This is a genomic window from Frigoribacterium sp. CFBP 13729, from assembly GCF_014841875.1.
Taxonomy (GTDB): domain Bacteria; phylum Actinomycetota; class Actinomycetes; order Actinomycetales; family Microbacteriaceae; genus Frigoribacterium.
In genome coordinates, this window is sequence record NZ_JACYUR010000002.1 from 342,678 (window position 1) to 458,020 (window position 115,343).

The window sequence follows — 115,343 nt, forward strand, 5'->3', positions numbered from 1 at the left end:
GAGAAGGCGGGCGACGACCCGAAGAAGAAGCGCAAGATCGTCCGCAAGAAGGCGCCGGAGGGCTTCGTCTCGTGGGGCGAGCCCAGCTTCCACAAGCTGATCGCCGCCGAGCCGGAGGCGCTGGTCTCGCACATGCAGATCACCCACGCCATGCTGCTCAACGTCATCGGCCGCGGGGGCGACGTCTTCGCGAACGTGCGCTCGCTCGTCTTCGACAACCACGAGCCCCGGTCGGCGCAGTACGCGATGGCGCGTCAGGCGATCTCGATCTACCGCACGCTCCGCACCGCGGAGGTCGTCGTGCAGGAGGCGAGCCACGACGGAGGCGCGCCCACCATCCGCCTGACGGTCGACCTCCAGGCCAACTTCGCCCTGAACCAGCCGCTCTCGCCCTTCGCCCTGGCGACCTTCGACGTGCTCGACCAGGAGTCGCCGAGCTACGCCCTCGACGTCGTCTCCGTCGTGGAGGCGACCCTCGACGACCCGCGCCCGATCCTCTCCCAGCAGCAGTTCAGGGCGCGCGGCGAGGCCGTGGCCGAGATGAAGCGCGAGGGCGTCGAGTACGACCAGCGCATGGAGCTGCTCGAGAGCGTCACCTGGCCGAAGCCCCTGGACGAGCTCCTGACCGCGCTGTTCGAGACGTACGCGGCGTCCCAGCCGTGGATCGGCGACTTCGCGCTGAGCCCCAAGTCGGTCGTGCGCGACCTGTACGAGCGCGCGATGACGTTCGGCGACTACGTGGCCTTCTACGGTCTCGCCCGCTCGGAGGGCCTCGTGCTCCGGTACCTCTCCGACGCGTTCCGGGCCCTGCGCCAGACCGTTCCCGACGAGGCCAAGACCGACGAGCTCGCCGACCTGATCGAGTGGCTCGGCGAGCTGGTGCGCCAGGTCGACTCGTCGCTGCTCGACGAGTGGGAGGAGATGCTCAACCCGCGCGAGGTCGAGGCCCACGACGAGATCGTTCCGCCGGTGCTCCGCCGCTTCACGGCGAATGACCGCGCGTTCCGCATCGCCGTCCGCAACGAGATGTTCCGCCGGGTGCAGCTGATGGCACGCGACGACGCCGAGGGGCTGGGTCAGCTCGACGCCTCCTCGGGGTGGGACACCGACCGCTGGGGCCAGGCCCTCGACCGCTACTTCGACGAGTACGACACGATCGGCACCGACACCGACGCCCGCGGGCCGCACATGCTCCAGATTGAGCAGCTGCCGACGGTCTGGCGCGTCCGTCAGGTCCTCGCCGACCCCGACGGCGACCACGACTTCGGCATCTTGGCCGTCGTCGACCTCGCGTCGAGCGACGAGCGCGGAGAGGCGGTGGTCACCGTGACGGCCGTCGGCCCGGCCTCCGAGCGCGCCGGGGGCACCGGGGGCAGGCTCGTCGAGGAGTAACGTTGTCGGCGGCCCGGCCGACCACGGCTGCCCGTCACCCCCGGAGCGACCCTCCGGTGCACCGCCCCCGGCGACCCGTCGCCGGGCTCCCCGAGGAGGACCCATGTCTCGCCTGTCCGGCAAAGTCGCGATCGTCACGGGAGCCGCCTCGGGCATCGGCGAGGCCATCGTCCGCCGCTTCGCCGACGAGGGCGCGCAGGTCGTCGCGACCGACATCCTCGACGGGTCGGCCGTCGCGGCCGAGGCCGGCGCGGAGTTCATCCAGCACGACGTCGCCAACGGCGGCGACTGGAAGCGCGTGATGGACAGGGTGGCCGACCACTACGGGCACCTCGACGTGCTCGTCAACAACGCGGGCATCGTCTCGGGGCAGTCGATCGACGTGACGCAGCTCGAGAGCTGGAACCGCGTCTTCGCCGTCAACGTCACGGGCGTCATGCTCGGCACGCGGTTCGCGATCGAGCAGATGCGCGCCAATCCCGAGCGGTCCGGCGGCTCCATCATCAACCTGGCGCCGGCGACGTCGTTCCTCGGCTTCGGCGACGACGCGGCCTACACCGCCAGCAAGCACGCCCTGGTCGGCCTCACCCGCTCGAGTGCGGCGCACGCCGCCCAGGAGGGCTGGGACATCCGCATCAACTCGCTGCACCCCGGGCCGACCGACACGGCGTTGTTCCGACGTCAGGTCGAGGCCCAGCCCGCCCTGCTCGACGCGTTCCGCACGATGAGCCCCCGCGGGCGGCTGGCCATGCCGGAGGAGGTGGCCGGGCTCGCCCTGCACCTCGCCTCCGACGACTCCGCGTTCTCGACCGGCGCGCAGTTCGTCGTCGACGGCGGGCTGTCGAGCACGCACCCCTCGATGTAGCGCGCCGCGGCGCGCGGCACGGCGCCTAGAAGAGGGTGGCGGGCGGCTCGGGCGGGGCCGCGACCGGCGACGTCGTCGCGACGGGGGCGCCGGGCCAGCCGGGGCCTGAGGGCACCTCGGTGCGGTTCTGGAACGCGGTGGCGGCACCCCGTGCGCGGACGTCGGCCGCCTCGTTCATCTCGTGCCCGACGTGGCCGCGGACCCACTCGAAGGTGACCTTCCGCCCTGCGAGGGCGTCGTCGAGCTCCTTGAGGATCTCGACGTTCAGCACCGGCTTGCCGTCGGCCTTGCGCCAGCCCTTGCGCTTCCAGCCGGGCATCCACTCGGTGCAGGCCTTGATCGTGTACTGGCTGTCGCACAGGACGTGCACCGGTTCGCCGGCACCGGCCGTGGCCCGCAGCAGCTCGAGCACGGCGGTGAGCTCGCCCTGGTTGTTCGTCGCGCGGGGCCAGCCGCCCGCGGCCCAGCGGTCGTCGTCGACGTACCAGGCCCAGCCGGCAGGGCCGGGGTTGCCGAGGGCGGATCCGTCAGCGGCGGCGACGATCGTCATGGGTGCTCCTTGCTCGTGATGTGCGCCCACCACGGTACGCGAGCGGCGGCCGCCCCTCGACCCGCGCCTCCTCGGTGCGCCGCGGCTGTGCCGCGCAGCGAGCTGTCGAGGGTCAGCCGACCTGGTCGGGGTGCGAGCCGGAGCGCTCGCCGCTGTCGAGCGCGGCGATCTCGGCGAGGTCGTCCTCGTCGAGCTCGAAGCCGAACACGTCGAGGTTCGACGCCAGCCGCAGCGCGTTCACGGTCTTCGGGATGACGACGAGCCCCTGCTGCAGGTGCCACCGGATCACGGCCTGGGCGGGCTCGACCCCGTGCTTCGCCGCGATCCGGCCGATCGCGGCGTCGTCGAGCACGCGGCCGCGGGCGAGCGGCGACCAGGCCTCGACGGCGATGCCCCGGGCGGCGCAGAACTCGCGCAGCTCGTGCTGCTGCAGCCACGGGTGGGCCTCGACCTGGTCGATGACCGGCACGACGCTCGTCTCGCCGAGCAGACGCTCGAGGTGGTGCACCTGGAAGTTGCTGACGCCGATCGACCGGGCCCGCCCCTCCTCGGCGATCCGCTCGAGCGCACGCCAGGTGTCGACGTACTTGTCCTGCGTGGGGGCCGGCCAGTGGATCAGGTAGAGCTCGACGTGGTCGGTGCCGAGGCGGTCGAGGCTCGCGTCGAAGGCGCGCAGCGTCTCGTCGAAGCCCTGCTCGGTGTTCCACACCTTGGTCGTGACGAAGACCTCGTCCCGCGGCACGTCGGAGGCGCGCAGCGCCTGGCCCACGCCGACCTCGTTGCCGTAGAACGACGCCGTGTCGACGTGGCGGTACCCGAGCTCGAGGGCGGTGGCGACGACGGTGCGCGCCTCGTCGTCGGCGACCTTGTAGACGCCGAGGCCGAGCTGGGGGATGCGGGCTCCGTCGGACAGGACGACGGACGGGACGGTGATGTCGGACATGTCCCGATCCTCCCATCCGCGATGACGGGAGGGGCGAGGAGGCGCGGGCCGAGCGAGGAGGAGGAGGCGCCGGTCAGCTGGCCTGGACGGGGACCGGCTCCGTGTCGGGCAGCGGGCTCGCGTCGCGGCCGCGGAGGTCGGGCAGCGCACGGTGGAACACGAGGCCGACGACCACGCCCACGAACGCGAAGGCCGCGGCCACCACGAGGCCGCCCTGCCCGCCGATGCGGTCGATCCAGAAGCCGGCGATCGCCGAGCCGAGGGCCGAGCCGATCAGCTGGCCGGTGCCCGCCCAGCCGTAGGCCTCGGCGGTGTCGCTGAACTTGACGCTCGACGAGACGATCGCGAACATCACGGCGAGGGCGGGCGCGATGCCGACCCCGGCGACGAGCAGGGCGCCGCTGATCGGCAGGAGCCCCGTGGCGAAGATCGCGAGCACCATCCCGACGAACACGATCGCGAGGCGGCGGCCGAGCGCCCACGGGCCGACGGGCACGTGCCCGAGCGCGAGGCCGCCGACGAGCGACCCTGCCGCGAAGACCGCGAGGGCGATGCCGGAGTCGGCGCTGCCCTCGCCGAAGAGCGCCACGACGCCGGCCTCGACCGCAGCGCACGCGCCGATCAGGAGGAAGCCCGCGACGGTGGCGAGCAGCACGGTGGGCCGGGCGAGCACCTTGCCGAACGAGCGCTTGCTGCGCGGGATGCGCACGCGGCCGACCTCGGGCGAGGCGATGAACCAGATGCCGCCGCCGACGAGGAACAGCGCGGCCAGCCAGATCGCCTCGCGGGTGCCCACCTGCGTCCCGACGAAGGTGGTGATGACCGGGCCGGCGACCCAGATGATCTCCTGGGCCGAGGCGTCGAGCGAGAAGAGGGGAGTCAGCTGCGACGAGTTGACCATCTTCGGGTAGATCGTGCGGACGGCGGGCTGCACGGGCGGCACGCTGAGGCCGGTGACGAAGCCGAGGGCCATGAAGGCGGGCACCGAGAAGTCGTACGCGGTGAACGCGAGCATCGTGACGAGGCAGACGCTGAGCGTCAGCAGCAGCACGGGGCGCATGCCCCAGCGGCCCATCCAGCGGCTGGTGAGCGGGCCGGAGATCGCCTGGCCGATGCTCGTCGCGGCGAGCACGAGCCCGGCCGCCGCGTACGAGTGGTGCACGTGCTCGACGTGCAGCAGGAACGCGAGCGAGAGCATCCCGAAGGGGAACCGCGCGGTCAGCTGGGCCGCGATGATGCGCCCCACGCCGGGGGTCTTCAGGAGGGACGAATAGGTGCTCACGAGAGGTCGAGTCTACGGAGGCGCGGGCGCGTCCGGCAGCCCCGTCCCGACACGCCGCGACACGCCGTGGCCCCGAACTGGGGACGACGCCGTCGCGATGTCGGAGGTGGGGAGGAACATGTGCACAACCGCCAGATCCTGGGGGCAACTCCGCCAGATCTGTGCAGAACTTGGGGGAACTCCTGTGGAGAACTCGCCCGACAGAACTACACGCCTGTAACACCGCATCTAGTTGTGGGCCCGAGTCCGGGCCACAAGATGTAGTATCGAGGAGTTGCCGCAGGTACTACGCCCGCTGCCCCAGACCCGCATCAGAACCACCGCGTCCGACCCCCGCGTCGGCCCGAGAACACAGGGGAAACCATGGCCATCACCGTCTACACCAAGCCGTCCTGCGTCCAGTGCACGGCCACCTACCGCGCCCTCGACAACAAGGGCATCGAGTACGAAGTCCTCGACGTCACCGCCGACGACGCCGCGCTCGAGACCGTCAAGGCGCTCGGCTACCTGCAGGCGCCCGTCGTCATCGCCGACGACGACCACTGGAGCGGCTTCCGCCCCGACAAGATCGCCGGCCTGGCCGCTCGCGTCTCCTGACCCGCGCCTCCTCGTGACGGGTGCAGGCCGCCGCCCGTTCCCGTCGCCGGAGGCACAGCACCACGAGCAGAGGAGGCGGTCGTCACCGTGACCCATCTCATCTACTTCTCCAGCGTCTCGGGCAACACGCACCGGTTCGTCGAGAAGCTCGGGGTGCCGGCCGAGCGCATCCCGCTCTTCCCCTCCGAGCCCCCGCTCCACGCCCGTGACCCCTACGTTCTCGTCCTGCCGACCTACGGCGGCGGCGAGGGCCGAGGCGCCGTCCCGAAACAGGTCATCCGGTTCCTCAACGACGAGGGCAACCGAAGCCTCATCCGAGGCGTGGTCGCGGCGGGCAACACCAACTTCGGAGAGGGGTACTGCCTGGCCGGCGACATCGTCGCCGCCAAGTGCGCCGTGCCCCTGCTCTACCGGTTCGAGGTCTTCGGCACCCCGGACGACGTCTCAGCAGTACAGAACGGATTGGAAGAATTTTGGACGCAGCAGTCGACGATCTCGAAGTGATCGCAGCACCCGGGCAGGGCATGAGCATGGACTACCACTCGCTCAATGCGATGCTGAACCTGTACGGCCCGTCGGGCGAGATCCAGTTCGACAAAGACAGGGAGGCGGCGAAGCAGTACTTCCTGCAGCACGTCAACCAGAACACGGTCTTCTTCCACAACCTGCGTGAGCGTCTCGACTACCTCGTCGAGAACGAGTACTACGAGCTCGCCACCATCGAGCAGTACGACTTCGCCTTCATCGAGCGCCTGAACGACCTGGCCTACTCGAAGAAGTTCCGGTTCCAGACCTTCCTCGGCGCGTTCAAGTACTACACCTCGTACACGCTCAAGACGTTCGACGGCAAGCGCTACCTCGAGCGCTTCGAGGACAGAGTCGTGATGACCGCCCTCGGCCTGGCCCAGGGCGACGAGCAGCTCGCGATCGACCTCGTCGAGGAGATCATCGGCGGCCGCTTCCAGCCGGCCACCCCCACGTTCCTCAACACCGCGAAGGCACAGCGAGGCGAGCTCGTCAGCTGCTTCCTGCTGCGCATCGAGGACAACATGGAGTCGATCTCGCGCGGCATCAACTCGTCGCTGCAGCTGTCGAAGCGCGGCGGCGGCGTGGCCCTGTCGCTGTCGAACATCCGCGAGGCCGGTGCCCCGATCAAGCAGATCGAGAACCAGTCGTCGGGCATCATCCCCGTCATGAAGCTCCTCGAGGACAGCTTCAGCTACGCGAACCAGCTGGGTGCCCGCCAGGGCGCCGGTGCCGTGTACCTCAGCGCGCACCACCCCGACATCATGCGGTTCCTCGACACCAAGCGTGAGAACGCCGACGAGAAGATCCGCATCAAGACGCTGTCGCTCGGCGTCGTCGTGCCCGACATCACGTTCGAGCTCGCCAAGAACAACGAGGACATGTACCTCTTCTCGCCGTACGACGTCGAGAAGGTCTACGGCGTCCCCTTCGGCGACGTCGCGATCAGCGAGAAGTACCGCGAGATGGTGGCCGACGGCCGCATCAAGAAGACCAAGATCAAGGCGCGCGACTTCTTCCAGACGATCGCCGAGATCCAGTTCGAGTCGGGCTACCCCTACATCGTCTTCGAGGACACGGTCAACGCCGCGAACCCGATCAAGGGCCGCATCAACATGTCGAACCTGTGCTCGGAGATCCTGCAGGTCAACACCCCGACCACGTTCAACGAAGACCTGTCGTACAACGAGATCGGCAAGGACATCTCGTGCAACCTGGGCTCGATGAACATCGCGCTCTCGATGGACGCCCCCGACCTCGGCAAGACCGTCGAGACCGCGATCCGCGGCCTCAGCGCGGTCAGCGACATGAGCCACATCCAGTCGGTGCGCTCGATCGAGGTCGGCAACGACCAGTCGCACGCCATCGGCCTCGGCCAGATGAACCTGCACGGCTACCTGGCCCGTGAGCGCGTGCACTACGGCAGCGAAGAAGCGATCGACTTCACGAACATCTACTTCTACACGGTGCTGTTCCACGCCCTGCGCGCCTCGAACACGATCGCGATCGAGCGCGGCGTCACCTTCGGCGGCTTCGAGGACTCGAAGTACGCCTCGGGCGAGTTCTTCGACAAGTACACCGAGCAGGAGTGGGTGCCCAGCACCGAGCGCGCGGCCGGCCTCTTCGCCGCGTCGGGTGTCACGATCCCCACGCAAGAGGATTGGCGTCAGCTCAAGGCCAGCGTCATGCAGCACGGCCTGTACAACCAGAACCTGCAGGCGGTGCCCCCGACCGGCTCGATCTCGTACATCAACCACTCGACGTCGTCGATCCACCCGATCGCGTCGAAGATCGAGATCCGCAAGGAAGGCAAGCTCGGCCGCGTCTACTACCCGGCGCCGTTCATGACGAACGACAACCTGGAGTACTACACCGACGCGTACGAGATCGGCCCCGAGAAGATCATCGACACCTACGCCGCGGCGACGCAGCACGTCGACCAGGGCCTCTCGCTGACCCTGTTCTTCAAGGACACCGCGACGACCCGCGACATCAACAAGGCCCAGATCTACGCATGGCGCGCGGGCATCAAGACGATCTACTACATCCGTCTGCGCCAGCTCGCCCTCGAGGGCACCGAGGTCGACGGCTGCGTCAGCTGCATGCTCTAGGCCTCGCGGCCACCCGGCGGGGGCCGGTCTCGACGACCGGCCCCCGCCTCCTTGACTGAGATCCACGGCATCATCCCGACGGAAGAGACGACATGACCATCACCGACAAGATCAACAGCGTCGCCGGCGACCCGGTGCACGCCACCGGCAAGTCGATCCCGCTGATCAAGTCGGTCAGCGCGATCAACTGGAACCGCATCCAGGACGACAAGGACGTCGAGGTCTGGAACCGCCTCGTCAACAACTTCTGGCTGCCCGAGAAGATCCCGCTGTCGAACGACGTGCAGTCGTGGAACACCCTCACGCCCGAGGAACAGCAGCTCACCATGCGCGTGTTCACGGGCCTGACGCTGCTCGACACGATCCAGGGCACCGTCGGCGCGATCAGCCTGATCCCCGACGCGATCACGCCGCACGAGGAGGCCGTCTACACGAACATCGCCTTCATGGAGTCGGTGCACGCCAAGAGCTACTCGTCGATCTTCTCGACCCTCGCGTCGACGCCCGAGATCGACGACGCCTTCCGCTGGTCGGTCGAGAACCCGAACCTGCAGAAGAAGGCCCAGATCGTCCTCGACTACTACACGGGCGACGACCCCCTGAAGCGCAAGGTCGCCTCGACCCTGCTCGAGTCGTTCCTGTTCTACAGCGGCTTCTACCTGCCGATGTACTGGTCGTCGCGCGCCAAGCTCACCAACACGGCCGACCTGATCCGCCTCATCATCCGCGACGAGGCCGTGCACGGGTACTACATCGGCTACAAGTTCCAGAAGGGCCTCGAGGGCGCCTCGGACGAGCGCAAGCAGGAGATCAAGGACTACACGTTCAACCTGCTCTTCGAGCTCTACGAGAACGAGATCCAGTACACGCAGGACCTCTACGACACCGTCGGCCTGACCGAGGACGTCAAGAAGTTCCTGCACTACAACGCCAACAAGGCGCTGATGAACCTCGGCTACGAGCCGATGTTCCCCAAGGAGACGACCGACGTGAACCCGGCGATCCTGTCGGCCCTCTCGCCGAACGCCGACGAGAACCACGACTTCTTCTCGGGGTCGGGCTCGTCGTACGTCATCGGCAAGGCCGTCAACACCGAGGACGAGGACTGGGACTTCTAGCCCGTCCGGCTCCGCTGCACCACTCAGGAACCCGCGTCCTGATCCTCCACGGATCAGGACGCGGGTTCCTTCGTCGTGCACGGGTCAGGAACGCGAGACGAGCTGTTCCTGAGATGTGCGCGCTCGACGGTCGAGCAGGTCGGGCCGAGCGGAGGAGGCGCGGGTCGGCTGGTCGGGGGAGGTGCGGCGCCGGCGCGCACGCGACCATGGAGCAGACCCTGCCACGAGGCTCGAGCTGATCGACGGAGCACCGATGACGACGAACCCCTCCTCCCGGCCGCCCGCGCACGGATGGACGGCGCCCGGCGGCGAGCGGGTCGACGACGTGGATGCCGACGCCTGCGACCTCGACGAGTCGACGACCGCCGAGTGGCAGCCGGTCGCGGCGCACGTGGCTGGTGACCGGTACCGGTCTGCCGACTCGGCCGACGCCTCCACCGGCTCGATCGTCGTGGGGCTGCGGGTCTCGTGGTGGCCGGTCGCGGCGTTCGTGCTGATCTCGTTCGGCCTCGCCTGGCTCGTCTGCCTGCCGCTCTGGCTCGGCGACGGCCTCGCCAGCCCGCTGCTCGGCGTCTGCGCCATCGCGATGATGGCGACGCCCGCGATCGGAGCCCTGCTCGTCAGCCGGTTCGTCGACCGTCCGGTCTCGATCCCGCGGGCTCTCGGGCTCTGGCCGCTGCGTCCGGTGGGACGGCTGCTCGGGTACCTGGGCCTCGGCCTGGCCGTGCCCGTCGCGCTCGTGCTCGTGGCCCTGCCGATCGGCGCCGCGCTCGGCTCCTACCCGGCCGACGTCACCGGGTTCTCGGCGTTCCGAGAGCTGACCGAGCAGCAGGTGGCCCAGGCGACCGCGGGCCTCGGCGATCCGGGACCGCTGCCGCCGATCGGCCTGCTCGTCGCCCTGCAGCTCGTGTCGATCCCCATCGGCGCGTTCGTCAACACCGTTCCCGCGCTGGGCGAGGAGCTCGGCTGGCGGGGCTTCCTCCTGCCGCGCCTCCTGCCCCTCGGCACCGCGCCGGCCGTGCTGATCAGCGGGGCCGTCTGGGGGCTCTGGCACACGCCGCTGATCCTGCTCGGCTACAACTACGGCGGCGAGACGCCGGGCTGGCTCGGCGTGCTGATGATGACCGGGACGTGCGTGGTGGTCGGGGCCGTCTTCGCCTGGCTGCGGCTGCGGTCGGCCAGCGTCTGGCCTGCTGCCCTGGCGCACGGCGCCTTCAACGCCGCCGCCGGGTCGTACCTGCTCTTCGCCGCGGCGGGCGAGCGGATCGACCTCGTACAGGGCACGATCCTCGGCTGGTCGGGCTGGATCGTCCCCGTGCTGCTCGTCGCGGTGCTCGCCGCCACGGGCCAGTTCCGTCGCCCGGGCGCAGCCCGCCGACGCTGAAGCGGGCATCGAGTTGCCCCGAACTGCTGCCTGGCGGGGCGGGAAGCAGCAGTTCGGGGCAACTCGGATCGGGACCGGGGGGCGACCGCGAGCGGGACTACTGCTCGGTGTGCCCGAGGTCGGGGTCGGCCACGAACGACACGACCGGGGCCGCCGCGGCGCCCGTCTCGAACACGACGAGGTCGTTGTCGCCTGCCCGCAGCTGTTCACCCGGGACGTAGAGGGTGTGCTGCGGTCCGCGCGTCCAGTACCGCCCGAGCGCGAAGCCGTTGACGAACGCGACGCCCTTGCCCCACGACCTCGTGTCGAGGAACAGGTCGGCGGGCTCGTCGAGCGTCACCGTCGCGTGGGCGAACACCGGGCCGTCGAGCGTCGTCACGACGGAGTCCGACACCGATGCCGAGGAGGCGCCGGCCGCGCCGCCCGCCTCGGTCGCGTCGCCGGACAGCTTCGCGTCGCCCGACAGGGTCGCGTCGCCGGACAGGGCCGCGACGACCGCCCCCAGGTCGAGCGGCGTGCTGCGCCAGCCCGTCAGCTCGGCGCCGTCGAGCAGCGCCGACCCGACGAGGCCCTTCGCCTCGCCGATGCGGACGCCGTAGTTGACGCGTCCCTGGTCCTCGACCAGCACCTCCAGCACGCGGCCCGGCGGCACCGTGATCGCGCGCTCGTGCTGGTCGCGCTGGAGGACGCCCACCCGGCGACCGTCGACGCAGACGACGGCGCGGTCGCGCACGCCCGCGAACGAGAGCACCCGGGGCTCGTCGCCGGCCGGCAGGTCGACGCGGTGCAGGGCGAAGCCGCGGTAGCTGCCGAGCGAGTCCATCGTGGGCACGTCCTCGGTCCCGATCCAGCCCGAGGCGCCGACGCCGACACCGAGGTCTCCGCCGGCGCCGTCCGCACCGAGGTCGCCGACGACGTCGCCGAGGCGCACGCTGCGGTCGAACGTCGTCGACAGCACGGGCGACGGCGATCGCCGCGCCGGCACCTCGTCAGGCACGGGCAGGTGCCGGGCGATCACCTCGCGGAACGCGAAGAACTTGTCGGTCGGCCAGCCGGCCTCGTCGAGGGGAGCGTCGTAGTCGTACGACGTCACGTGCGACTGGTACGTGCCCTTGTGGTTGGCGCCGTTCGTGAAGCCGAAGTTCGTGCCGCCGTGGAACATGTAGACGTTGACCGACGCACCCGCCGCCAGCAGCGCGTCCAGCTCGCGTGCCGCCTCCTCGACCGGGGTCGTGTGGTGGTGCTCGCCCCAGTGGTCGAACCAGCCGTCCCAGAACTCGGAGCACATCAGGGGCCCCGTCGGCTGGTGCCGGCGCAGGGTGGCGAGCCGCTCCTCCGTGCGTGACCCGAAGCTCCCGGTCTTGTGCAGCTCGGGCAGGCTGCCCGCCGAGAGCATCTCGTCGGTGGGCTGGTCGACCGTCGTCAGGGGCACGACCACGCCGGAGGCGCGGGTCAGGTCGACGAGGTGCCTCAGGTACCCGGAGTCGTCGCCGTACGCGCCGTACTCGTTCTCGATCTGGACGAGCACGACGGGCCCGCCGTGGTCGATCTGCCGGGGCACGACGATCTCGTAGACGCGCTCGAGGAACTCGTCGACGGCGGCGAGGTAGAGCGGCTCGTCGCGGCGGACGCCGACGGCAGGGTCGTCGAAGAGCCAGCCCGGCAGGCCGCCGCCGTCCCACTCGGCGCAGATGTAGGGGCCGGGGCGCACGATCGCGTGCATGCCCTCGGCGGCGACGAGGTCGAGGAACCGGCCGAGGTCGAGGCCCGCGCTCGTGTCGAAGTCGCCGCGGCGCGGGGAGTGCGCGTTCCAGGCGACGTACGTCTCGATGGTGTTGAGGCCCATCAGCCTGGCCTTGTGGATGCGGTCGGCCCACTGGTCCGGGTGCACCCGGAAGTAGTGCAGGGCGCCGGCGACGACCCGGTGCGGGGCGCCGTCGAGCTCGAAGTGGTCGGGGCCGATCACGAAGCGCGTGCTCGTGGGGGCGGTGCTGCTGCTGATGGTGTTCCTCCGGTGGGGCGAGGGGACGTGGCGACGGGGAGGCGCGACGTGCGTCGCGCCTCCCCGCTGCGGTGGTCAGGCGGTGCTGCGGTGCTGCTGGTGGTGCTGGTCGTGCGTGTGCTGCGAAGCCCTACTCGGTCTCGACGGTGAAGCCCTGCTGCTCACCGTACGTGGCGGTGGCCTTCGCCCACTCCTCGAGCACCGGGTCGAGCGAGGTGCCGTTGGTGTAGGCCGACGACGCGCTGTCGCTGAAGATGCTGTTCGCGTAGACCTGGAAGGGCAGGTACTGCCAGTCGGGCAACACGTCCTGTGCGGCCTGGCCGAGCACCTCGTTGATCTTCTGGCCGCCGAAGTACTCGGGGGCCTCGGCGAGGAACTCGGGGTCGGTGAGGTCGGCCGTGGTGGACGGGAAGCCGCCGGCGTCGAACGAGATCTGGCGCCCCTCCTCCTCGGCGGTGGCGAACTTGGCGAACTCGGCGGCGACGAGCTTGTTCTGCGACTGCTCCATCACGGCGATCGACGAGCCGCCGTTCTCGGCGGTCGCGGTGTCGCCCTCCTCGTACTGGGGCATCGGGGCGACGCGCCACTGGCCGGAGCCGTCGGCGGCCTGGGCCTCGAGGTTGCCGGGCATCCAGGCGCCGGTGAGCATCGTGGCGATCGAGCCGTCGCCGAGGGCACGGAACCACTCGTCGGTCCAGCCCGGGGTCTGGGCGAGCGAGCCGTTCTCGACGAGGGTGTTCCAGGTCGAGGTCCAGCGCTTGGCGCCCTCGTCCTGCAGATCGATCGAGACGGTGTCGCCGTCGACCGAGTAGGGGTGCCCGCCGGCCTGCCAGATCATGCTGGTCGTGAAGCCCGCGTCGCCGGTGTCGCCGGCGATGAACTGGTTCGGGTCGGCGGAGTGCATCGTCTCGGCCGCGGCGAGGTACTCGTCCCACGTCGTCGGCACGGCGATGCCGTACTTGTCGAAGACGTCCTGGCGGTAGAACATCGCCATGGGGCCGGAGTCCTGAGGCAGGGCGTAGACGGCGTCGCCGTCGGTGACGGAGTTCCACGTCGAGGCGGTGAAGTCCTCCTCGAGGTCGCCGTAGCCGTAGCCGCTCAGGTCGGCGAGCGAGTCGCCGAGCGAGAACTGGGGGATGGCGAAGTACTCGACCTGGGCGACGTCGGGGGCGCCCTTGCCGGCCTTGATCGCGTTCTGCAGCTTCGTGTACTGGTCGGCGCCGGTGCCGACGTTCTGCACGTCGACGGTGATGTCGGGGTGCGCCTTCTCGAAGGCCTCTGCGATGGGCTCGACGGCGGGGGCCCAGGCCCACACCGTGATCGAGGACTTCTCCTTCAGGGCCGCGGCGAGCTCGTCGCTGGTCGCGGTGTCGGCGCTGGCGCCGCCTCCGGAGCCGGAGGAGCAGGCGGCCAGCGAGCCGGCCAGGGCGATGCCGAGACCGAGAGCGACGACGCGCTTCGCGGTGCGGGGGAGGTTACGGGACATGGGTGGTGCCTTTCACTTCATCGTGGAGGTGGGACGGGGGAGTGACTGTGGAACGGGAGGGGCTGTGGTGCGGGAGGGACGAGGAGGGGCGGGTCGGCGGTGCCGACGCGCGTCAGGCCTTGACGCCGCCGGCCGAGAGGCCGGACTGCCAATAGCGCTGGAGGAAGAGGAACGCCACGACGATCGGGATGATCGCGAGGAAGGAGCCCGTGATGACGAGGTTGTAGATCGGGTCGCCGCCGACGGTCGTCGACTGCGCGTTCCACTGGTTCAGGCCGACCGTCAGGGGGTACCAGCGCGAGTCGCTCAGCATGATCAGCGGCAGGAAGTAGTTGTTCCAGGTCGCGACGATCGAGAAGAGCAGCACGGTGATGAGGCCGGGGCTGAGGAGGCGGAGGCTGATGGTGAAGAACGTGCGGACCTCGCTCGAGCCGTCCATGCGCGCGGCCTCGAGGATCTCGGTCGGCACGGAGTCGACGGCGTAGGTCCAGATCAGGTAGAGGCCGAAGGGGCTGATCAGCGAGGGCAGGATGATCGCCCACGGGGTGTTGGTCAGGCCCATCTGGCTGAACATCAGGAACGTCGGGACGGCGAGGGCGGTGCCCGGGATGGCGACCGCGCCCAGCACGACCGCGAACACGGCCTTCTTGCCCGGGAAGTCGAACTTGGCCAGGCCGTAGCCGGCCAGCGTGGCCAGCAGGGTCGCGCCTCCCGCGCCCACGACCACGTAGAGCAGGGTGTTGCCGAGCCAGCGCACGAACTCGCCGTCGCCGTAGGTGAAGACGCCCTTGATGTTGTCGACCAGGGCGAAGTCGCCGCTGAACCAGAGGCCGAACGAGCTGAACAGGGCCTCCTGCGTCTTGGTCGAGTTGACGAGCAGCCAGAAGAGCGGCAGCACCGAGTAGACGAGCAGCAGGGCCATCACGACGGTGAGCAGCACGCTGCGCTTGTCGCGAGGGGCGCCGGCGCGACGCTTGCGCGCGGACGCCCCACGGCTCGGGGTGACGGTGGGCGTGCCGGCGTCGGGCGCGGCGATCGGGGTCCCGGTGAGGGTCGACATCAGTGGTCCTTCCGGGTGCCGACGAGCTGGACCACGTAGGCGACGACCATCGTCAGGACGCCCATGATGATCGCGATGGCGGCGGAGTAGTTGAACTGCTGGCCCGCGAACGACAGGTTGTAGGCGTACATGTTCGGGGTGAAGAAGGTGCTGATCGCGTTGGGCGCCAGCGTCTGCAGGATGTTGGGCTCGTTGAAGAGCTGGAAGCTGCCGATGATCGAGAAGATGATGCCGATGACGATCGCGCCGCGGATGGCGGGCAGCTTGATGTTGCGAACGATGCGGAACGGGCCGGCGCCGTCGAGCTCGGCGGCCTCGTACAGGTCGGGCGAGATCACGCGCAGGGCGGCGTAGAACAACAGCATGTTGTAGCCGACGAACTCCCACGTGACGATGTTGCCGATCGACGCGAGCACCCAGCTCTGCGAGAGCAGGTCGGGGAGGTCCCAGCCGGTGGCGTCCTCGAGGTTGCCGACGAGGCCGAAGCGGTTGCCGTAGATGAAGCCCCACATCAGGGCCGCGACGACCGCGGGCACGGCGTAGGGCAGGAAGATCGAGATGCGGAAGAACGCCGTGAAGTGCAGCCGGGCCGAGTCGAGGGCGAGGGCGGCGGCCAGGGCGACGACCAGCATGATCGGCACCTGCACGACGAGGAACAGCGCGACGCGGCCGAGCGCGTCCCAGAAGTTCGGGTCGGTGAGCGCGCGGACGTAGTTGTCGGCGCCGACGAACGAGTTGCCGCCGATCATCTGCTCCTGGAACAGGCTCAGGTAGATCGCGTAGACCACGGGGGCCACGAGCACGAGTGCGAAGACGACGAGGAACGGGAGCACGAAGCCCCAGCCGGTCCAGCGTCGCTTGTCGCGACGGATCTGCGAGCTGCTTCGGGGCGCCGGTGAGGACGCCTCCGAGCGGGTCGCGGGTGTCGACGTCGTCGTCATGTCCATCCACTTCATCGGGGTGAGGAGCCGTGAACACGCTGCCCGGGAGGGAGGGTGTTTACGTAAACATCTGGGATGCTCGCAACCATGACACCTCCGCCGTCCGAAATCAAGTCGGCATCTCGACGCGCCCCGCGCACCCGTACGGTGTCGATGGCCGACGTCGCCGCACGCGCCGGCGTCTCGTCGCAGACCGTCTCGCGCGTCTCGAATGGCGCGCAGAACGTCGAGGACGGCACCCGCCAGAAGGTGCTCGACGCGATGGCCGCGCTCGACTACCGGCCGAACAGCGCGGCCAGGGCGCTGAAGACGGGTCGTTTCCGCAGCGTCGGCGTGATCATGTTCACGCTGTCGACCCTGGGGAACATGCGCACCCTCGACGCGATCGTGACCGCCGCCTCCGGCGCCGGGTACACGATCACGCTGATGCCCGTCGCCCAGCCCACCGAGGGCGAGGTGGCCGGAGCCTTCAGCCGCCTGCAGGAGGAGGCGGTCGACGGCGTCGTCATCATCATCGAGGCGCACATGCTCGACCGGGCCGACGTGATCATCCCGAGCGGGCTGCCCGTCGTCATCATCGACTCCGACGCGGGCGACCCCTTCGTCGTGGTCGACACCGACCAGGAGCAGGGCACCCGCCTCGCGACCCAGCACCTGATCGACCTCGGGCACACGCGCATCGTCCACGTCGCCGGCCCCGACACGTCGTACTCGGCGACCCGGCGCTCGGCGTCGTGGCACGCGACGATGCGCGATGCGGGCCTCGAGCCGGAGGCGCCGCTCAAGGGGGACTGGACGACCGCCTCCGGCCACCGCCTGGGGCACGCGATCGCGAGCCGCGACGACGTGACGGCGGTCGTCGCCGCGAACGACCAGATGGCCCTCGGCGTCATGCACGCCCTGCACGAGCGGGGACGGTCGATCCCGGGCGAGATCAGCGTGGTCGGCTTCGACGACACGGACGAGTCGGGCTCGTTCTGGCCGCCGCTGACGACCGTGCACCAGGACTTCGGCGAGATCGGCGCCCGCTCGATGCGCGTCCTCCTCGAGCTGCTCGAGGGGCGGCAGCCGTCGGGCGACCGCATCGTGCCGACGCGGCTCGTGGTGCGCGAGAGCGCCGGGCCCGCGCCCGCCGTCGGCTGAGGTCGGTGCAGGTCAGCCCTGCTGCAGGGCCTCGCGGATCGCGGCCACCCCGACGCGCACCTCGTCGAAGGCGGTGCTGAGCGGGGAGAGGCCGATGCGCAGGGCGTCGGGGCCGCGGAAGTCCGGCACCACCCCCTCCTGCCAGAGCGTCGCGACGACCTCGCGGAACCGCGGGTGCCGCACCGTCACGTGGCTGCCCCGGCGCTCGTGCTCGCGCGGCGTCGCCGTCGTGACGCCGAGGGGCGCGAGCCAGGCGTCGACGAGGTCGAACGCGTAGTCGGTGAGCGCGAGCGACTTCTCGCGGATCGCCGGGAGGCCGGCCTCCTCGATCGCGTCGAGCATGTCCTGCATCGCGAGCATGCCGACGACGGGCGGGGTGCCGCTGATGAACTTGCGGATGCCCGCGTCGGGCACGTAGCCCTCGGCCATGGCGAACACGTCGGCGGCGCCCATCCAGCCCTGCACGGGCTGCTCGAGCTCGGGCAGCAGGTCGGCGCGGGCGTAGAGGAACGCCGGCGCGCCCGGCCCGCCGTTCAGGTACTTGTACGTGCAGCCGACGGCGATGTCGACTCCCCACGCGTCGAGCTCGGTCGGCACGACGCCCACGGAGTGGCAGAGGTCCGCGACGAGCAGCGCCCCGGCCTCGTGCACGATCTCGGTGATCGCGGGCAGGTCGGCGAGGAACCCCGACCGGTACGACACGTGGTTGACGAGGACGACGGCGGTGTCGGGCCCGACCACCTCGCGGACCTGCTCGGGCGTCACCCCCCGGGTCTCGTCGACCGCGAGCCAGCGGACGGTCGCGCCGCGCTCGCGAGCGATGCCCTCGACGACGAAGCGGTCGGTCGGGAACTGGTCGTCGTCGATGACGATCTCGTGCCGACCGGGACGAGCCGCCAAGGAGGCGCGGATCGCCTTGTAGAGCAGCACCGTCGTCGAGTCGGCCACGACGGTCTGCCCCGGGGCCGCTCCGAGGGCGGCGGCGCCGATCCGGTCGCCGAGCTCGGTGGGGAGCTGCATCCAGCGCTCGTCCCACGAGCGGATCAGGCGCGTGCCCCAGTCGCCGCGCACGAACGCGTCGAGCCGGGCCGGCGTCGCCGCCATCGGCCGGCCGAGGGAGTTGCCGTCGAGGTACGAGACGACGTCGCCCGCGGGCAGGAACAGGGCCGTGTGGTGCGCGAGCGGGTCGGCCGCGTCGCGGTGCGCACTGGCCAGCGGGTCGTCGAGCTCGGCAGGGTCGACGGGCGGGGCGGCCGGCACGAACGAGGTGGTCGAGGTCGTCGAGGCAGGGGACGCCGGGGCGGCGGCGGCGGTCGAGTCGGAGGCGGTGGTCACGGGAGCAGCTCCTGCAGGGTCGAGGCGGTGAGGACGGAGGCGCGGGCCAGCCACGCGGGATCGTCGCGTTCGTCAGCAGGCGGCGGCTGCGGCACCCACGACGCGCGCGGTGTCCAGTGTGCGCCGTCCTGTCCGGCGTCGAGCGAGTCGTCGCTGCCGAGGGCGGCGAGCAGCGCCTCGCGGCCGAGGCCGACGCGCTGCAGCGCCCGCAGCTCGCGCTCGTTCACCCCGGCGGGCAGGTCGCCGTTGCCGAGGTCGGTGCCGTAGAGGACGTGGCCGCCCCGCTCGCGGAACCCGCGCAGGTTCGCGATCGCCACCTCCTGCGCCTCGTCGCCGCGGTGGATGTCGAGCGTGCTGATCCACGTGCCGTCGGCCGCGCGGTCGAGCAGGTCGTCGGGCAGCAGCTCGCTGAACGGGGCGTGCGCGAACCGGAGCAGTCCGGCGTCGAGCGCGCGGCGCACCTGCCCCGAGCCCTGCACGTGCGCCACGGTCAGCAGCCCGACCCGGTCGGCCGCGACCGCGATCGCCCGCAGCACGTCGTCGTCGAGGACGGGCCCGACGTCGCTGTTGAGGGTCAGCTTGACGACGGAGGCGCCGAGGTCGCGCATCCGCACGACGGCCCGCTCGGCGTCGGCGGCGTCGGCGACGACGACGGACGCGTCGTCGGGCGCCCAGCCCGCGCGCGACGGGTAGCCGCCGGGAGGGCAGAGCAGGCCGCCCGCGACCTGCACCTCGGGCCAGCCGACGTCGACCCGGCCCCGCTCGGGCCAGAGGGCGGCGACGTCGGGGCTCCAGCCCAGGTCGAGCACGCGGCCGATGCCGCCCCGCACGAGCTGCTCGGGCTCGACCAGGCCGAGGTGCACGTGCGAGTCGGTGAAGGGCGAGAACAGCGTGCCGGGCAGGTGGGGCAGGTCGGCGTCGTCGCCGTGGCCGGGGTCGACCGCCCCGACGAGGTGGATCGCGGTCGGCGACACGCGCACGACGCTCGGGCCGTGCCACCTGCCCGACCAGACCCGGTCGACGGTGACGAGTCGCGCCTCCTTCTGCATGCCCCCACCGTACGGCCGGTGGGTCAGCCCGGCAGCACCGCCCGGCTCGCCCGGGTCACGTACGGCAGGCGGATCAGGTCCGCGCGACGGGTGTCGGGGTGCGTGTCGAGCAGCTGGCCGACGTCGCGGAGCACCTGGGCGCGGTCGTCCTCCGAGAGGGTGATGACGTAGCTCCGCGACGCGATCATGGCGAGCAGCTCGTCGCGGCCGAGCTCGTGCACCCACGGGAAGTCGCGGCGCTCGATCGGGGCGAAGGGCTCGCCGACCGTGGGCGCGTCGGACGACATGTCCCGCTCGGCAGGGGAGTGCATCACCGTCGAGAGCTCGGCGAGCCAGGGCACGGTCTCGTCGCGGATGTTCCAGAGCAGGGCGAGCGTGCCGCCGGGGCGCAGCACTCGCGCGACCTCGGGCACGGCGGCCCGCGGGTCGACCCAGTGCCAGGCCTGTGCCACGAAGACGGCGTCGACCGACGCGTCGTCGAGCGGCATCGACTCGGCCGACCCGGCGAGCGACCGGGCCTCGGGCACGGCCAGCTCGAGCGTCGCCCGCATGCCGTCGCTCGGCTCGACCGCGGTGACCTGCTCGACGCTGGGCAACAGCACGCGGGTCAGCTTGCCGGTGCCCGCGCCCAGGTCGACGACGTGCCGCGCGCCGAGCGGCAGCAGCCACTCGACCGCCTCGGCGGGGTAGGAGGGGCGGCCCCGTTCGTAGACGTCGGCCGCCTGGCCGAACGAGGAGGCGAAGGGGGTGAGGGGGTTGGCCGGGTCGAAGCCGTGCGCGTGCGTGGTCGGGTTCACGCGACCACTGTCGCATGACTCACGGCGTCACACGGCTCCGTTACGCGCCGTCTCCGGAGCACCATGGCTGCATGACGCAGACACCTCCGCAGCCGCTCCGTGTCGTCGCCGTGTCGGGCACGCTGAGCTCGCCCTCGAAGACGGACGCGCTCGTCGACGCCGTCCTCGACGAGCTCGCCCTCGTGCTGCCGATCGAGCGGCACGTGATCCGCGTGAGCGAGCTCGGGCCGCTCTTCGCCGGCGCGCTGACCCGGGACCAGCTCGACGAACGGGTCGAGCGCGAGCTCCGTGCCGTCGAGGGCGCCGACCTGCTGATCGCGGCCTCGCCGGTCTACCGCGCCTCCTTCACGGGGCTCTTCAAGCACTTCTTCGACTTCGTCGAGCAGTACGCGCTGGTCGACGTGCCGGTGCTGCTCGCGGCGACGGGCGGCAGCGAGCGGCACGCGCTGATCCTCGAGCACTCGCTGCGGCCGCTCTTCGGCTTCTTCCAGGCGCTGACGCTGCCCCTCGGCGTCTACGCTCACGCCAGCGACTTCACCGATCGCCGCGTGACGGCGCCGCTGCTGCAGGAGCGCATCCGGGCCGCCATCGCCCGGGGCCTGCCCCTGATCCGGTCGAGCGTCGACGAGAAGCGGCGGATCGAGCGTGCGGTCAGCGGCGTGGGCGACGAGCTCGACGCGCTCCCGACGCCGACCGCGCAGGACGCGGCGCCGGTCCGGCTCTACAGCTGACGGCCCGCTCTGGGGGAGGTGGCCCCCGCCGTCGTGTGATTAAGGTGGAGCGTGCCTGACCAGACCCCGACTCCCGAGACCACGCCCCGCGACGTCGCCGTCGCCCGCGCCGAGATCCGCGACGACGAGGCCAAGCGCGTCATCGGCATGCTCACGGCCGGCGAGCTGCCGAGCCGGGCCGCCCAGTGGGTCGCCGACGGGGTCGACGACGACGCGGCACGCGAGCTCGCCGCCGCGACCGGGCGCACCGAGGAGGAGCGGGTCGGCCTCCTGGAGCGACTCGCCGCCGCCCAGGGCCTCGCCTTCCCGACCGCGCGCGAGGCCCGCGCGCACCACGGCCAGAGCGTGATCGCGTCGATGACCGCGTCGTCCGCGGCGGGCGACTCGCTGTCGTTCTCGAACTCGTTCAGCGACACGATCGAGGAGTCGGTGCGCGACTCGATCTCGCGGCTGTTCCCGCGGCGCAGGAAGTAGGTTCGCCGGTCGCCCGGACGACCTCCCCCGATCGTCGTTCCGGACCATGCTCGTTCGTGCGCTCTGAGAAAGCCACTATTGACATTTCTCATTGTAATTCTTAGTGTCATGATCGTTCGAGCGACATCGCTCGACGGATCGTGCAAAGGAGCACATGGATGAAGAAGACCATGACGACTGCCGCGTCCGCGGCTGCCGCGCTGACGCTCGCCGGAGCACTGCTCGTGCCGACGAGCGCATCTGCAGCGGAGCCGACTCCTGCTGGCGTCGAGCATGCCGTCAGCGGGAGCGCGCTCGTCCCGGCTGATCGGCTGGGACTGCTCACGACCGAGATCAAGGAAGGCGGCCAGTGGACGTACGGGGTCGACAACGGTCTGTACTCCAACTACTGGCACAAGCACCGCTCGCACGGGTCGAGTGTCATCAACGGCAACGGCCAGAAGAACTCGAGCAGCGACGTCCGAGGCGGACTCTGGTCCCACTCGAGGATCAACAAGACGATCGCCGGCAACACGGCCTACTGGCGCATCCGATGACGTCGTCGTCGATCGAGGGGGCTCGTGGCTCTGGGCCGCCGGTCGATCGGGCTCCCGCATGGTGGTGAAGATCGGCGTCTCAGCGGCAGTCGTCATCGTCGCCGTCCTGTCTTTCCTCTTCGTGCGCACGAGCGACGAGGTCGTGCCGGTCGGCACCAGGACGACCCTGACCATCTGGGACGTCGGCGACGTCGATCGTGACGATGTCCTGGGTGTCCTGGAGCAGTCGACGTCCGAGCACGGCGTCGAGATCGTCAAGATGCTGGAGAGCACAGCGTCCGCCTCGGGAACGACCACCAGGGAGCTCTTCGCCCTCGACGCCGCCGTCGTCGGGCGGGAGGGGAGTCGCCTCAGCCCCCATCCCGACTTCGGACGGCGCATCCGGACTCGCTGGGTCGACATCGCAGAGCTCTCGAGCACGAACGTCCAGGGCACCTACGTGAGCCGTGCCGACGAGGTGGCCCTTCGCCCGGTCGCCGACGATCTGGCAGCACGGGGCATGGACGTCTCGACCAAGTCGATCGGGGCGACCAGCCTGGTGATCTGGGCCCTCTACGCCGTGCCCTTCGTACCCCTGGCCGCTGGGGCGGTCGCGTGCCTCGGGGCAGCGGTCGTCCACCGTTCTTCGACGCGTCGACGCGCCGCGGCCCTCGTCCTCACCCAGGGGATGAGCGGGGCGGCGGACGCGGTCCGGGTGCTCAGGGACGACGTCCGCCTCGTCGTCGTCGGCACGGCCATCGTGCTGCTCGCCTCGGTGCCCGTGCTCGCGGCGTACAACGGCATGGCACAGTGGCCGCGCTTCGCCGGCACCGTCGTGATCGCCGAAGCTGGCCTGTGCGTCGGCCTCGCCTCGATCGGCGCTCTGGTGGCCGCGGCGACGCGGATGCGAGACGTGGAGGGTGCGCTCCTCGGTCGGCGTCCCTCGCGACGGTCGGCTGTGGCGTCGGTCTCGGGCCACGCGCTGGCGTCGGGACTCGTGGTCGTCGTTCTCGGCGCCGGATCGGTCGCGGCGGTCGGTGCGGCAGCCGGCAGTCTCGACCGGGAGTCGTGGTCTCACGCCCTGGAGTGGCACCGGCTCGCGTTCTTCTCGACCAACGACGAGCTGAGCCGCTCCGAGCAGTCCTTCGCGGCCGTCGCGAGGCACGAGGCAGCAGCCGGCGAGCTGCTCGTAGCCGTCAGCCCGAGCTACGTCCACGCGGGCCACGGGCCCTACGAGGGCAACTCGCTCACGGTCTCTGCGGACTTCCTCGACGACCAGACCGTGCTCGACCAGGCAGGGCGTCCCATCCGGCCCCCGCAGCTGGATCCCGGCGCTCTGACGCTGCTCGTGCCCCGTTCCGTCTCGGAGGACGGGGGGCCGTGGCGGGCCCAGTGGGCAGACTGGCTCGAGTGGGAGCTGTCGGACCACGGTGGCTCGCCCCGTCCTGACGTCGACCCGCCCGTGAACGTGCTGGTCATCGCCGACGGTCAATCGGTCTTCACCTACGGGACGGCTTGGGGCGAGGAGTCCAGCCACCAGCGGGACGCAGTCGTGGCGGTGCTCCCGACGGCCGTCGACGTCGTGTCCGACGCTTGGCTCGCGAGCAACATGACGTCAGGCGGCGTCCTGTTCTCCGACCCCGCGTCGGTGCAGCGCCAGCTCGACGCCGCTGGACTCGACGAGCAGATCGGGTCCATCGACCGCGCGGCCGACGTCGCAGCGGTCCGCATCGCCGAGCAGTCGCGCGAGCTCCGTGACGTCCTGGCCGTCGCCGCACTGGCCCTCGTCGTCGTCGTGCTCTCCGCCGTGATGACGGGCGCCGCACTCGCCGAGCGCGGGCGTCGCCGGGACGTGGTCCTGCTGACCGCCGGCGCAGGACCGTTCCGAACGGTCCTCCTGCCCGCAGTGCTGACGGGCTCCGTCGTGGCGGCGGTCGTCGCTGCCGTGCAGGCGCTCGGCCTCGTCGAGGGCGCGGGCGCCGTCGTCGCGGGCGCGGGCGCGGCCGTGGTGGTCATCGACGTCGTCGTCATCTCGGCCGTCCTCGCTGTCCATCGCTCACGGATCCGCGCCGACACCCTCAACCGACCCTGACCGCGCCGAGCCATCGGCCCCGAGAGGAACCTCATGCCTCCTGATCTCGACACCTCGGGCACCCGTCCCGCTGACAAGGCCGTCCACGCCGGACCGACCCCGCTGGTGAGGGCGCGAGGCCTCACCCGCCGACGTGGTCCCCGGACGCTCTGGGACGACCTGACCTTCGACGTGGCCCCCGGCGCCTCGGTCGCGGTCACGGGACCGAGCGGGTCCGGCAAGACGAGCCTGCTCTCCTGCCTCGGCCTGCTCGAGAGGGTCGAAGCCGGCACTCTCGAGCTCGCGGGCGCCGACGTCACGCGCATCTCGCGCGCGACTCGACGGTCGCTGTTCCGCGGCACCGTCGGCCATCTGTTCCAGAACTACGCCCTCGTCGAGGACTGGACGGTGGCCGCCAACGTCGACGTCGCGTTCATCGGAGAGCGGACGACCCGCGGTGCCCGCGTCGAGCGTCGTGAGGCTGCTCTGGAGCGGGTCGGGCTGGGCGGCTACGACCGCCGTCGTGCCCACTCGCTCAGCGGCGGAGAGCAACAGCGGGTCGCCCTGGCTCGCCTGATCGTCCGCGCCCCCCGAGTCGTGATCGCCGACGAGCCCTCCGCAGCGCTCGACTCCGACAACGTCGACGTGGTGCTCGGGGTGCTCGACGACCTCCGCGTGGCAGGGTCCGCCCTCGTCGTCGCCACCCACGACGACCGCGTGGTCGCGTGGTGCAGCGACACCCTCGACCTCCGGCCCGTGAGCGGCTGAGCCGACGACGACCGGGGCCCGCGCGCGACCAGCGCCCGCCCGCGGACAGCGCCTGCGTGCGACGAAGGCCCGGGCGCACCTCGCGCCCGGGCCCTCGCGCAGTTCGGCTCAGGCCTTCGCGACCTCGAGCTCGACGACCGCCCAAGACAGGGCAGGCAGCGTCAGGCGGGCGCTGCCGCCGTCGACCGTGACGCCGTCGAGCGGCACGAGGCCGACGGCGTCCTGCGCCTGCTCGGTGTTGGCGGTGAAGCGGTCGCCGCCCTCCGGGACCGCCAGCACCTCGGCACGGACGACCCGGCCGTCCGCGAAGCCGCGGAGGACGAGCTCGACGTCCGCCGCCTCCTCCAGTCCGCGGTTGGCGAGGAAGAACGCGATGCGCCCCGTCTCCTCGTCCCACGTCGAGCTGACGTCGACGAGGTCGGCGTCGCCGTACTTCGGGGTGTCGATCTTGTCGCTGGTGACCTGCGTGCGGAGGATCTCGCCCTGGGCCAGCGCCGCCATGCGGGCGAACGGCCAGAAGATCGTCTGGCGCCAGGCGGGCCCGCCCTGCTCGCTGCGGATCGGTGCGATCACGTTGACGAGCTGGGCCTGGTTGGCGATCTTGACCCGGTCGCCGTGGCGCAGCAGCGAGTTGAGGAACGTGCCGACGACGACCGCGTCGGTGACGTTGTACTGGTCCTCGATGAGGCGCGGGTGCTCGACCCAGCCCTTCGAGACGTTGTGCGGCTGGTCGTCCGTGTCGAGGCCGGTCTGGTACCAGACGTTCCACTCGTCGAACGAGATGTGCACCTGCTTGTCGTGCTTGCCCGCGGCCTTCACGCCGTCGATGGTCGAGACGACCTCCTCGATGAAGGCGTCCATGTCGACGGCCGTCGCGAGGAAGCTCGTCGCGTCGCCGTCGTGCTCCTGGTAGTAGGCGTGCATCGAGACGTAGTCGACCTCGTCGTAGGCGTGGGTGAGCACCTCGTGCTCCCAGGTGCCGAAGGTCGGCATGCCGCGGCCCGAGCTGCCGACCGCGACGAGCTCGATGCTCGGGTCGACGAACTTCATCGCCTTGGCGGCCTCCTGGGCCAGGCGGCCGTACTCGGTGGCCGTCTTGTGGCCGATCTGCCAGGGGCCGTCGAGCTCGTTGCCGAGGCACCAGAGCTTGATGTCGAACGGGTCGGCCGCGCCGTTGGCGATGCGGCGGTCGCTGAGGGCGGTGCCGCCGGGGTGGTTGGCGTACTCGACGAGCTCGCGGGCCGCGTCGACGCCCCGGGTGCCGAGGTTGACGGCCTCCATCACCTCGACCTCGGCCAGCTTCGACCACTCGACGAACTCGTGCAGGCCGAACGCGTTCGACTCGACGGTGTGCCACGCGCCGTCGAGACGGCGGGGGCGCTGGTCGACGGGCCCGACGCCGTCCTCCCAGTTGTAGCCGGAGACGAAGTTGCCGCCGGGGTAGCGGACGACGGTCGCGCCGAGCTCCTTGGTGAGGGCGAGCACGTCGCGACGGAAGCCCTTCTCGTCGGCGGTCTCGTGGCCGGGCTCGTAGATGCCGGTGTACACGCACCGGCCCATGTGCTCGACGAACGAGCCGAACAGGCGGCGCGGCACGGTGCCGATCGTGAACTCGCGGTCGACGGTGATGCGGGCGGTGGTCATGGTTCTCCTTGGTAGAGGGGGAGCGGCGTGCTGGCGGGTGGTCGGTCGGTCAGGAGGTGCGGATCGAGGAGGCGCGGCGCGCGCACCGAGGAGGCGCCGGCCGGGCAGAGGGGGCGCTGGTCGCTACTGCCCCCCGAAGCCGGTGGTCGAGATGCCCTTGATGATCTGCCGCTGGAAGAACAGGAACACCAGGATGAGAGGGAGTGCCGCCAGGATCGCCGCGGCCATGTTCTGCGCGTACTGGATGCCGTACGCGCTCTTGATGGTCTGCAGCCCGACGGGCAGCGTGAGCAGCGACGCGTCGTTGGTGACGATGAAGGGCCAGAGGAAGTTGTTCCAGGCTCCGATGAACACGAAGATCGACACCGCTCCGAGGATGGGGCGCGACAGGGGCAGCAGGATCGTGAAGAAGACCCGGATGCGTCCGGCGCCGTCGACGCGGGCCGCGTCCTCGAGCTCGATCGGCACCTGGTCGAAGAACTTCTTGAGCACGAAGACCATGGCGGGCGCGATGGCCTGCGGAAGGATGATGCCCCAGTACGTGTCGACCATGTCGAAGGCGAGCATCTGGTAGAACAACGGCACGATCAGCACCTGCGGCGGGACGATGATCGACGCGATCGTGGCCACGTAGAGCCACTTCTTGCCGCGGAAGTCGAGCCGCGAGAACGCGTAGGCCACGAGGGCCGACGTCGCCACGACGATCAGCGTGATGGCGATCGACGTGAGCAGGCTGTTGAAGAGCCAGGTGGGGATGTTGCCCTGCTCGAGGATCGCCCGGTAGGCCTGCAGCGTGAAGCCGCCCGCCGGCAGCCAGGTCTGCGGCGTCGCCGCCGCGTCGGCCTCGCTCTTGAACGACGTGGCCAGCGACCAGAGGAACGGCAGCAGCCAGAGCACGGCCAGCACGACGAGGACGACGATGCTGAGGACGCCCATGACGCCGAAGCGCTGCTTGCCGGGTGCGTGGCCGTGGCTGCCGCCTCCTCGGCTCGGGCCTCGGCCTCGGTCGGCTGTGGGGGCTCGCAGGTCGCCGCCGGGCGCTGCGGCGGGGGCGACGGCAGGTGCGGTCATCGCTGGGCTCCCTTGCGGTTGCGGGCCGTGATCGAGAACTGGGCGATCGAGATGACCACGATCACGGCGAAGAAGATGTACGAGATGGCGCTGGAGTAGCCGAACCGGTAGCCGGTGAAGCCCGACTCGAAGATGTACTGGACGGTGGAGCGCGTGGTGCCCGCCGGCCCGCCGTTGGTCATCTGGTAGATCTGGTCGAAGACCTTGAGCGACGCGAGCACCTGCAGGATGACGATCAGGCCGGTGGTCGGGCCGAGCTGCGGGATCGTGATCGACCAGAGCGAGCGCCAGCGGCCGGCGCCGTCGAGCGAGGCCGCCTCGTACTGCTGGTCGGGGATGTTCTGCAGGGCCGCGAGGTAGAGCAGGAAGTTGAAGCCGACCGTCCACCAGACCGTCGTGGCGACGACGGCGATCATGGCCGTGTCCGGGTCCTGCAGCCAGGCGGGCTGCGGCAGCCCGAGGGTGGCCAGCACGTTGTTGATCGGGCCGAGCGTCGGGCTGTACAGCTGGATCCAGAACAGCGACACGACGGTCGACGCCAGCAGGTACGGCAGGAAGAAGCTGAGCCGCCAGAGCCACTGGCCCGGCAGGCCCGTGTTGACCAGCAGCGCGAGCACGAGCGCCACCGCGACGAGCGGGATCGTGCTGAGGATCGTGAACCAGAAGGTGTTGAGCATCGAGCGCCACATGGCGCCGTCGGCGAAGGCCTCGGCGTAGTTGGCGACGCCGATCAGCTCGCCGCCCTGGCCCGTGAGGCTCTGCCCCGTGAAGCTCAGGTACAGGCCGTGCAGGAGGGGCCACACGAGGAAGAGGGCGAACAGGATCGTGAACGGGGCGGCGAAGCCCCAGCCGATGCGGTTCTCCTTGTGGGCGCCGGGGCGCATGCGTGTGCTGGTGCTGCCGCCGCCGGTGCCGCCGGCACGCGTGCGGCTGCCGGTGGTGGCAGGGCTCCGGTCGGCGGGGGCCGCCGGGGTCGTGACCGTCGTGGTCGTCACAGATCGACTCCTTCGTCGTCGTGCAGGGCTGGGTCGTCAGGGAGGGGGAGGAGGAGCTGCTCGGCTCACACCGGGGCGGGGCGGCCGAGCTGCGTGTTCACCCGGTCGACGAACCGCTTCATGCCCGTCGCCGCGTCGTCCTTCGCCAGGATGACCGACTGGATGCTGTCGAGGAAGTACGTCTGGAAGTCCGACCCCGAGCCGGTGAACCAGGCCGGCGGGTCGTAGTTCAGGTACTCGGCCGCCTCGGCGTAGTGCGCCTGGGGGATCAGGTCGGCGTACTCGCTGCTGTCGACCACGGGCCCGTACGCGGGGATGTGCCCGGCCTCGGCCCACGAGATCGAGTCCTTGAGGATGGTCGAGACCATCTTGTAGACGTCCTCGCGCTTCGCCTCGTCGACGGTGCTCTGCCGGGGCAGCACGAACGCGTGCGAGTCGGCGTAGACGGCGGGGGTGCCGAACAGCGTGGGGATGATGCTCGCGTCGTAGGGGATGCCCGACGCGGCGGCGCTCGGCACCTCCCACACGCCGGTGAAGAGCATGCCGCTCTCGCCCGAGACGAACTCGGCGATGCCCGACTGGATGTCGCTCGCCTCGGCCATCACGGTGCCGTCGGTCATCTGCTGCATGAACTCGAGGGCGGTGACGGCCGCCTCCTCGTCGTACTCGACGGTCCCGCCCTCGCGGAGCTCCATGTCGGCGCCCTGCTGCTTGTAGAACGTGTAGAACATGCGCCAGAGCTGGGCGCCGTCGTTGAGGTACCCCCACGAGGCGCCGTGCTTGCCGGTGACGGCCTGCATCGCGGTCGCGACCTCGAGGAACTGCTCGGGGCTCGTGATCTCGGCGAGCTGCCCGTCGGGGCCGAGGACGCCGGCCTGGGCGGCGATGTCGGTGTTGTACAGCAGGATGAACGGGTGCGAGTCGAGCGCGACCGAGTACAGCTGGTCGCCGCTGAAGCCGGCCTCCCAGACCGCCGGTGCGAAGTCCTCTTCTCGGAGGCCGTACGAGGCGAGCTTCTCGACGTCCCACGGGTCGAGCAGGCCGCCGGGCGCGTAGCCGGGCACGCGCGACGCGTGCATGATCGCGACGTCCGGGGCGCGGCCGCCGGCCGACGCCATGGCGAGCTTCGTGTAGTACGGCGTGCCCCAGGCGAGCACGGTCTGCGTCGCGTGGAACTCGGGGTTCTGCTCGTTGGCCTGGTCGACGAGGGCGGACATCTTCACGCCGTCGCCCCCGCTCAGCAGGTGCCAGAACTTCAGCTGCTCGACCGTCGCGCCGGAGGCGGTGGTCGCGCCGGTCGCACAGCCCGAGAGGGCGGTGGCCGCGAACGCGGTGCCGAGCAGGGCCGCACCGCCGACGAGGACGCCGCGGCGGCTGAGGCCGGCGCCTCGGGCTGCGGTGCCGGGCGGGGCGGCCTCGGCTCGGCTGCGGGCGGGGTGGTCGGGCAGGGTCATGTTCACTCCTTCGTGACGTGTGACTGCTCGCACTATTCCATCGTTGTAATCCCGACGCAAGAGGCAGCCGGCAGGTCGTCGCGCATCGGCCCGGAGCGGCCGGCGACTGCCGGGTGGACCTTGCCCTCAGGAGGTGTGGACCGCGACAGTGGTGCGGTGACCGTTCCCCGCGTGCCGACGACCGCCTCCTCGACCGACGTGCTGCGGCTGACCGCGTTCGCGGACGGGCCGGGCGGCGGCAACCCCGCGGGGGTGGTGCTCGACGCGTCGGTGCTCGACGACGTGCGGATGCAGCAGATCGCCGCTGAGGTCGGCTACGCCGAGACCGCCTTCGTCGTCGACCGAGCCGTCGGAGGCGACGACCGCGTGGTGCGCGCCCGCTACTTCTCGCCGATCGCCGAGGTTCCGTTCTGCGGACACGCGACGATCGCGACGGCCTTGGCCCTCGCCGACGAACGGGGGACGGGGGCGTTCCGGTTCGAGACGGCCGTCGGTCCGGTCGTCATCGAGACCACGCAGGAGGCGGTGGCCGGGGGAGGGAGCGAGCTGCGCGCCTCCTTCACCAGCGTCGAGCCGCGGACTCGTCCCCTGGCCGACGCCGTCGCCGACGAGCTGCTCGACCTGCTCGCGCTCGACCGCGACGACCTCGACCCGGCGTGGTCGCTCGCCGAGGCGTTCGCCGGCAACTGGCACCCGGTCGTGGCTGTGCGGTCGCTTGCGGTGTTCGACTCGTTCGGGTTCGACCCCGGTGCGGTCCGCGAGCTGATGGACCGGCAGGGCTGGTCGGGCACCGTGACGGTCGTCTGCACGGAGGGCGTCGATCTCGACCTCGCCATCGCTGCAGCCGTCGCGACCCGCGGAGCCGACGCCGAGCTGCCCGCGATCGAGGCCCGCAACCTGTTCCCCGTCGGCGACATCACCGAGGACCCGGCCACCGGGTCGGCGGCCGCCGCCCTCGGGGCGTACCTGCGGGCTGGCGGCCTGCTCGCGCCTCCTTCGCGGTTCACGGTGCGGCAGGGCCGGCACGTCGGACGTCCGAGCCTGCTCGTGGTCGACGTGCCCACGACCGGCGGGATCACGGTCGGCGGCACCGCGGCCCTGATCGTCGGGTGACGCGCCTGGCGTCCGCGGTGCGNCGGGGGTGCGGTGCATCGGAGGGGGTGTGGCGCGTCGTCGCGGTGCCGCGCGGTCGCGGCGCACCGCGGGTCAGGCGCGGGCCGCCGTGCTCTCGCGCCGCACGATCTCGTGCGGGATGATCGCGAGCTCGGGCGGCCGGTCGCGGTCGGCGATGCGCGCCGCCAGGAGCTCGAGCGTGCGCTCGGCGAAGAGCCGCTTGTCGAGGCGCACGGTCGTGAGCGGCGGCAGCGTGAAGCGGCCGTCGGCGATGTCGTCGAACCCCGCGACCGACACGTCGTCGGGCACCCGCAGGCCCGCCGCCCAGAGAGCGTGCACGGCGCCGATCGCGAGCGAGTCGGTGAAGCAGAAGAGCGCGTCCGGCGGACCGGCGGCGGCGAGACGCCCGCGCACGGCAGCCGCGCCCGCCTCGGGCGACCACGATCGGCACGACCACCGCAGCGCGGGGTCGACGGGCAGCCCGGCCGCCTCGTGCGCCTGCTGCCAGCCGAGGGTGCGCGCCCGTGCCGTCGCGCTGTCGAAGCCGTCGCCCGAGCTGCCGAGCACGGCGATGCGCCGGTGCCCGAGCTCGATCAGGTGCGTGGTCATGTCACGGGCGGCCGCGACGCTGTCGACCCTGACCTGGTCGACGAGGCTCTGCTCGACCTCCCCGATCACGACGACCGGCGGCAGCGACTCCGCGCCGACGATGGCGCTCTCGTCGAGGCTCACCGGGTTGAGCACGAGACCGTCGACCAGGTGCTCCTTGCCCCTCAGCAGCAGCTCGCGTTCGCGCTCCGGGCGCATGCCGGTCTGCTCGAGCTGCACCGACCAGCCGCGCTCGTGCGCGACCTCGACGAACCAGTGCGACATCTCTGCGCTGTACGGCGTCGTGAGGTCGGGGAAGGCGAGCGCGATGGAGCCCGTGCGGCCGGTGCGGAGCCCTCGTGCGCTCAGGTTGGGCACGTAGGCGAGCGCGGCCACCGCCTCCTCGACGCGCGCCCTGGTCTCGGCGCTGACCCGGACCGCGCCCGTCACGACGTTCGAGACCGTCTTCGGAGAGACGCCCGCCCGGGCGGCCACGTCCTTGACCGTCGCTCGCATCCGCCCAGGCTAGCGCCGCGCCGCACGTCGGACGCGAACCAGCGGGTGGCGGCTACGCCGAGGCGAGCACCTTCGCGATGCGCTGCAGCGACACGCTCTCGCTCGGCCGCAGGTCCTGTGCGAACAGGCTGATCCGGAACTCCTCGAGCATCCACCGGGCGCGCACGAGCGGGGGAGGCGCCCCCTCGACCGGCGGGAACGCCCCGCCCGCCGCCTCGTACCGCTCCGTCGCCTGCTGCACCTCGGTCAGCCACGCCCGGTCGCGCGACGGCGCCTCGAGCAGCTTCGCCGTGCGGCGGGTGATGCCGACGAGGTAGACGGGCACGCGCTGCAGCTGCTGGAGGCCGGTGGCCGAGACGAAGCCCGGGTACACGAGGCGGTCGCGCTGCTGCCGCATGTCGGTGAGCGCCGTGAGCAGCGACATGTTCGTCGCCGCCTTCATCGCCTTGTCGGCGTCGCGGGCGGCGGTCAGGGTGCGAGCCACGAGCGAGACCGTCTGGAACATCTGGTCCATCACGGCGCCCGACACCCGGTCGCGCACGGTGAGGAACTCCTTCTTCGTGTACAGCTGCCCGTCGGGCTTCACCCGGTGCAGCACGTCGTCGACGACCGCGACGAGGCAGTCCGCGAACAGCGCAGACGTGTTCTGGTACGGGCTGGTCGCGAGGATCAGCTTCTCGGGCGCCGTCAGGTGCTGCTGCACGTAGGCGACGGGGCTCGGCACGGCGAGCATGAGCAGGCGTCGCACGCCCCTCGGCGTCTCGCGCGCCTGGTCGGCAGGCGTCGCCATCAGGCGGATAGCCACGGAGGCGCCCTCGTCGACCAGCGCCGGGTACGCCCGGATCACGGTGTCGCCGTGTCGCGTGTCGACGACGGTCGGCAGCTCGTCGAAGTCCCACGAGGTGAGGCCGCTGCGCTCGATGGCGTTCGCCGGAGCGGCGGTCGCGGCGTCGGGGCGACCGCCCTCGGGGCCGCCGCGTCCTCGTCGACCGCGCCCCGCGCCTCCTGCGCCTGGCCCCTGGCCCTGCGTGACCCGTGCGACGCTCTCGCGCATGTCGTCGCTGAGCCGGTGCTGCAGCTCGTCGAGCGACTTGCCCGCGCCCACCGTGCGGCCGCGTTCGTCGACGACCGCCCACGTCACGCGCAGGTGCGCGGGCACCCGCTCGAGGTCGAAGTCGGCGGCGTCGACGGGCGTGTACGTCAGCTTCTTGATCACGGAGGCGAGGGTCGCGGTGAACGACTCGGCGACGTCGTGCGGCGGCTCGGCCGGCAGCTCGGCGGTGATCTTCGACGCCCAGTCGGCGGCGGGCACGACGTTCTTGCGGATCTGCTTCGGCAGCGACTTGATCAGCGACGTCACGAGCTCGTCGCGGAGGCCCGGCACCTGCCAGTCGAACCCGGCCGGCCGGAGGCGCGCCAGCAGCGGAAGGGGCACGACCACCGTCACGCCGTCGTCGTCGGCACCCGGCTCGAACTTGTAGCGCAGGGTGAGCGTCTGGTCGCCCTGCCGCCACGTGCTCGGGAACCCGGCCTCGTCGACGTCGGGCTCGTCGTCGCCGAGCAGGTCGGCAGCGGTCATCGTGAGGAGGTCGGGGGTCTCCTGCTTCGCCTTGCGCCACCAGCCCTCGAAGTCCCGGGTGCTCGTGACCTCGGCCGGCACGCGGCGCTGGAAGAACTCGAACGCGGCGTCGCCGTCGACGAGGATGTCGCGACGGCGGGTGCGCTCCTCCACCTCGGTGAGCTCACGGATCAGCTGCTGGTTGGCCTTCTCGAACGACTGTCGGCTCTCCCAGTCGCCCTCGACGAGGGCGTGCCGGATGAAGAGCTCGCGGGCGTAGCCGGGGTCGATCCGCGAGAACTGGATGCGCCTCCTCGGCACGATCGGGACGCCGTAGAGCGTCACGCGCTCGTAGGCGACCACCGAGCCCTGCTTCTTCTCCCAGTGCGGCTCGCCGTAGCTGCGCTTCACGAGGTCGGGGGCGAGCGGCTCGGCCCAGGCCGGGTCGATGGCGCCGTTGACGCGGGCGAACAGGCGGCTCGTCTCGACGAGCTCGGCGCTCATGATGGCCGCGGGCTGCTTCTTGGCGAGCGAGCTGCCGGGGAAGACCAGGAAGCGCGTCTGTCGGGCGCCGACGTAGTCCTTCTTCTGCGGGTCGAGCAGGCCGATCTGGCTGAGCAGGCCGGCGAGGAGGCTGCGGTGCACGCCGTCGGGGTTCGTGCTGCGCTCGCCGACGTGCAGCCCGAGGGGCTTCGCCGCCCGCAGCAGCTGGCGGTAGACGTCCTGCCACTCGCGCACGCGCAGGTAGTTGAGGTACTCCTCCCGGCAGAGGCGCTTGAACGCGTTGCCGGTGAGCTCGTCCTTCTTGTCCTCCAGGTGGTTCCAGAGGTTGAGGAGCGTCATGAAGTCGCCCTGCGGGTCCTTGAACCGGGCATGCGACTCGTCGGCCTGGGCGCGACGCTCGAGCGGGCGCTCGCGCGGATCTTGGATGCTGAGCGCCGCGACGATCGCGAGCACCTCGCGGGTGGTGCCGTGCACCTTCGACTCGACGGCCATCCGGGCCAGGCGGGGGTCGATCGGCAGGCGCGTCAGCTGCTTGCCGACGCGGGTGATCTGGCCGCCCTGGGTGACGGCGCCGAGCTCGCGCAGCAGGTCGAGGCCGTCCTTGATGCCGCGGCTGTCGGGCGGCTGGAGGAACGGGAACGCCGCGATGTCGCCGAGGCCGAGCGAGATCATCTGGAGGATGACGGCGGCGAGGTTCGTGCGGAGGATCTCGGGCTCGGTGAACTCGTCGCGCTTCTCGAAGTCGGTCTCGCTGTAGAGCCGGATCGCGATGCCGTCGCTCGTGCGGCCCGAGCGGCCGGAACGCTGGTTCGCGCTCGCCTGCGAGATCGCCTCGATGGGCAGGCGCTGCACCTTCGCGCGGGTCGAGTAGCGGCTGATGCGCGCGGTGCCGGCGTCGATCACGTACTTGATGCCCGGCACGGTCAGGCTCGTCTCGGCGACGTTGGTCGCGAGGACGATGCGACGCCTGGTGCCGGCGGTCGAGCTCGGCTGGAAGACGCGGTGCTGGTCGGCCGCGCTCAGGCGGCCGTAGAGGGGCAGCACCTCGGTCTGCGGCAGGTTGCGCGCGCGGATCGCGTCCTCAGCGTCGCGGATCTCGTTCTCGCCGCTGAGGAACACGAGCACGTCGCCCGAGCTCTCCCGGGCCAGCTCGTCGAGGGCCTCGTTGATGCCCTGCAGGTAGTCCTTGTCGTCGGCTCGCTGCCTCGGGTCGCCGGCCCGCGCCTCCTTGGCTCGCCGGGCTGCGGCGCCGGGGCGGCCGGGCTCGCCGCGGCGGCGCCCGTCGTCGCGTCGGGAGTCGTCGCGTCGTGCAGCCTGGCGAGCCGGGGTCGGGGCGTCGTCCAGCTCGTCCAGGTCGTCGACGTCGCGGTCGTCGTCGGCCGTGGTGTCGTCGGCGACGAGGGGCCGGTAGCGGATCTCGACCGGGTAGGTGCGGCCCGAGACCTCGACGATAGGCGCACCGTCGAAGTGCTGCGAGAACGACTCGGGGTCGATGGTGGCGCTCGTGATGATCAGCTTGAGGTCGGGCCGGCGCGGCAGCAGCTGCTTGAGGTAGCCGAGCAGGAAGTCGATGGTGAGGCTGCGCTCGTGCGCCTCGTCGATGATGATCGTGTCGTACCGCTTCAGCTCGCGGTCGAAGTGGATCTCGTTCAGCAGGATGCCGTCGGTCATCAGCTTGATCTGCGTGTCGGCGCCGACCTTGTCGGTGAACCGCACCTGGTAGCCGACGAGCCCGCCGACCTCCTCGCCGAGCTCCTCCGCGATGCGCTCGCTGATCGTCCGTGCGGCGATGCGGCGCGGCTGGGTGTGCCCGATGCTCGTGCGGCCGAGCTCGAGGCAGATCTTCGGCAGCTGCGTCGTCTTGCCCGAGCCCGTGGAGCCCGCGACGATGACGACCTGGTGATCGCGGATCGCGGCGGCGATGTCGTCGCGTCTCTGGCTGACCGGCAGCTCGGGGGGATAGGTGATGGTGGGCGACATGAGCCCTCCATCGTAAGCCGCGCGGGCCGGGGAGCGCTCCCCGAAGTGGTCCCTCCCCAGGGGCGCAGGTGCCCAGCGCCGTCCCCGTCCCCGGGCGGGACGAGGAGGCGCGGGTCGGCCGGCAGGGCAACCTCGCTCCCATGTCCCCCACGAACCGCCTGCTCGCCGCCTCCTCGTCCGCCGCCTCCCTCGGTGCGGCCTCGCCGCTCGCCGTCATGACCGACCCGCTCTGCGTCTGCGTCCTCGACGTGCTCGAGCACGGTGCGCGGGCGGCCTCGCAGCTCGTCGCCGAGGCGTCGCGACGGCTCGGGCCCTCGGCGGGCGGCCCCGCGTTCGTCGCCTCTCGCGTCGCGCTGTTGGTCGCGTCGGGCTTCGTGGAGGCCAGCGAGCCGCCGCCCGGCTCGGCCGTCGGGGCCGAGACCGTCCTGTCCGTCGCCGAGCGGCGCTCGTGCGAGCTGCTCGACGCCCTGGCGGAGGCGGTGGCCGAGGTCCGCGACGCCGGGGACGTGCAGCAGGAACAGGACCTCGTCGATGCCCTCGAGACCGCGTGGGCCGCCCGCGACGGCCGACGCTCGGGCCTCCGCGGCGTGGACGAGTTCCGCGCGTCCGAGGCCGGACGCCGCCATGCGCGTCGAGTCGCCGAGGGGACGCTCGGCCAGCCGGGCTCGCCCTTCGCCGCCGGGTGAGGGAAGGCGTGTCCTTCTTCGGTGTGCTGCTGCTGCGGCCTGCGGGCTCTCGGGTGTGGGGGTGTGAAGGCGCTCTGGCTGTTCCGTCACGGAACGGAGCGACCATGCCGCGGGGCGAGGTGCTGCGAGTGCTGATCCGTCACGAGACGGAGCGACCATGCTGCGGGGCGAGGTGCTGCGAGTGCTGATCCGTCACGAGACGGAGCGACCATGCCGCGGGGCGAGGTGCTGCGAGTGCTGATCCGTCACGAGACGGAGCGACCATGCCGCGGGGCGAGGTGTCGCGAGTGCTGATCCGTCACGAGACGGAGCGACGACGCCGCGGGGCGAGGTGCTGCGAGTGCTGATCCGTCACGAGACGGAGCGACCTTGGACGACGTGAACCGTCCTGCTCTCGACGCCGATGCGGCCCGTCGTCGCGACGACGGGCCGCCCGGCAAGGAGCAGGACGAACGCGGTGCGTCGCCCACGGCGCGTCGTGGACGCCCGGGTCGTCGCTCTGCCGGAGCGAGGGCGATGCACCCGTTCGAAGTGCTCGGCGACGTGACGAGGCGGGAACTGGTGGAGGTGCTCGCGATCGGCCGGCAGACGTCGGGCGACCTCGCGAGCATCCTCCACGAGCGACGCGCCGTGGGGTGGTCGAGCGTGTCCCAGCACCTCGGGGTGCTGCTCGAGTCGGGCTTCGTCGTCGTCGAGCAGGACGGCCCCCGGCGCTGGTACCACCTGCGCGACGACTGGCTCGACCTCGTCACGGCGGGGCTCGACGAGCTGCGACATGCCTGGGACGAGGGCGCGTCGTCCCGAGAGCTGGGCGCCGGTCCTGCAGTGATGGCTCGACGGATCCGGTCGGGCGACGTCGTCCTCAGGGAGCCGGGCGATCCGGTGCCGCCGCTGCGGGACGCCAGGCGGGGACGCAACGGACTCGACCTCAGTGCCCGCGGCGTCGGCCGGAGCCACTGGAGCGACGACGCCGACGGCAGCAGCGACCTCGACTGACGCGGCCCTGTCCGGGTTCCGTTCCGTCTCGGATCAGGCTGGGTTCCGTTTCGTGACGGATCAGGTTGGGCGGCCCTCGTCCGTGTTCCGTTCTGTGACGGATCAGGCCGTGAGCGGCCGAGACCAGGGGGAAGGGGCTGTTCCGTCTCGTGACGGATCAGGCTCAGCAGAGAGTCCCCTCCTCTCGCGGGCCGACGGCCCGGCTCGGAGCAGCGACTTCCGGTCCCGGTGCCGAGCGGGTGGCCCGGGGCCGAGTGTTCTGCGCCGGACGCGGGCCGATGTCTGCGGTCCGGACGATGATGAGCCGGTGTCAGCCGTTCACCCGACGCTCCCGTCACCGCAGCCGTCCCCCCTGCCTCCCGTGGCGCCGCCGTCCCTCGGCGCATGGGGGCTCGACGTCGTCGACGAGCTGCTGATCGTCGGCGGGCTCGACCCGGACGCCGCCGTCTGGCAGGTCCGCGACCGCTCCGGCGACGACTGGGCCGTGAAGGCGACCCGGCGCGACTGCCGGTTCGGCCTCGCGCTCGCCGCCGCCCTCGGCCCCGACTCCGGCGTCGTCGCCCCGCTGCCCACCCGGACGGGCGACCACTGGTCCGAGCGCGACGGGGTGCTCGTCTCGGTCTCTCCCTGGGTCCTCGGCGACGACGCCGCGGAGGACGGCCGGGGCCTCGACCTCGACCAGTGGGCCGAGCTGGGCGCCGTCGTCCGTCGGGTGCACGACCAGCCGCCTCCGTCGTCCGTCGCCCCGCTGCGGCACGGCGTCAAGCGGACCGGCCGTCGGGCCCGCGTGCGCCTGCGCGACCTCGACGCCCGCTTCGTCGGCGCCGGGCAGGCCCCCGGCGTCGACCCCGAGCTGGCCGAGCTGTGGCACGTCCACCGCGACCGGCTGCGTCGTCTCGAGACCACGGCGCTGCAGCTGAAGGAGGCGCGGGGCACGACCGCACGCGTGTCCTGCCACGGCGACCCGCACCTCGGAAACGTCGTGGTCGACCCGGCCGGCCGCCCCTGGCTCATCGACCTCGACGAGGCCGCAGTCGCTCCGCGCGAGGTCGACCTCGTGCTCGTCGAGCTCGGCGTGCTGCCCGGGCTGCCCGTCGAGCCCGAGCACCGCGCGGCGTTCCGCGGCGGGTACGGCGACGACGTGCGGCTCGACGACGACCGCATCACGCGATTCGGCTGCGTCCGCGCCCTGGAGGACGTCACGGCGGTCTTCGCGGCGCTGGAGGGAGCACACTCTCCGCAGCACTCCGACGACCCGGTCGGGGTACGCGCTGGTCTGGACGCCCTGCTCGGCCCGAGCGGGCTCGTGTCGCTGGTCGAGGAACGCCTGTCCCGCTCGTCACCCCCGACCGGCCGGCCGAGACGCGACACCTGACTCACGGCACCGACCACCGCAGCACCGATCACGCCGCCACCGATCACCACAGCACCGATCACCACAGCACCGATCTCGACAGCACCGACGCCAGGAGAAACGACATGACGACCCGACGCACCACCCGACGCACGACCGCCGCGGCCGCGGCCACCCTCGCCCTCGCCGCCGGGCTCTCCGGCTGCAGCGGCTTCACGGGCGGCGGCGGCGACGACGACGCCGACGGCGCCCTGACCTTCACGACCTGGGCCAGCGAGTCCGAGCAGGACAGCTTCGAGAAGCTGGTGGCCCAGTTCGAGAGCGAGCACGACGGTGCGACCGTCGACCTCAACGTCGTGCCCTACGACCAGATGTTCTCCAACATCGACGCGCAGCTCTCGACGGGCGACGCCCCCGACGTCTTCCGCGTCGACTACGGCAACCTCGGCGTCTACTCGAGCCAGGGCCAGCTGCTCGACCTCACGGGCCAGATCGACGACGAGGACTCGTTCCAGCCCGCGATGCTCGAGGCCGTCTCGTACGACGGCGCGCCCTACGGCGTGCCGCACCAGACCGACGTCTCCGCGCTGCTCGTCAACACCGAGCTGCTCGCCGCAGCCGGCCTCACCGACCTGCCGACGAGCCAGGCGGACGCCTGGACGTGGGACGAGTTCGGCGAGGTGGCGACGAAGCTCCGCGCGAGCCTCCCCGCCGACCAGTACCCGTTCGGGGTGAACTGGCAGCAGGGCGGCACGCCGCGCTGGCTCAGCTGGCTGTTCCAGGCCGGCGGCGCCCTGCTCGCCGACGACGGGACGACGAGCGAGATCGACTCTCCCGAGGCAGCGGAAGCGCTCGGCTTCACCCAGTCGTTCTTCGAGCAGGGGTGGGTGGCGCCGAGCAGCAGCGTGAAGTCGACGACGTACGCCGACACGGAGTTCAGCGAGCAGACGACGGCCATGGCGTTCGTCGGGTCGTTCCTCGTGCCCGAGCTCGCGGACACCGACTTCGACTGGACGGCCGTGCCGATGCCCGTCGACGAGCGCGGCGCGACCGACCTCGGCGGCAACGCCCTCGTCGCGACGGCCGACACCGACCAGGGCGAGCTCGCGACCGAGTTCCTGAACTTCATGGCCTCCGCCGACGCGATGACCGAGTTCTGCGCGGCCACGAACGAGCTGCCGACCCGGACCGACATCGACGCCTCGTCCATCGACTTCGCCGTGCGGCCCGACGTCATGCCGGTCTTCGTCGACCAGGCCACGACCATCGAGCCGAGCGACGTCAAGCAGCTGACCTCGCCGTACCTCGCCGAGATCACCGTCGCGATGCAGGACCAGCTCGAGGCGGCGTTCACCCAGGGGCAGTCGGTCGACGACACCCTGAGCGCCCTGGACGAGGCCGTCGGCCAGGCCACCGACTGATGACGGCGCTGCCGGGTGCGCGCCGTCCCGGACGACGCGCCGCCCGCCTCCGGGAGAACCTGGTCGGCTGGGCCTTCATCGGGCCGAACCTGGTGCTGCTGTCGGTGTTCCTGCTCGTGCCCATCCTCTGGGCCGTGCAGCTGTCGTTCCAGGAGACCCGCGGTTTCGGCGACCCCGAGTGGGTGGGCGCCGCGAACTACGCCCGCATGGTCGCCGACCCCGTCTTCTGGCAGACGCTCGGCAACACGGTGCTCTTCACCGTGGTCACCGTGCCGGTCGAGATGGCGCTGGGGCTGGGGCTCGCGGTCCTGCTCGACGGCGTCCTGCCCGGGCGACGCACCTGGCGGACGATGCTCGTGCTGCCGATGGTCATCTCGGGCGTCGCCAGCGCGATGATCGCCGTCATCCTGTTCACCGAGGCGAACGGCCTCGTCAACAAGGTGCTGCGCGCCCTCGGGCTCGGGTCGGTGCCGTGGCAGTCGGACGGCGCGCTCGCGATGGTCTCGGTCATCGTCACGATGATCTGGCTGCGCGTCGGCCTCAACATGATCATCTACCTGGCGGGCCTCCAGTCCGTCTCGCCCGAGCTCTACGAGGCCGCCGAGCTCGACGGCGCCGGTGCCTGGCAGCGCTTCCGCTCGATCACCGTGCCGCTCGTCGGGCCGTCGACGTTCTTCCTGCTCGTGCTCAACGTGATCGCGTCGTTCCAGGTCTTCGACCTCGTCTTCGTGCTCACGGGCGGCGGCCCCGGCTACTCCACGTCGGTGCTCGGCACCTACGCCTACCGCAACGGCTTCCAGATCCGCGAGCAGGGCTACGGCGCCGCGCTCGGCGTCGTGATCCTCGTCGTGACGCTGGCCTTCACGGTCGTGCAGTGGCGCACCAACCGCACCCGCGACCTCACGGAATGACGAGGAACAGAACGTGACCACACCCCAGTCCGTCGCCGACGCCCCTGCGGCCGGCGCACCCCGCAGCACCGTCCGCGGAGCCGATCGGGTCGCCGGCGTCCGTACCCCGCGCAGGCGACCACGTCGGCGCGGCGGATTCGTCGCCCTCCGCACCGTCGTCGCCGTCGTGGCGTCCGTCGTCGTCGCGTTCCCGCTGGTGTGGATGCTCGTCGTGGCGTTCTCGCCGCGGGGCGAGGTCTTCGGACGCGGCCTCCGCCTCCTGCCCAGCGCCCTGACCCTGGAGAACTTCGAACGCGTGCTCGAGCGGTACCCCGTGGGTGCGTGGTTCGGCAACTCGATCGTCATCGGGGTCTTCGTCACCGTGCTGACGGTCGTCGTGAGCCTGCTCGCCGGGTACGCCTTCGCGCAGCTCCGCTTCGTCGGGCGCACGGCGGTGTTCCTCGTGTTCCTCGCGACCCTGATGATCCCGGTGCAGGCGATCATGGTGGCCCAGTTCCGGCTGGTGAACGGGCTCGAGATCTACGGCACCTACTGGGCGGTGATCCTCCCGTCGGCAGCCACGGCGTTCGGCGTGTTCCTCGCGCGCCAGTTCATGCTCGGCATCCCGCAGGAGCTGATCGAGGCCGCCCGTCTCGACGGTGCCGGCCCGATCAGGGTGTTCACCCTCATCGTCCTGCCGCTGAGCGGCCCGTTGGTCGCCGTGCTCGTGCTGCTCACCCTGCTGGGCAGCTGGAACGACTTCGCCTGGCCGCTGATCGCCCTGAAGGACCCGGACCTCTACACGCTGCCCGTCGGGCTGCTCTACCTGAAGGGCCAGACCAACCCCGACTACAACGGGATCATGGCGCTCGCCGTCATCTCGGTGCTGCCGATGGTGGCGCTCTTCCTGGCGTTCCAGCGGTTCTTCGTGCAGGGCTTCGTGCGCAGCGGGGTGCGGTAGCGGCGAGGGGCTCGGGCCGGCCGGGCTCCCGGCGGTCCGCCGTATGATCCGACCAGGATCACCACTCGTCAACGGAGACGGAGCACACCCGGCATGACCTCGAAGACCACAGTCACGAACGCACCAGCCACCGGCCCTTCCACCCCCACCGGCCACGCGACGGCCTCGGTCGCCGCGATCCTCAGCGAGGCGGCCGCCCGGTGGCCCGACGACGTCGCCGTCGTCGTCGGACCGCAGCGCACCACCTACCGCGAGCTCTGGCAGCAGTCGCTCGCCTACGCCGGCGCCCTCCGGGCCCGCGGCGTCAGCGAGGGCGACCGCGTCGCGATGCTCGTCCCGAACGTCGCCGACTTCGCCCGCGTCTACTACGCGACCCTCGCGCTCGGTGCCGTGGTCGTGCCCGTGCACGCGCTGCTCAAGCGCCACGAGATCGAGTACGTGCTGGGCGACAGCGGGTCGTCGCTGCTCGTCTGCGCGGCGCCGCTCCTCGCCGAGGGCGCGGCCGGGGCTCAGCTGGCGGGAGTGGACGTCGTGACGGTGCTCGCGCCTCCGGCGACCGACGCCGGCACCGCCGTCGTGCCCCCGGCGCCCGACCGCCTCGAGTCGCTCGCCGCCGAGGCCGAGCCGCTGACGACCTACGTGCCGCGGCACCCGTTCGACACGGCGACGATCCTCTACACGAGCGGCACCACCGGCCAGCCGAAGGGCGCCGAGGGGTCGCACTTCGCGCTGCTGCAGCAGGTCGACACGAACCTGATGAGCACCTTCGACATGCGCCGGGGCGACGTGCTGCTCGGCGCCCTGCCCCTGTTCCACACCTTCGGGCAGACCTGCACGATGAACACCGGGTTCCGGGCCGGCGCGACGATCGTCATGCTGCCGAAGTTCGACGGCGACGCGGCGCTCGCGGCCATGGTCGAGCACGGCTGCGAGGTGTTCATGGGCGTGCCGACGATGTACATGGCCCTGCTCGACGCCGCGACGCGGTCGGAGGCGCGACCACCGCTGCGGTACGCGATCTCGGGCGGCGCCTCCCTGCCGCTCGCCGTGCTGGCGAAGTTCGAGCAGGTCTACGGCGCCCCTGTGCACGAGGGCTACGGGCTGACCGAGACGTCGCCGGTGGCGACGTTCAACCACGTCGGCCGGCCCCCGCGGCCCGGCACCATCGGCACCCCGATCTGGGGCGTCGACGTCGAGGTCGCCGACTCGTCGGTCGAGGACAGGATCGTCCTGCTGCCGCACGGCGAGATCGGCGAGATCGTCGTCCGCGGACACAACCTGATGAACGGCTACCTCGACCGGCCCGAGGACACGGCGAAGGCGATCGTCGACGGCTGGTTCCGCACGGGCGACCTCGGGACCAAGGACGACGACGACTACCTCACCGTCGTCGACCGGACCAAGGACATGATCATCCGCAACGGCTACAACGTGTACCCGCGCCAGGTCGAGGAGGTGCTCGCCCAGCACCCCGACGTGACCATGGCCGCCGTCTTCGGCGTGCCGCACGAGACGCACGGGCAGGAGATCGAGGCGGCCGTCGTGCTGCGCGCCGGCGCGACCGTCGCGCCCGAGGAGCTGGTCGCCTTCGTCTCGGACGAGATCGCCGCGTACAAGTTCCCCCGCGTGGTGCACGTCGTCGACGCGCTTCCCCTCGGCCCGAGCGGCAAGGTGCTGAAGCGCGACCTCGTCGCGCGGTTCGGGGCGCAGGAGGCGGCCGTCACGCCGTCCTGACCGCTCGCGCCCCCGGCACGTCCCGTCCGAGGCCCTCGGCGGGGTCGGTACGATCGGCGCGTGATCGGCATCGTGCTCGCGGCACTGCTCTGGGGCACCACCGGCACGGCGGCGAGCCTGCTCCCCGCGTCGGTCAGCCCGCTCGCGACGGGCGCGGCGACCATGTGCGTCGGCGGCCTGCTGCTCGCGCTGACGGCGCCGAGGCAGGCCGCGGCGGTGCTCCGAGGAGGCGGTGCCTCCTGGCGGTGGGTCGTCCCGGGAGCGCTCGCCGTCGTCGCGTACCCCCTCGCGTTCTACTCGTCGATGTCCCTGGCCGGGGTCGCCGTCGGCAACGTGGTCTCGCTCGGCACGGCACCTCTCTTCGCGGCGCTGCTCGAGCGGCTGCTCGACCCGGCCGCGCGCCGGCGACGGCTCGATCGGCGCTGGGCGGCCTCGGCCGGCGCGGCCGTCGCGGGGGTGGCGCTGCTCGCGGTCTTCGGGCACGACGAGCAGCCCCGCGACTTCGGCTTCGTCGCCGGTCCCGGTCAGGCCGCGGCCGCCGGCCTGCAGACCACGTCGACGTTCCTGGCCGGGGTCGCCCTCGGCCTGCTCGCCGGCCTCGCGTACGCGACCTACACGTACACGGCAGGCCGCCTCCTCGATCTCGGGCACACGGCGCGCGGCTCGATGGCCGCGCAGTTCGGCGTCGGGGCGGTCGTCCTGCTGCCGGTGCTGCTGCTGACGGGGGCGCCCATCGTCGAGACGGGCCGCTCGGTCGGCGTGCATCTCTATCTCGCGCTCGGGCCGATGTTCGTCGCGTACCTGCTGTTCGGGGCGGGGCTCCGCACCGTGTCCAGCTCGCGGGCCACGACGGTCACGCTGCTCGAGCCCGTCGTCGCGACGCTGCTCGCGGTGCTGGTGGTGGGGGAGCGGCTGGCCCCGCCGGGGTGGCTCGGCCTCGCGCTCGTCCTCGCCGGGGTCGCGGCCGTCGTCACGTCGCGGCCGACGCCGTCGATGCCGCCGCCGCCGCCGGAGCCCGATGCCCCTCGACGGTCGGTCGGCTCCGACGCCTAGGGTGGGTCGGGTGATGCTCATCGACGTGCACGTCCACCGTTCCGACGACCCGCTCGCGCGGCACGACGAGCTGGCCCACCGGCTGGCCTCGGTCGCGGTCGACCCCGTGGCGGTCGACGACGACGTGGCCGAGATGGTGGTCAACCGCGTCATCGACAACGCGGCCGTCGCCGTCGCGAGCCTCGGTCGGGCACCCGTCGTCGCGGCCCGGGCACAGGCCGCCGCTCGGCTGCAGCACCGCGCCCGGCACGCCGGAGCCGCACACGGCGGCAACGGACACGGCGACAGCCGCGCCGACACGGCCGACCGCCCGGAGAGCACCCTGCGTGCCGCGGGCCCGGCCGGCATCGCCAGCTCGGACGCCCGCAGCCCGCGCGCCGGCTCGACCGTCTTCGGCCTCGACCCCGAGCTGCGCGTCCAGCCCGAGTGGGCTGCCTGGGCGAACGGCGTCGCCGTGCGCGAGCTCGACTACCACGACACGTTCCTCGCCGCCGAGTACTCGCACCCCGGCGACAACATCCCGCCCGTGCTCGCCGTCGCGCAGCACGTCGGCGCCGACGGCGAGCAGCTGGTCCGCGGCATCGCGGCCGGCTACGAGCTGCAGATCGACCTCGCCCGCGCGATCAGCCTGCACGCCCACAAGATCGACCACGTGGCGCACCTCGGCCCGAGCGCCGCCGGCGGCATCGCGGCGCTGCTCGGCCTCGACGTCGAGCGCACCGCGCAGGCGATCGCGCAGGCGCTGCACACGACCACGGCCACGAGGCAGTCGCGCAAGGGCCTCATCTCGACCTGGAAGGCCTACGCGCCCGCCTTCGCCGGCAAGCAGGCGATCGAGGCGATCGACCGGGCGCTGCGCGGCCAGACCAGCCCGAGCCCGATCTGGGAGGGGGAGGACGGCGTGGTCGCCCGCCTGCTCGACGGCCCCGACGCGCGCTACTCCGTGCCGCTGCCCGGACCCGGCGAGGCGAAGCGCGCGATCCTCGACAGCTACACGAAAGAGCACTCGGCGGAGTACCAGGCCCAGGCCTGGATCGACCTCGCCCGCCGTCTCGGACGCGAGCGGCCCGAGCTGCGCGACCCGGCCGCGGTGCGGAGCATCGTCCTGCACACCAGCCACCACACGCACGTGGTGATCGGCTCGGGCGCCGGCGACCCGCAGAAGTACGACCCGACCGCCAGCCGCGAGACGCTCGACCACTCGATCCCGTACATCGTCGCCGTCGCCCTGCAGGACGGCGAGTGGCACCACGAGCGCAGCTACGCGCCCGAGCGCGCGCAGCGCCCCGACACGGTCGAGCTCTGGAGGCGGATCACGACCGCCGAGGACGCCGAGTGGACCCGGCGGTACCACTCGGTCGACCCGGACGAGAAGGCGTTCGGCGGGCGCATCGAGGTGGAGTTCACCGACGGCTCACGGCTCGTCGACGAGATCGCGGTCGCCGACGCGCACCCGCTCGGCGCACGCCCGTTCGCGCGCGAGGACTACGTGCGGAAGTTCCGCACGCTGGCCGACGGGGTGCTGGCGCAGGAGGAGGTGGAGCGGTTCCTGGGGATGGCGACGCGCCTCCGCACGCTCGAGCCGCACGAGCTCGCCGGGCTGACGCTCACGCCCCCGGCGGGCTCGCTCGACCAGGCCGACGCGGCCTCGCCCGACGGGCTCTTCTGATGCTGTACTCGACGACGACCCCGGCCGAGAAGCGGCGCCGGCTCCGCGAGGCGCTCGCCGGTGACCGGCTCGTGCGCCTGCCCGGCGCGTTCAACCCGCTGAGCGCGCGGCTGATCGAGCGGAAGGGCTTCGAGGGCGTCTACGTGTCGGGCGCGGTCGTCGCGGCCGACCTCGGGCTGCCCGACATCGGCCTCACGACGCTGACCGAGGTCGCGACCCGGGCCGGCCAGATCGCGCGGATGACCGACCTGCCGACGCTCGTCGACGCCGACACGGGCTTCGGTGAGCCGATGAACGTCGCCCGCACCGTGCAGACGATGGAGGACGCCGGGCTCGCCGGCCTGCACGTCGAGGACCAGGTGAACCCCAAGCGCTGCGGCCACCTCGACGGCAAGCAGGTCGTCGGCCTCGACACGGCCGTCAAGCGGGTCCGCGCCGCCGTGGAGGGGCGCCGTGACCCCGACTTCCTCGTGATGGCCCGCACCGACGTGCGCGCGGTCGAGGGCTTCGACGTCGCCGTCGACCGAGCGAAGGCGCTCGTCGACGCGGGCGCCGACGCGATCTTCCCGGAGGCGTTGACCGGCCTGGCCGAGTTCGAGGCCGTCGCCGAGGCGGTCGACGTGCCGGTCCTCGCGAACATGACCGAGTTCGGCAAGGGCGAGCTGCACACGACCGAGCAGCTGCGGAGCGCGGGGGTGCGGATGGTCATCTGGCCGGTGACGCTGCTGCGCCTCGCGATGGGCGAGGCCGGGCGCGGGCTCGACGAGCTCGCCGCGACCGGGACCCAGGCGCGCCTCCTCGACCGGATGCAGCACCGTGCCGACCTCTACGACCTCGTCGACTACGAGGGCTACTCTGCCTTCGACGGCGGCGTGTTCGACTTCACGGTCGAGCGCTGAGCCGCAGCACGACCGGCGGCGCACGCAGCACGACCCGTGGCCACCGCAACACGACCCGCTCCACCTGCCGGCACCGCCGCCGGCGCACCTCGCCTCACCTCACGAAGGAGTGACCATGAGCGACACCCTCACCGCACCTCCCGCGCCCGAGCTGCACAAGGGGCTGGCCGGGGTCGTCGTCGACCGGAGTGCGGTCTCGTCGGTCGACGCGGCCAGCAACTCCCTGCTCTACCGCGGCTACCCGGTGCAGCAGCTCGCCGCCTCGTGCGAGATCGAGGACGTCGCGTTCCTCCTGCTGCACGGCGAGCTGCCGACGCCCGAGCAGCGGTCCGCCTTCGACGCCGAGCTGCGGGCCGCGCGTCCCCTCGCGCCGGGGCTGCAGCACGTCATCGACCTCATCCCCACGTCCGCGCACCCGATGGACGTCGTCCGCACCGCGATCAGCGCCCTCGGCGCCGCGGAGCCCGAGCCGAGCAGCGCGCCCGGCGTGCACGACCCGGCCGCCACCCGCCGACTCGCGACGCGGCTCTTCGGCGCCCTGCCCGCGGTCATCGCCTACGACCAGCGCAGGAGGCGCGACTTGCCTCCCGTGGCGCCCCGCGACGACCTGGGCTACAGCGCCGACTTCCTCCGGCAGGTGTTCGGGCGCGAGGCCGACGACCTCGACGTGCGGGCGTTCGACACGTCGATGGTGCTCTACGCGGAGCACTCCTTCAACGCGTCGACCTTCACGGCACGGGTCGTCGCGTCGACGCTGAGCGACCTGCACTCGTCGATCGTGGCCGCGGTCGGCGCCCTCAAGGGCCCGCTGCACGGCGGGGCGAACGAAGCCGCCCTCGAGCTGCTCGTCCGGGTCGCCGACGAGGGCGGTGCCGAGGGCGCTGCGGCCTGGCTCGACGGCGCCTTCTCGCGCCGCGAGAAGATCATGGGCTTCGGGCACCGCGTCTACAAGAACGGCGACAGCCGGGTGCCGACCATGGAGGAGGCGCTGGCCGGCCTCGTCGACCGGGCCCGCGCCTCCGGCGACTCCCGGGTCGACCAGCTCGCCGCCGTCTACGACGCGCTGGCCGCCGGGGTGCTCGAGCGCAAGGGGCTCAAGCCGAACGTCGACTGGCCGTCGGGCTTCGCGTACCACCTGATGGGCTTCGACACGGCGGTGTTCACGCCGCTCTTCGTCGCGTCGCGGGTGCTCGGCTGGAGCGCCCACGTGATCGAGCAGCGCGAGGCGAACTCGCTGATCCGGCCGCTGTCGCACTACGACGGCCCGGCGCTGCGCGACGTGCCGGCGCGCGGCTAGCCGCACCCGCCGCTGCTACCTACCTCCCCCCGCGCCAGAGTCCGCCGCCGAACCGCATTCCGAACCATGAACCGCGTTTTATCGCGGTTCATCGTTCGGAACGCGGTTCATCGTGCGGCAAGACGGAGCCCGCGCCGCAGTGCTCGCACGCGCCTAGCGTGGAGTCATGACGAACCGACTCGCCGACGCCGTCAGCCCCTACCTGCGCTCGCACGCCGACAACCCCGTCGACTGGTGGCCGTGGGGCCCGGAGGCCTTCGCCGAGGCAGCCCGGCGCGACGTCCCGGTGCTCGTCTCGATCGGCTACTCGACCTGTCACTGGTGCCACGTCATGGCCCGTGAGAGCTTCAGCGACCCCGAGCTCGCGGCGCACCTGAACGAGCGGTTCGTCGCGATCAAGGTCGACCGGGAGGAGCACCCCGACGTCGACTCCAGCTACCTGGCCGCCGCCTCGGCCTTCACCCCCCAGCTCGGCTGGCCCCTCACCGTCTTCACGACGCCTGCCGGCCAGGCGTTCTTCGCCGGCACGTACTTCCCGCCGCAGCCGGTCCAGGACCACCCGGCGTTCCGGCAGGTGCTCGACGCCGTCACCGAGGCATGGACGAGCCGCCGCGGCGAGGTGGACGCGACCGCCCGCGGGGTGGCGGCGGCGCTCGCGGCCCAGCCCGCGCCTCCTGCGCCCGGCTCGGTCGAGCTGCCCTCGGCCGCGGCTCTGTCGCACGCGGCCGCCCGCGTCGCCGCCGCCGAGGACGTCGAGCACGGCGGGTTCGGCGGCGCCCCGAAGTTCCCCGTCGCGCCGGCCCAGCTGGCACTGCTGGGGCTCGGCGCCGGGGGAGACCGTGACGCACTCGCCCTCGCCTCCCGGACCCTGCGGCGCATGGCGTCGTCCCCGCTGCGTGACCCCGTCGAGGGCGGCTTCTTCCGCTACTCGACCCGGCGCGACTGGGGCGATCCCCACTATGAGCGGATGCTGTACGACAACGCACTGCTGCTGACCGCGTACTCGCGGCTGGCCCTGCTCGAGCCTGCCGACACAGTCAGCGACGGCACGGACGAGACCGCAGGAGGTGCGGGTCGCGGACCTGCGCCTGCCCTCGGACCGCTCGAGGTCGCGGCGGGCATCGCGGGGTTCCTGCTCGCTCGCCTCCGCACGCCGCGCGGCGCCTTCGGCTCGGCTCAGGACTCGGAGAGCACGATCGACGGTCGCCGCGTGGAGGGCGGATTCTACGCACTGGACGCCGTCGAGCGCGCTCGGCACGAGGCGCCGCCCGTCGACGACAAGGTGCTGACGGGCTGGAACGGCCTGGCGATCGCGGCCCTCGCCGAGGCCGGCGCTCGACACGACCGCCCGGACTGGGTGGCGGCCGCACGCGGGGCCGCGGACGTGCTGCTCGACGAGCACGTGACCTCCGACGGGCGGCTGCGGCGCGCCTCCTCGTCGACCGGGGTGTCGGAGGCGGTGGCCACGCTCGAGGACCACGGCATGTTCGCCGAGGGCCTGCTGCAGCTGACGCTCGCCACCGGGCTGCCCCGGTACGCCGTCGCGGCGAGGTCCTTGATGTCTGCCTGCCTGGTGGACGAGGAGGGGGTCGTGCCCTTCGCGGCGCCGGCGGGGCCGGACCCCGTCCTGAGGTCACAGGGGACGGCGCTCGCGGCCGACCCGTCCGAGGGCGCCTACCCGTCCGGGGTCGCCGCGACGGCCGTCGCGGCGCTCACGCTCCACCGGCTCACGGGGGACGCGCGCTGGCGCCGGGCTGCGGAGCGGGCCGTCGGCCCTGCCGCCGACACGGCGCTCGACTCGCCCGTCGCGTACGGGACGACGTTCTCGCTGCTCGCGGAGCTCGCCGCGCCGTCCACGCAGCTCCTCGTCGTCGAGCCGTCCGTCGTCACGCCGGCCGTCGCGGCCCAGGTCGAGGGTGAGCTCTCGGCTGCGCCGGGGGAAGCGCAGCCGGTCGTGATCGACCTGGGAGCTCGAGCTCGTCGCACCCTGGGCCCCGGCGTCCTCGTGGGGGTCGTCGACGAGGACTCCGCCGTGGCGCTGGCGGACGCCGGGTTCGAGCTCTTCGCAGGTCGCACCGCCGTGCGGGGCCACGCGACCGCGTTCCTCTGCCACGACTTCGTCTGCCGGCTGCCCGTCACCGGCGTCGTGGAGCTCGACCGTGACCTCGCCGAGCAGGCGCGGTCGCTGGCGTAGGCGCAGTCGCGGTCGCGGTCGCAGGCGCAGGCGCAGGGAGTGCAGCGCTGGCCCGGGCGGCGGGCTGACGACCGCGTCGTGCCTCGCCGCGGGTCAGGCCGCGAGCGACTCGAGCGGTGCGTCGTCGTCGCCCGTCCACTCGTCGAGCGAGCCGTCGTAGAGGGCGACGTCGTCGTGCCCCACGAGCACCAGGGCGAGGGCGTCCGCACTGGCCGCGATGCCCTGGCCGCAGTAGACGACGACCTTCTCGGCCTCGAGCACCGGCGCGAACGCCGCCTCGAGCTGCTCGACCTCGGCGAAGTGCAGGGTGTCGTCGACGAGCTCGGTCGACGGCACGTTCACGCTGCCGGGGATGTGGCCCCGCCGGGGACGTGCGCCCGCGACGCCGTCGAACTCGGCACGGGGCGAGCCGCACACCAGCGCCGCCCGCTCGTCGCCGCGCACGACGGCCTCGACGAAGGGCTTGTCGACCCACAGTCCCGGACGCTCGTGCGCGACGAACACGGACGGCTCGGGCTCGACTGCTCCGACGTCGACGGGACGCCCCTCGGCAGCCCAGGCGGAGAAGCCCCCGTCGAGGACGGCCGCGTCGTCGTGGCCGGCCGCGCGCAGCAGCCACCAGAGCCGGGCGGCCCACGGGCCGCCCGACGAGTCGTAGGCGACGACCGTCGTGCCGGCGGCGATGCCCAGCGCGCCCGCGGCCTCGGCGAAGCGATCGACGTCGGGCTGCGTGAACGGGAGCGCCGCCCGGTCGTCGCTGAGGTCGTGGATGAGGTCGCCGAACACGGCCCCGGGGACGTGCCCCTGCTCGAGGTACTCGCTGCGGCCGGTCGTGAACCGGCCGGTCGCCGCGCCGTCGCGATCGCGCACGGGGAGCACCGAGACGTCGACCACGACCATGTCGTCGGCGCCGAGGTGGTCGGCCACCCACTGGCTGGAGACGAGGGGGGAGGTGATGACGGGGGACATGCGGGCCACCGTAGCGTCCGCCCCCGTCATCGACCCGGGACGCGTTCACGGGGCGTCACGCGACGGGTCGCGCGTCGACGGGGCCGGGAGCCGGACCCGGTCGGGCGAGGTCGTCCGTCCGCGCCCGCAGGCTGACCTGCTTGCGGGCCAGGAACCGACGCTCGACGAGGTGCCACGACGTGGCGCCGCAGCCCAGGCTGACGACGACCACGGCCGCGAGCGCCAGGCCGGAGGCGCCTGCTCCCCACCACAGGGCGAGGTTGAGGACGACGGAGTGCCAGAGGTACGTGCCGAAGCTCCAGTCGCCGAGCCTCGCGGTCACGCGCCCGAGGACCGAGGGCAGCCGGACCCCGGCGAAGAGCACGAGGTAGCCGCTCGGCAACGCGCAGAGCACCGGCTTGAAGGTGTGCTGCAGCCAGGCGAGCACGCCGGTGTCGGGGCCGTGGTCCTGGTAGGTCCGCAGGGCCACGTGGACGGCGAGCGCGGCGGCGGCGAGCCACCATCGCAGGGGAACGGCCGAGCCCACCCTGGCGAGGACCATGCCGGTGGTGAAGTAGGCCGCCCGCTCGAGGAACAGGTGGTGGAAGACCTCGTGCAGGAGCGGCCCGCCCTGGTTCGACACGAAGGCGCCGACGACGCTGACGACCGCCATGCCGGCGACCATCCGCCAGAAGCCGAAGCGGCGGGCCGCCAGCACGAGGACCGGGACGAGCAGGTAGAAGCTCATCTCGACGGGCACGGTGTAGAGCGGGCCGTTCATCGAGCCGCTGCCGATGTGCGACCAGATCGAGGGGTCGTAGTTGGGCACGAGCAGGGCGGCCGAGGCGAGCCACACGACGAGCTCGGGCGAGAGGAGGGTGGACGGAGCGGCGGCGCCGACGGCGACGAGGACGAGGGGCGCGGCCAGGGCGAACGCCGCGATCGCGGGGGCGACGCGGAGCCACCTGTTCCGGGCGTAGGTGCGCCAGGAGCCCGTCCGCGACCAGGTCGACACAGCCGAGGCGTAGACGAACATGCCCGTCAGCGTGAAGAAGACCATGATCGGCTCGGCGTACTCGACGCCGCCCCACAGCACCTCGACGCCCATCGCCGAGCTCGCGTGCAGGACCACCACCGCGATCGCTGCGACCCACCGGAGCGAGTCGAAGGCCTGGCCGCGGGCGAGCCGGAGGGTCAGCGGGGAGGTCGGCTGCCTGGATGTCATGTGTCGAATATGGACCACGACCGGCTGTCGTGTCTACATGCCTGAACAGCGTGTGGAATGTTCTGAAGAACTGAGGCATGAATGCACTACGGTCGACGATGTGAACCTCGAAGCCTCCTCCGTTGCTCCCCGCGCAGCCGTCCCCACCGACGCGCCGCGGGGCCCGACCCGCCGCGGTCTCCTCGGCGCGCTCACGGCGGCGGGCGCCGCGGCCGCCGCTGCAGGCCTCGCCGATGCCGTGCTCCCGGCCAGGCCCGCCTCCGCCTCCCCGTCGGCCCCCGACGCGGCGCCCGGCCGCACCTTCCACGTGCACCCGTCCGGCTCCGACGACGCCGACGGCCTCTCGCCGACGCGACCGTGGCGGTCGCTGGCCAGGCTCAACCTCGCCTTCGCCGAGCAGCAGGTGCGGCACGGCGACACGGTCCTGCTCGCGCGGGGCCGCGTCCACCCCGGCGTGCTCCGCCCGCGGGAGCCTGCCCAGGGCGACGACCGCCTCCTCACGATCGCCGCCTACGGCACGGGCAGCGCACCCCGGGTGTCGGCCTTCAAGACCCCGACGGCCGCCGGCTGGCGCGAGACGGCCCCCGGCTCGGGGCGGTGGCAGGTCGACCTGGCCGCGACGGGGGCAGGCAGCGACTGGCTCGGGGACGCGTCGTCGTCCACGGCGAACGTGGGCTTCCTCAAGGTGAACGACGAGATCCGCGCCTACCGACGGGGGTCCGTGGCCGACCTGCGCGGCCAGTGGGAGTTCGCGTCCCCCGTAGGGTCGACGGTCCTCACGGTCTGCAGCGACGCGCGACCGGACACCCTGGGCAGCGTCCAGGCCGCCGTCGACGACCCCCTGGTCGTGGGCGTCTCCCAGCTCGTGCTGCGCGGCCTGCACCTCGTGGGCACCGGCTCCCACGGCTACGACGACGGCCCCGGGGTGCACGACGTGCTGATCGAGCACTGCACCGTGAGCCACGTCGGAGGCTCGGAGCTGCCGGGGGCCGGCCGCTACGGCAACGGCGTGCAGATCTGGCAGGCCGGTCAGCGGGTCACGGTGCGTCGGTGCGTGATCACCGACTGCTGGGACACCGCGACGACCGTGCAGGGCTGGGACGGCCCGTGGTCCGCGATCGTCTTCGAGCAGAACGTCGTGCTGCGGTGCACGCAGGCGTTCGAGCTCTGGACGCGGGGAGGGTCGGCGTCGCCCGGCGTGCTCGACTGCCGGTTCGTCGACAACGTCTGCCACGACGTGGGCCTGGGGTGGGGCGCGCGTCCCCAGCAGCGGGGCCGCGGCAGCCACGTGGTCTTCTACGAGCTCGAGACTCCCGTCTCGCTCGAGGTCACGGGCAACGTGTTCGGGTCGAGCCGCGACGCCGTCTACTACGTCGGCGCAGGGGCAGGGTCCACCGCCACCCTGCCGTCCGGGCTGTCCTCGCACGACAACGTCGTGGTGCAGCCGCGGGGCCGTCCGATCGTGTGGGACGGCCCGTGGACCGTCCAGCGGTCCGAGCTGTTCAGCACCGGCCCGGGGCGGGAGGTCGACTCCACCTTCGTGGTGGGCGACCCCCGGTGACCCGGGGTCAGCGCCCCGATCGCCGCGACGAGATGACGCCGGTGTCGAAGCCCATCAGGTTGAGGCCTCCGTTGAACCGGGCGTGCTCGACCTTGATGCAGCGGTCCATGACGACGGTCAGGCCCTTCTCCTCGGCGTACCGCGCAGCCTCCTCGTTCCAGATGCCGAGCTGGACCCAGATGGTGCGGGCCCCGCTCGCGAGCACGTCGTCGACGACCGACGGGATGTCGCTCGCCTTGCGGAACACGTCGACGATGTCGGGCACCTCGGGCAGCGAGGCCAGGTCGGGGTACGCCTTCTCGCCGAGGATCACGTCGGCCCGCGGGTTCACGAAGTAGACGCGCAGGTCGCTCGACTGCTGCAGGTAGGTGCCGACGAAGTAGGAGGAGCGGGTCGAGTTCGGCGAGGCGCCCACGATCGCGACGCTCTTCGCGGAACGGAGGATGGCCTGCCGCGCGCGGGCGTCCGGCCCGACCCAGGTGCGCTGCGACTTCAGCAGCTTGGCGAGCGGCGAGCTCGACGGCAGCTCGCAGGTGCGCCCGTTGGCGAGCTGCGTCGTGACCGTGTCGCTGCCCGTGCCCGTGCCCGTGCCCGTGCCTGTGCTCGTGCTCACGTCACGCCTCCTTCGTCGCGGCGCGGAGCGCCTGGTCGAGGTCGTCGATGATGTCGGCGGCGTCCTCGATGCCGACGCTGATGCGGACCGAGCCCGGAAGGACTCCGGCGTCGACGAGCTGCTGCTCGCTGAGCTGGGCGTGCGTCGTCGAGCCCGGGTGGATGACGAGGGTCTTCGCGTCGCCGATGTTGGCCAGGTGGCTCGCCAGCTCGACCGACTCGATGAACGTCTTGCCTGCGGCGCGTCCGCCGGCCAGCTCGAAGGTGAAGACCGAGCCCGGGCCCTCGGGCAGGTACTTCTTCGCCCGCTCGTGGTGCGGGTGCCCGGCCAGCCCGGCCCAGCGCACGCGCTCGATGCGCGGGTCGGCGTCGAGCCACTCGGCGACCTCGCGCGCGTTCTCGACGTGCGCGCGCATCCGGTACGGCAGGGTCTCGACGCCCTGCGCCAGCAGGAACGCCGAGTGCGGCGCCAGCGCGGGCCCGATGTCGCGCAGCTGCTCGGCCCGGAGGCGGGTGAGGAACGCGTACTCGCCGAAGTTGCCCGACCAGTTGAGCCCGCCGTAGCTCGGCACGGGCTGGTCGAAGAGCGGGAACCGCTCGCTGTCCCAGCCGAAGCGGCCCGACTCGACGACCACGCCGCCGAGGGTGGTGCCGTGCCCGCCGAGGAACTTCGTCGCCGAGTGGATCACGACGTCGGCGCCCCACTCGATCGGCCGGTTCAGGTAGGGGGTCGCGATGGTCGAGTCGACGATCAGCGGGATGCCGGCGGCGTGCGCGACCTCGGCGAGGCCCTCGAGGTCGGCGATCTCGCCGGAGGGGTTCGCGACCGTCTCGACGAAGAGCAGCTTGGTCGCGGGGGTGATCGCCGCGGCGTAGTCGGCGGGCTCGCTCGACTGCACGAAGGTCGTCTCGACGCCGAAGCGCCGCAGGGTCACGTCGAGCTGCGTGACCGAGCCGCCGTAGAGGGCGGCGCTCGCGACGATGTGGTCGCCCGCGCCGGCCAGCGAGGCGAAGGTGATGAACTGCGCGCTCAGCCCGCTCGACGTCGCGACCGCGCCGAGGCCACCCTCGAGGCTCGCCACGCGCTCCTCGAAGGAGGCGGTGGTCGGGTTGGCCAGGCGGCTGTAGATGTTCCCGTACTTCTGCAGCGCGAACCGCGCCGCCGCGTCCTCCGTGTCGTCGAACACGAAGGCGCTCGACTGGTAGATCGGGAGCGCGCGCGCCCCGGTCGCCGAGTCGGGGACGTTGCCCGCGTGGATCGCACGCGTGCGGAAGCCGTAGTCACGATCTGCCATGCGGGCCACGCTAGCCGCTGGTCGTCACAGGACGCCTCGGTGCGTAACGCAGCTACACACAACGAGCCGCGCCTCCTCGGCGGGGAGGGACGACCGGAGGCGACGCTACTTCCAGCTGGGGATCCAGTAGTGCAGCCGGATGAACTCCCAGTCCTCGAGCTGCGCCGTCCAGAGCGGGTAGAAGAACACGGTCACGGCGATCGAGACGACGACCACGATGCCCGTCACGACGATCCCGCTCAGCCGTCGGTCGGGGTGGTCCGTCCGGCGGCCGAGGACGATGCCGAGCACCCCGGCCAGCCCGAGCAGCAGGTAGGGCTCGAAGGCGATCGTGTAGAACTGGAAGACCGTCCGGCCCGAGAACGCCAGCCAGGGCAGGTAGCCCGCGGCGATGCCGACCAGCACGGCCCCGACCTGCCACTCGCGGCGGCGGACGAGGCGGTACACGAGGTACGCGCAGGCCGCGACGGCCGCGTACCAGATGAACGGGTTCGCGATCGAGGTGATCGCCATGCCGCAGCGGGCGACCTCGCAGGCCCCCTGGCCCTGGTCGAGACCCTGGTAGTACATGCTCGTGGGCCGCAGCATGAGCAGCCAGCCGAACGGGTTCGCCGCGTACGAGTGCGGCGTGTGCAGCCCGACGTTGAACGCGTAGACGCCGGCCTCGTAGTGCCACCAGTTCTGCACCGTGTCGGGGACCCAGGCGAGCACGCCCGACCAGCGCTCGCCTCCTTCGGAGACCCAGTTGCGGTAGTAGCCGCCGTCGGTGACGAACCAGCCCGTCCAGCTCGCGACGTAGGCGACGGCCGCGATCGGCACCGTGAGCAGGAAGCTGACCGGCGCCTGGCGGAACAGCGTGCCCGAGAGCCAGAACTCGACGCCCGCCCGGCGACGCGCGAGCACGTCGACGACGACCGTGTAGACCGCGAACACGGCCAGGAAGTACAGGCCGTTCCACTTCACGCCCGTCGCGAGGCCGCACATCAGCCCGGCCGTCACCAGCCAGGGGCGGCCCCAGAGCGACGGGCCCCAGGCGGTGTCGCGGCCTGCGGCCCGCCTCCGCGCGAGCCAGGCGTCGAGCGCCCTCGCGCTCTGCCTCCGGTCGAGCAGCACGGCCCCGAAGGCGAGCAGGCCGAACAGCATCACGAAGTTGTCGAGCAGGGCCACCCGCGACATGACGATCGCGTGCCCGTCGATCGCCATGAAGGAGCCGGCCAGCGTGCCGACCAGCGTCGAGCGCGACAGGTACGTGCCGATCACGGCGACGAGCGCCACGGCGACGATGCCCGCGACCGCCGTGCTGATCCGCCAGCCGGCCGGGTCGTCGGGTCCGAAGGCCCACATGCCGAGGCCGATCAGCCACTTGCCGAGGGGAGGGTGGGCCACGAAGGAGGGGGCGGCCAGGTAGCCGTCCGCCCCGCCGGCCGCGAAGGCGGCGTCGTAGTCGCTCGGCCACGAGCCCTCGTAGCCCAGGTTCCAGAGGCTCCAGGCGTCCTTGACGTAGTAGGTCTCGTCGAAGACGAGGGTGCCGGGCCGGCCGAGGTCCCAGAGGCGCAGCGCGGCGGCGAGCAGGGTGACGACCAGCGGTCCGCCCCAGGCCCAGGCGCGGCGTCGGGCCGGCGTCGAGAGGAGGCGGCCCCACCACGCGTCGATCCGGAGCAGCGGACGGGGGGCGACCGGAGCTGCGGCCGCGTCGCTCGTCGCGCCTCCGGTGGCAGCCTCGAGGTCGACCCGCTCGCCGGGCTCAGCCGGGGCGACGCGCCCTGCGGCCGTCCCGGTGTCGAGCAGGGCGTCGAACTCCCGATCGCCCTGGCTGCTCATCCGGCCATCGTATTCGGCCCGCATCGGGCTCGTCGGCGGCGACGGCCCGGCCAGGGGACAATGGGCAGGTGATCGTCCTCGCCGCCACCCCCATCGGAAACCTCGGCGACGCCTCCCGGCGGCTGGTCGAGGCCCTGACGAACGCCGAGGTCGTCGCGGCGGAGGACACCCGCACCGCCATCCACCTCATGCGCGCCCTGGGGGTCGAGAACCGTCCCCGCCTGATCGCCCTGCACGAGCACAACGAGCGCGAGAAGGCGGCGGAGCTCGTCGAGCTGGCCCGGACGGCCGACCTGATCGTCCTCACGGACGCGGGCATGCCCGCGATCAGCGACCCGGGGTTCCCCCTCGTCGAGGCGGCCGCGGCCGCGGGCGTCACCGTCACGGCGATCCCCGGCCCGTCCGCCGTGCTGACCGCGCTCGCCGTCTCCGGCCTGCCCACCGACCGGTTCAGCTTCGAGGGGTTCCTGCCGCGCAAGCAGGGCGACCGCCTCCGGGTGCTCGGGGCCCTCGCCGACGAGCGCCGCACCATGGTCTTCTTCGAGTCGCCTCACCGTCTCGGCGACTCGCTCGGCGACGTGGTCACGGCGCTCGGCGCCGACCGTCGCGTCGTCGTGTGCCGCGAGCTGACCAAGCTGCACGAGGAGGTGCGGCGCGGCTCCGCCTCCGAGCTCGCCTCCTGGGCGGCCGAGGGCGTGCGCGGCGAGATCTGCGTCGTGGTCGAGGGCGCCCCCGAGCGCGAGTTCGACCTCGCGGCGGGTCTCGCGCAGGTCCAGGCCCTCGTCGCCGACGGGGCCCGGCTCAAGGAGGCCTCGACCGACGTGGCCGCCGCCACCGGCCTCTCCCGTCGCGACCTCTACCAGGCGGCCCTCGCGGCGAAGGCGCCCCGCCCCTCCTGAGCCCGCGGAGAGGGCGGCAGCCGAGGAGGCGCGGGCCGCGTCACGGCGTCGGCGGCCGCACCTAAGATGGTCCCCATGCCCGCCGGCGACTCCTTCTTCATCGCAACGCCCATCTTCTACGTCAACGACGTGCCGCACATCGGCCACGCCTACACCGAGGTCGCGGCCGACGTGCTCGCCCGCTGGCACCGCCAGCGCGGAGACGACACATGGCTGCTCACCGGCACGGACGAGCACGGCCAGAAGATCCTCCGCACCGCGACCAGCCACGACGTGACGCCGCAGGCGTGGGCCGACAAGCTCGTCACCGAGTCCTGGAAGCCGCTGCTCGAGACCGTCGACATCAGCAACGACGACTTCATCCGCACGACCGACGAGCGCCACGAGAAGGGCGTGCAGCGGTTCCTGCAGAAGCTCCACGACGACGGCTACATCTACCAGGGCGAGTTCGAGGGCTTCTACTGCGTCGGCTGCGAAGAATACAAGCAGCCGGGCGACCTCGTCGACGGCACGGGGGCCTTCGAGGGCGAGCAGGTCTGCGCGATCCACTCGAAGCCCGTCGAGCTCCTGAAGGAGAGCAACTACTTCTTCCGCATGAGCGACTTCGAGCAGCGTCTGCTCGACCTGTACGAGTCGCAGCCCGACTTCGTCCAGCCCGAGAACGTCCGCAACGAGATCGTGCAGTTCGTCAAGCAGGGCCTCCGCGACCTGTCGATCTCGCGCCAGACGTTCGACTGGGGCGTCAAGGTCCCGTGGGACGAGGAGCACGTCGTCTACGTCTGGTTCGACGCGCTGCTCAACTACGTCACGGCCATCGGCTACGGCGTCGACGACGAGCAGTTCGACCGCCGCTGGCCGGCGGTGCAGCTCGTCGGCAAGGACATCGCGCGGTTCCACGCCGTCATCTGGCCCGCCATGCTGATGGCCGCGGGCCTGCCCGTGCCGAAGGCGGTCTTCGGCCACGGCTGGCTGCTCGTCGGCGGCGAGAAGATGTCGAAGTCGAAGCTGACCGGCATCGCGCCGCAGCAGATCACCGACGTCTTCGGCGCCGACGCGTTCCGCTACTACTTCATGCGCGCCATCACCTTCGGGCAAGACGGCAACTTCTCGTGGGAGGACATCTCGGCCCGCTACCAGGCCGAGCTCGCCAACGGCTTCGGCAACCTGGCCTCGCGCGTCATCGCCATGATCACCCGCTACTTCGACGGCGCCGTCCCCGTCGCGGGCGAGCTGACCTCTGCCGACCTCGCCGTCCGCGAGACCGAGCTGCGCGTCACGGCCGCCGCCGACGGCGCGATGGACCGCTTCGCCATCAACGAGGCGCTCTCGTCGATCTGGGAGCTCGTCGACGTCCTCAACGGCTACATCACCGAGCAGGAGCCCTGGGCCCTCGCCAAGAAGGACGACCAGCGCGAGCGCCTCGCGACCGTGCTCGCCACCGCCCTCCGCGGCCTCGGCACGCTCACGGTGCTGCTGTCGCCGTTCATGCCCACCGCGACCCGCACCCTGTGGGAGGCGATCGGCCAGGGCGAGCTCACCAGCCAGCCCGTCGACCGCGCCGCCGAGTGGTCGAGCGCCCCGACGGTCCAGCCGCTCGCGGCCGGGCTCTTCCCGCGCATCGAGCAGCCCGAGCCGGCCGCATGAGCGACGAGCGCAGCGGCGACGCGACGCTGACGCACGTCCGTCACCGCTCCTCCACCGAGTCGGGCGGGCAGACCCGCGACCTGACCTACCCGCCGAGCCCGCAGGCGCTCGTCGTGCCCGTGTACGACAACCACACGCACCTCGAGATCGCCGACGGACAGAACGCGCTCGACTACCGCGAGCACCTCGACCGCGCCTCGAGCGTCGGCGTCCGCGGCGTCGTGCAGGTCGGCACCGACCTCGAGACGTCACGCTGGTCGGCCGACATCGCCGCCCGCGAGCCGCGCGTGCTCGCCGCCGTCGCGATCCACCCGAACGAGGCACCGCTGCTGGCGGCCCGCGGCGAGCTGGCCGACGCCCTCGACGAGATCGACGAGCTGGCCGCCCGCCCCCGCGTCCGCGCCGTCGGCGAGACGGGCCTCGACTTCTTCCGCACGGGGGCCGAGGGCCGCGACGCGCAGCTCGAGTCGTTCGCCCGGCACGTCGAGATCGCGAAGAAGCACGACCTGGCCCTGCAGATCCACGACCGCGACGCGCACGACGACGTCGTCGACCTGCTGCTCGAGGTCGGCGCCCCGGCGCGGACCGTCTTCCACTGCTTCAGCGGCGGTCCCGAGCTGGCGAGCATCCTGGCCGAGAACGGCTGGTACGCCTCCTTCGCCGGCACCGTCACCTTCAAGAACGCCGCGCCGCTGCGCGAGGCGCTCGTGCAGCTGCCGCGCCACCTGGTCATGGTCGAGACGGACGCGCCGTACCTGACGCCGACGCCGTTCCGCGGCCGGCCGAACGCGCCGTACCTCATCCCGCACACGCTCCGGTCGATGGCCGAGATCATCGGCACCGACGTCTCGATGCTCGCGGCGCAGATCTCGTCGAACACCGAGCTGGTCTACGGCTCGTGGACCGACGAGCCCGTGACGGTCGAGGGCTGATGTCGCGCTCGACCCTGCTCGGCCCCGCCGAGATCCGCGACCTCGCCGACCTGCTGGGCATCCAGCCGACGAAGAAGCTCGGCCAGAACTTCGTCCACGACGCCAACACGGTGCGGCGCATCGTCGCCGCGTCCGGGGTGTCGGCCGGCACCTCCGTCGTCGAGATCGGGCCCGGCCTCGGCTCGCTCACGCTCGGCCTGCTCGAGGCGGGCGCTGACGTCGTCGCCGTCGAGATCGACAAGCGCCTCGCCGCGCAGCTGCCGACGACCGTGTCGCTGCTGCAGCCCGCGGCCGACCTCTCGGTGGTCGTCGACGACGCCATGCGCGTCGTCGAGCTCCCCTCGGCGCCGACGCACCTCGTCGCGAACCTGCCCTACAACATCAGCGTGCCGGTGCTGCTGCACTTCCTCGAGCACTTCCCGACGCTGACGCGCGGCCTCGTGATGGTCCAGGCCGAGGTCGGGCTCCGTCTCGCGGCCGAGCCCGGCTCCAAGATCTACGGCTCGCCGAGCATCAAGGCGGCCTGGTACGGCGAGTTCTCCACGGCAGGCCAGGTCAGCCGCCAGGTCTTCTGGCCCGTGCCGAACGTCGACAGCATCCTCGTCGCCTTCGACCGCAAGGAGGCGCGGGGCACCGAAGAAGAACGTCTCGCCGTCTTCGAGCTGGTCGACGCCGCGTTCCAGCAGCGCCGCAAGATGCTGCGGCAGTCGTTGTCGAGCGTCTACGGCTCGTCGGCCGCCGCCTCCGACGCGCTCGAGGCCGCCGGACTGTCGCCGACCGAGCGCGGCGAGCAGCTGACCGTCGACGACTTCCTGGCACTGGCACGGGCGACGCGCTGAGCCGCAGGGTGCGCGGCGCGCTCGTCGCTGGCAGGCTGGCGGCGTGAGCACGCAGGGCAGCGACGACCACCAGCGGAGGCGACCCGCGGTCATCAGCGACGCCCGCCTGGCCTCGGGCACGGGCCGCAGCAGCGAGCAGTGGTTCGCGTTGCTCGACGCCGCGGACGCCACGCGGCTGTCCCACGCGCAGATCGCACGCCTCCTCGTCGACGAGCACGAGGTGCCCGGCTGGTGGGCCCAGTCGATCACCGTGCGCTACGAGCAGGCCCGCGGAATGCGGCTCCCGGGGCAGCAGCCGGACGGCACGTTCTCGGTCGCGGTGAGCCGCAGCCTGAGGGGCGGACCCCTCGAGCTGCTCGACCTCGGCGTCGAGCGGTTCGCGTCGTTCGCCGGGGGAGCACCCGAGGCCACGAGTCGCTCCGTCGGGCACCCGACGGCACGGTGGCGGCTCGAGGGCGACGTGCGCCTGCAGCTGATGGTCTCGCCCGGCACGGGCGACAAGTGCAGCGTCAGCCTCACGCAGAGCCGTCTGCGGCTCCCCGAGCGCGTCGAGCCTGCGCGCGAAGCCATGACCCGGGCGTTCCGGGTCATGGGGGACCGACAGAACTGACTAGGTTGGGACCATGAGCTCCGTGGCCGGCCCGACCGTGGTCCACACCCGTGCCCCGGGCAAGATCAACGTGTTCCTCGCCGTCGGCGACCTGCAGGACGACGGCTACCACGAGCTCGCGACGGCCTACCAGGCGGTGTCGCTGTACGAGGACGTGCGGGCACGCAAGGCGGACGACTTCACAGTCCGGGTGACCGCGGGCCCCGGCGTCGACGTCTCGGGGGTGCCGACCGACGAGAGCAACCTCGCGGTGCGTGCCGCCCGCCTCCTCGCGACGACCACCGGCTACCGGGGCGGCGTCGACCTCAGCATCGAGAAGGCGGTGCCCGTCGCGGGCGGCATGGGCGGCGGCTCGGCCGACGCGGCCGCGACGCTGCTGGCCTGCGACGCCCTCTGGGGCACGGGCCTCGGCCGGGACGACCTGCTCAAGCTGTCGGCCGAGCTGGGGGCCGACGTGCCCTTCGCCTTCGCGGGCGGCACCGCCGTCGGCACCGGCCGCGGCGACGAGCTCAGCCCCGCGCTCGCGAAGGGGCAGTTCCAGTGGGTGCTGGCCCTGGCCGACTTCGGGCTGTCGACGCCGACCGTCTACCGTGAGCTGGACGAGCACCGGCTGCGCCACTCGAGCGACATCTCGCCGGTGCGCCAGCCCGTCGTCGACACCGGCGTGCTGCAGGCGCTGCGGGCCGGCGACGCCGACCTGCTCGCCGACGTGATGCACAACGACCTCCAGGCGCCCGCCCTGCACCTCGAGCCGGGGCTCGGCCGCGTGCTCGAGCTCGGCGAGGGCAACGGCGCCCTCGCCGGGATCGTCTCGGGCTCCGGGCCCACCGTCGCCTTCCTCGCACCCGACCTCGACGGGGCCCTCGAGCTGCAGATCGCGCTCAGCGCGGCCCGCCTCACCGTCGTGCGGGCGACGGGGCCCGTGCACGGCGCCCGCGTCATCACAGACTAGGAGGCGCGGTCGCGGCGCGCCTCGCGGCTCGCGCTGTCGGGGGCCGGCCCGGTCAGGACCGGCCGACACGCGCCTCCTCTGCTCGCGTCGGCTCAGCGCGTGAACTTGAGCACGTTGGTGCGGGTGAGGCCCCACTCCTGGTCGAGCGTGAAGCCGACCGAGCCGAGCTGCTCGGTGACGCGCGGCCGCCAGTCCTGCTTGTCGCTCGTGATGAGCCAGACGACGTCGAGGTCGTCGGTGCGGTCGAGCACGTCGCCGAGCGGGTACTGGGTCTCCCAGAGGCCGTCGGTCTCGTAGCCGGGCGTCTCGAGCGTGAAGTCGGACATGCCTCGGAAGGCCTCGGGGTAGGTGTCCTGGATGATGCGCGACGTCGCCTTGGGGTGGCGTCGGACGGGTCCGAAGACGACCCCCTCGAGGGTGCCGGGGGCCTCGGTCGCCCGCTCGCCGGCGACGAGGTCGGCGACCTGGTCCCACGCGGACGAGTCCTTCGCCTCGGGCTGTCGCTGCTCGACGTACGTGGGCGAGGTCAGCACGACGGCGACGAGCAACACCAGCGCGATCACGCGACGCCACGGGATCGCCGCGATCGCGACGGCCATCGTCATCGCGATGGCGGGCGTGCCGAAGGTCAGGTAGCGCGGCGAGTAGAGCGGGTCGACGACGAGCGAGACGCCCACGAGGCCGACGGTCGGCACGACCATCCACGGCAGCACGACCTCGGCGAAGCCGCGGGCGGCGGGCACGAGGCGCAGCGACAGCACGACGAGGGTCGCGCCGGCGCAGACGAGCGCGAAGACCGCGAAGTTCTCGTTGCCCTGGAACCACTGCGTCACGAGCACGCCGCGGAGCGTGCTGAAGCTCGGTCGTTCGATCCAGCTGACCTGGCTGTTCTGCGAGGCGATGAACCAGGCCAGCGGCAGGCTGGCCAGGCCGGCGACCCCGGCCCCGGCGAACCAGCCGAGCAGCGCCCGGCGCGACGACCGCACGGAGGTGGCGCCCGAGGCGGGCACGACGGCGACGGCGCCCGTGCGTGCCCACTCGTCGACGGCCGCGCGCTCGGCGGCGTGGTCGCGCCGGTCGCGCAGCACGCGGACGAGCATGGTCAGGGCGTGCCCGACGACGAGCAGCGCGATGTAGAGGAAGAAGGCGCAGGCGACGACGGCGAGCACGGCGTAGCCGACCCACCAGAGCGTGATCGACCGGCGGGTGCGGGCGTGGCCGTCCTCGGCGGTGCGTCGGGCGGCCACGACGAGCACCAGCGTGAGCGCGACGGCGAAGAGCGCCGAGAGGGCGTACGAGCGGCCCTCGCCGCCCATCCAGGTCACGCGCGGCAGCAGCACGAAGAGCAGGCCCGCGACGACGGCGGTGCGCCGGTTCACGAGGATGCGGGTCAACGACACCGTCAGGCCGGCCGCGACGCCGGTGGCGAGGGCGCTCGGCACCCGCAGCGACGTGGGCGAGTACGGGAACACGTCGAACCAGACGTGCATGAACGCGTAGTAGGCGGCGTGCACGAGGTCGACGGTGTGGATCATGGCCCAGAGCTGGCCCCAGGTTCGGGTGGCCGAGACGACCGTCGCCGCCTCGTCGTACCAGACCGAGGGCACCCACAGGAAGGCGCCGGAGACCAGCGTGGCGAGCACGCCGACCAGCACCGCGTCGGTGTGGCGACGGCCCAGGAGGCGCGCGGGCGACGAGCGCGTCGGCGGCTGCTCGGGCTCCGCGTCGCGGGTTACTGTGGGCGGGGTCGTGTCGTCCGCGGCCGTTCTCCGGAGGTCTGCCATGTCGTCACTGCCCCCTCTCGTCTCGGTCGCGTCGGGCTCGCCGGGGCCGGTGGCCGGGGACGAGACCGACGAGCGCTGGTCGCGCACCGTGCGGCTGCCGGGCTTCGGCCTCGAGGCCCAGGCCCGACTGCGCGCGGCTCGCGTGCTGGTCGTCGGCGCCGGCGGTCTGGGATCTCCGGCTGTCCAATATCTCGCAGCCTCGGGTGTGGGGACGCTGGGAGTGGTCGACGACGACGTCGTCGACCGGTCGAACCTACAGCGTCAGGTGCTCTTCGGACCTGGGGACGTGGGCCTGCCGAAGGCGCGGATCGCCGCCGAGCGCGTGCGGGCGACCGCCCCCGACACGCACGTCGTCGTGCACCCCGTCCGGCTCTCGGCCGACACCGCCGCGATGCTCGACGGGTACGACGTCGTCGTCGACGGCAGCGACTCGTTCGACACCTGCTACGTCGTCGCCGACGAGGCCGCGGCCCGGGGGCTGCCCGTCGTCTGGGGCAGCGTCGCCCGGCTCGACGGCCAGGTCAGCGTCTTCTGGGACGCCGCGCCCGACGGTCGCGACGTCGACTACCGCGACCTGCACCCGTCGCCGCCGTCGGGCGGCTGGGACGAGTCCTGCGCCGACGTCGGGGTGCTCGGGCCGCTCTGCGGCACCGTCGGCGCGGTCATGGCCAGCGAGGTCGTCAAGCTCGTCACGGGCGTCGGCGAGCCGCTGCTCGGCCGGGTCGTGACGATCGACGCCGGCTCGGCCTCGTGGCGCGAGAGCCGCCTCCGACGCGCTCCGCACCGGGCCCGGGAGCGGGCGGCGGCGAACGAGGCGCGGACGGCCCGGGTCTCCGGGGAGTCGCACGGCGGACACGAGGAGGCGCGGGCCGGCTCGCCCACATCGCTCGCCGACCAGCCCCGCGGCACCCGCAGCCCCGACGTGTCCGCCGACGAGCTCGCCGAGCTGCTGGCCGCGCGGGACGCGGGCGAGGCGGCGTTCACCCTGCTCGACGTGCGCGAGCCCGACGAGCACGACTTCGCGCACCTGCCAGGCGACGTGCTCGCGGCGGGCCTCGGGGTCCGCACCCGTCAGAGGCCCGAGCTCGACCCGGAGCTCCCCGTCATCGCGTACTGCGCCCGTGGCCCGCGCGCCCGGGCGGCCGCGGAGCTGCTCGTCGCCGACGGGTTCGACGTGGCCGTGCTCGACGGGGGCATGCTCGGCTGGCAGCTGCGCGCCTCCTCGGCCGCCCGCCCCTGACGAGCGCCGAGCCGGGGTGATGCCAGTGATCTGAGAGTGATCCGCCTCACACGAGTGCCGAGGCGCGGCAGAGCGGCGCCATGATCGTGGATCTGTCTCGGACTGCGGGCTCAGCCGCCGGCGAAGGGAGGCATGACGTCGACCACGTCGCCGTCGGCCACGACCTGCTCGCGGTCGCGCGTGGTCAGCCCGTCGACGAGGAACGAGCAGCGCAGCAGCACGTCGCGCCAGTCGGCCGCCGACGTGCCCTCGAGCGGCCGCACCTCGGTGAGCAGCCGCCCGATGGTCGCGCTCTCGCCGTCCGGCACGTCGACGACCTGCTCGTCGCGGCCGACGGCGGCGCGCGCGGCGGCGAAGAACCTCAGGGTCGTGCGGGTCACGGTCAGCCTCCGATGGCGCTCATGGTGCGGACGGGCTGGACGAAGTCGTCGCGGTCGATGCCGTGCGAGGCCGGCTTCGCCCACATCGCGCCGCGCCAGAGATCGGCGAGCTCGGCGTCGCTCGCCCCGGCCCGCAGCGGGTCGCGCAGGCCGGTCTCGGCGTCGCCGAACAGGCAGCTGCGCACGCCTCCCTCGGCGGTGAGGCGGGTGCGACGGCAGTCGCCGCAGAACGGCTCGCTGACCGACGCGATGATGCCGACGGTGCCGACGAGGTGGGACTCCGCGCCGAGGCCGACCGCGTCGAACCTCTCGGCGGGCGCACCGTCGCGCGGGGCGGCATGGGGGCTCAGCACGAAGCGCTCGGTGAGTCGGCCGCGGATGTCGTCGGCCGTCACGAAGGAGGCGCGGTGCCAGGTCCGGTCCGCGTCGAGGGGCATCTGCTCGATGAAGCGCAGCTCGTGCCCCCGGTCGAGCGACCAGGCCAGCAGGTCGGCGGCCTCGTGGTCGTTGACCCCGGGCAGCAGCACCGCGTTGATCTTGATCGGGGTGAGCCCCGCGGCCGCCGCGGCGTCGACGCCGGCCAGCACCTTGTCGAGGAACGGGCGACGGGTCAGCGTCTCGAACGTCTCGGCGTGCAGCGAGTCGAGCGACACGTTGATGCGATCGAGGCCGGCGTCGGCCAGCGCTCGCGCACGCTGTGCAAGGCCGATGGCGTTGGTCGTCAGCGAGATGTCGGGTCGCGGCTCGAGGGCGGCGACGCGCCGCACGATGTCGACGAGATCGGCGCGCAGCAGCGGCTCGCCCCCGGTGAACCGCACCTGGCGGACGCCGAGGTCACGGACGCCGACGCTCACCAGCCGGACGATCTCGTCGGCGCTGAGGGCCTGGTCCTTGGGCAGCCAGGGCAGGCCGTCGGCCGGCATGCAGTAGGTGCAGCGGAGGTTGCAGCGGTCGGTGAGCGACACGCGCAGGTCGGTCGCCGTCCGGCCGAAGCGGTCGAGCAGACCGGGGGCCCTGTCCGACCCGGGGCGCCGCGGCAGGGCGGCGCTCGCGGCGGCCGTCTCGCCCGCCGCGAGACGGCGGGGGATCGTGGGCAGACCGAGCGAGACCGTCATCCCCTGAGAGTAGGCGACGTCGCCGTGCGCCGCTGCAAGCCGCTGCGCCGCGCTGTCGGTCGGCATGAACCGCGAACCGAAGCATGAACTGAGAAAGAACGCGGTTCATGGTGCGGTTCGCGGTTCATCACGGAGTCCGACCCCGGCGCTCACGCTCACGCTCACGCGATCGTGACGCGCTCCGGGTCGAGCAGCAGCCCGACCCGGTCGCCGCGCCGGAGCCGGGCGCCGTCGGCGGTCGCGAGGGGCAGCTCGGCGACGGCCGAGAGCGACCCCTGGTCGGTGACGACGGTCACGGCCAGCCGCGAGAGGCGTTGCTCGACGCTCACGACGCGCGCCGGGATCGGGACGTGCAGGGCGCCTCCTGCAGGCTCACCAGGTCCGTCGTCCCAGGCCTGGCCGGACTGCCCGGCCCGCCCGTCGGGCCCGCCCAGCCCGTCGAGCCCGCCCAGCCCGTCGAGCCCGTCGGGCCCCACCAGCGTCACCGCCTCGACCGGCACCGACACGCGCGCGGGCCCGTCCGCGAGGGGCCGCGTCGACGAGACGGCGAGCCCGCCCGGCAGCAGGGCGCGAGCTCCGTGGCCCGTCGCCGACGACTCCCTCGGCGTCCACACGGTGGCCCCGGTCAGCGAGGCCACGTAGGAGGTGTGCGGGTCGGTGAGCACCTCGGTCGGGGTCCCGCGCTGGACGACGACGCCTCCCTCGAGCACGACGACGCGGTCGGCGAGCGCGACGGCGTCCACGGGGTCGTGCGTGACGAGCAGCGTCGCGACCCGCACCTCCTGCAGCACGTCGGCGAGCGCCGTGCGCACGGCCGGGCGCTGCTCGGCGTCGAGGGCCGCGAGCGGCTCGTCGAGCAGCAGGAGGCGCGGGTCGGCCGCGAGCGCCCGCGCCACCGCCACGCGCTGCGACTGGCCGCCGGAGAGCTCCGACGGTCGACGGCCGGCGAGCGACGCGAGGCCGACCCTGCGGAGCTCGACCTGGGCCAGCTCGCGGGCCGCGCGGGCGTGGACTCCGCGGCTGCGGGGACCGAAGGCGACGTTCTCGAGGGCGGTGAGGTGCGGGAACAGGCGGTGGTCCTGGAAGACGGTGCCGACGCGGCGGTCGCGGGCGGGGACCCGGACGACCGGCCCGTCGTCCGCACCGGGCCCGTCCAGGCCGTACCCGTCCCGGACGCGCCCGTCGAGGACGTGTCCGTCGACGACCACCCGCGACCCGTCGGCGGGCAGCAGGCCCGCGAGCGCCCCGAGCGCGGACGACTTGCCCGCGCCGTTCGGGCCGAGCAGGGCGACGACCTCGCCGGGGGCCACGTCGAGGTCGAGCTCGAGCGCGAACGACCCGCGGATGACCCGCAGCCGAGCGCTCAGCCCGTCCTCGCTCACCGTGCCCCCGTCGTCAGCCACCGGTCGCGCAGCAGCAACAGGACCCCGACCCCGACCGCCAGCAGCAGCAGCGAGATCGCGACCGCGGTCTCGGGGTCGCTCTGCTGGGCCAGGTAGACGCTCGTCGGGAGGGTCTGGGTGCGTCCGGGGAACGTCCCCGCGAAGGTGATGGTCGCGCCGAACTCGCCGAGGGCCCGGGCGAAGCAGAGCACGGCTCCCGCGGTGACGCCGGGGGCGACCAGGGGCACCGTCACCCGCCGGAACGCGTACCAGCGCGACGCCCCGAGCGAGGCGGCCGCGTCGTCGAGCCCGCGGTCGACGCCGCGCAGCGCCCCCTCGACACTGAGCACGAGGAACGGCATCGCGACGAACGTCTGCGCGATCACGACGGCCGCGAGCGTGAACGGGATCGTGATGCCGAGGGCCGCGTCGAGGGGGCGGCCGAGCAAGCCGTTGCGCCCGAGCAGGTAGAGCAGCGCGATGCCGCCGACGACCGGCGGCAGCACGAGCGGCACGGTCACGACGGCCCGCAGGAGGCGCCGCCAGACCGCCGGCCACGCGTCGCTGGCCGTCAGCAGCCACGCCAACGGGACGCCCAGCAGCAGGCTGATCGCGGTCGCGAGCAGCGCGCTCGTGACCGACACCCGCAGGGCGTCGAGCACGGTCTCGCTCGCGAGCCGCTGGCCGAGGGTCGACCACGGGGCACGCACGAGCAACGCCACGGCCGGCAGCACGAGCAGCGCCAGCCCGACGAGCGCCGGCACGAGCACGGCGACGGGGAGGCGCCGGTCACGCAGCGCTCCGCCGTCACGCCGCCGGCGCGGATCACGGGGGAGGCGGCGGTCGCGTCGACCGGAACGGTCGCGCCGGTCGGGGAGCAGCTGCACGGCGACCGGGTCAGCCGACCCGGAAGCCGGCGTCGGCGAGCGCGTCCTGACCGGTCGACGACAGCACGAAGACGAGGAACGCCTCCGCGAGGTCGGGGTTCGGGGCATCGGCGAGGCGGGCGGCGAGGTACGAGGTGGTCGGGATCGACGCGTCGCCCACCGCGATCCCCTCGACCGAGTCGCCGGCCGCCTCGACGTCGGTCTCGTAGACGAGCGCCGCGTCGACCTCGCCGAGCTCGACCTTCGTGAGGGCGCTCTTCACGTCGGGCTCGAGCGTCGCCGGGGTGACGCTGACGCCCTCGGCCTCGAGCACCGTCGTGGCCAGCGCGCCGCAGGGCACCTCGACCGCGCACAGGGCGACCTTCACGTCGGGCGAGGCGAGGTCGGCCAGCGACGTCACGTCGCCGGGGTTGCCCGCCGGGACGGCGATCTCCAGGGCGTTGCGCGCGAACGTGGCGGGCTCGCCCTCGGCGAGGCCCGCGTCGGTCACGGTCTGCATGGTCGCGGCGCTGGCGCTGAAGAAGTCGTCGACCGGCGACCCGGCGACGATCTGCTGGGCGAGTGCCGAGCTGCCGCCGTAGCTGATCGTGACGGTGGTGCCGGGGTTCGCGGCCTCGAAGTCGGCGGCGAGGGCGTCGAAGGTCTCCGTCAGGGAGGCGGCGGCCAGCACCGTGATCTCGCCGGTCGGCGCGGCGGCGGGGCTCGCGACGGGGGTGCCCGAGGCGGACGGGTCGTCGGCCGCGCCCCCGGAGGAGCAGGCGCTCAGCACGAGCAGCGCGGCGGCGCCGGCGGCGAGGGCGAGGGGCACGCGGGCGAAGGGCGTCCGGGCCGAGGGGGCGCCTGCGGAGGAGGCGCGGGTGCGGCGTGCAGTCGTCATCGAGCGGTCTCGCCCTCGGTCTCGGTGGGTGCGGGCGCCGTCTCGCCCAGCCGCCCGAGCGTGACGCTCACGTTCGTCGCCTTCGCGCTCGCGACCACGGGGCTGCCGACCTCCAGCCCCAGCTCGTCGGCCGCCTCCCTGCTGATCAGCGACACGACCCGGAACGGGCCGGCCTGGACGTCGACCTGCGCCATGACCGTGTCCCGGACGATCGCCGTGACGATGCCCGTGAACCGGTTGCGCTCGCTGACGACCGCGCCCGAGGCGTCGCTCCCGGAACCGCCGCGAGGAGGCGCGGCGTGCGCCGCCTGCTCGCTCGCGACGCGGGCCAGCTCCGAGCCGACGACCGCGAGGCGTCCGCCGGGGCCCGGGACGAGCACGAGGCGCCCGGCCTCGGCCCAGCGGCGGACGGTGTCGTCCGAGACGCCGACCAGTGCGGCGGCCTCGCTGACGCGGTACAGGGTCTCTGGCATGCGCCGATCCTACCGGTTTCGTTCCGCTGCTGCGGCGTCAGTCGGAGATCACCGCCGCACGTGCGGGTCCACGGCGGACGAGTCGTCGCAGTCGACGGGCGTCGGAGACGACGACGTCCCCCAGCCGCTCGGACCAGCCCGGCCCGGCCCGCCAGAGCGACACGAGCAGGATGACGAGCACCGCCGTCGCCAGCGACGCCCGCTGCAGGGCCATGTACGGCTCGAGCTGACGCACGAGCAGGGCGAGCGGGATCGCGAGCCACTCCCACCGCCCCGTCAGCGCGACGAACGGCACGAGCAGCAGGGCGTACCAGGGGTAGCGCGGGCTGACGGCCACGAGCACGACGCCGATCATCACGAGCTGGCCGAGCCAGGGGCTGTCGACCGGGGTCTTGACCCAGACGAGGGCGGCCGTCACGGCCAGCAGCAGGGCGACGACGGGCGTCGTCCACGCGTCGGGCAGGAACGCGGACATGAAGACGAACCGGGAGCCGTCCTCGTAGCCCTCCTCCGTGAGGTACCCGGGCAGGTAGCCGAGCACCTGCCAGCCGGTCGTGGCGACGTAGGGCACGTAGAGCAGGGCGAACGTGACGATCGAGGCGACGACGACCTTCGCCGGCTGACGGCGCAGCAGGGCAGGAGCGGCGATCGCCGGGATGAGCTTGGTCGCGACGGCGGCGCCGAGAGCGATGCCGCCCCGCCAGCGCCGGCCGGTCGCGACGAGCAGCGTGGCCGCGACGACGAGCACGGCCCCCAGCAGGTCGACGTGCGAGTTGGTGATCCCCTCGCCGACGACGAGCGGGCACCAGCCCCAGAGAGCCGCCCAGCGCGGGTCGAGGCCGCGGCGGCGGAGGGTGACGACGAGCGCGACGGTCGTGCCGAGCACGAGCAGCGCGCCGGTGAGCTGGAGCGGGAAGAAACCGACCTCGGGGCCCACGAGGGCCCGCACGCCCGCGAAGTACAGCTCGGCCGCGGGCGGGTAGATCGTCGGGACCTCCGGCCGGTTGATCGCCGTGCAGACGACGTCGCCCGTCTCGGTGTCGTAGGCGCGGTGGATCTGCCGGTCGGGCTGGCTGCACCGCTCGCCGATCGTGCCGTCGTCCCGGGTGAAGGGCGCCGACTCCGGGAAGATCCAGTCGGGGCGCAGGTCGCGCAGCTCACCCGAGTCGGGGGTGTGCGCGTACGGCGAGACGCCGTTCACCTGGACGATGCCGTCCCAGGCGTAGCGGGCCGGGTCGGTGCTCGTGTTCGGGTCGCCGACGAGGGCCGCGCCGCCGACGAGGGCCGTGCCCGCGAGCACGAGCGCCGTGACCGCCCGCGCGGGCACCCGGCGCAGCAGCAGGAGGGCCACGACGAAGAACGCCCAGCACACCGCGGTCCACACCACGTAGGAGGCGCGGAGCTCCTCCCGCAGGAATCCCAGCTCGAGAACGCCCCACGCCACGGACGCCGCCAATCCGGTGACGGCGACGGCCGCGAATAGAGTACGCACCTGTCCAGTCTGGTCGACACCGGCCTGGGAGTCCGCGACCACGCACGGCCGAGCCGAGATGAACCCCATGAGACGCCTGCTCCTCACCCTCCGCACCGCGGCGTCGTCGCCGGTGCGGAACGCGCGCTCGGCGACCGTGCTCGGGCGGCTGCTGGCCGTCGCGTTCCTGGTCTGCCTGCTGACCGGCCTCTACAGCCACTTCCTGCAGGAGCCCGCATCGTGGATGCGGTTCCCCACCTCGCCCGTCTGGCTCTACCAGGTGACGCAGGGCATCCACATCACGGCCGGCATCGCGTCGATCCCGCTGCTGCTCGGCAAGCTGCACGCCGTGTTCCCGCAGCTGTTCCAGCACCCTCCGGTGCGGCACCCGGTGCAGGTGCTCGAGCGCGCCTCCATCGCCCTGTTCATCTCGACGTCGGTGCTGCAGCTCGTCACGGGCCTGCTCAACACGTACCAGTGGTACCCGTGGCCGTTCCCGTTCAAGCAGGTGCACTTCGCCCTGTCGTTCGTGATCATCGGCTCGCTCGCCGTCCACATCGCCGTGAAGCTCCCGCTGATCACGCGCTACTGGCGGGCCCGCGACAGCTACGACGCCGACGGCCGGTTCGTCGAGCCGTCCGGCGAGCTCGACCCCGCGCGGGCCGAGCACGAGGCCGTGCGCGAGCTCGCGCGGATGCGCCGCGACGACGCTCCGGCCTCGGCCCGGCAGCCCGCGGCGGCCGATCCCGCAGCCGCGCAGCCCCGCGGGCTGGTCGGCCGCGTGACGCGCTGGATCGACGACGCCCGCGAGCCCGAGCGCGACCCCGCCCGCAGCCGCGTGTCGCGCCGAGGCTTCTTCGGCGCGGTCGGTGCCTCGACCGTCGGCGTCGTCGCGCTCACCGCCGGCCAGTCCTTCACGCCGCTCGAGCCGCTGAACGCCTTCGGTCCCCGGCAGCGCGGCATCGGGCCGAACGACCTGCCGGTGAACCGGACCGCCTCGGCCGCCAAGGTGCTCGAGACCGCGATGGACCCCGACTGGACCCTCACGATCGCCCACGGCGAGCGGACGATGGCCTTCACGGCCGCGGACCTGGAGGCGATGGCCCAGGGCGACGAGCGCCTCCCGATCTCGTGCGTCGAGGGCTGGAGCCAGACCGCACAGTGGCGCGGCCCGCGCCTCGTCGAGCTGATGGCGCTCGTCGGAGCGCCGGCCGATCGGTCGCTGCGCGTCACGAGCCTCGAGGAGAAGGGCGGCTACCGCGTCATGCTCATGGGCCCCGAGTACGCGAACGACCCCACCACGCTCGTCGCCCTCGAGGTGAACGGCGGCCGCCTCGACATCGAGCACGGCTACCCCGCCCGGATGATCGCCCCCGGGCGTCCGGGAGTCCTGCAGACCAAGTGGCTCAGCCTGATCGAGGTGATCTGATGACGCGCTCGTCGGCCGTCCCCGCCGTTCCCTCATCATCCGCCTCCGGCTCCTCCGGCTCCTCCGGCTCCTCGGGGCGCGGGGTGCGCGTCGCCCGGGCCGTGCTGGTCGTCGTCGGCATCGCCCTGATCGGCCTCGGCGGCTGGGTGCTCACCGAGACCGTGTCGCCCACCCGCTACGGCGGGCTGCTCGTCTGGCTGATCGGCGCCGTGATCGCCCACGACGCGATCATCGCGCCGGTCGTCGCCGGGATCGCCCTGCTCGTCGGGCGGACGGGGCGGCGCATCAGCCCGGCGGTGCTCGCGATCGTGCAGGTCGGGATCGTCCTCGGGGTCGTGCTGACGCTGGTCGTCGTGCCCGAGATCATCGCGAAGGCGCGGGGGCCGAAGAACGACACCGTGCTGCCGTTCGACTACGGTGCGCGGCTGGGCGTGGCGTGGCTGGTCGTCGTCGTGCTCACGGCGCTCGCCGTGGTCGCGTGGACCGTGCTGGCCCGCCGCCGCGAGGCGCGCCGCCGCGAGGCGCGCCGCGCGGCCTGACGCGCGCGTCCTGGTGCGCCTGAGCCGTCTCGGTCTCGATCCCGGCTGAGGCGACGCCGAAGCGACGAACCGACGCCGGGTTCCGCGTCGGTTCGTCGCTCCCGGGTCGGTTCCCGGCCTAGGAGGCGCGGACGAGCCGGCAGAACGTGCGGCGGCCCACCGACCAGGTCTGCGACACGCGCAGGCCCGCGGCGGCGGCGTGCCGGCCGAGTGCCTCGCGGCCCACCTCGGCCCACGGGAACGTGGCGCTCGCGCGGCCTTGCTCGTCGACGACCTGGGCGTCGTAGGCGACGTCGGCCGCCGGGTCGGCCGCGGTCTCGACGACCACGGACCCCGTGGGGGCGACCACGGAGGAGGCGCGAGCCACCAGGGCGGTCGGGTCGCCGCCGATCCCGATGTTGCCGTCGAGCAGCAGGGCGACGTCCCACGTCCCCTCGCCCGGCAGCGCGTCGAAGACCGAGCCCGCCACGACCGGGAGGCCGGCGTCGACGGCCATGGCGACGGCGGTGACGGAGACGTCGACGCCGAGGGCGCCGAGCCCGCGGTCGACGGCGGCGCGCACCATCCGGGCGGGGCCGCAGCCGATGTCGAGCACGGAGGAGGCGTCGAGGATGGTGCTGAGGTCGGCGACGTCCGCGCCGCGGCTCCAGCGGGCGACGTCGAACGCGTCGAGGTCGAGGGCGTCGGCGTCGGCCGGTGCGTCGAGGGCGACGGCAGCCGAGCGCGAGCCCTGGCGGGCGGTGCCCGGCGAGCGGACGAGCTGGAGCCGCCCCTCGCGGCGCAGGGCGCGGGCGTACGGCTCCGCGCCTCCGGAGCCGAAGGTGGGCTGGGGGTCGGCGGTCATGGTCACGAGAGGGTCTCCTCGGGGGTGGGCCGGGAGGCGTCGGGACCGCCTGCGGTGATGGGGTCGAGTCGGCGCAGGGCCTGCGCGAAGAGGGTGTCGGGGCCGGCGGCGGCGGCGAGCCGCGCGTCGTCGATCGTGTCGACGTCGACGAGCTCGGGCAGGGTGCGGACGCGGAGCCCGGCCTCGGCGAGGCGGCGCAGCTGGTGGGCTCCGGTGTCGTCCTGCGACATCGGGACGCCGCGGAGCAGGTCGCCGGTGGGCCGCTCGAGGCCGAGCGCCCAGAAGCCGCCGTCGTTCGCCGGGCCGAACCAGGCGTCGACGTCGTCGGCCGGGTCGTCGAAGGCAGGGGCGAGGTCCGCCGTCGTGAGCTGCGGGGTGTCCATGCCGACGAGCACGGTGCGGCCGTCGACCTCGTCGAAGAGGGCTCCGAGCCGTGCGTCGAGGCCGCCGCCGATCTGGTGGATCACATCGAAGTCTTCGGAGCCGGGGGGAGTTCGGTTGCCGTCGAAGAGCAGGACGCGTCGGCTCGCGGGCAGCTGGCGCACCACGGCGAGGGTGTCCTGGATCGCGGCGGCCGCCACCTCGGCGGCCTGCTCGAGGGTCAGGGGAGGGTGCAGGCGCGTCTTGACCTTGCCCGGCAGGGTCTCCTTGCAGATCACCACGACGGTCGTCATCGGCCTGCCTCCCTCAGCAGCCGCGACATGTCCTCGACGGCCCGCGCGGTGCCGCGGATCGTGCCGGTCACCTTGCTGCGGCCGACGCGCGGCGAGTACGGCACGTCGAGCTCGTGGATGCGCCAGCCCGCCTCGGAGGCGCGCAGCACCATCTCGAGGGGGTAGCCGCTCCGGCGGTCGAGGAGGCCGAGGCCGAGCAGTCCCTCGCGGCTGGCGACGCGCATCGGGCCGAGGTCGTGCAGGGCGACGCCGGAGGCGCGGCGCATCAGGTGCGCGAGCACGCGGTTCGCGACACGGGCGTGGAACGGCCAGGCGCCGCGCGCCGTGGGGCGTCGCCGCCCGAGCACGAGCTCTGCCTCGCCTGCCAGCACAGGGGCGGCGAGCGTCGGCAGGTCGGCGGGGTCCATCGACGCGTCGGCGTCGCAGAAGGCCACGTAGGGGGCGGTGGCGGCCTCGAGACCGGCATGGGCGGCTGCGCCGAAGCCGCGACGCGCCTCCTCGACGACCAGGGCGCCGTGCTCGCGGGCGACGTCGGCCGAGCCGTCCGTCGAGCCGTTGTCGACGACGATCGCGCGCCAGCCCTCGGGCAGGCGCCCGAGCACCCAGGGCAGCGCCCCTGCCTCGTCGAGACAGGGGAGCACGACGTCGACCTGGGGACTGCTCATCCTGTCGACGATACGGACACCGCCTTGGGAGGGGCCGAGCCTGCCCCGGACGGGGGGTGGTATCTGCTGCTGCGCGGCCAGCCGCCGTGCTTCCACGGTCGAGTTGCCCCTTCGCGGGCTCCAGGAGCACGTCCACACCCCTTGAAGCGGCAAGTCGCCGGCCGGCGTGCGGGCACAGCGCTAGCGTCGTCGATCAGGAGGTGGCACGGATGGTGACCATCACGACCCCAGAGCCCGACCGGCCGGGCGTCAGTTCGACGGCTGCCCGGCCCCCTGGCGAGACCTGGGTCGACCGAGTGAGAACGCACCTCGCTGCCCTCGACGGGCTGGCGGGCGACGACGAATTCGCTGCTCACCTCGAACGGCTACGACAGGAGGGCGTCGACGGCTCGCACCGCATCACGGACCTCGGGGCCGGATCCCGACCTTCCTCGACGTGACGGTCCTCGCTCACCCTCACCGGAAGTGACCTCGTCGACCCCTGGACCGCCTGAGCCGGTCCGGGGCCGGCTCAGGCTCGGCAGCGCCGGGTCCGCGACCGCGCGACCTCGTGTCAGCTGCCGACGGCGGCGCGCAACGGGGCCGTCGCGAACTCGCGCATGCCCTGCTCGAACGACACGGCTGGGCTCCAGCCGAGCTCGTCCCGGAGGCGGGCCGACGACGCGGTGACGTGGCGCACGTCGCCCGCGCGGTACTGGCCGGTGACCACGGGAGCAGGCCCGCCGGCCTCGCGGGCCAGCGCCTCCGCCATCTCGCCGATCGTGTGCACGGTGCCGCTGCCGACGTTGAACGCCCGGAACGAGTCGGGCTGCTGCGTGGCCGTCCAGTCGAGGGCCGTGAGGTTGGCCGAGGCGATGTCGCGCACGTGCACGAAGTCGCGCCGCTGGGCGCCGTCCTCGTAGACGCGGGGCGCCTCGCCGCGCTCGAGCGCGGAGCGGAACAGCGACGCCACCCCGGCGTAGGGGGTGTTCTGCGGCATGCCCGGCCCGTAGACGTTGTGGTAGCGCAGGGCGGCGGCGCGGCCGCCGGTGCTGCGGGCCCACGAGGTCGACAGGTGCTCCTGCGTGAGCTTCGTGATCGCGTAGACGTTGCGCGGGTCGAGCGGGGCGTCCTCCGTGATCAGCTGCGGCTCGAGCAGCTCGCCGTCGGCGTCGCGCGGGTCGAAGACGCCGGCGTCGAGGTCGGCGACGCGACGGGGGGCCGGTCGCTCGGTCTCGCCCGCGCTCGTGCGGTAGCTGCCCTCGCCGTAGACGACCATCGACGAGGCGACGACGAGCCGGTCGACGCCCGCCCGGTCCATCGCGGCGAGCAGCACGGCCGTGCCGTGCTCGTTGCTGTCGACGTAGTCCGGAGCGTCCTGGAAGTCGACGCCGAGGCCGACCTTGGCCGCCTGGTGGCAGACCGCGTCGACGCCCGCGAGCGCCGCGTCGACGACCGCCGCGTCGCGCACGTCGCCGTGGACGAAGTCGACCCGCGGGTCGAGCGTCGGGGGACCACCGTGCACGTCGGGCCGCAGCGAGTCGAGCACGCGCACGGACCAGCCGCGGCCCAGCGCCTGCTCGACGACGGCCGAGCCGATGAAGCCGGCGCCGCCCGTCACGAGCAGCAGCCCGGGCGACGAGGAGGCGCTGGTCGGGTCGGCGGGAGCCGTCGCCCCGGAGGCGCCCGTCGCGTCGCTCACGACGTCGCCGACCGCACGGGGCGCGCGAGCACCGCCGCGGTCGCGGTCGCAGGCACGAGCTCGCGCGGCGCGTAGTCGGCCGGCAGCCCGGCGACGATCGCCTCGATGGCAGCGACGATGCGCGGCTGGGCCGCGGCGAGGCGCTCCATCACGAGCTGGTGGCTGACCGCGTCGTCGTCGGTGCCCTCCTGGCCCTCCTCGGGCGCGAGGCCGGCATCGCTGTCGGTGACGAACGAGATGTTGACGGCGCCCATGCCGAGCTCGAGGGTGAGGGGCACCTCCGGGTACATCGTCATGTTGATCGTGTGCGCCCCGGCGGCGCGGAACCAGAGCGACTCGGCCCGGGTCGAGAAGCGCGGGCCCTGGATGACGACGCAGGTGCCGGTCGGGGCGAACGGCTCGCCCTGGGCCTCGAGGGCCGTGACGGCGGCGGCCCGCAGCACCGGGTCGAACGGGTCGGCGGCGACGAGGTGCTGCACCCCGCCCTCGACGTCGAAGAAGGTGTCGGGACGGCCCCACGTGCGGTCGATGAACTGGTCGGTGACGACCATGGTGCCCGGCGGGTACTCGGGGCTGACCCCGCCCACGGCGGACGACGACACGACCGCCTTCGCGCCGAGCGAGGCGAGGGCCCAGACGTTCGCGCGGAAGTCGATGCGGTGCGGCGGCACGGAGTGGCCCTTGCCGTGCCGGGTGAGGAACGCGACGGTCTTGCCGCCCATCTCGCCGATCGTCACCTCGCTCGACGTCGGCCCGTAGGGCGTCTCGACGACGTGGCTCGTCGCCGTGCCGGGCGCGAAGAGCGAGTACAGGCCGGAGCCGCCGATGACGGCGACGTCGACGCGGGGGAGGCCGGGGGACGAGGAGGAGGAGGTGTCGGTCACGCTCGCTACGCTATCGACGACCGCCGTGAGAGGAACCCGTGCGCACAGTCGAGCAGCACCAGATCGCCGTCCGGGCGCTGGTGGAGGGGGCGTTGGCGCGGCGTCCTGGGGAGGCCCTCCTCGTCGACCCGGTCCGCATCGCGGCCGAGCCCGACCGGCACCGCCGTCGGGTGCTCGCGGCCGACGTCGTCGCCCCGCTCGACCTGCCCCCCTTCGCCAACTCGCAGATGGACGGCTACGCCCTCGCCGCCCCCGACGCCGCCCGCTCCGGCGACCTCGACCTGGTGGTCGTCGACCCGATCCCGGCCGGCCGCACCGGTCCGGCCCTCCGCCCCGGCACCGCCGCGCCGATCATGACCGGCGCCGCCGTCCCCGAGGGCGCCGTCGCGGTCGTCCCGATCGAGCGGGCCGACCCGCCCGCGTTCCCCGCCGCCGGGAGCACCGCCCGCGTCGGCCTCCGGGGCCCCGTGGCCGAGGGGACCTTCGTCCGCGCCGCCGGCAGCGACGTCTCCGCCGGCAGCGTCCTGCTGCGCGCCGGCACGGTGCTGACCCCGGCGCGCTGGGGGGTGCTGGCCGCCTCCGGGCTGGTGACCGTCGAGGTCGTCCGCCGCCCGCGCCTCCTGCTGGTCTCGACCGGCGAAGAACTGAGCGCGCCCGGTGCCGAGCTCGCCCCCGGCACGATCCACGACGCCAACGGCGCAGGACTCGCCGCGGCCCTCGTCGACGTCGGCGCCGACGTCGTCGTCGAGCGCGTCTCCGACGACGCGGACGCCCTGCTCGCCGTGGTGGCCCGGCACGCCGCGTCCGTCGACCTCGTGCTCACGACCGGGGGCGTCAGCGCCGGCGCCTACGAGGTCGTCCGCGACGCCTTCGAGCCGGCCGGCGTCGTCTTCGGGCACGTGGCGATGCAGCCCGGCGGCCCGCAGGGCTGGGGCACGCTCGCCCTCCGCGACCACGACCTGCCCGTCGTCTGCTTCCCGGGGAACCCGGTCAGCGCGCTCGTCTCGTTCGAGGCGTTCCTCCGGCCGGTGCTGCGCGACGCGACCGGCGTCGGCCCGGCACGTCTGTACCGCAGGGTGCCGATGGGGGAGGCCGCCGACTCGCCCGTCGGCAAGCACCAGCTGAGGCGCGGACGACTCGACGTCGACGGCAGGGTCGTGCTCGTCGGCGGGCCGAGCTCGCACCTCCTCGCCGCACACGCCGAGGCGACCGTGCTCGTGCACGTCCCGGTCGGCGTCGACCGGCTCGACGAGGGCGACGAGGTCGTAGTCTGGACGCTCGATGAGTGACGACGCGCATGGCGACCCGCCCGCGTCGACCGGGCAGCAGCCGGTCGGCGACCTGACCCACGTCCGGCCCGACGGATCGGCCCACATGGTCGACGTCACGGGCAAGGCCGAGACCAGCCGCGAGGCCGCCGCGCAGGCCGTGCTGACGACCCGGCCCGACGTCGTCGCCCGCTTGGTCGACGGCACGCTGCCCAAGGGCGAGGCACTCGGCACCGCGCGCATCGCCGGCATCATGGCGGCGAAGCAGACCCCGGCCCTCATCCCGCTCTGCCACCCCCTGCCGCTCGGTGCGATCACGGTCGACTTCGAGACCGACGGGGCCGACACCGGGGCCGACACCGGGGCCGAGGAGGCGACCGTCACCGTCGTCGCCCGTGTCCGGACCCGAGGCGTCACGGGCGTCGAGATGGAGGCGCTGACCGCGGCGACCGTCGCGGCCCTCACCCTCTTCGACATGATCAAGGCCGTCGACCACCTCGCCGTCATCGGCGACGTCAAGGTGCTCGAGAAGTCGGGCGGCAAGAGCGGGGCCTGGGCGCGATGACGTCGTCGCCCGCCGCCGAGCCGTCCACCGCCGACGCGCCCGCCGACGCGCCCGCCGACGCGCCCGCCGACGTCCCGCGTCGCGCCGTCGTGGTCGTCGCCTCCACCCGAGCCGCCGCCGGGACGTCGCCCGACCTCACCGGCCCGGTGATCCGCGACTGGTTCGCCGCACGCGGCTGGCTCGCCGGCGAGCCGGTGGTCGTCGCCGACGGCGCCCCCGTGGGCGAGGCGCTCGCCGCGGTCCTGGCGCAGGGCGTCGACGTCGTGCTCACCACCGGCGGCACCGGCCTCACGCCCACCGACCGCACCCCCGAGCAGACCGCTCCGCTGCTCGACCGCGAGATCCCCGGCATCGCCGAGGAGATGAGGAGGCGCGGCACGGCCGCCACCCCCACGGCCCTGCTCTCGAGGGGGCTGGCCGGCGTCGCCGGCCGCACGGTCGTCGTCAACCTGCCCGGCTCCCGCGGGGGAGTGCGCGACGGGCTCGCCGTCCTCGACCCCCTGATCGATCACCTGCTCGACCAGCTCTCCGGAGGCGCTCATGACTGACTCCCTCGACAACGCACGACCCGTCGAGGGCCCTGCCCTCAGCGCCGCGGGAGAAGAAGCGGCCGCCGACGCCGTCCTCGAGGCCGAGGGGGGCGACCCCGACGCGGTGGCGACCCCGACCGGCCCCAGCGGGCGCGTGCTGCTCGCCGAGGTGGTCGAGACGGTGCTCTCGGCGGCCGAGTGCTCCGTGATCGTCGAGAGCCGCGCCTCCGGGGCGATCGTGACGTTCGAGGGCGTCGTGCGCGACCACGACGGCGGCCGCGACGTGGCCGCGCTGCACTACGAGCAGCACCCGTCGGCGGGTGAGGTCATGGGCTCCGTCGCCGAGCAGATCGCGGCGGCGCATCCCGAGGTCACGATCGCGGTGCAGCACCGCGTCGGAGACCTCGAGATCGGCGACGTCGCGCTCGCCTGCGCCGTCGCCTCGCCCCACCGCGCCGAGGCCTTCGCCGCCTGCTCGGCGCTCGTCGACCTCGTCAAGGAGCGCCTGCCCATCTGGAAGCGCCAGGCGTTCACGGACGGCCCCGACGAGTGGACGGCGTCGCTGGGCTGAGTGCGGCCGGGCGGTGCCGCGGACGCGGTCCAGCCGGTCAGCCGTCGTCGCCTACGCTCGTCGGGTGGCACACCTACTAGGCGCAGAGAACCTCAAGCTCGAATTCCCGACCAAGGTCGTCCTCGACGGGGTGACGCTCGGCATCGACGAGGGCTCCCGCATCGGCGTCGTCGGCCGCAACGGCGACGGCAAGTCGACCCTGATGTCCGTGCTCGCCGGCCGCCTCGAGCCCGACGACGGCCGGGTCACGACCCGCCGCGGCCTCACGATCGGCATGCTCGACCAGCGCGACGTGCTGCCCGACGACGACACGGTCGGCCGCATGATCGTCGGCGACCGCGACGAGCACGAGTGGGCGGGCGACGCCCGCATCCGCGACGTCATCTCGGGCCTCGCGACCGACATCCCGTGGGAGGCGCGGCTCGGCGACCTCTCGGGCGGCCAGCGTCGTCGGGTGGCCCTCGCGCGCCTCCTCGTCGGCGACTGGGACGTGCTGTTCCTCGACGAGCCCACCAACCACCTCGACGTCGAGGGCGTGGCCTGGCTGGCCGAGCACCTCCGTCGCCGGTGGTCGCCGTCGTCGGGCGCGCTCGTCGTCGTGACGCACGACCGGTGGTTCCTCGACGAGGTCTCGACCGACACGTGGGAGGTGCACGACGGCATCGTCGAGCCCTTCGAGGGCGGCTACGCCGCGTACGTGCTGCAGCGCGTCGAGCGCGACCGCTCGGCCGCGGCGTCCGAGTCGAAGCGCCAGAACCTGATGCGGAAAGAGCTGGCGTGGCTCCGTCGTGGTGCGCCCGCCCGCTCGACCAAGCCCAAGTTCCGCATCGACGCGGCGAACGAGCTGATCGCCGACGAGCCGCCCGCCCGCAACGCCGTCGAGCTGTCGCAGATGGCGACGGCCCGGCTGGGCAAGGACGTGGTCGACCTCGTCGAGGTCGGCGTCTCGTTCGGCGACAAGCGGGTGCTGCACGGCGTCGAGTGGCGCATCGCCCCCGGCGAGCGCACCGGCGTGCTGGGCGTCAACGGGGCCGGCAAGTCGACGCTGCTCAAGGTCGTCACGGGCGAGGTGCAGCCGACGGAGGGGCGGGTCAAGCAGGGCAAGACGGTCAAGTTCGCGATCCTGGACCAGCAGCTCGCCGACCTGCACGAGGTCGCGAACGAGAAGGTGAACGACCTCATCGGCCGGCAGCGCACCTCCTACGTCACGGCCGGCAAGGAGATGACGCCCGGGCAGCTGCTGGAGCGCCTGGGCTTCACCAGCGCGCAGCTGCAGACGCCGATCAAGGACCTGTCGGGCGGGCAGAAGCGCCGCCTGCAGTTCCTGCTGATCCTGCTCAACGAGCCCAACGTGCTCATCCTCGACGAGCCCACGAACGACCTCGACACCGACATGCTCGCCGCGATGGAGGACCTGCTCGACGGCTGGCCCGGCACCCTGCTCGTCGTCTCGCACGACCGGTACCTGCTCGAGCGCGTCACCGACCAGCAGTACGCGGTGCTCGACGGGCAGTTCCGCCACCTGCCCGGCGGCGTCGACCAGTACCTCGCCCTGCGCAAGCAGGCCACGGACACCCAGGGCGGCGCCACCGACCGCCCGACCGCGGTGCAGGGCGCCCAGTCGTCGGTCGCCGCCGCGGCGGCCGCGTCGGGCCTCTCGGGCGCCGAGAAGCGCAACGCCGAGAAGGAGCTGGGGTCGATCGACCGCAAGCTCGCGAAGTCGGCGACCGAGCGCAGCGGCCTGCTCGAGCAGTTCGCGGGCTTCGACCAGTCCGACTTCGACGGCCTCGCGGCGCTGCAGGCGAAGCTCACCGCGCTCGACCACAAGACGGCCGAGCTCGAGGTGCGCTGGCTCGAGCTCAGCGAGCTGCTCGCGTAGCGCGCCGCTGGCGCGGCGGGCTCGCCGAGTGGTCGGTCCCGGTCTCTCGCGAGGCGCGGAACGACAGGAACCGACCACTCGCTGACCCTGCTCGACTCAGATGGGCAGGGTCACCCGGACCGATGGGGTCAGGCGGGTCACTCGGGTCAGTCGCCGAGGGTGAGGCTCAGCCGCCGCAGGAGGTCGCCGAGCCGCTGCTCGTCGACCGGGCCGAGGTCGGCGAGGAGGCGGCGCTCGGCAGCGAGGAGGCGCTCGATCGCCGCGTCGACCGCATCGCCCCCTTCCGGGGTCAGCCGTGCCCGGACGCCACGGCCGTCGTTCGGGTCGGTGCGCCGTTCGACGAGGCCGCGCGCGACGAGCCGGTCGATCCGGTTCGTCATGGCGCCGCTCGAGACGAGCGTCTGCTGCAACAGGGCCTTCGGGCTCAGCTCGTAGGGCCCGCCAGCGCGGCGGAGCGCGGAGAGGACGTCGAACTCCCACTGCTCGAGGTCGCTGGCGACGAAGGCGTCGCGTCGGGCGCGGTCGAGGTGCTTCGCGAGGCGGCCGACGCGCGAGAGCACGTGCAGCGGGGCGAAGTCGAGGTCGGGCCGTTCGTGCGACCAGGCCGCGACGATCCGGTCGACCTCGTCGTGCGGCGCGCGCTCGTCGTGCAGGTCGGCCTCGGTCATCTTCACATCATGGCAGCGTGCCGGTCCCAAGCCCGTCGACGGCGGGTCTTCCGGGTCGAGGGCGGGTCGGCGCCGACCCGCCCTCGACCCGGAACACCCGACCCGCCCTCGACCCGGAACACCCGCCCTCGGCCCCGGACAGGGTCTGACAGAATCGACCTGCGCGGCGAGCGCGGTCCGCCATGGTGTAACGGCAGCACGACAGCCTTTGGAGCTGTTAGGTCCAGGTTCGAATCCTGGTGGCGGAGCCTACGAGCTGAGAGCCGACGCAGGCGTCCGTCCAGGGCCCGATCCGGACCGGCGGCCTCGGCTCTCGATAGCCTGCGGCCATGTCGACCACCACGCTCTCCCCGCTCGCCCGTGCCGCCCTGCTCGGCGTCCTCACCGGCTCCCGCTCCGCGACGCCGCTCGCGGCGCTCGCCCTCAGCCGCGACAGCCGCACCCTCACCGGCAGCTGGCAGGAGTGGGCGGTGTTCCGCTCGTCGATCGGCCGTGCCGTGTTCGTCGCCGCCGGGGTGGGCGAGCTCGTCGGCGACAAGCTGCCCTCGACGCCCAGCCGCATCTCGGGCGGCGCGATCTTCGGACGCGTCGCCGCCGGTGCCGTCGTCGGCTTCGCGATGGGCACCACCGACCTCCGCGCCGACCGCGGCGTGCAGGGCGCGCTGATCGGCGCCGCGGGGGCCGTCGTCGGCAGCTTCGCGGGCTACCTCGGCCGCAAGGCCCTCGTCGAGAAGACCGGGCTGCCCGACCTCGTCGTCGCCCTGCTCGAGGACGCCGTCGCGGTCGGCGGCACCGCCGCCGTCGTGCGCGTCGCCAGGAGCTGACGTCCGCCCTCCACAAGGCCCGGCCGACCCGCCCGCCGCACCGGACACGCGTCGCCGACCCGCGCCTCCTGCGACGCCCGTGGGAGGATCGCCGATGATCGCCGCACGCCCCCACCACTAGGAGCACCATGCCCGAACGCAGCCTCGCCGTCGTCGTCCTCGCCGCAGGACAGGGCACGCGCATGAAGTCCTCGACGCCGAAGGTGCTGCACCGGCTGGCCGGCCTGCCGCTGATCCAGCACGTGCTCGAGACCGCCGGGGCGCTGCAGCCCGAGCACCTCGTGGCCGTCGTGCGGCACGAGCGCGACCTGGTGGTGACGAGCATCGTCGAGACGACGCCCGGCGCCGTCATCGTCGACCAGGACGACGTGCCCGGCACCGGCCGGGCCGTCGAGCAGGCCGTCGAGGCGCTGCCCGCCGACTTCGAGGGCGACGTCGTCGTCGTCAGCGCCGACGTGCCCTTCCTCGACCACGCCACCTTGGGCGCGCTCCTCGAGCAGCACCGCGCGGAGGCGGCGGCCGCGACGCTGCTGTCGGCGGTCCTCCCCGACGCCCACGGCTACGGCCGCGTCGTGCGGCGCTCGACGGGCGACGTCGACCGCATCGTCGAGCACAAGGACGCCAGCGAGGAGGAGCGGCAGCTGCGCGAGATCAACTCCGGCACCTACGCCTTCACCGTGGCGGCCCTGCGCACGCACCTGCCGCGCGTCGGCTCGGCCAACGCGCAGAACGAGAAGTACGTGACCGACGTGGTCGGCCTGCTGACCGCTGCAGGCGAGCGCGTCTCCGCCCGTGCGGTCGACGAGACCTGGCGCCTCGAGGGCATCAACGACCGGGTACAGCTCGCCGCGGCGGCCCGCCGCCTCAACGACCGCATCGTCGAGCACTGGCAGCGCGAGGGCGTCAGCATCGTCGACCCGCAGACCACCTGGATCGACCGCGACGTCTCCCTCAGCCCCGACGTCGAGCTGCTGCCCGGCACGCAGCTCAAGGGCGCCACCTACGTCGCTGCGGGTGCCGTGGTCGGTCCCGACACGACGCTCGTCGACACCGAGGTCGGCGAAGGGGCGGTCGTGAAGCGCACCGACGCGACCCTCGCCGTGATCGGGGCCCGCGCCTCCGTGGGACCCTTCTCGTACCTGCGTCCCGGAACCGTGCTCGGCGAGGGCGGCAAGATCGGCACCTTCGTCGAGACCAAGAACGCCGAGATCGGCGCGGGCTCGAAGGTGCCGCACCTCAGCTACATCGGCGACACCGAGGTCGGCACCGACAGCAACATCGGCGCCGGCACCATCACGGCCAACTACGACGGCGTGCACAAGCACCGCACCGAGGTCGGGTCGAACGTGCGCACCGGGTCGCACAACGTGTTCGTCGCCCCCGTTAGGATTGGCGACGGAGCGTACTCAGGCGCAGGGACGGTCGTCCGCAAGGACGTGCCGGCCGGCGCGCTGGCGTTGAGCATCGCCCCACAGCGCAATGCGAGCGGATGGGTCGAGGCGAACCGCCCCGGCTCCGCGGCGGCCGAGGCTGCCGCCCGCGCCGAACGAACGACCGACTGACCCCTGTCGGGTTGGCCCCCCGGGGCCGGAGAGCGAGTGACGTGTCCGGAATCAAGATCACCGGCGAGAACCGACTCGTTCTGGTCTCGGGGCGTGCGCACCCCGAGCTGGCGAACCAGATCGCGTCGGAGCTCGGCTCCGAGCTGATCCCGACCGACGCCCGCACCTTCGCCAACGGCGAGCTCTACGCGCGCTACGACGAGAGCGTCCGCGGCGCCGACGCGTTCGTCATCCAGTCGCACTCGGCCCCGATCAACGAGTGGCTCATGGAGCAGCTCATCATGGTCGACGCCCTCAAGCGCGCGTCGGCGAAGCGCATCACGGTCGTCGCGCCGTTCTACCCGTACGCCCGTCAGGACAAGAAGGGGCGCGGTCGCGAGCCGATCTCGGCCCGTCTCGTCGCCGACCTGTTCAAGGCCGCGGGCGCCCACCGCATCATGAGCGTCGACCTGCACGCCCCGCAGATCCAGGGCTTCTTCGACGGCCCGGTCGACCACCTCTTCGCCATGCCGGTGCTGCTCGAGCACTTCCGCACCAAGCTCGACAACAGCACCCTGACCGTGGTCTCGCCCGACATGGGCCGCGTCCGCGTCGCCGACATCTGGAGCGAGAAGCTCGACGCCCCCCTCGCCATCATCCACAAGCGCCGCGACCCGCTGGTGCCGAACCAGGTCACCGTGCACGAGATCGTCGGCGAGGTCGAGGGCCGCGTCTGCCTGCTGGTCGACGACCTGATCGACACGGGCCGCACCATCGTCAAGGCCGCCGAGGCGCTCAAGGCGGCAGGGGCCATCGGCGTCGTCGTCGCGGCCACCCACGCGGTCTTCAGCGACCCGGCGCCCGAGATCCTCAGCAGCGACTTCATCGACTCGGTCGTCGTCACCGACACCCTGCCGCTGACCGACCACCAGAAGTTCGACAAGCTCGAGATCCTGCCGATCGCCCCGCTGATCGCCCGCGCGATCCACGAGGTCTTCGACAACGGCTCGGTCACGTCGATGTTCGATGGCGCGGCGTAGCGGAGTCGGCGAACCCGTCGGCGCTGCCGACGGCGCGGCGTAGGCAGCACCCCGTGCCCGTCGTCGAGTCCCGCTGCGTCGTCCCCGTCGCCGCCGAGCTCGCCTTCGCCGTGTCGCAGACGACGGGGGAGGCGCGGCTCCGATGGGACCCGTTCATCCGGCACCAGCACTTCCTCGGCGGCGCCACGCGGCCGGCCAAGGGAGTCCGCACGCTGACGGTGCAGCGCTTCGGCTTTCGGATGGAGAGCGAGTACGTCTCGTTCGCCCCGCCCACCAACGTCGGCTTCGCGATGACGACGGGCCCGTGGTTCTTCGCCCGCATGGGCGGCGGGTGGCGCTTCAAGCCGGTCGAGGGCGACCCCGGCAGCACCGCCGCCACCTGGCGCTACAACTTCACCTGCCGCCCGTCGTGGCTGGCACCGATCGCCGAGCGCATCGGCGCCGTCGTCCTCCAGCGCGACATCGACCGGCGCATCCAGGGGTACGCCCGCGGCTGCGAGGACCCGTTCGTGCTGGCCGCCGCCACGGCGACCCTGCCCGGCGCGACGCCCGCCGACTGACCGCCCGGTCCGCGCGCGGTCGCACGGCCGCGCCGACAGCGCCAGCAGCGCCGACGGCGAGAAGGGACGAGGCAGGCGCGGTCCCGCGCCTGCCTCGTCCCTTCTCGCCTGCGACACCGCGACCCGCCGTCGAGTCGCGCCGGCGTCAGTGCGTCGACGGCTCCGTCTCGATCTCCGAGCGGTCGCCCGACCACAGCGTGTGGAACACGCCGTCCTCGCCGACCCGCTCGTAGGTGTGCGCGCCGAAGAAGTCGCGCTGGCCCTGGATGAGGGCGGCCGGGAGGCGCTCCGACGCGAGCGAGTCGTAGTAGGACAGCGCCGACGCGAACCCGGGCACGGGGATGCCCGACAGGGCCGCCTTGGCGACGATGCGGCGCCAGGCCTGCTCCCCGTCGCGGACGGCGGCGGCGAAGTAGTCGTCCTCGAGCAGCGTCGCGATGGTGCTGTCGTTCTCGTACGCCTCGACGATGCGGTTGAGGAACTGCGCGCGGATGATGCAGCCGCCGCGCCAGATCTTCGCCACGGCGCCCTTGTCGATGTCCCAGTCGTACTCGAGCGCGCCCGCGATGATCGCGTCGAAGCCCTGGGCGTAGGCCACGATCTTCGAGGCGTAGAGCGCCTTCTGCACGTCGTCCTCGAAGCCGTCGCCCGCCTCCTGCACCTCGGGCCGGCCCTTCAGGGTCGCCTGCACCGCGGCGCGCTGGTCGGGCTTCGACGAGACGGCCCGGGCGAAGACGGCCTCGGCGATGCCGCCGACGGGCACGCCCAGGCCGACGCTGTTCTGCACGGTCCAGACGCCGGTGCCCTTCGAGCCGGCCGCGTCGACGATGGAGTCGACGAGGGGGCCGCCGGTCTTGGCGTCGACCTGGCGCAGCACCTCGGCGGTGATCTCGATCAGGTACGACTCCAGCTCGCCCTCGTTCCACTCCTCGAACACGGCGGCGATGTCGGCCGGCTCGTGGCCGCCGACGCGACGGAGCAGGTCGTACGACTCGGCGATGAGCTGCATGTCGGCGTACTCGATGCCGTTGTGGATCATCTTGACGAAGTGGCCGGCGCCGTCGGAGCCGATGTGCGTGACGCACGGCTCGCCCTCGGCGACCGCGGCGATCGACGCGAGGATCGGGCCGAGGGTCTCGTACGCCTCCTTCGAGCCGCCGGGCATGATCGACGGGCCCTTGAGGGCGCCCTCCTCGCCCCCGGAGATGCCGGCGCCGACGAAGTTCAGGCCTCGCTCCTTGAGGGCTGCCTCGCGCCTCCTCGTGTCCTGGAAGTTCGCGTTGCCGCCGTCGACGATGATGTCGCCCTCCTCGAAGAGGTCGGCGAGCTGGTCGATGACGGCGTCGGTGCCCTTGCCGGCCTGGACCATGATGATCGCGGTGCGCGGCTTCTGCAGCGAGGCGGCGAAGTCCTCGATCGACTTCGAGGCGACGAAGCCGGCGTCGCCGTGCTCGTCCATCAGGGTGTCCGTGCGCCCGGGGGAGCGGTTGTAGACGGCGACGGTGTTGCCCTCGCGGCTGGCGAGGTTGCGGGCCAGGTTCGATCCCATGACGGCCAGGCCGACGACTCCGATGTTCGCCTGGGCGGTGGGGGTGGACTGTTCTCCGTGCTCGGTCACGGTGCCTCCTTGCGGTCGATGACCCCCGCACACTATTCCTCCGTCCTGCGCCCCTGACAGGCACCGTCAGCGCCCTCCGGGGCGCGGACGACACGAGGAGGCGCGTCTACGCTGGTCCGGACGCCGCCGTCCCCGACACCGAGAGGTCCCTGTGCCTGAGACACCGCTGCCCGCCCCGATCCCGCCCGTCGTCGTGATGGGGGTGTCCGGCTCCGGCAAGTCCACGGTCGGCGAGCTCCTCGCGCGGACGGCCGGCGTCCCGTTCGTCGACGCCGACGACCTCCACCCGCAGGCCAACCGCGACAAGATGGCCGCCGGCCACGCGCTCGACGACGACGATCGTGCGCCGTGGCTCGAGATCGTCGCGCAGCGCATCCGCGACGCCGGGGAGGACGGCGTGGTCGTCGCCTGCTCGGCACTGAAGCGCCGCTACCGGGACGTGCTCCGCGGCGGCGACCCGCGCCTCCGCTTCGTGCACCTCACCGGTGTCCGCGAACTCGTGGCCGAGCGGCAGAAGGCACGCAAGGGGCACTTCATGCCGCCCGGGCTGATGGAGTCGCAGTTCGCGACCCTCGAGCCGCTCGGCGACGACGAGCCCGGCTTCGGCGTCGACGTGTCCGCGGGGCCGGACGAGATCGTCGCGGAGGCGCTGGCCCGTCTCGGCGGGCGCTGACGGTCGCCGACGTCCGCGGGTTGGCGACACGCCCGGGTGCCCTGTAACGTAGGGGTCGACTTCGGCGAGGGGTGCTCCGGCACCCGTTATCGACGCGGTAGGCAGGCACTCGGTCTCGTGACATCGTCCCCACGGCTGCGAGGTCCCTCCTCACGCGATCTGCGTTCGAGTTGACATCGACCCACACATCCCGGGCCGCCAGGCCCGCAGAAACGGAGACATCCATGGCTGACGACAACACCCTGTCCGCTCTCGTCCGCACCAGCTTCGGCAAGGGCGCGGCCCGCAAGATCCGCGCGAACGACCAGATCCCCGCGGTCATCTACGGGCACGGCACCGACCCCCAGCACGTCACGCTGCCCGGCCACGAGACGATGCTCATCACGCGTCGCTCGAACGCGCTCATCACCCTCGACATCGAGGGCACCCAGCAGCTCGCCCTCGTCAAGGACATCCAGCGCGACCCGGTGAAGCAGGTCATCGAGCACATCGACCTCATCGTCGTCCGCCAGGGCGAGAAGGTCGAGGTCGACGTCCCCGTGCACATCGAGGGCGAGTCCGCTCCCGGCACGATCCACGTCGTCGAGCTCAACGCCATCACGCTCGAGGTCTCGGCCACCGCGATCCCGCAGTCGGTCGTCGTCTCGATCGAGGGCCTCGAGGACGGCGCGCAGGTGCACGCCTCCGACGTCGTCCTCCCCGAGGGCGCCTCGCTCGTCACCGACGCCGAGGTGCTCATCACGAGCGTCTCCGTCCCGCAGCTCGACCTCACCACCGACGCCGTCGACGACGAGTCGGGCGAGGCAGCCGAGGCCGAGGGCGACGTGCCCTCGATCGAGGACGAAGAGCGCTCCGAGTAACACCGGTCGCAGCACCACCGCACCACGGCGTCGTCCGCGACGCCGACCGCCTGACAGCCCCGCGTGTCTCCCGAGGAGGACCATCCCGTGGACGACTCGCAGTGGCTCGTGGTCGGGCTCGGCAACCCCGGGCCCGACTACGCCGGCACCCGGCACAACGTCGGACAGATGGTGCTCGCCGAGCTGGCGCACCGCCTGTCGGCGAGCTTCAAGAACCACCGCACCAACGCGAGCGTCGCGGAGGGCCGTCCCCAGCCGGGCGGCCCCCGCTTCGTCCTCGCCGCTCCCCGCAGCTTCATGAACCTGTCGGGCGGGCCCGTCGCCGCGCTGCTGAAGTACTACGACCTCGACGTGTCGCGGCTGATCGTCGTGCACGACGAGCTCGACATCGACTTCGACTCGATCAAGCTCAAGCAGGGCGGCGGCCACGGCGGCCACAACGGGCTGCGCGACATCATCGCCGCCACCGGCTCGAACGAGTTCCTGCGCGTGCGCGTCGGCATCGGCCGTCCGCCCGGCCGGCAGCCCGCCGCCGACTACGTGCTCAAGGCCTTCTCGTCGACCGAGCGCAAGGAGCTCCCGCTGCTGCTCGGCGACGCCGCTGACGCGGTCGAGATGATCGTCTCCGACGGCCTCACCGCGGCACAGCTCAAGTTCCACACCGCGAAGGCCTGACCGGGGCCCTGCTCGCTGGCGACCTGCTGCTCCGCTCGCATCGGGGCGGGGCACCGCGGACCGGCGCACTGTCGGCTGTCCCGAGTAGCCTTGTCGGGTGATACTCGCGGGCTTGATCAAGGCGCTCTCGCGCGCCTCCACGTACTCCTCCGCCCTCGACCGGGCTGATCGCAGCACCGACTTCTCGGTGGTCGACGGCCTGCGCGTGCCGCTCCTCGCGGGGCTGCTCGCCAGGCGCGCCGGGCCCCAGGCCATGCTCGTGGTCACCGCCACCGGTCGCGAGTCCGAGGCCGTCCGCCTGTCCCTCGCCAGCTACGTGCCCGGCGCCGAGGTCATCGAGTTCCCCGCGTGGGAGACGCTGCCGCACGAGCGTCTCAGCCCGAGCGCCGAGACCGTCGGCAAGCGGATCCATGCGCTCCGTCGCCTCGCCGCCTGGTCCGCCGAGGCAGAGGCCGCGGGTTCGAGCCCCGAGGCCTCCGCGGGCGTGCGTCCGCTCGTCGTCGTCGCGGGCGTCCGTGCGGCCCTGCAGCCCGTCTCCGACAACCTCGCCGACATCGACCCGGTCGTGCTGACCATCGGCGACCGGGGCCACGACCTCTCTGCGATCGCCCTGCGGCTCGTCGACCTCGCGTACGCGCGCGTCGACATGGTCACCCGGCGTGGCGAGTTTGCGGTGCGCGGAGGCATCCTCGACGTGTTCCCGCCGACGGCCGAGCACCCGGTGCGCGTCGACTTCTTCGGCGACGAGGTCGATCAGCTCCGCACCTTCTCGGTGGCCGACCAGCGCAGCCTCGAGGGCGTCGTGAGCACGGTCGAGCTGCCGCCGAGCCGCGAGATGCTGCTCACCGCGCCCGTGCGCCAGCGTGCCCGCGAGATGCAGCACGAGTTCCCGGGCCTCGCCCAGATGCTCGCCAAGATCGCCGAGGGCATCCCGGTCGAGGGGATGGAGTCGCTGGCGCCGGCGCTGGTCGACCGTCTCGTCCCGCTCACCCACTACCTGCCGGCGGGCGCCTCCGTCGCCGTGCTCTCGCCCGAGCGCGTGCAGTCGCGGGCCAAGAGCCTCGCCGAGACGAACCGCGAGTTCCTGTCCGCGGCGTGGAACGCCGCGACCGCCGGGGCCGCCGCCCCGATCGACCTCGACGCCGGCGACTTCCTCGCGCTCCGCGACCTGCGGGCGGCGGCCGGCGACCGCGCGTGGTTCACGTTCAGCGGCTTCGACTCGGGCGAGGTGCTCACCGACGACGAGGCGGTCCAGGCGGCAGGCGACTACGTGCGCGTCGAGGCCGCCCCCGTGCCGAGCTTCAGCGGGCACGCCGAGGGCGCGCTCGACCACGTCGTCGGCCGCGTGCAGGACGGCTGGAGCGTCGTCGTCACCGCACGGGGCACCGGGCTCGTCGAGCGTGCCCGCGACGTGCTGTCCGAGCAGGGCGTCGCCGCTCGTCTCGTCGACGCTCTGCCCGACGAGCTCGAGCAGGGCGTCGTGCACCTCGTCGCCGGGGGAGTCGAGGCCGGCTTCGAGCTGCCCTCCGCCAAGATCGCCGTCCTCGGCGAGAGCGACTTCTACGGCCGGTCGGCGAACTACGACTCCCGTCAGGTCAAGAAGCTCGCGAGCCGCCGCAAGAACGTCGTCGACCCGCTGCAGCTCAAGCCGGGCGACGTGGTCGTGCACCAGACCCACGGCATCGGCAAGTTCCTCGAGCTGACCAGCCGCGAGGTCTCCTCCGGCGGCCGCAACGCCGTCAAGAACAGCCGCGAGTACCTCGTGCTCGAGTACGCGCCCTCCAAGCGCGGCTACCCCGGCGACAAGCTCTACGTGCCCACCGACCAGCTCGACCTGCTCAGCCGCTACGTCGGCGGCGAGGCGCCCTCGCTCAGCAAGATGGGCGGCAGCGACTGGGCCTCGGCGAAGAGCAAGGCCCGCCGGGCCGTTCGCGACATCGCGGTCGAGCTCGTCAAGCTGTACTCGGCGCGGATGGCGTCGAAGGGGCACGCGTTCCCGCCCGACACCCCGTGGCAGCGCGAGCTCGAGGAGGCGTTCCCGTTCGCCGAGACGCCCGACCAGCTTACGACGATCGACGAGATCAAGGCCGACATGGAACGGCCGATCCCGATGGACCGCCTGCTCTCGGGCGACGTGGGCTACGGCAAGACCGAGGTGGCCGTGCGCGCCGCGTTCAAGGCGATCCAGGACGGCAAGCAGGTCGTGATGCTCGTGCCGACGACGCTGCTCGTCAAGCAGCACTTCGACACGTTCAGCGAGCGCTTCGCCGGGTTCCCCGTGCACCTGCGGAGCCTCAGCCGCTTCCAGTCCGCGAAGGAGAGCAAGGAGACCATCAAGGGGCTCGGCGACGGCACGGTCGACATGGTCATCGGCACCCACCGCCTCCTGAGCGAGGGCATCGCCTACAAAGACGTGGGGCTGGTGATCATCGACGAGGAGCAGCGGTTCGGCGTCGAGCACAAGGACGCCCTGAAGAAGCTCAAGACCAACGTCGACATCCTCGCCATGTCCGCGACGCCCATCCCTCGGTCGCTCGAGATGGCCGTGACCGGCATCCGCGAGATGTCGACCCTCGCGACGCCTCCGGAGGACCGGCACCCGATCCTCACCTTCGTGGGGCCCGAGGGCGAACGGCAGAAGGCCGCGGCGATCCGACGAGAGCTGCTGCGCGAGGGCCAGGTCTTCTACGTGCACAACCGCGTCTCGAGCATCAACCGGGTCGCCGCCGAGATCGCCGAGCTCGTGCCGGAGGCGCGGGTCGCGGTGGCGCACGGCCAGATGGCCGAGTCCACCCTCGAGCAGGTCATGGTCGACTTCTGGGAGCGAAAGTTCGACGTGCTCGTCTCGACGACCATCATCGAGACCGGCCTCGACATCGCCAACGCGAACACCCTGATCATCGACCGGGCCGACAAGTACGGGCTCAGCCAGCTGCACCAGCTCCGCGGCCGGGTCGGTCGCGGCCGTGAGCGCGGCTACGCCTACTTCCTCTACGACCCGGACAAGCCCCTCAGCGAGACCGCACAGGACAGGCTGGAGACGATCGCCGCCAACAACGAGCTCGGCGCCGGCATGCAGGTGGCCCTGAAGGACCTGGAGATCCGCGGAGCCGGCAACCTGCTCGGCGGCGAGCAGTCGGGCCACATCGCGGGCGTCGGCTTCGACCTCTACCTCCGGATGATCGGGGAGGCGGTCGGCGCGTTCCGTGGCGACGTGGCCGAGGGGCAGACCGAGCTGCGGCTCGAGCTGCCCGTCGACGCCCACATCCCCGACGAGTACGTCGAGAGCGAGCGTCTCCGGCTCGAGGCGTACCAGAAGCTCTCGACGGCCAGCGCCCCGACCTCGAGCGACGACCAGATCGACTCGGTGCTCGACGAGCTCACCGACCGCTACGGGACGCCGCCCGCCTCGGTGCTCGCGCTGATCGAGGTCTCCCGCCTCCGGCGAGCGGCGCAGAAGGCCGGGCTCAGCGAGGTCGTCGTCATGGGCAGCAACCTGCGCGTCGCCGGGGCCGACCTGGCGGACAGCATGCAGGTGCGCCTGCAGCGCCTCTACCCGGGCGCTCGGTGGTTCGGCCAGACGAACTCGGTCAGCGTCCCCCTGCCGGTGCGGCACGGGGAGGGGCTGGTCGACGCCGAGCTCATCCTCTGGGTCGAGCAGCTGATGACCTCGATCTACGGCGCGGACGTGCCGCGGCCCGCCGTCGACGGCGTCGCCCCCACGGCCTGACCCGACGGGCGGCCCTCCCGGCCGCCCGTCCACGACGACCCCGGCGGTCAGACGAGGAGGAGCGGTGCACGACGACACAGGACTCGAGGCCGAGGTCCGAGAGCTCTCCGACGTGGTCGAGGCGCTGCTCGCCGACCAGGGCGGCTGCGAGTGGAACCGGGCGCAGACGCACGAGTCGCTCGTCACCTACCTGGTCGAGGAGTGCGCGGAGCTGGTCGAGGCGATCGAGGACGGCACGGTCGACGATCGTCGCGAGGAGCTCGGCGACGTGCTCTACCAGGTGGTCCTGCACGCGGCGATCGCGGCCCGCGCCTCCGCCGGGGCCTTCGACCTGGCCGACGTCGTGCGCGACGTCCGACTCAAGACCGTGCGTCGGCACCCGCACGTGTTCGGCGGAGAGGACGCGGCCGACGTGGACGACATCGTCCGCCTCTGGAGCGCCTCGAAGGCCGTCGAGAAGGCGAGCCGGTCGAGCGCCTACGACGGCGTTCCACGCGGGCTGCCAGCGCTGTCCCGCGCCCAGAAGCTGGAGGGCAGGCGCGTCGCCGCCGGGGCCCCTCCGGCGGTCAGGCGAGCTGCGGGTGCCGAGGCCGACGACGAAGCCGGTGCTGACGCGGACGCCGCCGATGCCGAGCTCGACTGGGGGCGTGACCTGCTCGATGTCGTGGACAGGGCCGGCCGGGACGGCATCGACGCCGAGCGCGCACTGCGCCGAGCGGTGCGGGAGCGCGAGACCCTGTTGCGGGCCGCGGAGCGACGCCGCGACGACGACTGACCCGTCGGAGCCGTCAGACCCGTCGGACCCGTCAGAGCCGTCAGACCCGTCGGACCCGTCAGGGAGGGGGCGCCTCCCTGACCCGAACAGGGAGGCGCCCGCGCGTGGTCCGGTCGGGACGGGAGGCCCACGCGCCTGGGAAGACACGGGCGTCTCGCGACGAATCGACGACAGACCACACCATCGTCATGACGCTCGTTTCTCCTGGGGATCAGTCCAGGGCGAGGACCGTGACGATCCTCCGAATGTAGCCCCTGTCGGGTGACATGTCAATCGAGGGGCGAGGCGTCCCGGTGATCTGGCCCCTGAGGTGGGCAGATCGGGTCTGTTACTGTCCGGTACGCCTGGTCGGGCCGCGCAGGGCGGAGTCGACCGGCTCCTGGAGGAGCGCCGTCGATGCCCCGCAAGCCGGATCCCACGCGCAAGCCCGAGCTCCTCGGCCAGATCGTCGAGCATCTCCGGGGGCGGTCGCTGGCGACGGTGTCGTTCCGCACCCTCGCCGACGCCCTCGGGGTCAGCACGTACGTCTTCGTCTACCACTTCGGCAACCGGGCAGAGCTCGTCGCCGAGATCGTCCGGGCGATCGTCACGCGGGAGGACGACGTCCTGGCCGTCGACGTGGAGCTGCTCGACGAGGCCGCGTTCGAGGCGCACCTGGCGCGCGCGTGGTCGGCGGCCGTCGACGACCGGGGTCGTGACCTCCGACGCCTCGAGACGGAGGCGGCCCTCCTCGAGGTCGTCGCCGGCGACCAGCAGGGTGCGGCTCGCCGGGCCCCCGAGCGCTGGCCCGCGCACCTCGCCCCGTGGCTCACCGCCCGGGGCGTCCCCGTCGTGGACGCCGAGCGGGCTGCGCGTCAGCTGGCCGCCGTGCTCTGGGCGGCGCAGCTCGACTCCGTCCTGTCGGGCGACGTCGAGCGCGCGTCCGGCGTCGCGGCGACGGCCCGCGCCGAGTTCGTCGCCCTCGCACGGCGCTGACGACGGCCCTCGCGGGCTGACGACAGCCCTCCCGGGGCTGACGACGGGATGACGGACCGGGCGGCACGCCCGGTCCGTCGCGACGCCCCACCGCAGGGAAGGCGGGCGTCAGGTCGGCGGTGCGCAACCCGATTCGCTCCGCCGACGCCTCGACAGTACATGCAATGTCACATACGGGCAAGGGGTGCCCGCGATCGTCCTCCCGTCGGCTCTGGGATGATGGTCGGATGCCGTCACACGTGACCCCGCCGCGCGGGATGAGAGACTTCCTGCCCGCCGACAAGCGCCGCCGTGAGCGGGTCCTCTCCGTGGTCCGCGACGTCTACCGGGCGCACGGCTTCGACGAGATCGAGACCCCCGTCGTCGAGTCGAGCGAGTACCTCTTCTCGGGCCTCGGGGGCGACAACGAGAAGCAGGTCTTCGCGGTGCTCCGACGTGGTCTCGACGACGAGGCGCTGCGGGCGGCCTCGTCCGCCCTCGAGCTCGCCGACCTCGGCCTCCGCTTCGACCTCACGGTGCCCCTGGCCCGCTTCTACGCCTCGCACCGAGCCGAGCTGCCGACCGTCTTCCGCAGCGTGCAGATCGCGCCGGTCTGGCGGGCCGAGAAGCCGCAGAAGGGGCGCTACCGCCAGTTCGTCCAGTGCGACATCGACATCCTGGGCGAGGCCGGCCAGCTCGCCGAGATCGAGCTGATCTCGGCCACCACCGCCGTCCTGGCCGCCCTCGGCCTCGACGGCACAACCATCAGGGTCAACGACCGTCGCGTGCTCCTCGGGGTGCTGTCGCACTGGGGCGTCCCCGCCGAGCTGCACGACCGCGCGCTCCTCGAGATCGACAAGCTCGACAAGATCGGCGTCGAGGGCGTCGCGGCCCAGCTCGTGTCGATCGGTGTCGAGGCGCCCGGCATCGCCGACCAGCTGGCCCAGCTCGGCGACGCGACCTGGGACTCGGCGACCGCCTCCCCGCCTCCTGCGTGGCTCGACCAGGGGGCGTTCGGCGACCTGCTGGCGCTCCGGGCGGCACTGCCCGAGGCGAGGCTCGTCTTCGACCCGACACTGGTGCGGGGCATGGGCTACTACACGGGCACGATCTTCGAGGTGGCGCACCCCGACTTCTCGTACTCCCTCGGCGGGGGCGGTCGCTACGACGGCATGATCGGGCGGTTCCTCGGCACCGACGTGCCGGCCGCCGGCTTCTCGCTCGGCTTCGAGCGGATCGTCGACCTCGTCGAGCTCGACGACGCCGACGACGACGGCCTCGTCGTGCTCTACGACAAGGCCGTCGCCCCGGTCGAGCTGCTGGCGCTGCAGAAGGCGCTGGTGTCCCGCGGGGAGGCGCGGGTCCGGCTGCAGAAGCGCGCCAAGAACGTCGGGGGCCAGCTCGACGCCCTCGCGGCGGCCGGGTTCCGGCGCTTCGTCGCGGTACGCGGGGGAGAAGACCCGGACGACCTCGAGGTGCGGCCCCTGGGCTGACCCCCGCCCCGCTCGGCGCCGGTCCGCGCGGCTAGGATCGACACGACCGCGTGCCCCGCACGCACACCGACGACTAAGGAGTTCATCCGTGGCAGAAATCGACGCAGTAGGCGCACGCGAGATCCTCGACTCGCGGGGCAACCCGACGGTCGAGGTCGAGGTCCTGCTCGACGACGGGACCGTGTCGCGCGCGGCCGTCCCCTCGGGCGCATCGACCGGGGCCTTCGAGGCCTACGAGCTGCGCGACGGCGACGAGAGCCGCTACCTCGGCAAGGGCGTCCTCAAGGCGGTCGCCGCCGTGATCGACGAGATCGGCCCCGAGGTCGAGGGCATGGACGCGACCGACCAGCGCCTCGTCGACGCCGCCATGATCGAGCTCGACGGCACCGAGAACAAGTCGCGCCTCGGCGCGAACGCCATCCTCGGCGTCTCGCTCGCCGTCGCCCGCGCCGCCGCCGACTCGGCCGACCTGCCGCTCTTCCGCTACCTCGGCGGCCCGAACGCGCACACCCTGCCCGTGCCGATGCTCAACGTCATCAACGGCGGCTCGCACGCCGACAGCAACGTCGACATCCAGGAGTTCATGATCCTGCCGATCGGCGCGACCTCGTTCGCGGACGCCCTCCGCTGGGGTGCCGAGACCTACCACGCGCTCAAGAGCGAGCTGAAGTCGAAGGGCCTGTCGACGGGCCTCGGCGACGAGGGCGGCTTCGCGCCGGACCTCGAGAGCAACCGTGCCGCGCTCGACCTGTTGGTCGAGGCGATCACCAAGGCCGGCTTCACCCCCGGCAAGGACATCGCGCTCGGCCTCGACGTCGCCTCCAGCGAGTTCTACGCCGACGGCTCGTACACGTTCGAGGGCGAGAAGCGCGACTCCGCGTTCCTCGCCGGCTACTACGCCGACCTCGTGTCGGCCTACCCGCTCGTCACCATCGAGGACCCCCTCGACGAGGACGACTGGGAGGGCTGGGCCCACCTGACGAGCGAGATCGGCTCGAAGACGCAGATCGTCGGCGACGACCTGTTCGTGACGAACCCCGAGCGCCTCGCCCGCGGCATCGCCGCCGGCGCCGCGAACTCGATCCTCGTCAAGGTCAACCAGATCGGCACGCTGACCGAGTCGCTCGACGCCGTCTCGCTCGCGCAGCGCAGCGGCTACACGACCGTGCTGTCGCACCGCTCCGGCGAGACCGAGGACACGACGATCGCCGACCTCGCCGTCGCGACCGACGCGGGCCAGATCAAGACGGGCGCCCCCGCCCGCAGCGAGCGCGTCGCGAAGTACAACCAGCTGCTCCGCATCGAGGAGGAGCTGGGCGACGCAGCCCGCTACGCCGGCTACTCGGCGTTCCCGCGCTTCTCGGCGTAGCGCCGCAGAGCTGTGCCCGACGGGGCCCACGTCCTCGACGTGGTCCCCGCACCGAGGCCCGTTCCCCCTGGGGGAGCGGGCCTCTCGGCGTTCCGTGACCGTGCCCCCTCGCGGGTCGTCTACCCTCGGGAGCATGCCCCGTGAGTCCCCGACCCGACGCGTGCCCGTCGCCTTCGCGTCGCGCGAGACCGCCGCGGGCGGCTGGCTCCGCAGCATCCGCTTCTCCGGCTTCAGCCTGCTGATGCTCGTCATCCTCGTGCTGTTCGTGGTCGTGCTCGCGCCGTCGCTCCGCACCCTGGTCCAGCAGCAGCAGCAGATCGCGTCCCTCCAGCAGGACGTGCGCGACCAACGCGACGACGTCGACGACCTCCAGGGCGACGTCGCGCGGTGGAGCGACCCCGCGTACATCGAGGCCCAGGCCCGGGACCGGCTGCTCTACGTCTACCCCGGCGAGTACAGCTACCTCGTGATGGGTGCGGACGCCGACGCGGCGGCGCCGTCGCAGGCGCCCATCAGCGACACGCTCCAGACCCCGCAGGTCGACTGGGTCGCCGCGATGATGTCGTCCGTGATCGACGCCGGCCTCAGCGACGAACCCGCGACCGAGCTGGTCGCGCCCGACATCGGCGGCGCGCCCCTGCCGTCCTCCACGACAGGCGGCACCCCGTGACGACCCCTCCCTTCGAGCCCGTCAGCGAGCGCGACGTCCGGCTCGTCACCGCGATGCTCGGTCGCCCCGCCCGCGACGTGATCGGCATCCCCGCACGCTGCGTCTGCGGCAACCCGACCGTCGTCGCGACGAAGCCGCGCCTCGCCGACGGCACGCCGTTCCCGACGCTCTACTACCTGTGCCACCCGGGGGCCACGGCCGCGATCTCGACCCTCGAGGCGAACGGCGTCATGGCCGAGCTGACCGAGCTGCTCGCCGCGGACGACGACCTCAGGAGGCGCTACCACGACGCGCACGACGCCTACCTCGCCGACCGCGAGGGGATCGAGCACGTGGCCGAGATCGCGCACGTGACCGCCGGGGGCATGCCCGAGCGCGTCAAGTGCCTGCACGCCCTCGCGGGGCACGCCCTCTCGGCGGGGCCGGGCGTCAACCCACTCGGCGACCTCGCCGTCGAGCGCTCGAGCTGGAGCCCCGACGTGTGCCGCTGCGGCGACTACCTGGGCGAGGCCGGCGGCGAGGCGGGCGACGAGGCGGCGGCGGCCGACGAGACCGCTCCCAGCGCGGCGACCGGTGCGGGCGGCGTGACCGCCGCCTCCTCCGCTCCGCCCGAGGCAGGCTGACGCAGGTGCGCCGCACCGGGGGGCGCGCGGCGACCAGGGCGCTGGCGACGAGCGTGCTCGTGGTGACGACGGCCGCGGGGCTCACGCTCGCGCCCGCCGCGGCGGCGTCCGCCGACAGCATCCGCGACGCGCAGTACTGGCTGTCCGACTACGGGGTGCAGCAGGCGTGGCAGACGACGCGCGGCGCGGGCGTCACGGTCGCCGTGATCGACACGGGCGTCGACGGCTCCGTCCGCGAGCTGCAGGGTGCCGTCGTCGGGGGCACGGACATGTCCGGGCAGGGCTCCGCCGACGGCCAGAGCCCGGTCGGCTCCGACGACCCTGCCCACGGGACCCTCGTCGGCTCCCTGCTCGCGGGACGAGGCACGGCGACCGGCGACGGCGTGGTCGGCGTCGCGCCCGAGGCCGACCTCCTGTCGATCTCGGTGGGCTTCGGCGCCGGCGCGGTCGACTCCGACCAGCAGATCGCCGACGCCGTCACCTGGGCCGTCGACCACGGCGCCGACGTGATCAACATGTCCCTGACCCGCAACACCCTCGACTGGCCCACGAGCTGGGACGAGGCGTTCCTGCACGCGCAGGAGGAGGACGTCGTCGTGGTCGCGGCGGCCGGCAACCGCGGCAGCGGCACGACCGAGGTCGGCGCACCCGCCACGATGCCGGGCGTCCTCACCGTCGCCGGCGTGGACCGGTCGGGCGCGGCGAGCTTCGACGCCTCCAGCCAGGGCATCACCATCGGCGTCTCGGCCCCCAGCGAGAAGCTCGTCGGCGTCGGCCCGGGCGACGTGCACTACAGCTGGAGCGGCACCAGCGGCGCGACGCCCCTGGTCGCCGGCATGGTCGCCCTCGTGCGGAGCGCGCACCCCGAGCTCGGCGCGGCCGACGTGATCAACAGGGTCGTCTCGACGGCCGACCCGAGGGGCGCCTCGCAGCCCGACCCGCTCTACGGGTACGGCCTCGTCGACGCGGCCGCCGCCGTCCAGCGCACCGTCGCGCCCGTCACGGCGAACCCGATGGGCGACCTCGCCGAGTGGATCCGGGTGCACCGACGAGCCGACGCCCCCGCGCCGAGCGCCGGTGCGGTGGCCCCGGTCCAGCCCGCGCCGGTGCCGACGCCGCAGAGCGACGGCGACCACCCCCTCCGTGCGCTGCTCCCCACGGTCGAGTCGATGCGCTCGACCGGGCTGCCGCTGATCGTCTTCGCGGTCTTCGGCGCGGCGCTCGTCGCCGTCGGGGCGGGCGCGGCCCGCCAGTTCAGGCGACGACACGAGCAGGAGTAAAGTCGTCGTGCCACCCCACCACCTCGAGGAGTTCACCCCTGTGCCCAAGATCCTGATCGTCGGCGGCGGCTACGCCGGTTTCTACACAGCCTGGAAGCTCGAGAAGTGGCTGCGCGCCGGGGAGGCGGAGGTCACGATCGTCGACCCGCTGCCGTACATGACGTACCAGCCGTTCCTCCCGGAGGTGGCAGCCGGCTCCATCGAGCCGCGTCACGCGGTCGTCTCGCTGCGTCGTCACCTGAAGAAGACGAACGTCGTCACGGCCAAGGTCACCAAGGTCGACCACGCCACGAAGACGGCGACGATCACGCCCGAGGTCGGCGACCCGTGGACGGTCGACTACGACCAGGTCGTCATGACCGCCGGCGCCGTGTCGCGCACGTTCCCGATCCCGGGCGTCGCCGACGAGGCGATCGGCCTCAAGACCATCGAAGAGGCGGCGGCGATCCGCGACAAGCTCCTCACCAACTTCGCGGCGGCCGCGAACCTGCCCGCCGGTGCCGCACGCGACCGTCTGCTGACCGTCACGGTCGTCGGCGGCGGCTTCGCCGGCATCGAGGTGTTCGCCGAGCTGCGCAGCTTCGCCAGCGACCTGCTCAAGAAGTACCCGCAGCTCACCATCGACGACACGCACTTCCACCTCGTCGAGGCCATGGGCCGCATCATGCCCGAGGTGTCGCTCGAGACCAGCCACTGGGTGCTCAAGAACCTCGCCGAGCGCGCCGCCACGGTGCACCTCGACACGCAGCTGAAGTCCGCCGTGGGCGGCGTCATCGAGCTCTCGACGGGCGAGTCGTTCGAGTCCGACCTGATCGTCTGGACGGCCGGCGTCATGGCCAACCCGATGGTGCGCAGCACCGACCTGCCCCTCGAGGAGAGGGGGCGGATCACCGTCAAGGCCGACCTCCGGGTCGTCGACGGCGAGACGATCGTCCCCGACGCCTGGGCCTGCGGCGACGTCGCGGCCACGCCCGACCTGACCGGCAAGGGCGTCGGCGGCTTCTGCGTGCCCAACGCGCAGCACGCCGTCCGCATGGGCAAGCACCTCGCCAAGAACATCACCGCGTCGCTGCGCGGCGAGGGCGTCGCCGACTACCGTCACGACAACCTCGGCGCAGTCGCCGGCCTCGGCGTCGGCGTGGGCGTGTTCCAGAGCGGCAAGTTCGTGCTCAAGGGCCTGCCGGCCTGGGCCGCGCACCGTGGCTACCACGGCCTCGCGATGCCCTCGTTCGAGCGCAAGTTCCGCGTCGCCACCGGCTGGTGGAACAACTTCTGGCTCGGTCGCGACATCGTCTCGCTCGACAACCGCGAGCGTCCCCGCGCCGCCTTCGAGGAGTTCGCGTCGCGCCCCAAGACCGAGGCCGCCGCCCCGGCCGCCCCTGCGACGCCCGAGCTCGGCAAGGTCGCCGGCGAGCCCGGCCCGGCCTACGCGAACCCGGCCGACGAGAAGGGCGCGCCCGCCGAGGGCGAGGCCGAGAAGCCTGCCCGCAAGGCTCCCGCCCGCAAGCCGGCGGCGAAGAAGACGGCCGCGAAGGCCGACGCCGACGCTTCGGTGCCTGCCGACGCCGGGCGCGGCTCGCTGTCGACCAGCGACTGACTCGACCCGCCACTGAGTCGACCAGCACTCACGACGCCCGCCCGCTGACCCCAGCGCGGCGGGCGTCGTCGTGTCGTCACCGGGATCGTAGGCTGGGGGGCACGCCCTCGTAGCCCAACGGTCAGAGGCAGGCGACTTAAAATCGCTTCAGTCAGGGTTCGAATCCCTGCGGGGGCACTCCGCTCCGCTCCGGCCCCCGCCGGGATCCGAACCCTGACACGGCCCGACGACTGAAGGCCCGACGACGCTGGCGCGTCGTCCGTGCGGGGGCACTCCAGCTCCTCCTCTTCCCCCCGGGGGCGTGAGCCGTCACGAACGGCTGTCACGCGCCTCCGGACGAGCGCCTCCTGACGGTTCGTGTCCGCGCCGCGGGCGGGTAGGGAGGAGCGGCTAGAGCGCGCGTCGGGTCGGCTCCACGTAGGTGACCCACAGCCAGGCCGCGACGGCGAGCAGTGCCGCCACGAGGCTCGTCACCAGCAGCACTGGCAGGGGGAACGACGAGGAGGGGGCGCCCACGAACACGGCGGCCGCGACGGAGACCCCCACCACGGCCAGGGCGACGTAGATCCCCTTCGACCAGGCCCACACGTGCCGTCCCGGCATCGAGCCGAGCGGCAGCAGCTGGACGACCAGGGAGCCGAGGCCGGCGAGGCAGACCGTGGCGAGGGCCTCCCGGCCGAGCTGCGGCCAGGCGCCCGGTGCGTCGACGAGGCCGTGCAGCACCCAGGCCGCAGCGGGGACGACGACGGTCGCAGCGAGCTGGACCGCCGCGGCGATGCCGCGGTCGCGTCGACCGGGGTTCCGCCCCGCTCCCACGGCGTGCCCGCCGTGGTGGTGGACGGCGCCCAGGGTCCCGACGAGCAGCACGCCGAGCACGAGCGCGGGATCGAGGGAGAAGACCCGGGTGGCGCCGCAGGCGACCACCGCGGCCAGCAGAAGGCCGGGCGACATCCGGACACGGACGGCGAGGCCGAGGCGCCGGGCGACGAGCACCGCGGGGAGGACGACCACGAGGCCGTTCAGCACGACGAGCCCCAGGACGATCCCTGCGAGGAGGCGCGCGTACTGCACCTGTCCGTCGACGCCCGCGGCGACGGCGATGGCGGCGGCGCCTCCTGCCAGGGCGAGGCCGGCGGCGACGCGGGGGTCGACGGTGCCCCGGTTGAACGAGGTGGGCAGCTCGGACGACCGGTTGCGACCGGTCAGACGGGCTGCGCGGGGGCGGAGCCGACCGCGGGCGGCGGCCGCCGCGAGCCGGGAGGGCCCCGCGACGAGGACGAGGAACAGCAGCGCCACGGCCGCGCCCAGCGGCCAGACCGGGCCGCCGAGCGTCTGGGCGAGCGTGGGCAGGCCAGCGCCGAACGTCGTCGCGGTCGCCCAGGTGCCGGTCTGCGTTCCCTGGCCGGCGCCGGGGGGCGTGCCGGCGCCTCCCTCGCCGCCGGGTCCGGTCGGAGGAGGCGCGGTCGTCGACCCTCCGTCGGACGGTCCGGGGGGAGCGGTCGAGGGCGGCACCGGAGCGGGAGAGGGCGTCGCCGTCGCACCGGGTCGCGGCGTCGCCGTGGCACCCGGCGCGGCCGGGGCGGCTGCCGCAGCGCCGACCGTGACCCGCACGGCGGCGCTCGGCGGCCCGAAGTTCCCGGCCGGGTCGACGAGGGCGGCCTGGACCAGTCGGTCACCGTCGGCGAGCTCGCTGCCCCCGGCGCTGCACGACCAGGTCCCTCCGCCCGAGACTGTCGCCTGGCAGACCGGCGTGCTGTCGACGTAGACCGTCGCGAGGGCCCCGGCCTCGCCCGTGCCGGAGACGGTGAGGGGCAGGGCGGCGACGCGTTGGCCGGACGTGGGGCTCGTCACGACGGGCGCGGCAGGGGCGTCGCGGTCGACGGTGACGCTCGACGGCCGCGAGGAGGCGGAGACGGGGACGGCGGGCACGGCGGACGACGACTGCACGGCCCGCACGTCGTGGCGGCCGGAGGGGAAGCCCGCAGCGGGCAGCACGGCGACCCAGCCGCCGTCGGCCGAGACGGTCGCCGTGGCGGTGGCCCCCGAGCCCGAGGTCACGGTGACGACGGCGCCCGGGAAGGCGGTGCCGCCGAGCTTGGCGCCGACGAGCAGACCCGAGCCGACGGTCGGCGCGGCGAGGACCGAGAAGGAGGAGGAGGTCACGGGATCGACGTCGGTGTGGTCGAGGTCGGTGACGACGACCGTCCAGCCCGCGCCGCTCGGGACGGTCGCCGTGCAGGTCCAGGAGCCGCTCGAGGTCGTGGCCACGGACGCACAGAGGTCGCGGTAGGTGCCGTTGCTCGTGAGCGCGACCTTGACCCGGGCCCCGGGGGTCGCGTCGCCGGAGGCCGTGACGGAGCCCGTCGGGCTGTCGGCCACCGGCCCGACCGTCGGGGCGACGGGCGTCGGGCCGGGAGTCGGGGTCGGCGACCCGAGCTGGGGCGACGGCGTCTGCGTGGGGGCCCCCGCCGCCTCCACGGGGCCGACCGGCCCGCCCGCCACGGCGAGCCCGGCCAGCACGGTCCCCAGGACGAGCAGCCACGCGAGCCGAGCCCGTCGGGTGCGTCGGCGCGCGCCGGCCGCGCGTCCGGCGACGGAGGCGGGACGCGGCGAGGGAGAGGTCGTGGTGTCGAGCACTGCTCCCCATTCAGCACGGTGCGTGAGCACCTGTCAATCGGTCGCGCGGACCAGTTTGCGACGACGGCCCGGCATCCGACAGGTGATGTCGAGAGTTCCCCCCGAAAGACGCCCCGTCCACGGGGAGCCCCCATCCGGCGCATTTATAGTGGCCCACGCATCGACGTGACCCTCGACCGGCATCCCGAGGACGACCGCGACGCGTCCACCCGAGCCGCATCCCCAAGGAGTCACCACCCATGCAACCGGCCCTCATCGCCACCCTGGTCGCCGTCGGGATCATCGTCCTGCTCGTCGTGATCGCCGGCATCTACCTCTGGTCGACCTACAACAGCCTGGTCACGCTCAAGGTCCGCGTCGACGAGGCGTGGAGCGACATCACGATCCAGCTCAAGCGCCGGGCCGACCTGATCCCGAACATCATCGAGTCGGTCAAGGGGTACGCGTCGCACGAGGCCAAGGTGTTCCAGAACGTCACGGAGGCGCGGGCCGAGACCCTGGGGGCGCAGACGCCTGCCGAGGCGTCCGCCGCCGAGGGCCACATGCAGACGGCGCTGAAGAGCATCTTCGCGGTGTCGGAGGCCTACCCGCAGCTCCAGGCGAGCCAGAACTTCCTGCAGCTGCAGTCGGAGCTCGTCGACACCGAGGACAAGATCCAGGCTGCCCGCCGCTTCTACAACGGCGGCGTCCGCGAGTTCAACACCAAGACGCGCACGTTCCCCAACACCCTCTTCGTGAAGCGCCTCGGCTTCACCGAGCGCGACTTCTTCGAGGTGGCCGAGCCCTCGGCCATCGCCGAGCCGCCGCGCGTCCAGTTCTAGCGCCGCGCCTCCGCCAGGGCTCCTGCCATGTACTCGGCCATCGCGCGGAACAAGCGCAACACGGTCTTCATCGTCCTGATCTTCCTGCTCATCGTGGGCGCCCTGGGCTTCGCCGCGTCCGCCCTCTGGAACAGCCCCTCCATCGGGTTCGTCGTCCTCGTCGGCGCCGCGGTCTACGCGCTGATCCAGTACTTCGCGGCCGCTCGCCAGGCGCTCTCGATGAGCGGCGCGCAGGAGGTCGACGCGACGACGGCACCGCGCCTCTGGCGCACGGTCGAGAACCTCTCGATCACCATGGGCATGCCGATGCCGAAGGTGTACGTCGTCGTCGACCCTGCCCCCAACGCCTTCGCGACCGGGCGTGACCCCGAGCACGCGGTCGTCGCGGCGACCACGGGCCTGCTCGGCCTCATGGACGACGCCGAGCTGCAGGGAGTCATGGCCCACGAGATGGGCCATGTGAAGAACTACGACATCCGGGTCTCGACCATGGTCTTCGGGCTGGTCGTCGCGGTGGGGTTCCTGGCCGATGTCCTGATGCGCATGTCGTTCCTCAGCGCGCTCACCGGAGGCCGGAACAACAACAACGGGAACGGTGGTGGCGGCGGCTCGAACCCCGTGTTCCTGGTGCTCGGGCTCGTCGCGATGATCATCGCGCCCCTCGCCGCCGCGGGCGTCCAGGCGGCGGTGTCCCGTCAGCGCGAGTACCTCGCCGACGCCACCGGGGCGCTCACCACCCGCCACCCTGAGGGGCTGGCCAGCGCGCTCGAGAAGCTCGGCGCCTACGGTCGCCCCATGCAGCAGCAGAGCACCTCGATGTCGCACCTGTGGATCAGCGACCCGATGAAGCCGGGCGTCATGGACCGCCTCTTCAGCACGCACCCCCCGCTCGCCGACCGGGTAGCGCGGCTCCGCGAGAACGCGACGCGTTTCTAGTCGGGGACCGCGCCCGAGCCGGAGCCGGCGAGCGAGCCAGCGACCGGGCCGGCGATCGAGCCTGAGCCCGAGGCCGTGACGGCGGGCCCGAGCTCGTCGGCGAGGTCGCCCCGGGGCACGACCTCGACCTCGTCGAGCCCCTGCCAGGCGGCGGCCCGGCCGAGCAGCGCTGCGAGGCGCTCGACGTCGACGGGCAGGTCACGCTCGTGCCACGACGCCTGCACGCGCAGGACGCCCGCCTGCCGGTCGCTCTTGAGGTCGACGCGGGCGACGAGCTGGTCGTCCTGCAGCACGGGCAGCACGTAGTAGCCGTGCACACGCTTGGCCTGGGGCGTGTAGATCTCGATGCGGTAGCGGAACCCGAAGAGGCGCTCGGCCCGGGGGCGGTGCCACACGACGGGGTCGAACGGTGACAACAGGGCGTCGGCGTCGAGGCGCCGGGGCAGCCGTGCCTCGGTGTGCAGCCACGCGGGGGACGCCCACCCGTCGACCGTCACCGGCCGGACGACGCCGGCGTCGTGCAGTTCGCGGAGGGCAGGCACCACGTCGACCGCCTTCAGCCGCCAGTAGTCGGCGAGGTCGGAGGCGGTCGCGACGCCGGAGGCGCGGGCCGCGTGGGCGACCAGCTGACGGTGCGCGTCGGCACGGTCGACCTCGACGCCGAGGACGGCGTCGGGCAGGACCTGGTCGGGCAGTGCGTAGACGCGCTCGAAGCGGCGACGGCCGGCGCTCACGAGCGAGCCCACGCGGAAGAGCGCCTCGAGCCCGCGCTTGACGTCGCCCCAGCCCCACCAGGGGCCGGTGCGGGTCGGCGACGGGAACAGGTCGGCGTCGTGCTCGACCAGGCTCGCGGGCAGCGGGCCCTTCTCGCGGATCTCGTCGAGCAGCCACCGGGCCATCTCGGGCTTCGTCGAGAGCCAGGAACCCTCGTCGGCCCGCCAGCGGCCGTCGTGGTCGCGCATCCGCCAGCGCATGAGCGGCCAGGTCGCGACCGGCAGGATGGCCGCCTCGTGCGCCCAGTACTCGACGAACCGGCCGCGAGGCGCGAACACCAGCCGGTCGAGCGCGTCGCGGTCGTACTGGCCCAGCCGGGCGAAGACGGGGAGGTGGTGGCTGCGCTCGAAGACGTTCACCGAGTCGATCTGCAGCAGGCCGAGCCGGTCGACGAGACCGGTGAGCTGGCGGGTGCCGACGGTCGTCGAACCCGGGGCCGCCGTCGGCCGGCCGAGGCCCTGCGCCGCCAGGGCGACACGGCGGGCGAGGGCAGGGGAGAGGCGGTCACGAGGCACGGTGCGAGGCTAGCCGTGACCTCCGACGTCGGGCCGGTCCGCGCCTCCTCGATGCATGCCGAGCGGGGCATGGACGGCGAGGCGGATCACCATCGGGCCCGCCCTACACTGAGCGCATGATGCGCCGCAGCAGGCTCCCGCGGGGAGCGGCCGAGAAGGTGACCGACCCGAGCGCCCCCTCGGGGTGGGCGCCCGACCCGTCGGTGCCGCGCGGCATGGTGATCGCCGGCGCGTGGTCCTGGCGAGTCCTGCTCGTGGTGGCGGTCGTGGCCGTGTTCGTCTGGCTGGTGATCCAGCTCCGCATCATCGTCATCCCGTTCCTGGTCGCCCTGCTCGTCTCGGCCCTGCTCGTCCCCTTCTCGGGGTGGCTGCAGCGGCACCGCTGGCCGAAGTGGGTCGCGGTCGTCGTGAGCCTCGTCGGCTTCCTGGTCGTCGTCGCGGGGCTCTTCACCCTCGTCGTGCTGCAGATCGTGGACGGCTGGCCGATGCTGCGCGACCGGTCCGTCGCCTCCTACGGCGAGCTCAAGGACTTCCTGCTCGCGTCGCCCCTCCACCTCACCGAGGGGCAGCTGAACGGCTACGTGAGCGACGCGGTCGCCGCGCTGCAGCAGGACAGCCAGCCCCTGCTGCGGGGCGCGCTGTCGATCGGCTCGACGGCGGGCCACGTCGGCGCGGGGCTCGTGCTCATGCTCTTCACGACGATCTTCCTGCTCGTCGGCGGCGGCGAGATCTGGCGCTGGGTGGTCAGGCTGTTCCCGCGTGCCGCGCGCGAGGCCGTCGACGGCGCGGGCCGGGCCGGCTGGCTGACGCTGACGAACTTCGTCAAGGTGCAGATCTTCGTGGCCTTCGTCGACGCCGTCGGCATCGGGCTCGGCGCGCTGCTGCTCGGGCTGCCCCTGGTCGCGCCCATCGCGATCGCCGTGTTCCTCGGGTCGTTCGTGCCCGTCGTCGGCGCCGTCGCCACCGGGGCGATCGCGGTCGTGATCGCGCTCGTCTACAACGGCTGGGTCGTCGCGCTGCTGATGCTCGCGGTCGTGATCCTGGTCCAGCAGATCGAGGGGCACCTCCTGCAGCCCTTCGTCATGGGCAGCGCCGTCAAGGTGCACCCCCTCGCCGTCGTCTTCGCCGTGGCGGCCGGCGCCCTCCTCGCCGGCATCCCCGGAGCGCTCTTCGCGGTGCCCGTCATCGCCGTCCTCAACGTCATGATCGGCTACGTCGCGAGGGGCTCGTGGCGCACGACCCCCCGACCGACGTCCGCCGACGTCACCTCGCCCGGAAAGGCCACGGATGTCTGACCTCACGATCGCCGGTCCCACGCTGCTCGAGATCGAGGAGGCGCGCGAGCGCGTCTCGCGCGTCGCCCGCGTCACGCCGATGGAGAGCTCGCGGTTCCTCGCCGAGCTGCTCGGGTCGCCGGTGCACCTCAAGTGCGAGAACCTGCAGCGCACCGGCTCGTACAAGATCCGGGGCGCCTACAACCGCCTGACGCAGCTGACCGACGAGGAGAAGTCGCGGGGCGTCGTCGCGGCGTCGGCCGGCAACCACGCCCAGGGCGTCGCCTTCGCCGCCCGCGAGCTGGGCATCGCCGCGACGATCTTCATGCCCGTCGGGGTCGCCCTGCCCAAGCTGCAGGCGACGAGGGAGTACGGCGCCGACGTCGTGCTCAGCGGCCACGACGTCGAGCAGGCGCTGCGCGCGGCCGCCGAGTTCGCCGCGAGCACCGGCGCGGCCCTCATCCCGCCGTTCGACCACCCCGACGTCGTCGCGGGCCAGGGCACCCTCGGCCTCGAGATCCTCGAGCAGGTGCCGGACGTGGACACGATCATCGTGCCCGTCGGCGGCGGCGGCCTGATCGCCGGCGTGGCGAGCGCGGTGGCGCAGCAGACCGCGCGGACCGGGCGCTCGGTCCGCGTCATCGGCGTGCAGGCGGCCAACGCCGCCCCCTACGCCGTGTCGATGGCGAGCGGCGTCCGCACCGACATCACGGCCCTGCCGACCATCGCCGACGGCATCGCGGTCGCCCGTCCCGGCGTGCTCAACTTCGAGATCGTGCGCCAGACCGTCGACCAGGTCGTCACGGTCGGCGACGACGACACGGCCCGGGCGATGCTGGTGCTGCTCGAGCGGGCCAAGCTCGTCGTCGAGGCGGCCGGCGCCGTGGGCGTCGCCGCGGTGATGACCGAGCAGGTGCGCGACCTCGGCACGACCGTCATCGTCCTCAGCGGGGGCAACATCGACCCGCTCATGATGGAACGGGTCATCAGCCGCGGGCTCGCCGCCGCCGAGCGCTACCTCAAGCTGCGCGTCGGGCTGCCCGACCGGCCCGGGCAGCTGACCCGGGTCTCGCAGATCCTGTCCGACGCCAACGCGAACGTCGTCGAGGTGCTGCACACGCGCCACCAGCGGGGCCTGCAGATCAGCGAGGTCGAGCTCGAGCTCAGCGTCGAGACCCGCGGACCGGACCACGTCGAGGACGTCCTGCGCCGCCTCCGCGAGGCCGGCTTCACGCCGAACGTCG

The 115,343-nt window shown here is 72.7% G+C and carries 98 protein-coding genes, 2 tRNA genes and 1 pseudogene (2 of these 101 cut by a window edge); 63 read left to right on the forward strand and 38 right to left on the reverse strand.

What is annotated here, in order from left to right; all coding sequences use genetic code 11:
- Positions 1-1,392: the 3' portion of an RNA helicase gene (locus IFT77_RS08040; RefSeq protein WP_192169689.1), read on the forward strand. The gene continues 1,188 nt to the left of window position 1, outside the view; the window shows 1,392 of its 2,580 coding nt (coding positions 1,189-2,580); the start codon falls outside the window, past its left edge; the stop codon is at positions 1,390-1,392.
- Positions 1,393-1,495: 103 nt separating this feature from the next.
- Positions 1,496-2,257 (forward strand): SDR family oxidoreductase, encoded by a 762-nt coding sequence (locus IFT77_RS08045; RefSeq protein WP_123547988.1) that lies wholly within the window; start codon positions 1,496-1,498, stop codon positions 2,255-2,257.
- Positions 2,258-2,282: 25 nt separating this feature from the next.
- Here IFT77_RS08045 and IFT77_RS08050 read toward each other — a convergent pair whose 3' ends face one another.
- From IFT77_RS08050 to IFT77_RS08060, 3 genes are all read right to left on the reverse strand, one after another.
- Positions 2,283-2,807 (reverse strand): ribonuclease H, encoded by a 525-nt coding sequence (locus IFT77_RS08050; protein ID WP_192041012.1) that lies wholly within the window; start codon positions 2,805-2,807, stop codon positions 2,283-2,285.
- A 112-nt stretch (positions 2,808-2,919) separates the two neighbouring features.
- The gene (locus IFT77_RS08055) at positions 2,920-3,750 is read right to left on the reverse strand and encodes an aldo/keto reductase (RefSeq protein ID WP_192041013.1); all 831 of its coding nucleotides are present in this window, start codon (positions 3,748-3,750) and stop codon (positions 2,920-2,922) included.
- A gap of 73 nt (positions 3,751-3,823) precedes the next feature.
- Complete coding sequence (locus tag IFT77_RS08060; RefSeq protein ID WP_146903824.1) at positions 3,824-5,032, reverse strand: MFS transporter; 1,209 nt, start codon at positions 5,030-5,032, stop codon at positions 3,824-3,826.
- A 363-nt stretch (positions 5,033-5,395) separates the two neighbouring features.
- On the opposite strand from IFT77_RS08060, the gene nrdH reads away from it, so the two are divergent.
- The 5 genes from nrdH (at position 5,396) to IFT77_RS08085 (ending at position 10,767) form a co-directional block, all read left to right on the forward strand.
- Positions 5,396-5,629 carry a glutaredoxin-like protein NrdH gene (nrdH, locus tag IFT77_RS08065; RefSeq protein ID WP_123547992.1) on the forward strand — a complete coding sequence of 78 codons (234 nt, stop codon included), beginning with the start codon at positions 5,396-5,398 and terminating at the stop codon, positions 5,627-5,629.
- An 87-nt stretch (positions 5,630-5,716) separates the two neighbouring features.
- Positions 5,717-6,133, forward strand: a complete 417-nt coding sequence (gene nrdI, locus IFT77_RS08070) for a class Ib ribonucleoside-diphosphate reductase assembly flavoprotein NrdI (RefSeq protein WP_192041014.1) — start codon at positions 5,717-5,719, stop codon at positions 6,131-6,133.
- 26 nt (positions 6,134-6,159) lie between these two features.
- Positions 6,160-8,265, forward strand: coding sequence for a class 1b ribonucleoside-diphosphate reductase subunit alpha (gene nrdE, locus IFT77_RS08075; protein ID WP_192041417.1), 2,106 nt, complete (start codon positions 6,160-6,162; stop codon positions 8,263-8,265).
- A 92-nt stretch (positions 8,266-8,357) separates the two neighbouring features.
- Complete coding sequence (gene nrdF, locus IFT77_RS08080; protein ID WP_228506869.1) at positions 8,358-9,383, forward strand: class 1b ribonucleoside-diphosphate reductase subunit beta; 1,026 nt, start codon at positions 8,358-8,360, stop codon at positions 9,381-9,383.
- Between the two features lie 253 nt (positions 9,384-9,636).
- A complete protein-coding gene (locus IFT77_RS08085; RefSeq protein WP_192169690.1) occupies positions 9,637-10,767 on the forward strand; it encodes a CPBP family intramembrane glutamic endopeptidase in 1,131 nt (376 codons plus the stop codon).
- Positions 10,768-10,864: 97 nt separating this feature from the next.
- Here the strand turns inward: IFT77_RS08085 and IFT77_RS08090 are convergent, their stop codons facing one another.
- The 4 genes from IFT77_RS08090 to IFT77_RS08105 form a co-directional block, all read right to left on the reverse strand.
- A complete protein-coding gene (locus tag IFT77_RS08090; protein WP_371740985.1) occupies positions 10,865-12,733 on the reverse strand; it encodes a beta-galactosidase family protein in 1,869 nt (622 codons plus the stop codon).
- Between the two features lie 166 nt (positions 12,734-12,899).
- Positions 12,900-14,255, reverse strand: a complete 1,356-nt coding sequence (locus IFT77_RS08095; protein WP_192169691.1) for an ABC transporter substrate-binding protein — start codon at positions 14,253-14,255, stop codon at positions 12,900-12,902.
- A gap of 112 nt (positions 14,256-14,367) precedes the next feature.
- Positions 14,368-15,315, reverse strand: a complete 948-nt coding sequence (locus tag IFT77_RS08100) for a carbohydrate ABC transporter permease (protein WP_192041017.1) — start codon at positions 15,313-15,315, stop codon at positions 14,368-14,370.
- Positions 15,315-16,256 (reverse strand): carbohydrate ABC transporter permease, encoded by a 942-nt coding sequence (locus IFT77_RS08105; RefSeq protein WP_192041018.1) that lies wholly within the window; start codon positions 16,254-16,256, stop codon positions 15,315-15,317. Before IFT77_RS08105 ends, IFT77_RS08100 begins: the two co-directional genes overlap by 1 nt.
- Before the next feature lie 87 nt (positions 16,257-16,343).
- Here IFT77_RS08105 and IFT77_RS08110 point away from each other — a divergent pair, with 87 nt between their 5' ends.
- A complete protein-coding gene (locus IFT77_RS08110) occupies positions 16,344-17,399 on the forward strand; it encodes a LacI family DNA-binding transcriptional regulator (protein WP_192041019.1) in 1,056 nt (351 codons plus the stop codon).
- Between the two features lie 12 nt (positions 17,400-17,411).
- Here the strand turns inward: IFT77_RS08110 and IFT77_RS08115 are convergent, their stop codons facing one another.
- From IFT77_RS08115 to IFT77_RS08125, 3 genes are all read right to left on the reverse strand, one after another.
- A complete protein-coding gene (locus tag IFT77_RS08115; protein ID WP_192169924.1) occupies positions 17,412-18,659 on the reverse strand; it encodes an aminotransferase class V-fold PLP-dependent enzyme in 1,248 nt (415 codons plus the stop codon).
- Positions 18,660-18,730: 71 nt separating this feature from the next.
- Positions 18,731-19,783: an amidohydrolase gene (locus tag IFT77_RS08120; RefSeq protein ID WP_192169692.1), complete on the reverse strand. Its 1,053-nt coding sequence runs from the start codon at positions 19,781-19,783 to the stop codon at positions 18,731-18,733.
- Positions 19,784-19,806: 23 nt separating this feature from the next.
- Positions 19,807-20,580: a methyltransferase domain-containing protein gene (locus IFT77_RS08125; RefSeq protein ID WP_192169693.1), complete on the reverse strand. Its 774-nt coding sequence runs from the start codon at positions 20,578-20,580 to the stop codon at positions 19,807-19,809.
- A gap of 71 nt (positions 20,581-20,651) precedes the next feature.
- Here IFT77_RS08125 and msuE point away from each other — a divergent pair, with 71 nt between their 5' ends.
- The 5 genes from msuE (at position 20,652) to IFT77_RS08150 (ending at position 25,139) form a co-directional block, all read left to right on the forward strand.
- Positions 20,652-21,311, forward strand: coding sequence for an FMN reductase (msuE, locus tag IFT77_RS08130; protein ID WP_192169694.1), 660 nt, complete (start codon positions 20,652-20,654; stop codon positions 21,309-21,311).
- 51 nt (positions 21,312-21,362) lie between these two features.
- Positions 21,363-21,785 carry a hypothetical protein gene (locus IFT77_RS08135; RefSeq protein ID WP_192169695.1) on the forward strand — a complete coding sequence of 141 codons (423 nt, stop codon included), beginning with the start codon at positions 21,363-21,365 and terminating at the stop codon, positions 21,783-21,785.
- A 158-nt stretch (positions 21,786-21,943) separates the two neighbouring features.
- Positions 21,944-22,321 carry a lactococcin 972 family bacteriocin gene (locus IFT77_RS08140; RefSeq protein WP_192169696.1) on the forward strand — a complete coding sequence of 126 codons (378 nt, stop codon included), beginning with the start codon at positions 21,944-21,946 and terminating at the stop codon, positions 22,319-22,321.
- 58 nt (positions 22,322-22,379) lie between these two features.
- Entirely contained in the window at positions 22,380-24,392 is a 2,013-nt protein-coding gene (locus tag IFT77_RS08145) for a hypothetical protein (RefSeq protein ID WP_192169697.1), read from the forward strand.
- Positions 24,393-24,425: 33 nt separating this feature from the next.
- A complete protein-coding gene (locus tag IFT77_RS08150; RefSeq protein ID WP_192041026.1) occupies positions 24,426-25,139 on the forward strand; it encodes an ABC transporter ATP-binding protein in 714 nt (237 codons plus the stop codon).
- A 108-nt stretch (positions 25,140-25,247) separates the two neighbouring features.
- Here the strand turns inward: IFT77_RS08150 and IFT77_RS08155 are convergent, their stop codons facing one another.
- From IFT77_RS08155 to IFT77_RS08170, 4 genes are all read right to left on the reverse strand, one after another.
- Entirely contained in the window at positions 25,248-26,783 is a 1,536-nt protein-coding gene (locus IFT77_RS08155) for an alpha-N-arabinofuranosidase (RefSeq protein WP_192041027.1), read from the reverse strand.
- Between the two features lie 123 nt (positions 26,784-26,906).
- Complete coding sequence (locus tag IFT77_RS08160; protein WP_244638605.1) at positions 26,907-27,854, reverse strand: carbohydrate ABC transporter permease; 948 nt, start codon at positions 27,852-27,854, stop codon at positions 26,907-26,909.
- A complete protein-coding gene (locus IFT77_RS08165; protein WP_371740986.1) occupies positions 27,851-28,849 on the reverse strand; it encodes a carbohydrate ABC transporter permease in 999 nt (332 codons plus the stop codon). Before IFT77_RS08165 ends, IFT77_RS08160 begins: the two co-directional genes overlap by 4 nt.
- Positions 28,850-28,914: 65 nt before the next feature.
- A complete protein-coding gene (locus IFT77_RS08170) occupies positions 28,915-30,303 on the reverse strand; it encodes an extracellular solute-binding protein (RefSeq protein ID WP_192041028.1) in 1,389 nt (462 codons plus the stop codon).
- Positions 30,304-30,459: 156 nt separating this feature from the next.
- Here IFT77_RS08170 and IFT77_RS08175 point away from each other — a divergent pair, with 156 nt between their 5' ends.
- Positions 30,460-31,416 carry a PhzF family phenazine biosynthesis protein gene (locus IFT77_RS08175; RefSeq protein ID WP_371740987.1) on the forward strand — a complete coding sequence of 319 codons (957 nt, stop codon included), beginning with the start codon at positions 30,460-30,462 and terminating at the stop codon, positions 31,414-31,416.
- Between the two features lie 93 nt (positions 31,417-31,509).
- On the opposite strand, the gene IFT77_RS08180 is transcribed toward IFT77_RS08175, so the two are convergent.
- The gene (locus tag IFT77_RS08180) at positions 31,510-32,520 is read right to left on the reverse strand and encodes a LacI family DNA-binding transcriptional regulator (RefSeq protein ID WP_192169698.1); all 1,011 of its coding nucleotides are present in this window, start codon (positions 32,518-32,520) and stop codon (positions 31,510-31,512) included.
- Positions 32,521-32,572: 52 nt separating this feature from the next.
- The gene (hrpA, locus tag IFT77_RS08185; protein WP_192169699.1) at positions 32,573-36,562 is read right to left on the reverse strand and encodes an ATP-dependent RNA helicase HrpA; all 3,990 of its coding nucleotides are present in this window, start codon (positions 36,560-36,562) and stop codon (positions 32,573-32,575) included.
- A gap of 140 nt (positions 36,563-36,702) precedes the next feature.
- On the opposite strand from hrpA, the gene IFT77_RS08190 reads away from it, so the two are divergent.
- The 12 genes from IFT77_RS08190 (at position 36,703) to IFT77_RS08245 (ending at position 51,716) form a co-directional block, all read left to right on the forward strand.
- Positions 36,703-37,248: a hypothetical protein gene (locus tag IFT77_RS08190; RefSeq protein ID WP_192169700.1), complete on the forward strand. Its 546-nt coding sequence runs from the start codon at positions 36,703-36,705 to the stop codon at positions 37,246-37,248.
- Between the two features lie 516 nt (positions 37,249-37,764).
- Entirely contained in the window at positions 37,765-38,244 is a 480-nt protein-coding gene (locus IFT77_RS08195; RefSeq protein ID WP_192169701.1) for a helix-turn-helix transcriptional regulator, read from the forward strand.
- A 361-nt stretch (positions 38,245-38,605) separates the two neighbouring features.
- Complete coding sequence (locus IFT77_RS08200) at positions 38,606-39,619, forward strand: phosphotransferase (protein ID WP_192169702.1); 1,014 nt, start codon at positions 38,606-38,608, stop codon at positions 39,617-39,619.
- A 104-nt stretch (positions 39,620-39,723) separates the two neighbouring features.
- The gene (locus IFT77_RS08205) at positions 39,724-41,019 is read left to right on the forward strand and encodes a sugar ABC transporter substrate-binding protein (protein ID WP_192041034.1); all 1,296 of its coding nucleotides are present in this window, start codon (positions 39,724-39,726) and stop codon (positions 41,017-41,019) included.
- Entirely contained in the window at positions 41,019-41,930 is a 912-nt protein-coding gene (locus IFT77_RS08210; RefSeq protein ID WP_192169703.1) for a carbohydrate ABC transporter permease, read from the forward strand. Before IFT77_RS08205 ends, IFT77_RS08210 begins: the two co-directional genes overlap by 1 nt.
- Positions 41,931-41,943: 13 nt before the next feature.
- The gene (locus tag IFT77_RS08215) at positions 41,944-42,870 is read left to right on the forward strand and encodes a carbohydrate ABC transporter permease (RefSeq protein WP_371740988.1); all 927 of its coding nucleotides are present in this window, start codon (positions 41,944-41,946) and stop codon (positions 42,868-42,870) included.
- 93 nt (positions 42,871-42,963) lie between these two features.
- Positions 42,964-44,604, forward strand: a complete 1,641-nt coding sequence (locus tag IFT77_RS08220; RefSeq protein WP_192041036.1) for a long-chain fatty acid--CoA ligase — start codon at positions 42,964-42,966, stop codon at positions 44,602-44,604.
- A gap of 60 nt (positions 44,605-44,664) precedes the next feature.
- Positions 44,665-45,657: an EamA family transporter gene (locus IFT77_RS17445; RefSeq protein ID WP_192041037.1), complete on the forward strand. Its 993-nt coding sequence runs from the start codon at positions 44,665-44,667 to the stop codon at positions 45,655-45,657.
- Between the two features lie 13 nt (positions 45,658-45,670).
- Positions 45,671-47,326, forward strand: a complete 1,656-nt coding sequence (locus tag IFT77_RS08230) for an MmgE/PrpD family protein (protein WP_192169927.1) — start codon at positions 45,671-45,673, stop codon at positions 47,324-47,326.
- Positions 47,326-48,225: a methylisocitrate lyase gene (prpB, locus tag IFT77_RS08235; RefSeq protein WP_192169704.1), complete on the forward strand. Its 900-nt coding sequence runs from the start codon at positions 47,326-47,328 to the stop codon at positions 48,223-48,225. Before IFT77_RS08230 ends, prpB begins: the two co-directional genes overlap by 1 nt.
- Before the next feature lie 115 nt (positions 48,226-48,340).
- Positions 48,341-49,522 (forward strand): bifunctional 2-methylcitrate synthase/citrate synthase, encoded by a 1,182-nt coding sequence (locus tag IFT77_RS08240; RefSeq protein WP_192169705.1) that lies wholly within the window; start codon positions 48,341-48,343, stop codon positions 49,520-49,522.
- Positions 49,523-49,688: 166 nt separating this feature from the next.
- Positions 49,689-51,716 carry a thioredoxin domain-containing protein gene (locus IFT77_RS08245; protein WP_192169706.1) on the forward strand — a complete coding sequence of 676 codons (2,028 nt, stop codon included), beginning with the start codon at positions 49,689-49,691 and terminating at the stop codon, positions 51,714-51,716.
- Positions 51,717-51,809: 93 nt separating this feature from the next.
- Here IFT77_RS08245 and IFT77_RS08250 read toward each other — a convergent pair whose 3' ends face one another.
- Positions 51,810-52,685, reverse strand: coding sequence for a sulfurtransferase (locus tag IFT77_RS08250; protein WP_192169707.1), 876 nt, complete (start codon positions 52,683-52,685; stop codon positions 51,810-51,812).
- A 55-nt stretch (positions 52,686-52,740) separates the two neighbouring features.
- Positions 52,741-53,889, reverse strand: coding sequence for an acyltransferase (locus IFT77_RS08255; protein ID WP_192041042.1), 1,149 nt, complete (start codon positions 53,887-53,889; stop codon positions 52,741-52,743).
- A gap of 100 nt (positions 53,890-53,989) precedes the next feature.
- Between IFT77_RS08255 and IFT77_RS17330 the strand changes: the two genes are divergently transcribed.
- The gene (locus IFT77_RS17330) at positions 53,990-55,450 is read left to right on the forward strand and encodes a right-handed parallel beta-helix repeat-containing protein (RefSeq protein WP_192169708.1); all 1,461 of its coding nucleotides are present in this window, start codon (positions 53,990-53,992) and stop codon (positions 55,448-55,450) included.
- A 7-nt stretch (positions 55,451-55,457) separates the two neighbouring features.
- Here IFT77_RS17330 and IFT77_RS08265 read toward each other — a convergent pair whose 3' ends face one another.
- From IFT77_RS08265 to IFT77_RS08275, 3 genes are all read right to left on the reverse strand, one after another.
- On the reverse strand, positions 55,458-55,949 hold the full coding sequence (locus IFT77_RS08265) for a CoA-binding protein (protein WP_192041424.1): 492 nt from the start codon (positions 55,947-55,949) through the stop codon (positions 55,458-55,460).
- Positions 55,950-56,064: 115 nt separating this feature from the next.
- Complete coding sequence (locus IFT77_RS08270; RefSeq protein ID WP_192169709.1) at positions 56,065-57,357, reverse strand: O-acetylhomoserine aminocarboxypropyltransferase/cysteine synthase family protein; 1,293 nt, start codon at positions 57,355-57,357, stop codon at positions 56,065-56,067.
- 105 nt (positions 57,358-57,462) lie between these two features.
- On the reverse strand, positions 57,463-59,178 hold the full coding sequence (locus tag IFT77_RS08275; protein ID WP_192169710.1) for a dolichyl-phosphate-mannose--protein mannosyltransferase: 1,716 nt from the start codon (positions 59,176-59,178) through the stop codon (positions 57,463-57,465).
- A gap of 68 nt (positions 59,179-59,246) precedes the next feature.
- Here IFT77_RS08275 and rsmI point away from each other — a divergent pair, with 68 nt between their 5' ends.
- From rsmI to IFT77_RS08305, 6 genes are all read left to right on the forward strand, one after another.
- Complete coding sequence (gene rsmI, locus IFT77_RS08280) at positions 59,247-60,077, forward strand: 16S rRNA (cytidine(1402)-2'-O)-methyltransferase (protein ID WP_123548018.1); 831 nt, start codon at positions 59,247-59,249, stop codon at positions 60,075-60,077.
- Positions 60,078-60,152: 75 nt separating this feature from the next.
- Positions 60,153-61,721 carry a methionine--tRNA ligase gene (metG, locus tag IFT77_RS08285; RefSeq protein WP_192041046.1) on the forward strand — a complete coding sequence of 523 codons (1,569 nt, stop codon included), beginning with the start codon at positions 60,153-60,155 and terminating at the stop codon, positions 61,719-61,721.
- Positions 61,718-62,653, forward strand: a complete 936-nt coding sequence (locus IFT77_RS08290) for a TatD family hydrolase (protein WP_192169711.1) — start codon at positions 61,718-61,720, stop codon at positions 62,651-62,653. Before metG ends, IFT77_RS08290 begins: the two co-directional genes overlap by 4 nt.
- The gene (rsmA, locus tag IFT77_RS08295; protein WP_192169712.1) at positions 62,653-63,492 is read left to right on the forward strand and encodes a 16S rRNA (adenine(1518)-N(6)/adenine(1519)-N(6))-dimethyltransferase RsmA; all 840 of its coding nucleotides are present in this window, start codon (positions 62,653-62,655) and stop codon (positions 63,490-63,492) included. The genes IFT77_RS08290 and rsmA overlap by 1 nt, the downstream gene beginning before the upstream one ends.
- Positions 63,493-63,535: 43 nt before the next feature.
- A complete protein-coding gene (locus IFT77_RS08300; protein WP_192041049.1) occupies positions 63,536-64,102 on the forward strand; it encodes a hypothetical protein in 567 nt (188 codons plus the stop codon).
- 13 nt (positions 64,103-64,115) lie between these two features.
- Positions 64,116-65,054, forward strand: coding sequence for a 4-(cytidine 5'-diphospho)-2-C-methyl-D-erythritol kinase (locus IFT77_RS08305; RefSeq protein WP_192041050.1), 939 nt, complete (start codon positions 64,116-64,118; stop codon positions 65,052-65,054).
- Positions 65,055-65,146: 92 nt separating this feature from the next.
- Here IFT77_RS08305 and IFT77_RS08310 read toward each other — a convergent pair whose 3' ends face one another.
- A complete protein-coding gene (locus IFT77_RS08310; RefSeq protein WP_192169713.1) occupies positions 65,147-66,838 on the reverse strand; it encodes a glycosyltransferase family 39 protein in 1,692 nt (563 codons plus the stop codon).
- Here IFT77_RS08310 and IFT77_RS08315 point away from each other — a divergent pair.
- Positions 66,837-68,078, forward strand: coding sequence for a ThiF family adenylyltransferase (locus tag IFT77_RS08315; RefSeq protein WP_192169714.1), 1,242 nt, complete (start codon positions 66,837-66,839; stop codon positions 68,076-68,078). The genes IFT77_RS08310 and IFT77_RS08315 overlap by 2 nt on opposite strands.
- Positions 68,079-68,188: 110 nt before the next feature.
- Here the strand turns inward: IFT77_RS08315 and IFT77_RS08320 are convergent, their stop codons facing one another.
- From IFT77_RS08320 to IFT77_RS08350, 7 genes are all read right to left on the reverse strand, one after another.
- Positions 68,189-68,458 carry a MoaD/ThiS family protein gene (locus IFT77_RS08320; RefSeq protein WP_371740989.1) on the reverse strand — a complete coding sequence of 90 codons (270 nt, stop codon included), beginning with the start codon at positions 68,456-68,458 and terminating at the stop codon, positions 68,189-68,191.
- A 2-nt stretch (positions 68,459-68,460) separates the two neighbouring features.
- A complete protein-coding gene (gene moaA, locus IFT77_RS08325) occupies positions 68,461-69,573 on the reverse strand; it encodes a GTP 3',8-cyclase MoaA (RefSeq protein ID WP_192169715.1) in 1,113 nt (370 codons plus the stop codon).
- Between the two features lie 161 nt (positions 69,574-69,734).
- Positions 69,735-70,976 carry an ATP-binding cassette domain-containing protein gene (locus IFT77_RS08330; RefSeq protein WP_192169716.1) on the reverse strand — a complete coding sequence of 414 codons (1,242 nt, stop codon included), beginning with the start codon at positions 70,974-70,976 and terminating at the stop codon, positions 69,735-69,737.
- Complete coding sequence (locus IFT77_RS08335) at positions 70,952-71,752, reverse strand: ABC transporter permease (protein WP_244638681.1); 801 nt, start codon at positions 71,750-71,752, stop codon at positions 70,952-70,954. The genes IFT77_RS08330 and IFT77_RS08335 overlap by 25 nt, the downstream gene beginning before the upstream one ends.
- Before the next feature lie 100 nt (positions 71,753-71,852).
- Entirely contained in the window at positions 71,853-72,719 is an 867-nt protein-coding gene (gene modA, locus IFT77_RS08340) for a molybdate ABC transporter substrate-binding protein (protein WP_192169718.1), read from the reverse strand.
- Positions 72,716-73,192: a molybdopterin-binding protein gene (locus tag IFT77_RS08345; RefSeq protein WP_192169719.1), complete on the reverse strand. Its 477-nt coding sequence runs from the start codon at positions 73,190-73,192 to the stop codon at positions 72,716-72,718. Before IFT77_RS08345 ends, modA begins: the two co-directional genes overlap by 4 nt.
- Positions 73,193-73,229: 37 nt before the next feature.
- Positions 73,230-74,684 carry a glycosyltransferase 87 family protein gene (locus tag IFT77_RS08350; RefSeq protein WP_192169720.1) on the reverse strand — a complete coding sequence of 485 codons (1,455 nt, stop codon included), beginning with the start codon at positions 74,682-74,684 and terminating at the stop codon, positions 73,230-73,232.
- A 67-nt stretch (positions 74,685-74,751) separates the two neighbouring features.
- On the opposite strand from IFT77_RS08350, the gene IFT77_RS08355 reads away from it, so the two are divergent.
- Both IFT77_RS08355 and IFT77_RS08360 read left to right on the forward strand, forming a co-directional pair.
- Positions 74,752-76,092 (forward strand): molybdopterin-dependent oxidoreductase, encoded by a 1,341-nt coding sequence (locus IFT77_RS08355; RefSeq protein ID WP_192169721.1) that lies wholly within the window; start codon positions 74,752-74,754, stop codon positions 76,090-76,092.
- Positions 76,092-76,631 carry a hypothetical protein gene (locus tag IFT77_RS08360; RefSeq protein WP_192169722.1) on the forward strand — a complete coding sequence of 180 codons (540 nt, stop codon included), beginning with the start codon at positions 76,092-76,094 and terminating at the stop codon, positions 76,629-76,631. The genes IFT77_RS08355 and IFT77_RS08360 overlap by 1 nt, the downstream gene beginning before the upstream one ends.
- Positions 76,632-76,749: 118 nt before the next feature.
- Here the strand turns inward: IFT77_RS08360 and IFT77_RS08365 are convergent, their stop codons facing one another.
- From IFT77_RS08365 to IFT77_RS08385, 5 genes are all read right to left on the reverse strand, one after another.
- On the reverse strand, positions 76,750-77,475 hold the full coding sequence (locus IFT77_RS08365; protein WP_192169929.1) for a bifunctional 2-polyprenyl-6-hydroxyphenol methylase/3-demethylubiquinol 3-O-methyltransferase UbiG: 726 nt from the start codon (positions 77,473-77,475) through the stop codon (positions 76,750-76,752).
- A gap of 2 nt (positions 77,476-77,477) precedes the next feature.
- Complete coding sequence (locus tag IFT77_RS08370; RefSeq protein ID WP_192041061.1) at positions 77,478-78,149, reverse strand: DUF2064 domain-containing protein; 672 nt, start codon at positions 78,147-78,149, stop codon at positions 77,478-77,480.
- On the reverse strand, positions 78,146-78,814 hold the full coding sequence (locus IFT77_RS08375) for a glycosyltransferase family 2 protein (protein WP_192041062.1): 669 nt from the start codon (positions 78,812-78,814) through the stop codon (positions 78,146-78,148). The genes IFT77_RS08370 and IFT77_RS08375 overlap by 4 nt, the downstream gene beginning before the upstream one ends.
- 553 nt (positions 78,815-79,367) lie before the next feature.
- A complete protein-coding gene (locus tag IFT77_RS08380; RefSeq protein ID WP_192169930.1) occupies positions 79,368-80,423 on the reverse strand; it encodes an NAD(P)-dependent oxidoreductase in 1,056 nt (351 codons plus the stop codon).
- A 68-nt stretch (positions 80,424-80,491) separates the two neighbouring features.
- Entirely contained in the window at positions 80,492-81,379 is an 888-nt protein-coding gene (locus tag IFT77_RS08385) for an MTAP family purine nucleoside phosphorylase (RefSeq protein WP_192169723.1), read from the reverse strand.
- Positions 81,380-81,417: 38 nt separating this feature from the next.
- Between IFT77_RS08385 and glp the strand changes: the two genes are divergently transcribed.
- The 5 genes from glp (at position 81,418) to IFT77_RS08410 (ending at position 86,192) form a co-directional block, all read left to right on the forward strand.
- Positions 81,418-82,668 carry a gephyrin-like molybdotransferase Glp gene (gene glp, locus IFT77_RS08390; protein ID WP_192169724.1) on the forward strand — a complete coding sequence of 417 codons (1,251 nt, stop codon included), beginning with the start codon at positions 81,418-81,420 and terminating at the stop codon, positions 82,666-82,668.
- Positions 82,661-83,212 carry a cyclic pyranopterin monophosphate synthase MoaC gene (gene moaC, locus IFT77_RS08395; RefSeq protein ID WP_192169725.1) on the forward strand — a complete coding sequence of 184 codons (552 nt, stop codon included), beginning with the start codon at positions 82,661-82,663 and terminating at the stop codon, positions 83,210-83,212. Before glp ends, moaC begins: the two co-directional genes overlap by 8 nt.
- Positions 83,209-83,760: a molybdenum cofactor biosynthesis protein B gene (locus tag IFT77_RS08400; RefSeq protein WP_192169726.1), complete on the forward strand. Its 552-nt coding sequence runs from the start codon at positions 83,209-83,211 to the stop codon at positions 83,758-83,760. Before moaC ends, IFT77_RS08400 begins: the two co-directional genes overlap by 4 nt.
- Entirely contained in the window at positions 83,753-84,313 is a 561-nt protein-coding gene (locus IFT77_RS08405) for a molybdenum cofactor biosynthesis protein MoaE (protein WP_192169727.1), read from the forward strand. Before IFT77_RS08400 ends, IFT77_RS08405 begins: the two co-directional genes overlap by 8 nt.
- 64 nt (positions 84,314-84,377) lie before the next feature.
- Positions 84,378-86,192, forward strand: coding sequence for an ABC-F family ATP-binding cassette domain-containing protein (locus tag IFT77_RS08410; RefSeq protein ID WP_123548043.1), 1,815 nt, complete (start codon positions 84,378-84,380; stop codon positions 86,190-86,192).
- Positions 86,193-86,338: 146 nt separating this feature from the next.
- Here IFT77_RS08410 and IFT77_RS08415 read toward each other — a convergent pair whose 3' ends face one another.
- Entirely contained in the window at positions 86,339-86,860 is a 522-nt protein-coding gene (locus IFT77_RS08415; RefSeq protein ID WP_192041068.1) for a MarR family winged helix-turn-helix transcriptional regulator, read from the reverse strand.
- Positions 86,861-87,036: 176 nt separating this feature from the next.
- Here IFT77_RS08415 and IFT77_RS08420 point away from each other — a divergent pair.
- The 5 genes from IFT77_RS08420 to IFT77_RS08440 all read left to right on the forward strand — a co-directional run bounded on the left by IFT77_RS08420 (position 87,037) and on the right by IFT77_RS08440 (position 90,825).
- Positions 87,037-87,108 (forward strand) — tRNA-Gln (locus tag IFT77_RS08420).
- Between the two features lie 81 nt (positions 87,109-87,189).
- On the forward strand, positions 87,190-87,684 hold the full coding sequence (locus IFT77_RS08425; RefSeq protein WP_192169728.1) for a DUF4126 family protein: 495 nt from the start codon (positions 87,190-87,192) through the stop codon (positions 87,682-87,684).
- A gap of 128 nt (positions 87,685-87,812) precedes the next feature.
- Positions 87,813-89,246 (forward strand): bifunctional UDP-N-acetylglucosamine diphosphorylase/glucosamine-1-phosphate N-acetyltransferase GlmU, encoded by a 1,434-nt coding sequence (gene glmU, locus IFT77_RS08430; RefSeq protein WP_192169729.1) that lies wholly within the window; start codon positions 87,813-87,815, stop codon positions 89,244-89,246.
- 41 nt (positions 89,247-89,287) lie between these two features.
- Positions 89,288-90,265 (forward strand): ribose-phosphate diphosphokinase, encoded by a 978-nt coding sequence (locus IFT77_RS08435; RefSeq protein ID WP_146903966.1) that lies wholly within the window; start codon positions 89,288-89,290, stop codon positions 90,263-90,265.
- 53 nt (positions 90,266-90,318) lie between these two features.
- On the forward strand, positions 90,319-90,825 hold the full coding sequence (locus IFT77_RS08440; RefSeq protein ID WP_192169730.1) for an SRPBCC family protein: 507 nt from the start codon (positions 90,319-90,321) through the stop codon (positions 90,823-90,825).
- Positions 90,826-90,970: 145 nt separating this feature from the next.
- On the opposite strand, the gene gndA is transcribed toward IFT77_RS08440, so the two are convergent.
- Entirely contained in the window at positions 90,971-92,374 is a 1,404-nt protein-coding gene (gene gndA / locus IFT77_RS08445) for an NADP-dependent phosphogluconate dehydrogenase (protein WP_244638688.1), read from the reverse strand.
- A 220-nt stretch (positions 92,375-92,594) separates the two neighbouring features.
- Between gndA and IFT77_RS08450 the strand changes: the two genes are divergently transcribed.
- The 13 genes and pseudogenes from IFT77_RS08450 (at position 92,595) to IFT77_RS08510 (ending at position 107,319) form a co-directional block, all read left to right on the forward strand.
- Complete coding sequence (locus tag IFT77_RS08450; RefSeq protein WP_371740990.1) at positions 92,595-93,116, forward strand: gluconokinase; 522 nt, start codon at positions 92,595-92,597, stop codon at positions 93,114-93,116.
- A 224-nt stretch (positions 93,117-93,340) separates the two neighbouring features.
- The gene (locus tag IFT77_RS08455) at positions 93,341-93,976 is read left to right on the forward strand and encodes a 50S ribosomal protein L25/general stress protein Ctc (RefSeq protein WP_146903971.1); all 636 of its coding nucleotides are present in this window, start codon (positions 93,341-93,343) and stop codon (positions 93,974-93,976) included.
- 87 nt (positions 93,977-94,063) lie between these two features.
- Positions 94,064-94,651: an aminoacyl-tRNA hydrolase gene (pth, locus tag IFT77_RS08460; RefSeq protein ID WP_146903974.1), complete on the forward strand. Its 588-nt coding sequence runs from the start codon at positions 94,064-94,066 to the stop codon at positions 94,649-94,651.
- A gap of 97 nt (positions 94,652-94,748) precedes the next feature.
- Positions 94,749-98,381, forward strand: a complete 3,633-nt coding sequence (gene mfd, locus IFT77_RS08465) for a transcription-repair coupling factor (RefSeq protein WP_192169731.1) — start codon at positions 94,749-94,751, stop codon at positions 98,379-98,381.
- 64 nt (positions 98,382-98,445) lie between these two features.
- The gene (locus IFT77_RS08470) at positions 98,446-99,156 is read left to right on the forward strand and encodes a MazG nucleotide pyrophosphohydrolase domain-containing protein (RefSeq protein ID WP_192169732.1); all 711 of its coding nucleotides are present in this window, start codon (positions 98,446-98,448) and stop codon (positions 99,154-99,156) included.
- A gap of 396 nt (positions 99,157-99,552) precedes the next feature.
- The gene (locus IFT77_RS08475; RefSeq protein WP_192169733.1) at positions 99,553-100,131 is read left to right on the forward strand and encodes a TetR/AcrR family transcriptional regulator; all 579 of its coding nucleotides are present in this window, start codon (positions 99,553-99,555) and stop codon (positions 100,129-100,131) included.
- A 227-nt stretch (positions 100,132-100,358) separates the two neighbouring features.
- Positions 100,359-101,603, forward strand: coding sequence for a histidine--tRNA ligase (gene hisS, locus IFT77_RS08480; protein WP_192169734.1), 1,245 nt, complete (start codon positions 100,359-100,361; stop codon positions 101,601-101,603).
- A gap of 88 nt (positions 101,604-101,691) precedes the next feature.
- Entirely contained in the window at positions 101,692-102,972 is a 1,281-nt protein-coding gene (eno, locus tag IFT77_RS08485; RefSeq protein WP_133738477.1) for a phosphopyruvate hydratase, read from the forward strand.
- 133 nt (positions 102,973-103,105) lie between these two features.
- Positions 103,106-103,642 (forward strand): septum formation initiator family protein, encoded by a 537-nt coding sequence (locus IFT77_RS08490; protein WP_192041078.1) that lies wholly within the window; start codon positions 103,106-103,108, stop codon positions 103,640-103,642.
- A pseudogene (locus IFT77_RS08495) lies at positions 103,639-104,139 on the forward strand (DUF501 domain-containing protein); the annotation flags it as partial. The gene IFT77_RS08490 and the pseudogene IFT77_RS08495, both read left to right, overlap by 4 nt.
- Before the next feature lie 131 nt (positions 104,140-104,270).
- Complete coding sequence (locus tag IFT77_RS08500; RefSeq protein WP_192169736.1) at positions 104,271-105,545, forward strand: S8 family serine peptidase; 1,275 nt, start codon at positions 104,271-104,273, stop codon at positions 105,543-105,545.
- 40 nt (positions 105,546-105,585) lie between these two features.
- Entirely contained in the window at positions 105,586-107,142 is a 1,557-nt protein-coding gene (locus IFT77_RS08505; protein WP_192169932.1) for an FAD-dependent oxidoreductase, read from the forward strand.
- Between the two features lie 103 nt (positions 107,143-107,245).
- Positions 107,246-107,319, forward strand: a tRNA-Leu gene (locus tag IFT77_RS08510).
- Between the two features lie 213 nt (positions 107,320-107,532).
- On the opposite strand, the gene IFT77_RS08515 is transcribed toward IFT77_RS08510, so the two are convergent.
- Entirely contained in the window at positions 107,533-109,779 is a 2,247-nt protein-coding gene (locus IFT77_RS08515) for a hypothetical protein (protein ID WP_192169737.1), read from the reverse strand.
- 239 nt (positions 109,780-110,018) lie between these two features.
- Here IFT77_RS08515 and IFT77_RS08520 point away from each other — a divergent pair, with 239 nt between their 5' ends.
- Complete coding sequence (locus IFT77_RS08520; protein WP_197980644.1) at positions 110,019-110,600, forward strand: LemA family protein; 582 nt, start codon at positions 110,019-110,021, stop codon at positions 110,598-110,600.
- A 27-nt stretch (positions 110,601-110,627) separates the two neighbouring features.
- Positions 110,628-111,536, forward strand: coding sequence for a M48 family metalloprotease (locus IFT77_RS08525; RefSeq protein WP_192041082.1), 909 nt, complete (start codon positions 110,628-110,630; stop codon positions 111,534-111,536).
- Here IFT77_RS08525 and IFT77_RS08530 read toward each other — a convergent pair.
- Complete coding sequence (locus tag IFT77_RS08530) at positions 111,533-112,825, reverse strand: DNA glycosylase AlkZ-like family protein (RefSeq protein WP_192169738.1); 1,293 nt, start codon at positions 112,823-112,825, stop codon at positions 111,533-111,535. The two genes, IFT77_RS08525 and IFT77_RS08530, sit on opposite strands and share 4 nt — an antisense overlap.
- Positions 112,826-112,941: 116 nt before the next feature.
- On the opposite strand from IFT77_RS08530, the gene IFT77_RS08535 reads away from it, so the two are divergent.
- Positions 112,942-114,120 carry an AI-2E family transporter gene (locus IFT77_RS08535; protein WP_192169739.1) on the forward strand — a complete coding sequence of 393 codons (1,179 nt, stop codon included), beginning with the start codon at positions 112,942-112,944 and terminating at the stop codon, positions 114,118-114,120.
- Positions 114,113-115,343: the 5' portion of a threonine ammonia-lyase gene (gene ilvA / locus IFT77_RS08540; protein WP_192169740.1), read on the forward strand. 8 nt of this gene lie beyond the right edge of the window; 1,231 of the gene's 1,239 nt are visible here — the first part of the coding sequence; its start codon is at positions 114,113-114,115; the stop codon falls past the right edge of the window. Before IFT77_RS08535 ends, ilvA begins: the two co-directional genes overlap by 8 nt.

Bases quoted from the DNA above. Each gene is read 5' to 3' on its own strand.
- IFT77_RS08045 (WP_123547988.1), top strand. From the start codon at position 1,496: ATGTCTCGCCTGTCCGGCAAAGTCGCGATCGTCACGGGAGCCGCCTCG.
- IFT77_RS08050 (WP_192041012.1), bottom strand. From the start codon at position 2,807: ATGACGATCGTCGCCGCCGCTGACGGATCCGCCCTCGGCAACCCCGGC.
- IFT77_RS08055 (WP_192041013.1), bottom strand. From the start codon at position 3,750: ATGTCCGACATCACCGTCCCGTCCGTCGTCCTGTCCGACGGAGCCCGC.
- nrdH (WP_123547992.1), top strand. From the start codon at position 5,396: ATGGCCATCACCGTCTACACCAAGCCGTCCTGCGTCCAGTGCACGGCC.
- nrdE (WP_192041417.1), top strand. From the start codon at position 6,160: ATGGACTACCACTCGCTCAATGCGATGCTGAACCTGTACGGCCCGTCG.
- nrdF (WP_228506869.1), top strand. From the start codon at position 8,358: ATGACCATCACCGACAAGATCAACAGCGTCGCCGGCGACCCGGTGCAC.
- IFT77_RS08085 (WP_192169690.1), top strand. From the start codon at position 9,637: ATGACGACGAACCCCTCCTCCCGGCCGCCCGCGCACGGATGGACGGCG.
- IFT77_RS08095 (WP_192169691.1), bottom strand. From the start codon at position 14,255: ATGTCCCGTAACCTCCCCCGCACCGCGAAGCGCGTCGTCGCTCTCGGT.
- IFT77_RS08100 (WP_192041017.1), bottom strand. From the start codon at position 15,315: ATGTCGACCCTCACCGGGACCCCGATCGCCGCGCCCGACGCCGGCACG.
- IFT77_RS08105 (WP_192041018.1), bottom strand. From the start codon at position 16,256: ATGACGACGACGTCGACACCCGCGACCCGCTCGGAGGCGTCCTCACCG.
- IFT77_RS08110 (WP_192041019.1), top strand. From the start codon at position 16,344: ATGACACCTCCGCCGTCCGAAATCAAGTCGGCATCTCGACGCGCCCCG.
- IFT77_RS08120 (WP_192169692.1), bottom strand. From the start codon at position 19,783: ATGCAGAAGGAGGCGCGACTCGTCACCGTCGACCGGGTCTGGTCGGGC.
- msuE (WP_192169694.1), top strand. From the start codon at position 20,652: ATGACGCAGACACCTCCGCAGCCGCTCCGTGTCGTCGCCGTGTCGGGC.
- IFT77_RS08140 (WP_192169696.1), top strand. From the start codon at position 21,944: ATGAAGAAGACCATGACGACTGCCGCGTCCGCGGCTGCCGCGCTGACG.
- IFT77_RS08145 (WP_192169697.1), top strand. From the start codon at position 22,380: ATGGTGGTGAAGATCGGCGTCTCAGCGGCAGTCGTCATCGTCGCCGTC.
- IFT77_RS08150 (WP_192041026.1), top strand. From the start codon at position 24,426: ATGCCTCCTGATCTCGACACCTCGGGCACCCGTCCCGCTGACAAGGCC.
- IFT77_RS08155 (WP_192041027.1), bottom strand. From the start codon at position 26,783: ATGACCACCGCCCGCATCACCGTCGACCGCGAGTTCACGATCGGCACC.
- IFT77_RS08160 (WP_244638605.1), bottom strand. From the start codon at position 27,854: ATGACCGCACCTGCCGTCGCCCCCGCCGCAGCGCCCGGCGGCGACCTG.
- IFT77_RS08170 (WP_192041028.1), bottom strand. From the start codon at position 30,303: ATGACCCTGCCCGACCACCCCGCCCGCAGCCGAGCCGAGGCCGCCCCG.
- IFT77_RS08180 (WP_192169698.1), bottom strand. From the start codon at position 32,520: ATGCGAGCGACGGTCAAGGACGTGGCCGCCCGGGCGGGCGTCTCTCCG.
- hrpA (WP_192169699.1), bottom strand. From the start codon at position 36,562: ATGTCGCCCACCATCACCTATCCCCCCGAGCTGCCGGTCAGCCAGAGA.
- IFT77_RS08190 (WP_192169700.1), top strand. From the start codon at position 36,703: ATGTCCCCCACGAACCGCCTGCTCGCCGCCTCCTCGTCCGCCGCCTCC.
- IFT77_RS08195 (WP_192169701.1), top strand. From the start codon at position 37,765: ATGCACCCGTTCGAAGTGCTCGGCGACGTGACGAGGCGGGAACTGGTG.
- IFT77_RS08205 (WP_192041034.1), top strand. From the start codon at position 39,724: ATGACGACCCGACGCACCACCCGACGCACGACCGCCGCGGCCGCGGCC.
- IFT77_RS08210 (WP_192169703.1), top strand. From the start codon at position 41,019: ATGACGGCGCTGCCGGGTGCGCGCCGTCCCGGACGACGCGCCGCCCGC.
- IFT77_RS08220 (WP_192041036.1), top strand. From the start codon at position 42,964: ATGACCTCGAAGACCACAGTCACGAACGCACCAGCCACCGGCCCTTCC.
- IFT77_RS08230 (WP_192169927.1), top strand. From the start codon at position 45,671: ATGCTCATCGACGTGCACGTCCACCGTTCCGACGACCCGCTCGCGCGG.
- prpB (WP_192169704.1), top strand. From the start codon at position 47,326: ATGCTGTACTCGACGACGACCCCGGCCGAGAAGCGGCGCCGGCTCCGC.
- IFT77_RS08240 (WP_192169705.1), top strand. From the start codon at position 48,341: ATGAGCGACACCCTCACCGCACCTCCCGCGCCCGAGCTGCACAAGGGG.
- IFT77_RS08245 (WP_192169706.1), top strand. From the start codon at position 49,689: ATGACGAACCGACTCGCCGACGCCGTCAGCCCCTACCTGCGCTCGCAC.
- IFT77_RS08250 (WP_192169707.1), bottom strand. From the start codon at position 52,685: ATGTCCCCCGTCATCACCTCCCCCCTCGTCTCCAGCCAGTGGGTGGCC.
- IFT77_RS08255 (WP_192041042.1), bottom strand. From the start codon at position 53,889: ATGACATCCAGGCAGCCGACCTCCCCGCTGACCCTCCGGCTCGCCCGC.
- IFT77_RS08270 (WP_192169709.1), bottom strand. From the start codon at position 57,357: ATGGCAGATCGTGACTACGGCTTCCGCACGCGTGCGATCCACGCGGGC.
- IFT77_RS08275 (WP_192169710.1), bottom strand. From the start codon at position 59,178: ATGAGCAGCCAGGGCGATCGGGAGTTCGACGCCCTGCTCGACACCGGG.
- metG (WP_192041046.1), top strand. From the start codon at position 60,153: ATGCCCGCCGGCGACTCCTTCTTCATCGCAACGCCCATCTTCTACGTC.
- IFT77_RS08290 (WP_192169711.1), top strand. From the start codon at position 61,718: ATGAGCGACGAGCGCAGCGGCGACGCGACGCTGACGCACGTCCGTCAC.
- rsmA (WP_192169712.1), top strand. From the start codon at position 62,653: ATGTCGCGCTCGACCCTGCTCGGCCCCGCCGAGATCCGCGACCTCGCC.
- IFT77_RS08305 (WP_192041050.1), top strand. From the start codon at position 64,116: ATGAGCTCCGTGGCCGGCCCGACCGTGGTCCACACCCGTGCCCCGGGC.
- IFT77_RS08315 (WP_192169714.1), top strand. From the start codon at position 66,837: ATGTCGTCACTGCCCCCTCTCGTCTCGGTCGCGTCGGGCTCGCCGGGG.
- IFT77_RS08310 (WP_192169713.1), bottom strand. From the start codon at position 66,838: ATGGCAGACCTCCGGAGAACGGCCGCGGACGACACGACCCCGCCCACA.
- moaA (WP_192169715.1), bottom strand. From the start codon at position 69,573: ATGACGGTCTCGCTCGGTCTGCCCACGATCCCCCGCCGTCTCGCGGCG.
- modA (WP_192169718.1), bottom strand. From the start codon at position 72,719: ATGACGACTGCACGCCGCACCCGCGCCTCCTCCGCAGGCGCCCCCTCG.
- IFT77_RS08345 (WP_192169719.1), bottom strand. From the start codon at position 73,192: ATGCCAGAGACCCTGTACCGCGTCAGCGAGGCCGCCGCACTGGTCGGC.
- IFT77_RS08355 (WP_192169721.1), top strand. From the start codon at position 74,752: ATGAGACGCCTGCTCCTCACCCTCCGCACCGCGGCGTCGTCGCCGGTG.
- IFT77_RS08360 (WP_192169722.1), top strand. From the start codon at position 76,092: ATGACGCGCTCGTCGGCCGTCCCCGCCGTTCCCTCATCATCCGCCTCC.
- IFT77_RS08365 (WP_192169929.1), bottom strand. From the start codon at position 77,475: ATGACCGCCGACCCCCAGCCCACCTTCGGCTCCGGAGGCGCGGAGCCG.
- IFT77_RS08370 (WP_192041061.1), bottom strand. From the start codon at position 78,149: ATGACGACCGTCGTGGTGATCTGCAAGGAGACCCTGCCGGGCAAGGTC.
- IFT77_RS08375 (WP_192041062.1), bottom strand. From the start codon at position 78,814: ATGAGCAGTCCCCAGGTCGACGTCGTGCTCCCCTGTCTCGACGAGGCA.
- moaC (WP_192169725.1), top strand. From the start codon at position 82,661: ATGAGTGACGACGCGCATGGCGACCCGCCCGCGTCGACCGGGCAGCAG.
- IFT77_RS08400 (WP_192169726.1), top strand. From the start codon at position 83,209: ATGACGTCGTCGCCCGCCGCCGAGCCGTCCACCGCCGACGCGCCCGCC.
- IFT77_RS08405 (WP_192169727.1), top strand. From the start codon at position 83,753: ATGACTGACTCCCTCGACAACGCACGACCCGTCGAGGGCCCTGCCCTC.
- IFT77_RS08415 (WP_192041068.1), bottom strand. From the start codon at position 86,860: ATGACCGAGGCCGACCTGCACGACGAGCGCGCGCCGCACGACGAGGTC.
- IFT77_RS08425 (WP_192169728.1), top strand. From the start codon at position 87,190: ATGTCGACCACCACGCTCTCCCCGCTCGCCCGTGCCGCCCTGCTCGGC.
- glmU (WP_192169729.1), top strand. From the start codon at position 87,813: ATGCCCGAACGCAGCCTCGCCGTCGTCGTCCTCGCCGCAGGACAGGGC.
- gndA (WP_244638688.1), bottom strand. From the start codon at position 92,374: ATGGGATCGAACCTGGCCCGCAACCTCGCCAGCCGCGAGGGCAACACC.
- IFT77_RS08455 (WP_146903971.1), top strand. From the start codon at position 93,341: ATGGCTGACGACAACACCCTGTCCGCTCTCGTCCGCACCAGCTTCGGC.
- IFT77_RS08475 (WP_192169733.1), top strand. From the start codon at position 99,553: ATGCCCCGCAAGCCGGATCCCACGCGCAAGCCCGAGCTCCTCGGCCAG.
- hisS (WP_192169734.1), top strand. From the start codon at position 100,359: ATGCCGTCACACGTGACCCCGCCGCGCGGGATGAGAGACTTCCTGCCC.
- IFT77_RS08490 (WP_192041078.1), top strand. From the start codon at position 103,106: ATGCCCCGTGAGTCCCCGACCCGACGCGTGCCCGTCGCCTTCGCGTCG.
- IFT77_RS08520 (WP_197980644.1), top strand. From the start codon at position 110,019: ATGCAACCGGCCCTCATCGCCACCCTGGTCGCCGTCGGGATCATCGTC.
- IFT77_RS08525 (WP_192041082.1), top strand. From the start codon at position 110,628: ATGTACTCGGCCATCGCGCGGAACAAGCGCAACACGGTCTTCATCGTC.
- IFT77_RS08535 (WP_192169739.1), top strand. From the start codon at position 112,942: ATGATGCGCCGCAGCAGGCTCCCGCGGGGAGCGGCCGAGAAGGTGACC.